Here is a 115,343-nt window from a genome sequence, read left to right as displayed (position 1 = left end):
ACACCCCCGCCCACTGGGTCGCCCACATCAAGCTGCTCCGCTCCATCCAGGAACGCACCGGCGGCTTCAGCGAGTTCGTCCTCCTACCTTTCGTCCACCACAACTCCCCCATCTACCTGGCAGGTCTCGCCCGCCCAGGCCCAACCGTCCGAGAGAACATCGCCGTCCACGCCCTGGCACGCATACTCCTCCACGGCGCGATCCCCAACATCCAAACATCGTGGGTGAAACTGGGCGACGAACTATGCACCCGCGTCCTCCAGGGAGGCGTGAACGACCTGGGCGGCACCCTCATGGAAGAAACCATCAGCCGAATGGCGGGCTCGGAAAACGGCTCATTCAAAGCCATCAGCGAACTGGAGGAAATCGCGCGGCGGGCAGGCCACCCAGCCCGCCAACGCACCACCCTCTACGGCGAAGTCCCACCCGAACGCCTGGAAGCGTCCCGCCGCACCGACGGCATAGGAACCTTCGGCCGCCGAGCACTCCCAATCTCAGCGACATGACCAGGACACAGGCTCACCGCCCATCCTCCGGCACCGCCCCACGCAGCAGTGCCACAACCTCCTCCTTCCGATAACGACGGTGCCCGCCCAGGGTGCGGACCGAGGTCAGTTTCCCGGTCTGCGCCCAGCGGGTCACGGTCTTCGGATCGACGCGGAACATGGTCGCCACCTCTCCGGGCGTCAGCAGTTCCACGACGTCCACGAGTTGTTTCGACAAGGGGGTTCTCTCCCATTCAGTAGGTATGACGTCCATGCCGGTCCCTTTGGACACGGCGAAGCGACCCGGCGGCATGGCGTCCGCTGGGCCCCCGGCCTCCCGCCAGGAGGGCGACGGTCGCGAGCCCCGTCGCCACCCCCAAGGCGAACGCCAGCACGACCAAGACGTTCACCGAACGACGTCGCACCGCGCAGCCGCTCGGCCCTCCTCCCCGTGTGCTTCGCCGTCCGGCACGGGGCGAGTTCGTCTCGCCACCTCCACCCAGACGGTCCGGGCCCCGGTGTCCGGGTCGACCTCATGTCCCCAGGCGTCCGCGAGCCCCGCCATGATCATCAGGCCGCGCCCGCAGTCGTCGTCACCGCTCGGACAGCGGGGCACCGGCACCGTCGCTCCACGCCCCTCATCGGTGACGTCAAGCCAGAGCCTGTTAGATCCGCAGACCGCGACCAAGCGCACCTGCCCGCCGGAACTGTCGGCCGCACCGGAATGCTGACACGCGTTGGTCACGAGCTCCGAGACCATCAGCTCCACGTCGTCGACGTTGAGACCTTGCACGTCGCCGAGCCACCCGCGCACACAGTGACGGGCACGGCCCACTGACGCGCTCTCGGCAGGCCAGGCCACGTCGATGAGCATTACACTGCTGTCGGGTTCCGATTCGGTTCCCGGGAGTCTGGGCATGGTTCGTCCATTCCGGGGCCGCGCCAGCCGCCCACCCTGACCACGTCAGGGCCGTCCACCTGGGCAAGAGGCGGACGAACGGGCACTCAGTCTGGCGTCGGCCCCCTCTCCTCGAAGGTGCTTGCGGACAGACGCTCACCGCTCACCAAGCGACCCCGTAGCAGCCGATCGGAACCTCCCCTCCCCATCCGGCTACGCAACGGCCGACCAAGGGCATGCCGGTCGAACCGAAAAGCACGATGCGGCTGCGGCCGTCCGACCCGTGTGGGAAAGTCGACATCTGATCACTATCGGTGAACTGAGCGTCACGCTGCTAGTATCATCATGATGATTACTGATCACAAGCAATAATTAAAAAGATCATGGTCGATCCGGCCTGTGGCCGCGTAACTGATCTTGGTGATTGGACAAATGCCCCCGAAACAACCGACCTACATCCCATCCGTCCGGGCCCGCCGCCTGGCACGCTGGCTGAGCGACTACCGCCTCCAAGCCGACCTCAGCCAGGAGGCGGTCACCGCCAGACTCGGCTGGTCGCAGGCGAAACTCAGCCACATCGAACGAGGCCGCAACAAGGCCACACCAACGGACGTCGCCCTCATGCTCGACATCTACGGCGTCGTCAGCCCAGAACGCGAAGCCGTCATCGACCTCGCAGAAAAGGCCGACCAGCGCGGCTGGTGGACCGGCTACGCCGACGTCTTCAGCAGCCCCTACGTGGCTCTGGAGGACGAAGCCGCGCTTATCGGAGAGTGGGCTCCCCAGATCGTGCCGGGCCTGCTCCAGACTCCGGACTACACCCGCGCCATCATGCGGGCGGGGAACCTGGAGCAGACCAGCGAGCGGGAGATCGAACGGCGGCTGCAAGCTCGCATGGCCAGGCAGACGATCATTACCCGTGCCGAGAGCGCACCGCGTCTTCACGTCATCCTCGATGAATCAGCCATTCGCAAGGCGATCGGCGGACCGACGGTCATGCGAGAACAACTCCAGCGGCTCATCAGCGACGCCAACCGGCCGAACGTCACGATCCAGGTGCTCCCCACGTCAGTCGGCGAAAACCCCGGCCTCGATGGCAGCTTCATCATCCTGCGATTCGCAGAGGAAGAAGACCCAGATGTCGCTTGCACGGAGGGGTTGCACGGGGTCGTCTATCTCGAAGATCAGCGCCTGGTGAGACGTTGTAACGTCGCATTTGAGCGCCTTCGCGAGTTGGCGCTCGACCCACAAGAGTCAGTGGCACTCATCGAGGCCACTGCCGAGCAGTAAAGGGCCAGCCCACATGCACAGCGCGCTTGATCTGTCCAGCGCCGCCTGGCGCAAGAGCAGCCACAGCACCGGCGACGCCAGCACCTGCGTCGAGGTCGCCACCAACATCCCCACCATCGTCGCCGTCCGCGACAGCACCAACCCCACCGGCCCCGCCCTAGTCTTCACCCCAGCGGCCTGGAAGACATTCACGGACAAGCTCAAGAACAACGAGCATTAGGGGAGTCCGCTCACATGACCCAGGTCAACCTGCCCCAGGCTGTCTGGAATAGGAGCAGCCACAGCACCGGCGACGCCAACACCTGCGTCGAAGTCGCCACCAACCTCCCCACCATCGTCGCCATCCGCGACAGCACCGGCCCCACAGGCCCGACCCTCATCTTCAGCCCGGCCGCTTGGAAGACGTTCACCGACCAACTCAAGAACGGCGAACTCAACCCCCACGCCTAACCCCTCGCTCCAGAACGGATGAGGCTCCCGCCACCCTCACGGCGGGAGCCTCCGTGCCTTAACGCGGCTGTGAGCCTGGTCAGTGGCCTTGGCCTGCCCTGTGATGAGCCCATGCGCGGGTGGCCGTGGCCATCGCACCGAGCCAGGTGGCGTCGGGACGCCGGTCAGCGAACGCCCTGTACATGGACGCGTTGGCATCGGCGAACACGTCGATCACTTCGGGGTCGGCGTCCTTCCACGCCGGGCAGGCGGACACCCACCCTTCGGCCTGGTCGGGACTGTGTCCGGCCGCGACAAGCTGGATGACCAGGAGCGCAGGGTCGATGACGGCGGCGCCTCGGGTGGGCCACGCCCAGTCGACCGCCCAGGTCCGGTCACCGATAATGATGTTGGAGAGGTGGATGTCGGTGTACAGCAGCGTGTCACCGCGCAACAGCTCCGGCCGGTCGGTGTACCGATCCCACCGGTTTTCGTGCCAATCTGCGGCGACCTCCGGCAGAGGCAGCTCACCGATGCGGTTCAGCAGTTCCACTACCAAGTGCAGGTCCGCCGAGCCCGCCGTCAGGTCGGCGTGACGGCCGCAGACGATCTCGAAGCCCAGCACGATCCACTTTGGGTTCTCGGCCTGCCACTGCACAGCCGGGGAGATCGGGTGCACCCATGGGTTGATGAGCCTCTCCCTGGCCAGGGAATCGCGTCGTCCACCGGGTCGGTTGCGAACGGCCTTGACGAACCATGCGCCATTCTCCCCAGTCACCAGGGCGGTGAGGTCCGAAGAGAACCCGCTCTCGGTCGGCTCGACTGTGGTGAGTGCGCCGGTGTGCGGGTACAGAGCCTCAGCGAGTCCGACCGGCCCGGGAAGGTCACTCATGGTTCTCCTGTCAAGTGCGCGGGTTGCGGTGACTCCCCGGATGCCCCGGGTTGCACTCCTGGTCGGGGTCACATCCCCCCGTACGGGGGACGGCGCGAATGACGGCGACGGCTTCAAACCATGGCGGGGTCCCCGACGATAGTGGTGAGTGACTCCTCGTGGACGTTGCCCACGCGCATCCACCCAGACATCACACACGGCGATACCGCACCATCCGGGCCTGCGGCGGCGCGGCCTCCCCCACACCGGCCGCACAGCTCGGTCGCGATCGGCATCCGATCGGCGGCGGCACGAACCGAACTCCCGGACCCGGTCGACGTCCCGCCAGCACGACGCCTTGGCAGGCTTCTCCATGGCTGCCTCCGCTCGACAACGGACCACAGCCTTGCTTACTGCTACGAAGGCCAGAGCCTTTGACACCCACGGAAGCGCTGCCGGAGGCCACCAGGGGGCGCAACATCGCGCACCTCGGAGGACAGGGAGTGTTCATGAAGATTACGCTCGTGGCCGTTGCCCCGGACTCTCAGCCCCAGGGCTCTCCGACGCTCTACATGACCGACCGGGGTAGCTGGGTGGTTCAGGGATGGGCCGTCACTGATCCGGACGTTCTGGCCGAGATGAACATCCCGGACGGGGAGATCGCTTGCGAGATCCCCGATCGGCTCGTGCCATTCTTCTTCCCGAAAGGCGATTAATGGGACTCTCGTACGAGGAGTTCAACGCCCTCTTCACCAGGTTCGACCGTGAAGCCATCCATCTTGAGATGCGTGATTCGTACGGAACCGCGATCGAGCTTCCCCATATGGCGAAATGGGCGGCCGGGGAACACGATGATCTCGAATGGCTGCACGACTGGTGCGACCTCGTGCGAGAAGGTGTCCACAATGGGAAGTCCTTTCGTCGGGTTCACGTCGTCTCGGAACCGCTTTCTGATTACCAGCGCTGGTCGCACAGCATCATGCAGCCGCATCTTGATGCGGGTTCGGAAGTCCGATGGATGCCCCGGCGGCGAGTATCCTCTGTCGCTTTTCCGGGCAATGACTTCTGGATGTTCGACAACCGTCTCGTTGTCTTCCATCATTACGACGGCAACGGGCGAAACACAGATTTCACTACTTCGACCGACCCCCACGACATCGAACTTTGCCGTAATGCATTCGATGCGGTGTGGAGCACAGCGATTCCGCACAACGAGTACAAGCCCGCCTGAGCGGTGACGAGCCCGGCCCAGCAGGCCAAGGAAGCCTTCGGCACACACCTGCGAGACATCCGTAAAGACGCTGGCCTGTCAGGTCGTCGACTTGCTGAGCTGACACGCTGGCACTATACGAAGATATCCCGCGTGGAACACGGGAAGCAGGGCCTATCTGACGCGGATATTCGCGCTTGGTGTTCCGCCTGCGATGCGGACGAACAGGTTCCGGACCTGATTGCACAGGCGCGGGCAGTTGAGACCATGTATCGGGAGTGGCGTAAGCAGGCTCGGTCCGGTCTGCGTCGTCTCCAGGAAGCAATCGAGCCACTCTACGCGCGGACCACACTCTTTCGCGTCCACGAGCATTGGAGCATTCCGGGGCTACTGCAAACGTCCACCTACTCCACGGAAAGTATGGCCTATTGGGCTCGTCTGCTTGACCTACCCGATGACCGTGAAGCGGCGACTGCCGCTCGCCTGATGCGCCAGCGGATTCTCCGGAACGGGGATCACCGATTTGCCTTCCTCCTGGCCGAACAGGCGCTACGCAGTCGCATAGGATCAGTCGAAACAATGCTTGAACAGCTCGATCGAGTAATTGCGGCCATGGCGTTGCCTAATGTCTCAATTGGCATAATCCCCGCGAGTGCGGGGATGGGCGCGCACACCCAAACGGCATTCTGGATATTCGACGACGAACTTGTCAAAGTTGAGACACTCACAGCGGCGCTTGACATTACACGCGCCGAAGAAATCGCCATCTACGCCACCGTTTTCGCCGAGATGCGCCACGCCGCCCTCCTTGGCGACGACGCGCGGGAACTGATCCTTCAGGTCCGGGACGAGATGCTGCAACAATCTGCAACTTCCTAGCTTTCAGCGTGACCGGGCTCTTGGCGTCCTGGTCATGAGCTTCGACAGTCCGCGACACGCCAGAGTTACCGCTGATGAGCTCATCCTCACGAGCCAGCGCCGTTCGTACCTGACAGGGCTTGATGCGGCCGTGGTGGCGCGCGGCGGGATGTCGTGCGGTGTCGTGCCGCGCGCCGGTGTGCCGGTGTTCCATGTGCTCAATGCCGTGTTGCCGTGGCAGGCGTGGGAGATCGCCGGGGGCTGCATACAACGAGGGCGATGCTCAAGGGATTCCTTCGTCCTAGATCCCTCTTGGCGGGCGGGGAGGCCAGGCCGCTGAAGTTCCCGTGTGGTCAATGAGCAAGACCCTGGCCTGGGCCCGTCGGATGTTCCATGTTCCGCGAGTCATCAAGGAGGCTCAGTGTTCATCAAGTCCAGCCGGTGTCACGGGCAGCAAGAGACCTGTGGGTGCGCGAACGTCGCCATCGTGCGTGACGCGGTCGTTGTCACCGACGAGGAGGGCAACGTGTCCAGGTTCGATCACTTCGAGTGGCGCGACTTCATCGCTGGGGCGAAGGCGGGCGAGTTCGACCTGCCGGAAGGCTCCCCGGCCTTGGCCACCGTCCCCGCATAGTCGCGTCGCACATCACCCAAAACAAGCAGGTCCCGCCCTGGGAATAGCAAGGCGGGGCCTGCCCTCTTCAAAGGATGCCGCTCAATGGCGTTCCACTGCTACCTCTGGCATGGCGACACCGCAACAGCCCAAGGCCCCAAGCGTGACCAGTTGTGCGGCGACCTCAGTCTGCCCACGCCCCCGGTGATGACGGGTGACTGGCTAAACAAGCCGCAGGGCATGTTGCAGCGGAAGGCCAGGACGGCAGAAGAGGCCGTGAGGTGGCTGGAAGAAGCCTTCGATCAGCACGCGCCGAAGATGGCTCATTCGCAAGCCACGGGGATCAGCCATGCCGACCGGTTCGGCCGGGCCTTGTCCGGTCTCAAGAGCGGCACCGACCTGTCGTGGGGCTTCCCGTTGGTGGGCTCCAAGTACCTGGCCCTGGCCGTCATCGTCGTTGGATGAGCGTCCTTCCAGGCCCCGTTACCCAAAGATCCACAGACGACGTGAGCCGCCGCGTATGAGACGCGACACTGAGCGACGATTTCGCGGGCGTGGGTGGCTTGGGGGTTAGGGGGCGCCGCGGAGGCAGGTGGGGCGGAGTACTACCAGGGTGTCGGCGGAGTGGCGGAGTTCTTCCAGGACGGCTCTGACTGAGGGGCGGGCTTCGGCGCCGGTTCGGGTCCAGAGGACCATGCGGCGGTCTACCGGGGCGTCGGCCACGTCTCGGACGACGATGCCCTCCGAGCGTTCGGCGAGCGCGAGTTCGGGGGCGAGGCAGGCGGCGCCGCCTTTCGTCACCATCGCGAGCATGACCAGGAGGTCGTTGGAGCGGTAGCGGACGTCCGGGCGGAAGCCGCCGAGCTCCACGCAGGTTCGTTCGAGTAGGTCGGCGTGGTTGGTGCCTACGTGGCCGGTTGCCCAGGGGTGTCCGGCCAGGTCCACCATTCGGATGGGGCCGGTCTCGCTGGCTAGTGGGTGGGCTTTGGGGAGGGCGATCCGCATCCTCTCGGTGATCAGGATCTCCGAGGTCAGCTCTGGGCGGCGCGGGCGTGGCAGGTGCGAGTACTCGTCGGTCAGCACCACGTCGATCTCCTGGAACACCAGGGCCTGGAGGACGCGGTGGAACTCCTCGTCTAGGACGTCCACCACGAGGTCGGGGTACGTCTCGGCGAGGCGGGGCAGCGCGGGGGCCAGGACGTGCAGGAGTGCCGTTTGGAAGCCGACGAGCCGCACGACTCCGGCGACGCGTCCGCCCGCTGCCGTCGCCGCCTCCTCCGCGCGTTTCGCTCGGGCCAGCAGGACCTCGGCGTGCTCGGCGAGGACCTCGCCCGCCTCGGTCAGCCGCAGCCGTCGGCCCACCCGCTCGACCAGCGGGACGCCGATCTCCTTCTGCAACTGGGCCAGCTGCTGCGACACGGCGGACGGCGTGAACCCGAGGGAGTCGGCGACGGCGCCGAGCGTGCCGCGCAGCTTGAGCTCTCGAAGCACCCGCAACCTGCTCAAATCCAGCATAGTGAAGGGATTCTTACACATTCCCTCCAGAAACGGTCGCTGGACCTCAACGTTGGACCGAGTCAAACTAGTGGTGCGACGGAAAGAGGCGGCCACCCCGCCCCACCCGATCGTCCCGCGCGGGAACGCCTTTCAGCTGCGATCCCAAAGGAAGAAGACCATGCTGTTCGTACTCGGCCTCATCGTCGTCCTCGCCGTCCTCGGCCCCCTGTTCGGCGCCGACAGCCGCGACGGTCTCGACTGGACCCCGAACCACTTCTGGATGCGCCGCCGCCCTACCGTGGACCGGATCAGAAAGACCGATAGTCCCGAACGGCCAAACGGGGGCCACGCCTCGGCGGACGCCTGCCGGACGATTCCAGCAGCCGGGTGACCCGGTACCGATGACCGGCGTAGGGCTCCAGCAGTTCGAGCATCCCGGCGTCGTCGACCTTGCGGCCCACCAGCGCCCAGCCCACCAGGCCGGGCAGATGGTAGTCGCCGACGGAGACGGCGTCGGGATCTCCGACCGCCCGCTGCCGGATCTCGGCGGCCGTCCAGACCCCGATGCCGGGCAGTGACCGCAGCCGCGCCTCAGCCGGATCGTCCTCCAACCGCTTCGCGACCCGCGCCGCCCCGATGATCGTCCGAGCCCGGACGGCCTCCAACCCCGACCGATGCCACTCCCACGACGGGATCCGCGCCCACACCTCAGGCGGCGGCGGAACCCGCATATGCGGCGCCCCCGGCGCGGGTTCCCCGAACTTCCGCAGGAGATAACCCCAGGCCCGCCACGCCTCCTCGGACAGCACCTTCTGCTCCATCACGGCCGGAACGAGCGCCTCGAACACCCTCCGCGTCCGCCCAATCCGCAGCCCCGGCCGCCGACGCAGCTGCTCTTGAACGACGTCATGCCGCGCGACGAACCCTTCGGGCTCATCGTCTGACCCAAGCAGTTCGGGCAGCCCGTCCAGCAACCATTCCGCCCCCGGCCCCCAAGCCGCGGCCCGGACGACCTCCCCAACCCGCTCGACCCGCAACGTCCCCGGCCCAACCGGCGTACAGGAGGCACGCCAGAAGGACCCGTCCGCCTCCACCCGAAACGCCGGATCCCGCCGCCCCCGCATCTGCGGCGACAACACCCCCGCCAAGTCGAGTGGCCACGGCGGCCGCCACTCCCGAACAAGGCCGGGGAGACGCCCAGCGGTCTTCTCCCCGGCCACACCGGACGACGGATCAATCAAGGTAAAATCCCACAAACGCGGCGGCTAGGAAGATTCAGCAAGCAAGCGTACGCCGCCCACCCCGAACACGCGCGAACCACCCTCCAGAACCCACCGAACGATCGAGGCCCCCGACACCCGTCACTCGGCTTGGACGCAGTCAGACCCGAGGAGAGAGGGGCGCTGAAATTCATCACCATGGAGGAGAGGACGGAACCGGATCCTGGACAAAGGCTTGGGCTTCAATCGTTCTGCCATCTGGCATTCTAGGATCACCCAACGCCTTCACCTGCATTTTCTCGGCGAGGTAGCCGGCCAGATCGCGTTCATCGTCAGTCCAGACGTAAAGATACCCAGGCTTTCTGAAATAGGTGCGATACCCGTCATCCGCGCGGTCGGGATACACCGATTCAGCGACTACCGCCCTCAGGCTCCCGTCGTCACCGCTGGGGCCGAGTTCGGCCCCGAAGTCAGCGATGTCCTCGAAGACGACGATGTAGTCCGCTTGCGCGTTAGGCATGAGCGCGCAAGGCAGCGCCTCATGTACTTCGTTCACCATCTCCTGGCCCAGCATCTTGACGTGGTCAAAACCGTCCCAGCGCGGGCGCCGAGCCTGGCGTGGCCCAGCCAAATCCGCTCCTCATATCTTTCGAAATACCCATCAGACTCAAACGATACTCGACTGTTTCTGAGCTGCCAATCCACATGTGCAGCGAATCGCTGCGCGTACAAGTATAGATTTCGAAACGAGATCTCTTCCTTCTTCCCAGCCAGAATCGGCAAAGCCATGAGAATGTATAGCAGAGTCGCATACGGATAGTATGCGACGCCCATGGGCTCCTCGTCGAAGTTCCCCAGATACTCCCAAACTCGGCTTTCCAGTTCTGCCCGGAGGCGAACATCGTCCATCGGCCATTCACTGATCGCCAGGACCGTCAGGAGATCTCGAAGCTCAGCAGGAACGGCGGGCGTGAACTCCCGGGCAGTGGTAGGACCGCCAATGCGGCATAGCGTCCAATCGCCAGATAGGCGGCCTGCCGACGAGCATCACCGTCCAGCAGCGAATCGGTGTCACTCTCGTGGGTAGACATACGATCTCTCCTTCTTCACGTGCCGCCAAGGCGTGCGGGCTCATCTCACGAGCCTTGTGTAACGGCACTGCGGACTCACCCTGGCGGCTGGAGATCTCGCCGCCGCGGAATGCGTCGTCGCCGGAGCCCACTCAGGCGTCACTGCCTAAGACCATAGCGTTCAGGACGGCGCGAATGAGGCCGGAGTCACGCCGACGACCGCCATCACCCGGCCTAGAGTTAAGATTCACCAGCGAGAACGCGGTGAACGTTCACCACTACGCTTCCAAAGCCTATATATCGACGTGCAAGTGGGCATCTAATCTACCGGCCACACTTTTCGGCGTCTCGCCAGAATTATTCGTCAGGTCAGGGTTAGCGCCGCCGGCCACCACTATTTCGAGTACTCCGACGCCTTTCTGTACCGATCAGACGACCGCCAATGCCAACGGCGTCGCTGGACGGCGTGGCCATCGGGGACGGAGGCCAGGGCCTTGTCGCCGACCTTCACCTTGCTGATCGGCTTGGCGGATTACTTCAATCTCTTACACAAGTACTTCAATATACCCGAGAACGGGGAATCAAAATGGCGATATCACACCACCTGACGGCCGCCTCTCTCAGCGGACCGGGATGTAGATATTCCACTACATCACCAAGCGCCTGAAGTGCCATTCGGACACTTGTGACGTACTTTATTCCTTCCCGGAAGGACGCATCAACGCGAATCTCGCGCGGGACCCGTAGAATGTCTACACATTTTCGGAGGACATCTTGCGGCGAGTCGCCTTGCTGTGTCGCCAGAAAGTGACCAACAATCAAATTTGGATCCCGATTCTCTTCCCCTTCACAAACACCAAAGTATCTGAGAGATGCCGCACACGCGATCATTCGACGATGAACGGTTTCCTCTTCGCCGAGCACCCCCAGATCTCTCGCCTTGTCCAGAGCACAAACCAACACTTTGCCCCACTCGTCTGCATCAGCCGCACCCAGCTCGGCACCCAGCAAGCCGGTATTGCACACAGAAATGACCACGTACCACCATGCCGCACTACTGGTCGACAGATCGCTCCTACCTAGGAGAGCAGCCATTTCATGCGCTTCTTGTATCGTGGCCACACAGGCCTCGCGCGGCAACTTTTCCGAGGCCATTGGGGCGTCATCCTTCAAAGGGGGAAGCGATGATATCGATTCCAGCTCTGCGAAATGCCGCTTCTCCGATCGGCAAGGTCTCCACACCTGGCAGAAAATGGCCACTCTGATTCGTAATAAACGCGGGGAAACCTTCCATAAAAGTACCAGAACCCGCGGACCGAAGTCTTCCGTTCAGCCCCGCGAGAACAGTATGAGCTATCTCTGCACGAGGCCACTCACCAGATCCGCCTCCAGCGTAGGCAGGCATCACCTTAAGATCACCTTCCATAGTTACCCCCCATTTAAAATCGGAGGCGCCACCTATAGCATTTTTCAGACCATCCATTCCAGCTCCCTTCTGAAGAGCCGTAGGCGTGACACCTCGATCAGCAGCCGTCTTCAACTCTATCTTCTGAAGTGCCTCCGGACGGTTATTCGAAAGCCCTTCGCAGTTGTGGACGAGGATCGGGGTGGCGCCCGCGACTACAGAGTAGGTGTACGGCTGCGCCGCCCTCCGGGTGGTTTACGGGACGTTGGGCACGCCTTCTACCTTGTGATTGTTCGTAGCGTCGCGGAATGATTGCGCTTCTTGAGGGCAACGGTGACGGCAACGGGAGCGCACGACGGGCCCCGGAGGCGACCTTCGGCGGCGACAGTCCTTGTGACGGTCAAGCCACCTGATCCTATAAAGGTGTTTCCGAAAGGCCGCTGGACTGCTGAGTTCTTACAACTTCACTCGCAACGACTCGGCGAAGGCATTGGGACGACCTTCGTACGCATCGACGATCCTCGATACAATATGTCCGGCAGACCATATTGCCTCAGGCTCAAGACCAACACACTCACTTGGAGTTGCCGGAACCCTCCGCTTGATTGGTTCGACTATCTTGCAATCACTTTTCTTGACAGGGCTCTGCCAAAAGAATCGAGGTATGGCCGGAAGGGAATCTCCAGCTAGTTGCCGGACTGGCCTCCCCCAACCACCCGATGCATAGGCCGGCTTCGCCACGAGAATCGTGAACATTGGAGCACCAATAGGAGCACCGGCATCGTCGAACGATGCATCCTTTGCATAAAACGCAACATACGGAAACTCAGCCAACATCAAAGCGAAGGCGTGATCATGGTTCTGAACTGGGACTTCAAACAGAGATCCCGGAACGAACTCGATTCGCATGATCACGCCTCCGCTTCTTGCGACGTCACGTCACGAGGGTATCACCTGCTATTATATCCAGCCCCACAGCCGTCTCGCAGCGTCCATGTAGGTGGGCCTGTCGGCGAGGTCGTCCGCGATGCCTCGAATGGCATTTCCGGAAGTTCCTCCCGCCGATTGGGCACCGCCGAAGAAGTCTATAAGGTTTTGCTCTCTGCCTCGAATCGCCTGGTAGGCGGTATCGTTATGGCGTTGCGCAACGGGCAGGGTTCCTTCCACCCATTTGTCTAGCACTGCCGGACCGAATCCCTGGTCATTCATGTGATGTCCTGAGTCACGGGCGGCAACGATGTCTGCGGGATCGCCGGTTCCCCTGGTGCGGCCCGTATAGACCTTTCCTGTCGTGGGATTCGTCTTCGTGTACGTGACGTATTTGACCGGGTCGCAGTTGTGGACGAGGATCGGGGTGGTGCCGGCTACTACGTAGTAGGTGTGGAGGCCGTTGATGGTTAGGTCGTAGGTGACCTGGGTGGTGGTGTAGTGGCGGGTCTTGGTGACCGTGGCGGTGGTGCCGTCGGGCTGTTGGAGCTTGTCGCCCGGCTTGATGTGCGCGGCGTCGACGAAGGCCGACTGGGTGATGTCGTAGAACGGGTGGGTCGCGGTGGTGGTGAGACTGGCCGGAGGGCCGCGGCCCGGGTGGTCGGTCGCGATGGTCAGGTCGACGAAGTCGTGGTCGGTGCGGGTGACGATGACGCGCTGGACGGTGTGGGTTTCGGTGTGGCCGCCGGGCACTGAGGCGAGGACCTTGTCACCGACCTTCACCTTGCTGATCGGCTTGGCGGAGCCGTCGGCGAGGAGGACGGGGGTGACGGCGGTGAAGCTGTGGCAACCGCCTCGGGAGAGGCGACTGGCCGCGCCGCCGAACGCGGCGCCGGTCGCCGCGCCGATCGCGGCGCCCGTCGCGGCGGCGCCCGCGGCGCCGGACCAGGTACAGCCGCCCGAACGTTCGTGGCAGGTCAGGCCGTAGCCGATGCCTCCGGCGGCGGCTCCGGAGGCGCCGCCGATGCCGGCGCCCTCGATCGCGGCCGTGGCGAGGCGCGGCAGGATCCTGCCCATGGCGGACTGGGCGAGTTTGCCGCCGAGGCTTCCGCCGAGCGCGCCTCCGATGGCGCCGCTGACACCGCCGATGAGGATCGACTTGCCGAAGGAACCGGCGGAACAGGCGCCCTCCTGGCCCCGCAGGCATTTGCCGCCCTGGTCGACGGCGCCGGCGACCGCTCCGGCGAGCATGCCGCAGCCCGCTGCGCCGACGACGGCGCCCACGCCGCCGGTGGCGACGCCGATGGCGGCCTCGCAGCCGATGAAGGTCGCCGTGGCCAGGGCGAAGGACGCGACGGCGGTGATGGCGGCGCCATGGTGTTTGACGAAGGTCGCGGTCGCATGGACGGCCTTGTGGGTGAGTTCGACGGCGTATTTGCCCAGGTTGAATTGTTTGTTGAATTCGTCCAGGCGCTTTTTCGCCTCCGCCGCCCGTTTTCGTGCCTCCGCAGCGATGCGTTTGGCCTGGGCCTGCATGCGCGCGTACTGCGCTCGCGCCGCGCGTTCCAGGTCGCGGATCTCCTGGGTCCAGGTGTGCATTTGTTTTTCGAAGGCATGGTGCGCGTTGTCGATGATCTGGCGGGTGTGGCGCGCTCCCCAGGAGACCACCCGTTGGACCTGGTGGGCGCCCCATTGAATGCCGTGCCACGTCGGTTGGATGACGTGGCGGTTGACGGCGGCGGCGATGTGGCAGACCGCGCCGAAGCCGCCCCAGCAGTGGCCGGTGGGGTCGGTGCCGAGCAGGGGGTTGTCGCCGACGTAGGCGAACGGGTTGGCCTGGGCCGGGTCGGGCACCGGGTCCTGGGCGACGGTGTCCTTGTTCTGGAACTGGCCGACGGCGGGGTTGTACCAGCGGGCGGCCATGTTGACCTTGCCGGTGGAGTCGTCCGTCCAGCCGGACTGGTAGCCGAGCCGTCCCGACATGGTGGTGGTCGCGGTGACGTTGCCCAGCGGATCGTAGGTGGCCGAACCGGTGAGGGCGGTGCCGGTCGAGGCGAAGTTGCCGACGACGTCGTCGTGCTGGTCGACGTAGGCCAGCACGCCGGTGCCGCCGCCGGACGTACCGATGCCGACGAGCGAGTCGTCCGGGGTCCAGGTGTAGGTGTTCGTGCCGTCGGAAGCGAGGGTGTTGGACGTCCCGGAGAAGGCGAAGGTGCGGTCGGGCGCCGTGGTGGACTTCGCGGTGACGACACGTCCGAGCGCGTCGGTGACGTAGGTCTGGGTTCCGGTGGGCCCCTCGACGGTGGCCTGCTGGCCGTAGGCGTCGCTGGTCGCGGTCAGGGTCTGGGTGGACGTGGTCTGGCCGGAGAGCGTGCCGCGGGCGGTGTAGGTGTAGCTGTTGGTGCCGTCGGACGTGAGCTGGTCGCGGGCGTCGTAGGTGAAGACGTTCGAGCCGACGCGGGTGCGGTTGCCGGAGTCGTCGTACTCGTACGGGGTGGCGGTCGTGCCGTTGTTCCAGCTCGTGAGCCGGTTGGCCCAGTCGTAGGCGTAGGTGTTCTGGGCGGTGCCGCCGAATCCGGTCGTGGTCTTGGACGTCTCGTTGCCGTTGTCGTCGTAGCCGTAGGCGATCGAGGCGACGATGGCCCCGGCGGACGTCTTGAGGACGTCGCCGGTGAGGCGGTGCGAATGGTCGTAGGTGTAGGTGCGGGCGTTGCCGCCGGTTCCGTAGGCGATCGAGGTCAGCTGCGACATCGTGTCGTAGCCGTAGGTCAGGGTGCTGCCGGTGACGGGGTCGGCGAGCGTGGCGAGCCGGTCCGCGCCGTCGTAGGTGTAGGCGGTGGTGCCGGCGGCGTCGGTGCGGGAGGTGGGCAGGCCGTCGTCGTTGTATGCGAACGAGCTGGCGCCCGCCGAGCCGGCCGCGGTGAGCGGCAGGCCCCGGTCGTTGTAGGTGAAGGACTCGCTGGTGGCGGGGGTGGTGCCGACCTCGGCGGTCGCGGCGGTCAGCATCCGGCCGTCGTGGTCGTAGGTGAACGTCCGGTCGGCGGTCGGCGCGTCGGCTCCGGCTCCCGACTGGGTGGTGACGCGGCCGAGGTCATCGTACCCGGCGGTGAGGGTCACGCCGCCGGGAAGGGTCGTGTGGACGGGACGTCCGGCGGCGTCATAGCTGGTCGTGGACGTGCGGTCCCCGGCGGTGCTGTAGGTGGGGGTGGTGGGTTCGAGAACCGATTCCCGCTTGTTCCAGGTGTTGTAGCCGTAGATCCAGGCGTTCCCGCGCCCGTCGGTGAACCGGGTGCGGTTTCCGGCCGCGTCGTAGCCGAACGAGGTCGTGATCGAGTGGCCGGTGTCGACCGGCTGAACCTCTGCGGTGATCTGGCCTACGGCATCGAGAGTGAACGTGGTGGTGTGGCCACGAGCGTCCGTGGACGAGGTCAGTTGCCCCATCGAGTCGTACGTCGCTGACCTGGTCGACAGGGTCGACCCGTCAGAGTCGAGTTCCTTGGTCGTGGTGGGTTCGCCGTACTGGTTGAGGGTGTACTGGGTGGCGGTGCCGTCGTCCCGGATCGTCTTGGTCGGCTGCCCGAGCAGGTTGTACCGGTGCTGGGTGACGGCTCCGCCGGGGTCGGTCGTCTTTGTGGATTCCCCGAGCTTGTTGTAGCCGTAGGTGGTGGTGGCGCCGTCGGGGGTGGTCATCGTGGACGGCCACACGCCGCCCGGGTCGTCCGCGGAGGCGATGTAGGTGTAGGTGGTCGTCTCGGCCGTGGGGGTCGGGTGGCGTTCCAGCACGGTGGTGGTCAGCGTGCGGCCGAGGTGGTCGTAGGTCGTCTGGGTCTGCGCGCCGGTCGCCGTCGCGGCGGACAGCACCTCGCCGTTGGTGTCGTACACGGCCTTGGTGACCCCGCCGGAGGGGTCCGTGACCGTCGAGACGTCGCCGAGCTGCGTGTACGCGTAGTGGGTGGTCTTCCCCAGCGGGTCGGTGTCGTCGGTGAGGTTGCCGTCGGCGTCGTAGGCACGGCTCGTGACGGGGTTGATCTCCTGGGTCTCCCCCGGCGGCGTGTAGCCGGGTAGGGCGACGCCGGTCTGTTGGCCCGCCGCGTCGTAGGCGATGGTGGTGACGTTGCCGTTCGGGTCCTGCTCTTCGGACTTCTCCCCGAAGGCGTTGTACCCGGTCATCGTGATCGGGTGGGCGGTCACGGGGGCGCCACCGCCGGTCTCGGTGCTGACGGTCGGCATGCTGGTGATCGCCAGGCGGCCCGCCTCGTCGTAGGTGTAGTGGGTGTTGCGGACCTTGGGGTCGGTCATCATCGTGGGCAGCCCGCGCTGGTCCAGCTGCCACGTGGTGGTCGCGGTGTCCCACGAGTGGAGGCTGCCGCCGCCGCGGCCCTTCCCGTAGAGCGCGGTCACCTCTTGGGCGGTGAGCGTGCGGTCGTAGAGCTGCACGTTCGCGACCGAGCCGTGGAACAGGTCGGTGACGGCGCTGTTGTACCTGGCGCGGCCGATCACCGTGGGGCCGGTCGCGTTGAACGGTGTGGCGTCGGTGGCGCCGCCGTCGGCGGTGCCGTCGACGTAGAGCGTCATCGAGCCGTCCTCGGCGTTGAACGCGCCCACCAGGTGCGTCCAGGTACCGGCGGCCGGAGTCTTGGTCGTCGACAGCGCCCGCATGCCCTGCGCCGCGTCGGTGTCGGTCGCGGTCCGGCTGAAGGACCATTTGCCGGCCGCCCCGGCGTATTGCAGGTAGAAGCCGCTGGCATGAGCGCCGTCCTGGCTGACGGCGGTCTGGAAGCCACTGGACGGGGTGGCGGCCATGTTCACCCAGGCCGCGACGGTGAAGCTCTGCGAGGTGTCGACGACGGGACCGTTGGTGGTGATCTCCTGTCCGGCGGTGCCGGGCAGGACGGCCCCCTGGTCGGCCCAGGTGACTCCGGTGCCGACGTGGGCGTCGTTGCCGTGCCCTGAGACGTCGGGGACGGCGGCGCCGGAGGTCTGGTCGAGTTTCCACCAGGCGACCGGACGGCCGGGACCGTCTCCGCCGAGCGTCTGGCTCGTCGTCCGGCCCATCGGGTCGTAGGTGAAGGACGTGGCGTCCGCCCAGCCGTCGACGTCGGTCCTGACCCGCCTGGCGACCTGGTCGTCGGGGGTGTAGGAGACGGTGGTGGTGCGCCGCTCCCCGTCCGGGTCGACGACGGTCTGGGTCGGACGGTCCGCGGCGTCCAGCGTGGCGGTGGTGACGGTCGCCCCGTTGTTCGTCACCTGCCGGACGGGGTTTCCGGCCGCGTCGTAGGTGGTGGAGCGTTCGACGAACGGGTTGGCGCCGTTGGAGTCGGTGCGGGTGAGCGTTGCGGGCAGGTCGTTGTCGGTGTAGGTGTACGACGCGGTGTTGCCCATGGAGTCGGTCAGCGACGCGAGCCGTCCGGCCGGATCGTAGGCGCGGGACGACTCCACCAGGTCCGTGGCGTCGTCCGGGTCGTTGGGGTCACCGGTGTAGTTCTTGAGGGTCTGGGTCAGCGGCTGACCCTCGGGGTTGTAGGTGTAGGCGACGGTGATGCCGCGTGGACTCTCCTCTTTGACCTTGTTGCCATAGGCGTCGTAGGTGTACTCGGTGACCCTGCCGAGGGGATCGGTACGGGACTCGACCTGTCCGTGGGAGTTGTACGCGGTGGACGTGCCGCGCGGCGCGTCCCCACCGGTCAGGTCGCTGACGGTCGTGGAGGTGACCTCGCCGTCGGCGTTGTATTCGGTGGTCGTCCTGGACGTATGGACGGCTCCGGTCACCCGGTTGGTGACCGGCGGGTCCGTCTGGGTGAGGACCTGGCCCAGGTCGCCGTAGGTGTAGGACGTCGTCAGGCCGGTCGGATAGGCGTCGGTCACCTCCGTCGCGGTCAGGAGCTGTCCGAGACCGTCGTAGGTGAACCGGGTGACCTTTCCGGCGGCGTCGGTGACGGACGCGACGTCACCGGTGTGCAGGTAGCTGATGGTGTTGGCGGCCCCGCCCGGCGAGACGGTCCTGTAGGGCAGGCCGGGGGGCGCGAACCCGGTGTCGGCGGCGGCGACCGTGGTCCCGTCGGTGTAGGAGATCTTGGTGGTGCGGCCGCCGGGGAAGCCCGGGACCGGCGGCGTCGTCACCTCGGTGCGGTTCCCGGCGGCGTCGTAGGCGTAGGACGTCTTGTAGGCGTTGTCCGACGGCCCGGACGAGCGACCGTCCCGGATCGTCGCGACCAGGTCGTTCTTCGGGTCCGGTGTCAGTTGCGTGCTGGTGTCGTCGGGCAGGTAGGTGGTGTACGTCGTCGAGCACTGGTGGGCGACCTGGTCCTGGCAGGTCGTCTCGGAGACGGCGTTCCCGCGCACATCGTGCCCGGTGATCTTCATGTTGCCGTTGGCGTCGGTGACGGTGTGCAGGTAGCCGCCGGAGTCGTAGCCGAAGGTGGTGCGGTTGCCGAGGCCGTCGGTCTCGGCAACCGGACGATTCCCACGGGCAGGGTCGTACTGATAGACGAGGGTCTTGCCGCCCGGGTCGGTGAGGTTGACGGTCGTGGTGGGCGCCAGGCCCTGCGAGTTGCGGCCCGCGGTGTAGTGCCGGACGACGTCCGCGCCGGACAGTTGCGCGTGGTAGAAGGCGAAGTCGGCGATCGACCCGGTGAAGTAACCGGTGGTGTCGACGGGGTGGGACGGCCAGTGGTTGCCGGAGATGCCCGCGCCGACGTACACGTAGTTGACCCCGGTCGTGGCGAGCGCGTCGCTCAGCGAGCCCTGGGCGACGCCGTCCAGGTACAGGGTCTGAGCGTTCGTTCCGGACGCGAGGGCGACATGGTGCCAGACGCCGTCGTTGACCTTCCCGCCGGAGACGAGGACCTTCGTGGTCCCGCCAGTGTCCCAGAACTTCCCGTGGACTTTGCCGTCCGTCCCGATGTACAGGGCCGGGACGTAGTTGCCCGCCACGGGACCGACCGGTTCGGACTCCTCGTCGAACAGGACCCCGCCCGCCGTGTTGCCCGCCGGGACCTTGAACCACATCTCGATCGAGCCCGGTGACGTCTGTACCTGGTCGTCGAGCGGCAGCCGGATCAGCGAGGACGTGCCGTTGAACGCGGCGGCGGTGGAGTCGTCGAACGGGCCGTCCGTGCCCAGCGTCACGTTCGAGTACTGCGCGGGCTCGGAGTTGGTCTCCCCCATGGCCTGGGTCGCGCCCGCCGCCTCCCCGAAGCGGAAGTAGGAGGCGGGCTGGGACCCGAGCACGGCGGCCCGGTACACCTGGGACGAGCCGGTGACCGTGGGCGGAGCGAGGTGCCAGGAGCCGCCGTTCTCATCGGTGACATGTGTGACGGTGCTGGTCAGCGGGTCGTACTCGACGGTCGCGTGACTGTCGCCCGACGGTTTGGTGATCGAGGTGAGCAGGCTGGTGGCCTGCGTCCCCGACCGGTAGAGCGCCTGGACGTCGGCCTGGGTGAGGGGCTCGCCGAACAGTGCCGCGTCGGCCATCGAGCCGTTGAAGTAGGTGCCGTAGACGGTGTGCGAGGTGGTGCTGTAGTGCGGCTGGTCCGGCCATTTGAAGCCGAGGTAGCCGGCGCCCAGGTAGTGATGCCGGAATGAGTTCGGCTGGTAGTCGAAGTCGTAGGACTTCGCTCCCGCCCCGGTGGCGACCTTCGCGCCGTCCAGCCACAGCGTCTGCTCGGTCGGCGAACCCGACAGCACGACGTGGTGCCAGGCGCCGTCGGCGACCGACGCCGGGGTGCTGAGGGGGTTCGGGGTCTCCCCGTTCCACCAGAACGTGCCCTTCAGCTTCCCGTCCGTCCCGACGTAGAGGCCGGGCGTGAAGTTGCCCTGGGTACTGGTCGCCTGGATCTCGTTGTCGGAGTAGGACAGCAGGACCCCGGGCGCCTGCGACGTCTTGAACCACATCGACACCGACTCGGTGGTGGACACGCCCATGTGCAGGTCGGGCAGGCTCACCTTCGACGAGGTGCCGTTGAAGCCCGCGGCGGTCGCGGCGCCGCCGGTCAACGGTCCCGGTTGCCCGAGCGTCACGTCCGAGTAGGTCCCGTTGTCGGTGCCCTCGTTGACGAGTACGGCGCTGGCGGCGGTCGTCCCGGACGTCTCCGAGAGCGGCCAGAACGACGACGCGCCCTGGTCGAGGACCTGTTCGCGGTGCGGCGACGCGCCCTGGTAGCCGTACCGGGTGCAGTCCGGTGCCGTGTCCTCCGGCGAGCACACGGACGAGAGCCGGTCGGCCGTGTAGGAGTAGGTCCAGGTCAGCGCGGTCGTGGGGTCGCCGGAGGTGGACGGGTCGGTGACGACGGTCGCGATGTGCGGCGCGGTCGCGTCCGTCGGTGCCGACCAGGTGACATGCAGCGCCCGGCCGGACGCCGACGACGTCATCGTCGTGATGTGACCGGACGCCCAGGTGAACGTCACCGTCCGTCCGGCGGCGTCCGCGACGGAGGTGATGCCATAGGCACCGGAGCCGAGCGCTTGGCCGAAGGTGTAGACGGTGTCGTTCTTGTCGGTCAGGCGGTAGCCGCCGGTGATGGCCGTGAACGTCGCGAACCGTCCGGACGGAGGGCTGAACGAGCCGTCCGGGTTCTTGCCGAACCCGACCGTGGAGCCGTTCGGGTACGTGACGGCGACGCTGCGGACGGCGCCCGCCGAGGTGTACCACTCGGTGGCCTTCGCGTCGAACACGCTGGACCAGCCGGTCCCGAAGGCACCGCCGACGCGGGGGTCGCGGGAGTTGTAGTCGCGGACGACGGCGAGGCTGGGGCCGACCGACGTGATGTTCGCGTCCGTCGCCGTCGACGTGTAGTTTCCGATCGCCGGGTCGAAATCGTGGTCGCCGTTCTGCGCCAGGCTAGAGGTGATCGTCGGTTGCGGCACGCTCACGACGAGCTCGTTCAGCGCGGGCGCCGCCGAGTAGTTCGTCCCGTCGTAGGCGAGCGCGCCCCAGTAGTAGGTGCGGCCCCATTTCAACTTGCCGGAGGGGACCTGCCAGGTGACCGTCGATGACGGTTCCTGCGCGCTGACCAGCCCGGAGTCGACGACGGTCGCGCCCTCGGGGTCCAGGACGCGGAAGCGGTACTTCAGCGTGACCGCGAGGTTGGGGTCACGGCTTCCCCACGCGGTCAGTTGGGGCGTCAGCGTGTCGGTGCGGGAGCCGCTCGGCGGGATCTGGCCGTACACCTCCGGGAGCATCGCGCCGGTGTAGGTGAGCGCCAGTATCGGCGTGCCCTTCGGGGCGTACGCGGTGTTGAACTGCTTCCAGTGCAGGCTGTCCGCCGTTGACGCGTACAGGGCCAGCCCGTAGTCGTTCCCCCCGGTGGACCAGCTGTTGAACGTGGCGGTCGACAGGGTGACCGTGACGACGTCGCCCACCATGCGGTCGGCGCCGGTGTTCGCGCAGGCGTGCGGGACGTTCGGTGTCGCGTTCCCGATCGAGGCACCATGTGAAGGCCCCGGGTAGGACACCGCCGTGGACGGTGACCAGTCCTCGGTGACGGCCGCGACGTCGAACCGTTCGGCGGTGCAGGTGGCCGCCCAGGTGTCGAACAGTTCGAGGTGCGCCGCCGAGACAGGGACCTGGGAACCGTCGAGGCCGCCGCGCGGGAACTTCAGGAAGGAGTTGGCGCTGTGCGGACCAGCGTCCCACGAACCGACCTTGATGGTCTCTTCCATCGAGTGGTCGCCAGGAGTGATGCCCGACTCGACGTAGGTGGTGGCCCAGGTCAGAAGGTTGTTGTAGGACGGGTCGACGGTCACGGGGAAGACCCGTTCGGGAGCGTGCAGCCAGTTCTGGTCCAGGGTCACCGTCAGCGCGGGATCGCCGTCCACCTCGGTGAGCCCATAAGTGACGGCATGGGTGGTCGCGCCCTCCCCGGACCGCTTGTCGATCTTGGAGTCGAACGCGTACGCGGCGGGGATGCGCCCGGCGGCCTTGCCGGAGCCGTCCACCAGCTCGATCGAGCCGTCGGCGGCCTTGCGGAGTTTGAGCCCCTTCAGCTTCAGCGGGAACGTCCAGATGTTCCCCGCCTCCGCGGAACGCAGCACGATCGATTCCTTCATGCCGGTCGCGGTCGGCCAGAGGGCCAGGTCCGTGGAGGGGAGCACGCCCGCGTACGTCACCACGGGGCCAGACGCGGTCGGGGTGACCGGCGCCGCGCCCAGCAACCCGTACGCCAGCTGCTGCCCGCCGTCACCGTCCACCTGGGCCAGCCGGGTGTCGGTCGCCTTGGGGGCGAAGCTCACGTCGAGCACGTTGGCCCGCTCGTGCCAGCGCCGGTCGTTCCGCTGCCGGACGGTGGTGTCGATCGGCTGCCAGCCGCCGTGGCCGTCCTGGTAGTTGACCGGGCTCTGCGCGAACTTGCGCGTGAAGGAACCGTCGACGTTGCGGTAGTAGTCGGTCGTCGCCGTCGACTTCGCGGCGATCCGGCGGCTGGTGCTCTGCGCGAACCCGACGCGCCCCTGACCGCTGCGCCCCCGCGGGACCTTGCGGCCACCCGGCTTGTCACCGGGCAGTTCCCCCTTGCCGTGTCCGGGTTCGCGGCCGGTGCCGCGTCCGGCCCGTGTCGCGGCGGCGCTCGCCGCGTGCGACCGCCCGGCGGCCGTTCCGGACTTCTGGCGCGGCAGCCGTCCCCAGTGCGGGGCGGGCTTGCCGGTCAGCCATCCGAACGCTCCGGCGACGCCCGCGAACGACACCTCCGGCATGCCCTCGCCCGCGAGGGCCGGTTGTTCCGTCGCCATCAGCATCAGGGCGGCGCACAGCAGGACGGCCGTGCGCCGAGTCGCCGCGCTCCGCCGGAGAGAACGCAGCGCCCGCACCCGGTACCGGGAACCGCTGACGTTGCGAGGACGCCGCCGCCTCAGCGCGAGACGGTGCACGACACCGCCCGCGTAGGCGCCGAGTGCGGCGATCAGGCCGAGACCCCACAAGAGGATCAGGATTCCCAGGACCTGTGAGCGCGGCACCGACCACCCGGCCTTTCCTGGAGCCGCGGTCCCACGAGGGGACACTTCAGCTCAATCTGGACTTTTCTCCTAAAAGTTCCAAACAGCCGAAAAGTAATCCCGACTCTTGCAGAGGGCAAGACTCCGGATCCGGCCACAGCCGGATCCGGCAGCCCAGGTTTCGGTCTCGGAACCCGCGGGGAGAACGATCATCCGGAAACCGGATTCACGGCTCCGGCCGTTGCCGTGGCCGGGTCCAGTCGAGGTTCCGGAAGAAACGAGGGCCCCATGCCACCACCCCCCGGCGACACGAGACGCGGACTCGGCGAGAGGCCTTTGGGGGCTCTGGCCAAGGTGGCGGCGGGAGGTGTGAGGGGCGGGTGCGATCGGTGGCGGCGGCTCTCCCCCGGGTGGCGGGCCGGGGTCTGTGTCGCGGTCGCGGCGGCGGTGACGGGTGGCGTTCTGTTCGCCGTTCTGCGCCCGTCTCACGAGCCGCGGGCCAGGCAGTATCTTGCCTTCAAGGCGTGTCTGCTCACCGACTCGCATGGCATCACCGGCAAGGACGCCGCACCCGTGTGGAAGGGCATGCAGCGGGCGTCGCTGAAGACCCATGCCAAGATCCAGTACCTCGCCGTCCCCGATCCGGCGACGGTCGCCAACGCGCGGCCCTACCTCGCGAGCCTCGTGCAACGGCACTGCGGCATCATCCTGGCGGCCGGAGATCTCGCCACCCGCACCGTGACCGCGAACGCCCCGAGTTTCGGTACGGCCCGGTTCGTCGTGTTCGGGGTGGGCGGGGCGGGGCCGAATCTCGTCGCGGCGGACACGTCGGCGGTGACCGTGCCCGCCGCCGCGGAACGCGTCGTTTCCGACGCGGTCGCCTGAGGAGCGGTCAGGCGTCGGTGGAGAAGCGGATGGCGGTCGGGGGGAGTTCTATGCCTGGCCAGACGCGGAGGCCGGGGCGGAGTTCGTTGCCGGGGCCCACTACGGCGCCGTCGCCCAGGACCACGCCGTCCAGGACGGCGCCTGGACCTACTCGGGCGGCGCGGCTGAGGACGGAGTCGCGGACGGTGGCGCCCTCGGCCACGTGGGCCTCGTCCAGGAGGATGCTGCCCGTCACCGTGGCACCCGACTCGATTACGGCGTTGCGGCCTACGGTCGTGCCGCCTCGGACCACCGCGCCGGGAGCGACCGTCGCGCCTGGGAGGGTCAGGCGGTCGCCTGGGGGGCCGGGCATGGCGGGGGACGTCAGGGTGCCCAGGACCAGGTCTCGGGAACCCTGGATGAAGGCTTCGGGCGTGCCCACGTCCAGCCAGTAGGCCGATTCGACGTGGCCCATGACCGGGGCGCCGGAGGCGATCAGGGAGGGGAACGTTTCGCGTTCTACTGAAACTACTTCGTCTTCGGGGATCGTTTCTATGGCGGAGCGGCGGAAGACGTAGCAACCCGCGTTGATCTGGTTGGTCACCGGGTGCGGGGTCTTCTCCAGGAAGGCCGTTACGCGGCCGTTCGTGTCGGTGGGGACGCAGCCGAAGCGGGACGGGTCGTCGACCTCGGTCAGGTGGAGCGTCACCGCGGCGTTGGTCTTTTCGTGCAGGTCTACTTGGGCCTGGACGTCGTGGCCGGAGAGGATGTCGCCGTTCAGGATCAGGACCGGGTCGTCGGGGGAGCTGACGAGGGCGCGGGACGCGTTGCGGATGGCGCCGCCGGTGCCGAGGGGTTCGTCCTCGGTGACGTAGGTGAGGTCGACGCCGTGGGCGTGGTCACCGAAGGCGGCCTCGAACATCTCGGCGCGGTAGGACGTCGCGAACACGATGCGGGTGACCCCGGCGGCGTGGGCGCGCGCCAGCTGGTGGGCGAGGAACGCCACCCCGGCCGTCGGAAGCAGGGGTTTGGGGGTGGAGATGGTCAGGGGGCGTAGGCGGGTGCCCTGGCCTCCCACCAGGAGGATCGCTTCCACTCGGTTCCTTTCTCGGGTGCGAGCGAGCCTAGCGGGACGCCTCCACCGCACGCTCGTAGGAGGCCAGGTGCGCCTTCGCTGAGGCGGACCAGGAGAACCGTTGGGAGCGGGTGTGCGCGGCATCGGCCAGGTCGGTGCGGAGGGACGGGTCGTCGATGAGCGTCGAGAGCGCCGCGGCGATGTCGGACGGCGCGGGTTCGGTGTAGGCGACGGCGTCGCCGCCGACCTCGGGGAGGGAGCCGCGGCGGGTGGTGAGGACGGGCGCGCCGCACGACATGGCCTCCAGGACGGGCAGGCCGAACCCCTCGCCGCGGCTCGGGTGGGCCACGACCAGCGCGCCGCCGAAGTAGCCGGGGAGGGACGACCAGGAGAGATAGCCCGGGCGCAGGACGCGCAGGTCGAGGGGGACGGTCGCCAGGGCGGCGTCCACCTCGTCGTCCCAGCCGCCGCTGCCCGCCAGGACGAGGGCGGGGGCGTCCGGACGGTCCTGGCATGCCTCGACCCAACCGCGGATCAGGTTCGGAACGTTCTTGCGCGGCTCCAGCGCGCCCAGGTAGGCGACGTAGGGGTGGCCGTGCAGGCCGAGGCGGTCGGAGAGGTGCTTGATCTCCGCCTCGGACGGGCGGTGGAAGATCTGGTGGTCGACGCCGTGGTAGGCCACGTCGATGTGGGCGGGGTCGGCGCCGAGGACGCGGACCAGCTCGTCGCGGGTCGCGCGGGACGGGGCGATCAGCCGGGTCGCGCGGCGGGCGGCGGTGCGGGTCGCCGACCTGACGTAGCTGGTGCGGACGGGGTCGTGCGGCTCCGGCTCGGCGAACAGCGTGACGTCGTGGATCGTGACGACCGTCGGCAGCACGGCGCTCACCGGCATCGTGTAGGTCGGCAGGTGGATGACGTCGGCGGCGACACGTTCCGCGACGTGCGGCAGGCCGGACTGTTCCCAGGCCAGGCGGGTCGCGCGGTGCGCCAGGGTCGCCGGGCCCGCCACGACGCGCGCGCCGGGGACGAGGTCCTCGTACCGTTCCTCGTCGGCGCGCTGGCAGGCGACGGCGAGGTCGGCTCCCTGCGCGTGCAGGGCGCCGAGCAGACCGTCGACGTATCGGCCGAGGCCGCCGCGGTCCGCCGGTACGGCGGTCGCGTCCAGCAGAATGCGAGGCGCCACTGTCCACTCCCCCATCCAGCGTGGTGGCGTAGATCACCTTTTACTGTTCGAGCCTACGCCCGCCGAAGCCCCCTTCGCGGGACCCTCGCCTCACGATTCACTCGGAGGCCGAACCCCGCACTTCCCGACACCTACCTTCCACATGTGGGGGCCGACCCCCACACCCCCCGACACCTACCTTCCACATGTGGGGGCCGACCCCCACACCCCCCGACACCTACCTTCCACATGTGGGGGCCGACCCCCACACCCCCCGACACCTACCTTTTGCGAGCCTGGACGAGAACGATGCTTCCGCGCTCGTTCGGCGCGCTGCGGTCGGCGAGGGCGACCAGTGGTGTCAGCGGTGCGGCCGCGTTGAAGCCGACCTTTCCACCATAGGTGGAGAGCGAAAGGTAGAGGCGTTCGGCGGCGGCCGTGCGGAACTGGTAGCTGTGCCTGACCAGGTCGAGGCCGCGCTCGGCCATGAGTTCGCGCAGGCTGTCGTGCGTGTACGTGTGCTGGACGTGGTACCTGGACTTGTGCGCGTCCCGCAGCTTCGGCCAGGCGTCGGCGCGGCTCAGCACGTCGGCGGACATGAAGATGTCACCGCCGGGTTTGAGGACCCGCGCCATCTCGTCCAGCGAACGCGCGCCGTCGTCGAAGTGCTCGATCGCGCAGACGGACAGGATCGCGTCGAACGAGGCGTCGCCGAACGGGAGGCGCAGCGCGTCGCACTCGATCAGCGCGGGCGCGTGCGCGAGCGTCCGGCCGTAGGTCATCTTGGCTCGGGCCAGGTCGATCGAGACGGCGTCGGCGCCGCGCCTGCGGGCGCGGCCCGCCCAGTATCCGTCGCCGCCCGCGACGTCGAGGACGCGTTTGCCGCGCAGGTCCCGGCCCATCCAGGCGAGGAGCGTCCCCGCCTCGCGGTACCGGCACACATGCACCTGGTGCCCCATGAAGGCCACCACATCCGAAATCTTCATCGTCCCCAACTGTAGGGCGCCCGGGCTGTCGCGAGGCCGGGTTCGCCTACGCTGGGCGGGTGAAGACGAAGGTCGTCGCCGTGCGGGCGCTGCGCGTCGTGCTGGTACTGCTCGCGCTGGGCTTCTGCGCCTACAGTGTCGCGTCCCAGTGGGACGCGACGGTCGAGGCGTTCCGGCAGATGTCGTGGGCGACGCTCGTCGGGGCGCTGGCGGCGGGCCTGGCCGGGATCTTCGCCTGGATGCTCGGGTGGCGGGAGTTCCTCAGCGGCCTCGGGTCGCCGTTGACGATCCGGGCCGTGTTCCGCATCTACGGCATCTCGCAGCTCGGCAAGTACGTGCCGGGCAAGGTGTGGGCGCTCGTCACGCAGATCGAGATGACGCGCGAGCACGAGGTGCCACCGGAACGCAGTTTCGGGTCGACGCTGCTGGCGGTGGCGACGTCCATGGCGTGCGGACTGGCCGTCGCGGCGGTGACATTGCCGCTGACGTCCGCCACGGCACGCGACTCCTACTGGCCGCTGTTCCTGCTGGCGCCCGTTTTGCTAGCGATGTTGCATCCAAGAGTCGTGACGTGGTGTCTGGGGCTGATGCTGAGGGTCATCCGGCGTCCTCCGCTGGAGCGGCCGGTGGGTCTCAGGGTCACGCTGAAGGCAGTTGGGTGGACGGTCCTCGGCTGGGTTCTTTTCGGTGTGCACACGTGGTTGCTGTGCATGGCGGTCGGCGGTGACGGGAAGGGCCTGCCGTTCACGGCGGCCGGCGCGTACGCGCTGGCGTTCGTCGCGGGCTTCCTGGTGTTCATCGCGCCCGGCGGCATCGGGGCGCGGGAGGCGGCGCTGACGGTGGTGCTGACGCCGGTGCTGCCCGCGGGCGCGCCGGTCGTGGTCGCGATCGCGTCCCGGGTGCTGCTCACGGCCGCCGACCTCGGCAACGCGGGGGTCGCGTTCGTCCTCGGACGGACGGCGCGGGCCCCCGGGAATGAACGGCCGTCCAAGGAGCTTGTGACGGGTACACAGCCTACGAAGGAGGGACCGTGACGGCCCCGATCACTGTGACCGACGCGACGTTCGCGGACGAGGTCATCAGCAGCGACACCCCGGTACTCGTCGACTTCTGGGCCGAGTGGTGCGGGCCCTGCCGCATGATCGCCCCCGTGCTGGAGCAGATCGCGCAGGAGCAGGACGGCAAGATCAAGATCGCGAAGATCGACTACGATGCGAACCCCGAGACGCCGAACAAGTTCGGCGTGCTGGGGCTGCCCACGCTGCTGCTCTTCAAGAAGGGCGAGGTCGTGGAGCAGATCGTCGGCGCCAAGCCGAAGCGCGCCCTGCTGAAGGTCATCGAACCCCACCTGTAAGCCCGGTGAGGGCGTCGAGATAGGCGTCCCACAACGGGCCGTGGTCGACCGGGCGGACGCCGGAGCGCAGGCGCTCCGGCTCACCCGGCGTGTAGAAGCGGCGCAGGGCGGCGGCCAGGGACGGGACGTCGTCCGGAGTGCAGATCAGACCGTCCACCCCATCGCGGACCTGCGCGGCGAACCCGCCGACATCGGTCGCGATCACCGGAATGCCCTGTTCGTTGGCCATCCAGACGTTCTGCGACGCGGTCGCCGTCCGGTACGGCAGGACGAGCGCGTCGGCCTCCGCGAACAGGCCGGGAACGTCGGCGGCCGGGACGTAGCCGGGACGTAGCTCCACGCGGGACGTCAGGCCGAGCGAGTCGATGAGCGCGCGGGTCTCGTCCACGCCGCCCCAGAACTCGCCCGCGACGGTGAGCGTCACGCCGTCCGGGCCTTCGGCGAGGGCGCGCAGCAGCACGTCCAGGCCCTTGTAGGGGCGGACGATCCCGAAGAACAGCAGGTGACGCCTGACCTTGGCGTCGTCCCGCTCCACCACGGCCGCCGAGGTCGGCAGATGAGCGGGCATCTCCGCGACGCGCACCGGACGTTCGGTGAGCCCGCGCGCCAGCGCGGCCTGTGCCTCGGAGTGCACGAGGACAGCGTCGACCTTCCGCAGCAGCCGTCTCATGAGCGGCTCGTCATACGGCTTGCGTTCGTGTGGCAGGACGTTGTGGCACAGCGCCACCACCGGCGTTCGCCGTCTGAGACCCGACAGGATCCCCAGGTAGGACGGCACCTGGACGGGGCTCAGCACCGCGAGCACGACCTGGTCGCACGAGCGCAGCGCGCGGCCGGTGCGCCACCAGCCGTCCGGGCGGCGCCAGTCGAGCCGGTGCCGGGTGCCGGGGAACGGCTCGCCCTCCGGCTCGGAGATCGTCTGCTGTCCCGGATACAGGAACCCCGGATACTGGGCGCGCCACGACTCGATGACGACGTCGTGCCCGGCGGCGGCCAGCCGGTGGGCCAGCTCGGTGGTGTGGTGCGCGCCGCCGCCCTTGTAGGGGAAGGCGGGGCCGACGATCCCGACGCGCATCCGGCTAGACGTCCCCGCGCGACCGGACGATCAGGTCCGCGAGCAACGCCAGCGACGCGATGATCAACCCCGTCACGAAGATCATGATGGTGTTGTTGGCGAAGTAGCCGAAGTGCACCACCATGTCGAACACGCCCTTGGCCAGCCCGATCACGATCAGCCAGAGCGCGGGCGGCATCAGCACCTTGAGCGGGTTGAAGTACATCACCATCCGCAGCACCTGGAGGATGTAGCGGTAGGCGTCCTTGGTGAAGTGGAACTTCGACTTACCGGCCCGCTTGGCGTAGTCGATCGGCAGGTACCGGACCGGATGCTGGTTCGACAGGAACGCGATCGTGATCGTCGTGACGCAGGAGAAGCCGGGCGGCAGCAGCCGCAGATACGGCAGCGACACCTCGCGGCGGAACGCGCGCAGCCCCGAGTTCAGGTCGGGGATCTTGGTGTTGGTGAGCCGCTCTGCGACCTTGCGGATGAACCACTTGGCGGGCACCCGCAGCGCCTTGTGCGTGCCCTCCTCGGTGGTGCGGGCGCCGACGACCTGGTCGACGGACGGGTCGGAGTCGAGGACGTCGACGAGCTCGGGAATCCGCTCGTTGGGGTAGGACATGTCGGCGTCCGTCCACACGACGATGTCGCCGCGCGCCTGCTGGGAGCCGATGCGCCGCACCGTGCCCGACCCGCTGTTGTGCTGGAACGCCATGACGCGCATGTGCGGGAAGCGGGGCGCCGCGTCCTCGAGCCGCGCGAGGGTGTCGTCGGTGGAGCAGTCGTCCACGGCGAGCAGCTCGTAGGTCTTGCCGCTGTTGTCCATCGCCTTGCAGATGCGCTCGACCTCGTCGATCACGTGGTCCTGCTCGTTGTAGCAGGGCAGGACGACGGTGACGTGCACCGGCCGGGACTCCGGCTCCGCCGACTCCGCGACGGGGGCGGGCCCGGGTGCGGGCACGGGCTCGGATTCGGGGGCGGGCGTGGGCGAGTGCGTCGGCTCGGCTGACTGAGTGCTCACGCAGCGCGAGGATACTCGCCCGGACGGGCCACGGCCGCCTCAACCGGCCTGCGGCTCGGCGATCCAGACCTCCATGGACAGACCCCACGTCCCGCCGGGCGGACTGGTGAGGGTGCGTCCGTCCTGGCGCGTCCGCACGAGGAGGACCCGGCGCGGCGTGCCGTACTCGGCGACGTCCGACCGCCGCGCCGCCATGATCACCGGACGCCGCCCTGCCCCGGCGACACCGGCGATGACGCGCCGCACGTCGGCGGACGTGGCGCGTCCGGTGGTGCGGGCGGCGGGCACCCCGCACATGCCCCGGACGACCTGGAGGAACCGGTCGGCGGTCGACTGCTCCACGACCACGACGGAACCGCGCGGCGGCAGCGCGTCGCACATGCCGTCGACGGCGGCGACCTCGTGCTGCTCCGTCCGGGTCACGAGCAGGCCGCCGGACGTCAGCACGATCGGGACCAGCATGAGCGCGACGCCGACGACCGCGCACACCCGCACGGTGCGCCGCCCGTACCCGAGGCGGCGGAGGCGCTTCACCGCCCACGCCGACGCGAAGACGGTGAACAGCAGCAGTCCGGGGATGACGAGGCCGATCAGCCGCCGGGACGCCCACGGATGGTCGGGCGTGATCCCCGGCCTGACCAGCACCTGCGTGGTCGTCCAGACGACCGTCGCGTACGGCAGCAGCCACTCCGTGGACCGTCCGCGCATGAGGCGCCGCACCAGCAGCGCCGCGCCGAGCACCGCGAGCAGTAGCGCGGGGACGCCGATGTACCAGGCGACCCAGTACAGCGAGTTCTCCGAGTACTGGCGGGTACCGTCGACCGGAAGGTGCTGGATCCGCTGGACGGTCTCGATGAAACGGACGTTCATCTCGTCGTCGTGTGTGCCCGGGACGCGGCGAACCGTCTGCACCAGCGGACGAAGCGTGAACCCCACGAACACGAGCACGGTCAGGACGGCGGCGGCCCCCGGCAGACGTCCGCGTGCGACGGCGGCCCCGGCGCCGCGCAGCCGCGAACCCGTCCGGTCCCACCGCAGCAGCACCACCATGAGGATCGTCGCCGCGACGACCGCCGCGGAGATCGCCAACAACGGACGCAGCGACGGGCCCAGATACGACAGATACGGCCGCGACTGGGTCAAGCCCTCCAGCAGGCCCGCGCCCGCGCCGAGCACGAGCCCGGCGGCCGTCCAGTAACCGACGCTCCGTCCGCGCGCGACGTAGAGCCCGGCGAAGACGAACGCGGGAAGGATGTCCCGGAGCCCGTCGATGCGGACGAGGACGATCAACCCGAGCGCCAGCCCGCCCAGGAACGCCTTCAGGTCGGCGACCCGCCCCTGTTGGTTGTGGGGGGGCGCCCCCCCACACCCCCCGGAACCACCCTTTCCGGCCCGCACGTCGTACATCAGCGACAGCCCGCCGAGCAGCAGCACGATCGCGGGCAGCTCGCTGAACGCGGAGCGGGACACGTAGAGCATCGGCAGCGTCAACGCCAGCAGCAGCGCCCCGGCCGGTGCCCAGCGGGGGCCGACGAGCCGCGCGACCAGCCCGGCGAACGCGAGCACGCAGCACGCGCCGAGCAGCGGCGCCATCAGCAGCATGCCGTGCGTGCCGCCGACCCAGCCGCCGAGCGCCAGCACCAGCGGCAGGCCCGCCATGAACTGCGGGACGACCGCGCCGTCGTGCTGGTAGAAGGCGGGACTGTCGTAGTGCAGCACCGGGTCGGGACCGCCGAACGCGCTCTGCGACAGCGGGATCGGCAGCGACCCCTCGTTCTTCAACCACGTCGCGAACTGGACGTAGGACGCCGGGTCGCGGCGGACGACGACCTGCTCCGAGCACATCACGACCTGGAGCACCAGGAACGCCACCGTGATCGCGAGGACGGCGGCGACCGGCCACCACGGCACGTCCCGGAACGCCTCGCCCGCGCGGGACCGCAGGCCGAGCCACAGCGCCACGGCCGCGACCGGCACGAACAGCGCGATCGCCGGGACGGGACGGAACACGTCCGCCATCAGCAGCGGCAGCGCGACGACCAGCCACGCCGCGACGAGCAGAGCCGGGGCCACGGTGACCCGCACGAGCAGCCGACCCGCGTCCATGATCCCCGTCCCGCCCCGGTGGAAGTCTCCCTGTTCCGTGCGGAGCGTAGCGGCCTCGGCCCGTTTCCGGGGGGTGTGGGGGGACGTCCCCCCACAGGAGACCCGCCCCGTGATGGCGCAAGGACGATCATGCGGGCATACGCTCAAACCCATGAGCGAAGCGAACCGGGGGGTGTGGGGGGATGTCCCCCCACGGGAGGCACGGACATGAGAGACGACGGCGGGCCCGCCGGGCTGCTGCGGCGGCGGGTGGCGGACGACCCGTCCAGTCCGCTGGTGACCTTCTACGACGACGCGAGCGGCGAGCGAGTCGAGCTGTCGGCGCGCACGTTCGACAACTGGGTCGCCAAGACGGCGAACTTCCTGGTGGACGGTCTCGCCGCCGAACCCGGCACCCGTGTCGTGCTCGCCCTGCCCCCGCACTGGCAGACCGCCGTGTGGCTGATGGCCTGCTGGTCGGCCGGGCTGGTCGCCGAACCCGTCGACCCCGCGTCCGTCAAGGAGGGGACGTCCAAACAGGGGACGTCCGAACCCTCCGACACGTCCGACCCCTCTGGGACGTCCGAACCCTTCGACACGTCCGAGCCGTACATCCTGGCGGCGGCGCAGGAGGTGCTCGACGACGTGATCGCGGACGGGGCGCTGGGAGGCGCGGCCGAGGAGATCGTCGGTCTGTCGCTGCACGCGCTGGGCGGTCCGCTCGCGGAGTGCCCGCCCGGCGTGACCGACTACGCCGTGGAGGTCCGCGCGTATGGGGACCGGTTCGTTCCGGGGCCAGAGGTGACGTCCGAAACACCTGCCCTGAATGTGACAAAGACCACATTCAGCGCCGCAGACCTGGTCGGCGCGGCCCGAACCGCCGTCGAAAAATGGGATCTTGACGCACGAGATCGCCTTCTGGTTCACATGCCGTTCACCACACTCGACGGGGTACTGACCGGCTTGCTCGCACCACTAGCCTCGGGTGCTTCCGTCATAATCCAACGAAACCTCGACAAAGCCGTACTAGACCGTCGACTGACGCTGGAGCATGTGACGGTGGTGGCCGGTCTGCCCGGACGTAATGACGCATCCGGGTCCCCGCGTCGGCTCGCCTGACCTACGCTGCCCTTGCCCACCCCGGAACTGCCAGCACCCCGTGCGGGGACGATCCCCGCACCGCCGCCGGTACCACCAGCACCCCGGACCCGGAGCCGATGAACAGCAACCCGATGTACATGGAGTACGTCGACGACGCCGACCCGCAGCCGTCGTCCCGACGCGGCTGGCGCATCCTCGGATGGGTGTGCATCGGGCTGTCGGCCGTGATGGTGGCGGGCTCGCTCACCGCCTACGGGCTGTACCGCAAGGCGTTCGGAAACATCGCGCACGAGGACGTCAACGCCCAGCTCGGCCCGAACCGGCCGAAGAAGCTGAACAGCGCGATGAACATCCTGATGCTCGGGTCCGACACCCGGGAGGGCGGCAACGCCAAGTACGGCCGCTCGCTGAAGAACGAGCCGCCCCGCTCGGACACGATGATCCTGCTGCACCTGTCCCCCGGCGGCGGCCAGGCGATGGGCATCAGCTTCCCCCGCGACCTGATGGTGCGGATGCCGGCCTGCAAGAGCCGCAAGGGCACGACGATCCCGGCGCAGTCCCGCGCACAGATCAACTCGTCGTTCACCAACGGCGGCGCGGCCTGCGTCATCAAGACGATCGAGAGCATCTCCAACATCCGGATCGACCACTTCATGCAGGTCGACTTCACCGGGTTCAAGGCCATCACGAGCGCGGTCGGCGGCGTGCCGGTGTGCCTGCCGAAGGCCGTCAACGACCCGCAGTCGAAGCTCAAGCTGGGCAAGGGCGAGCACGTCATCAAGGGCGAGACGGCGCTGGCGTACGTGCGCGTCCGGCACGGTCTCGGGGACGGCTCCGACCTCGACCGCATCAAGCGGCAGCAGAAGTTCATGGGCGCCCTCGCCAGCAAGGCGATGAGCGCGGGCGTGCTCAGCAACCCCAAGAAGCTCTACGACCTGATGAACGCGGTCACCAAGTCGCTCACCACCGACAAGGAACTGACCGCGCCGGTCATGCGGGACATCGCCAAGGAGATGCAGGGCATGACGTCCGGCAAGCTGCGGTTCGTGACCGTCCCGTCCGGGCCCGACCCGTTGGACCGGAACCGCGTGGTGCTCAACCAGGCCGCCGAGCCGTTCTTCGCCGCGGTCCGCAACGACAAGACCGTCCCGAAGGAGCCGAAGGCGGGCGAGGTGAAGATCCCGCCGAGCCAGATCCGGGTGCGGGTCTACAACGGCAGCGGCATCCAGGGCCAGGCCAAGCGCGTCGCCGACGATCTGGAGTCGCAGGGCTTCCACGTCACGGTCGGCGGGAACGCCCCGTCCACGACGGCCACCAAGGTGTTGTACGGTTCCGGTGCCGACCAGCAGGCCCTGTCGCTGGCCGGGCTCATCCCGAGCAAGCCGCAACCGGCCGCTCGGACCAAGGGCGCCACGCCGGGCGTCGTCGACCTCGTGGTCGGTGGCGACTGGACGAAGCTGAACAACGCCGGGGGCGGCATCCCCAAGCAGCAGGGCGAGATCCGCGCCAACGACGACATCTGCAAGGAGTAATGACCGGGCACCCCGTATGAGCAATACCTCCGAGGCCGACACGGCACCACGTCCAGACCGGCCGCCCTCCACGGAGCAGGCGGCGGGTCAGGTCCCGGAGGCACCGGGGACCGTCCCGGCCGCACGGGGATCCGGTCAGGAAACACGGGGATCCGGTCAGGAAACACGGGGAACCGACCCGGGTGCCGCGCCGCGCAAGCAGCGCGACCCGTTCTTCGACAACGCGAAGTACTTCGCCATCCTGCTGGTGGTGGCGGGGCATTCCCTGGCCAACCTGCTGAACGTTCCGTTGGCGAAGGGCCTGTACATCTTCGTCTACATGTTCCACATGCCGCTGTTCATCGTGATCACCGGCTACTTCTCCCGGAACTGGACGTTCGCGGGCGGCAAGGCCCGAAAACTCATCACGAACGTCGGTGTTCCCTACGTTGTGTTCGAAATCGCCTACTCGCTGTACGACTGGCTCGCGGGACGCAACGAACTAGAGGTAAGTCTTCTCAGTCCTTACTATCTGACGTGGTTCCTGTGCGCGCTGTTCATGTGGCGGCTCTCCACACCCGTCTGGCAGCAGATCCGGTGGCCACTCGCCGTCGCGGTGGCGTTCGCGTTGCTGTCGTTCATGAGTGACCTCGGTGGAACGTTCGACATTCACCGAGTGATCGGACTGCTACCGTTCTACGTCCTCGGGCTCACGCTGCGGCCACACCACTTCGAGCTGTTGAAGAGACCGTCCGCGCGGCCCGTCGGCGCGGTGGTGCTCGCCGCCGGGCTCGGCGGCACGTTCCTCGTCATGAACCACATGTCGCGTGACTGGATCTACTGGAAACACCCGAACTTCGAGTTGGGCGTCGGCAACGTCACCGGGACGCTGATGCGGTTGGCGATGTTCGTGGCCGCGGCGGTCCTCGTCGCCGCGTTCCTCAGCCTGATCCCACGCCGCCGGTACTGGTTCACGAAGCTGGGCGCGGCGACGCTGTACGCCTACCTGCTGCACGGGTTCGTCATCCGCCTTCTGGACTTCACCGGCTGGTGGGGCTCCGGATGGATGCACACGCCGCCCGGCGTCGTGCTGGTCGTCGGCGGGGCGGTCGTGGTCGGGACGGCGCTGTGCACCCGTCCGGTCGTCCGGTGCATGAGCTGGGCGCTGGAACCCAAGATGACCTGGGTGTTCACTCCCCTGCGCAAGCCGAGTCGCGGGACGCGCTGAGGTGTCGCCTCACGCGTCCGGCCACAGCTCAGGCGACCCTGCCACTAGAGTCGCCGTTGCTCATCCCCCGCGCACGCACCCGACGAGGCTTTCGACGGCATGACCGACATCCTCCGCACGTCCCCGCCCACCACCGCGCCGGACACCACTCGACCGGACCAGGCGCATTCGAGCCCGGCGAAATCTGACACCGGGAAACCGGGCTCGCCGACACCGGGCGTCCCGAAGCAACGCGACGCCTATTTCGACAACGTCAAGTTCTTCCTGATCCTTCTCGTCGTGGTCGGTCATTTCTGGGAGGTGTTCAAGAAGGACAGCTACGCGGCGGACGCGGCCTATTCGGTCGTCTACGGCTTCCACATGCCGTTGTTCGTCTTCGTCTCCGGCTATTTCTCGCGCGGCTTCATGCGGTCGACGGACAAGTTCCGGAGCATCTTCCCGACATTGATCATCCCTTACGCGATATTCAATGTGCTCTACCGGGGCGTGGGCATCATCAGCACCGGCGAATTCCAGCTGGCCGGCCTGGTCCGCCCGCAGTTCCTGATGTGGTTCGTCGTCGCGCTGGTGTTCTGGCGGCTGAGCGCGCCACTCTGGCCGCATCTGCGTTTCCCCGTCACGGTGGCGGTCTTCCTGAGCCTCGTCGGCGGAAGCTGGAGCTTCAATTCCGACTCGACGCTGTGCCGGACGGCGGGGCTGCTGCCGTTCTTCGTCCTCGGCCTGACGATCAGGCGCGAACACGTCCAGGCCCTGCGGGACCGGGGCGGCTGGACGCGCTGGGCGGGCGCGGCGGTGCTGGTGGCGGCCCTGCCGATCGCCTACGTCTGGGAGCGCGGCACCGTCGTGCCGAAGATCGAGCACGGCGTCCGGCTGTGGAACCAGGGCTACGAGCACATGGGCTTCTCCATGACGGAGGGCATGGCGTACCGGTTCCTCGCCATGATCATCGCGACGGTGCTGGGCGTGGCGTTCCTCACCGTCATCCCGCGCGGGCGCGCCTGGTTCACCGGATTCGGCACCCGGACGATGTACATCTATCTGCTGCACGGCCTTGTGGTGAAGTCGCTGTATTACGGTGGCGTCTTCGACGGGCGCTTCATCCAGAGCCCGCCCGGCCTCATACTCGTCACCATCGGAGCTCTCACTCTCGGCGTGCTTCTCGGCACGCCGCCCGTGGCGCGTGTTACGCGCCTCGTGGTCGAGCCCAAGGGCCGCGGACTACTCAAGCCCTCCCAAGAAGCGGCATAAGATTTCCCTACACTTGTGGGTATAGTCCAGATTCACCGAAGTCGTCGATTGGCCAGCGCGTGAGCAGTGACCACAGCATCTCCCTCAGCATCATCGTGCCCGTGCACAAAGTGCAGGGGTACATCCGGCAATGCCTCGATTCCATCCTTGACCCGGACATTTCGAACCTTGAGGTCATAGCGGTCAATGATCATTCGCCGGACGGATGCGGGGAGATTCTGGACGAGTTCGCCGAACGCGACGCGCGCGTGCGGGTCCGGCATCTCGACGAGAACGTCGGGCTCGGCCACGCCCGCAACATCGGCCTCGACATGGCGACCGGCGACTACGTCTGGTTCTTCGACAGCGACGACCACGCCACCGAGGGCGCCGTCCGCGCGATCTGCGACCGGCTCGCCGAGACCCGTCCCGACGTGCTGGTCTTCGACTACGCGCGGTCCTACTGGAGCGGCAAGGTCAAGCGGAGCATCATCAACGACCTGTTCCGCGAGCCGCCCGCACCGGACGTGTTCACCCTCGAGGAGCGTCCGAGCGTCCTTGAGATGATGATGACGGCGTGGAACAAGGCGATCCGCCGGGAGTTCCTGCTCGACCTCGGGCTGCGGTTCAGCGGTGGCTACTACGAGGACGTCAACGTCACCTACCCGGTCCTGATGGCCGCCGAGCGGCTCAGCCTGCTCGACCGGGTCTGCTACATCTACCGGCAGCGCCGCCACGGGGCGATCACCAAGACCACCGGCGCCAAGCACTTCGACGCGTTCGCGCAGTACGACCGCATCTTCGAGTTCATGGACGGGATGGGCGCCGCCGCCGACCCGTTCCGCCAGCTCATGTTCGACCGGACGATCTGGCACCTGCTCGTCATCATCGAGCGCGAGGACCGCGTCCACGAGTCGGAGAAGGCCCGGTTCTTCACCGAGATGGCGAGGACGTACAACCGGTACGAGCCGGACGGACACGTCCCGCCCGACCCGGAGGACAAGCCGTTCCTCGCCGACAAGCACCGGATGATCAAGGCGGACGACTACAGGGGCTTCACTCGCGTCCTGTCCGCCGAGGAGAAGGCGAAGACCGCGCGGCGCAGGCACCGCAAGGTCGGCCGCATCGGCCGCCGCGGCGTGCGGATCTCCAAGGACCTCGCCAAGGACCGCTACTACCGGATGCAGCAGCGGCTCCCGATCGACGAGAACCTCGCCGTGTTCGCCGCCTACTGGTACCGCGGGTACGCCTGCAACCCGGCGGCGATCTACGAGAAGGTCCGCGAGCTGGCCCCGCACCTGAACTCGGTGTGGGTGGTGAAGCCGGGGGCCCGCGCGAACATGCCGGACGGCGTCGAATACGTCGTCACCGGCTCCGCCGACTACTACCGGACGCTCGCCCGCGCGAAGTACTTCGTCAACAACGTCAACTTTCCCGACTTCTACGTGAAGCGGCCCGAGCAGGTGCATCTGATGACCCAGCACGGCACGCCGCTGAAGAAGATGGGGCTCGACCAGATGGAGTTCCCTGTCGGCGCGGGCGACATGGACTTCACCGCGCTGATCAACCGGTCCGACCGCTGGGACTTCCTGGTCTCGTCCAACCCGCTGTCGACGGAGGCGTGGCAGCGCGGGTTCCCCTGCGGCTACGAGATGCTGGAGATCGGCTACCCGCGCAACGACCGGCTGATCACCGCCGGTGGGGACGCCGCCGAGCGCGCCCGGCTGCGCGCCGAGCTGGGGGTCCCCGAGGGCTCGACGGCGATCCTGTACGCGCCGACGCACCGCGACTACCAGCGCCGATACAGCCCCATGTTCGACATCGGCCGGGTCGTGGAACGGCTCGGCGACGACCATGTGCTGCTGCTCCGGGCGCACTACTACTACAAGATCAAGAACCTGGCGGCCGATCTGGGCTGGCCGGAGGACCGGGTCATCGACGTGTCCCGGCACCGCTCCGTCGAGGACCTGATGATCGCGTCGGACGCGCTGCTCACCGACTACTCGTCGGTCATGTTCGACTACGCCGACCTCGACGACCGGCCCATCGTGATCTACGCCAACGACTGGGACACCTACCGCCTCACCCGCGGCGTCAACTTCGACCTGACGGCCGCGCCGCCCGGCGTCGTCACCACCACCGAGGACGAGCTGGTCGACGCCTTCGTCTCGCGGGCCGCGTGGGGCGACGCCGCCGCCAAAGACCGCGCCGACTTCAGGGCGCGTTTCTGCCCGTGGGACGACGGGCACGCCGCGGAACGCGCCGTCCGGCGCGTGTTCCTTGGGGAAAAGATCCAGAACCCCCCGCAGTGACCGAAGCGAACACAGGAGGGGTGGGCCGAGTGTCCGTCGGCAGGATCAGCGTCATCGTGCTCTCCCACGGAGCGGGGGCCGCGCTGGACGCCACCCTGGAGTCGCTCGCGGCCCAGTCGCATGACGCGCTGGACGTGCTCGTCATCGACGACGGCACCGGAGCCACCGCCGAGACGACCGTGCCCGACGACCGGTTCCGGATCGTCCGGGAGGGCGCGCCGAGCCGGGGCGCGGCCCGCGACCTGGGGGTCGCGCAGAGCACCGGCGAGTTTCTGCTGTTCGTCAACGGCGGCGACGAGTTTCCCGTGGACGCCACCTCGACCCTCGTCAGGGCACTGGACGCCTCCGGGTCGGACATCGCGATCGGCCGCGACGCCGTCCGCAGATGGACGGGCCAGGTGACGCAGTGGCGGCCACGGCAGGCGGCCACCGCCCCCGCCACCGGCACCGACCTGCGGCGGAGCCCGAAGCTGATCGGCGCACGGAAGGCGCCCGGCAAGCTGTTCCGGCGGTCGTTCTGGACCGCGCACGAGCTGTCGTTCCCCGACCTCGGCCGGTATGACGACCTGCCCACGACCGTCCGGGCGATGCACCTGGCGGCGGCGATCGACGTGCTGCCCGACGTCGTGCTGCACCGCCGGTCCGCGCGGTTTCCGGCGACGACGGAGCCACGGGAGATCGCCGACGGGTTCGCCGCCGTCGCGCTCGCCACCGGCTGGCTGGAGGAGCACGGGCACGCGCGGTCGCGGCAGCGGCTCCAGCTCCTCGCCGCCGACCACGAACTGCGCGTGTTCCTCGACGCGCTGCCCGACCTGTCCGCCGAGGAACGCGACGAGGTCGTCGCGCGGGCCGCCGCGTTCGCGTCCGAGGTTCCCGCGAAGGTGCTCGCCGACGCGTCCGCGCTGACCCGGCTGAAGTGGCATCTGGCGAGCACCGGGCACACGTCGGAGCTGGTGAAGGTCGTCCGGTACGAGCGCGGGAAGGCGTCGCCGTCGATCGTCCGCGACCCGCTGCGCCGGTACGTCGTGTACCCGTACTGGAAGGACGCGACGCTCGACGTCCCGCGCGACGTCTACCGGGCCCGCGAGGAGGTCAGGCTGCGCGGCCGCGTCCACGCGGTGGCCTGGGAGGGCGACCGGCTCGTCGTGACCGGCGAGGCGTACATCAACTCGGTCAGCATGCGGCGCCGCTGGACGTCGGTGAAGGCGATGACGCTCCGATCCGGCGGGCGGAAGATCGTGCTGCGCGCCCGGCAGATCCCGAAACCTGGGAAGAAGACCGGTTTCTATGGGTTCGAGTTCGGGCTGGACGCGGCCCGGCTCCGCGACCACGGCCGGTGGGTCGAGGGCGACTGGAGCGTCCAGGCGTCGGTGTTCAACGCGGGCGTGCTCCGGCGGGGCCCATTGCGCGGCGGAAGCTCGGGCAGTGGAGCGTATCCGCCGTATCGCTACGTCGCCGACGACGTCCGGGTCGTCCCGCTGATCGAGGACGACCATCTCGTCGTCAAGGTGGAGCGGGTCGACGCGAAGGCGACCGCGCTGCGCTGGCAGGGCGACGCGCTGGTCATCGAGGTCACGTCCGCCGAGCGGCCGCCCGCCGAGCTGGAGCTGACGCTCGGCGACGACCACGTGGGCGTCCCCGTCACCGCGACCGGCGGCGGGTTCACCGCGCGCGTCGACCTGGCGTCCCTCGAAGGCTCCGCGATCTCCCCCGACCGGTCTCCTCTGGGGGAACGACCCTCCACACCCCCCGGAACGGACAGGGGGGACGACACCCGCGACTGGGCCGTGTCGATCGGCGGGCGTCCGCTGGTCCTCGCCGAGGGCGTCGACGACGCCGGGCGGACGTTCGGCGCGCTGGAGGTCATGGCGGGCCGCGGCCCGAGCGGCTACCTGCGCGTCCGCCGCACCACGACGCGCCTTGTCGTCGGCGACTGCACCTGGCGCCCGGACGGGACGCTGTTGCTCACCGCCACGCACACCGCGCACGGCGGCGGGCAGATCGTGCTGCGCGGCCGGGGCCGCCGCAAGGAACACGCCTTCGACCTCGTCGCCGACCCGTCGTCGGGGGTCCTGCGCGCACAGGTGCCGGTCGGGGCCGTGCCGGGCGTCGCGGGCGTCCTGCCGCTGCGCCCCGGCCGGTGGGACGTGCTGTTCCGTCCGCCGGGCGGCCGGGCGCTGACCGTCCGGCTGTCCGACCACGCGCAGCGGCACCTGCCGGAACCGCTGGAGTCGGCGCGGCGCGGCTACGAACTGGAGGCCGCCGACGGGCGTCTTGCTCTGTCGGTGACCGGTGACGTGTCTCCGGAGGAGAAGAGCGCAGGGGCCGGGTACCGGGACGAGGCCCGCCGCCGCGTGCAGCACGAGGGGCTGCGCGACGCCGTGCTGTTCTCCTGCTTCAGCGGACGCCAGTACTCCGACAGCCCCAAGGCCGTCCAGCAGGAACTGCTCCGCCGCGACACCGGCCTGGAGCAGCTGTGGGTGGTCAACGACGCGCAGGTGGAGTTGCCGGACGGGTTGCGCGCCGTCCGGCTGAACGGCCGGGAATGGAACGAGGCACTCGCCACGTCCCGCTACATCGTGACCAACCATCGGCTGGGGGACGCCTTCCAGCGGCATCCAGACCAGATCGTCCTGCAAACCTGGCACGGCACCCCACTCAAGAAGATCGGCAGTGACCTCAAGGAGGTGCACTTCGCCTACACGCCCGGGATGAAGGGGGCGATCCAGGCGAAGTCGAACGGGCCGGTCCTGCCCGAGTGGAGCCACCTGCTGTCGCCGAACCCGTTCAGCACGGAGATTTTCCGGCGCGCGTTCGCCTTCAAGGGCGAGCTGCTGGAGGTCGGGTATCCGCGCAACGACCTGCTGCACAGCCCCGACACCGAGGCCGTCGCCACGCGGGTCAGAGCGCATCTCGGCATTCCCGACGGCAAACGGGTCGTGCTGTACGCGCCGACGTGGCGCGACGACCAGTACTACAGCCGCGGCCGGTACAAGTTCGACATGCGTCTCGACGTGGAACGCGCCCGCGCCGCGCTGGGCGACGACCACGTCCTGCTCATCCGGCTGCACACCAACGTGGTGGACGGCGTCGCCGAGGACGAGCACGGGTTCGTCCGGGACGTGTCGCTGTATCCCGACATCACCGAGCTGTACCTGATCTCCGACCTGCTGGTCAGCGACTACTCGTCGGTGATGTTCGACTATGCCAACACGGGCCGTCCGATGCTGTTCTTCACCTACGACCTGGCCGACTACCGCGACCGGCTCCGCGGCTTCTACTTCGACTTCGAGGCCGAGGCGCCCGGACCGCTCGTCGAGACGTCCGACGACCTGATCGACGCGATCCGCGCGGCGGAGTCGGCGACGGCCGACTACCAGGACCGCTACCGCGACTTCGCCGCCCGGTTCTGCCCGCTCGACGACGGCAAGGCGGCGTCCCGGACAGTGGACCGCGTGTTCGGCGCGTCGTCCTGACCGCGCGGAAGCACCGCCAGCGCGAGCGCGACACACGCGAACGGCACGGCGGGCGCCACATACCGGTAGTCGAAATCAGCCACTGCGGCCGGGATGACCAGCAACGCGAGACTCGTCCCCCAGGGGAGCAGGGCACCCGTCCCCCAATGCCGCACGGCCCGGATTGGACGCCACCGAGCACCCAGCAACGCCCCAAAAAGCCCCCCAAGCAGCAGGACCCCGAGGAAGGTCCCCGGCAAAACCACACGATCCTGATATTTCAGAATCCACCCAGCCCACGGGTCGACGACCCGCGTCCGACCCCCGGAGCCGTACCTCGCGGCGATCTCCGCCTGCTCGTAGCCCCACGCCTCGCCCTCGGGGAACTCGTACTGCCGCCACGTCCAGGGCGTCGGATACGGCTCGCGCTTCCACTCGAACGCCCGGAACGTGTCATGGACGACGACCTTCGCGTAGTCGCCGGGCTGCGCCTTGATCGCCTCCCTTGCGAACTCGCCCGCCAGCTCGTTGCCCCGCTCCCCGTAGATCCAGCCGGGGATGTCGCGGAACGGGGAGTCGCCCGTCCACAGGGCGGCGAACGGCCGCGAGACAGTCGGATTGCTCCGCTTCGGACACATGATCGCCAGCTCGGGCCGCGGCCTGATGACCCGGCAGTCCGCGAAGGTGGCGGTGCGCCCGTACAACCACACCTGCTCGGCCTTGGCCATCTTGTACTCGCCGTACGCCGAATGAAACCAGAACAAATAACCACCGATCGGCACCACGAACACCACGGCCACCGCGACACAGGCACGCCAACCAGCCCGCCGCAGCAGCATCGCGCCAAGAATCACCACAATCAGGGGCAAACCGGCTGTCCTGGTGACCGCCGCGCACCCGGCGAACAACCCCGCCAACGCACCGAGCCACCAGGTCATCCGTCGCCGCCACAACACCGCCGCCACCGCCGCGAGCAGCAAGAACGCGAACAACGAATCAGACATCAACATGTGCTCGAGTGCGATCTGATGCACCGGAAGAAGCACCGGAGCCGCCAACAGCGCCCCGAACACCCCCACCGGCCACTCACGACCACCACCAGGCCAAGCCGCCCGCCCAGCCCGCCAAACCAGCACATACACAAGCACACCCGTCAGCACCCCGACGACATGCTGAACCGACACCAGCACCGTAAAACTGTGGAACGGTTTAAGCGTCCACAACAGCAGCGAGTACCCGGACGGCCGCGTCTTGCTGGGCTCCAACTCGATCGCCGCCGTCAGATATCCCGGCGAGTCACCGAACCACATCGGTGCCGGATAGCCCATGACGGCGACGGCCCGCACCGCGACCGCCGCCGCGAGCACGCAGCCGAAAGGCAGGTGAACCAGGAGAAACCGCGCACGCATCCCCAAAGGGCTACCCACCGTAGCGGGCTTCATCCCGAGCACAATCACGACTCGGAGACAATCCCCGAGTCCGCAACCGGACAGCCGGTAACATCGGACGGCTTCCGACGACGAAAGGGCACTCCATGGCGAACTTCACGCTCGACGACGTTCGGCAACGGACGTACAAGGCGCGTGACGCCTGGTGGACGGTACTGTTGGTCGATCCCCTCGCCTCCAGGCTGGTGAAGATCACCGCCAACCGGACGCGCGTGACACCGAACCAACTCACCGTGGGCGCCCTCGTCCTCGGCCTCGCCGCCGGGGCCTGCTTCGCCGTCGCGTCCTGGCCGTGGCTGCTCGTCGGGGCCCTGCTCTACCACCTGTCGTTCACCCTCGACTGCATGGACGGCAAGATCGCCCGGCTGAAGGGCACCGGCTCGGTGTTCGGCGCCTGGCTCGACTACATCTTCGACCGCGTCCGCGTCCTGGCCTGCGCGATCGCCCTGATGGCGGGCCAGTACCACGCCACCGGCAACGCGGCCTACATCTGGACCGCCGTCGCCGTCGTCTTCCTCGACATGCTCCGCTACATGGACGCCCTGGAGATCTACAAGGTCCGCTCCGAGATGCGCCGCAACCTCATCACGGCCCGCACCGAGGCACACTCCCTCGAACTAGCCGCCCGCCGCGCCAACGGCGACCTCACCACCGACGACGACCTCAACTCCCCCGACCTCTTCGACGACCCCGAAGCCGACATGGAGAACCGTGTAGTCGGCGACGACCCCGCGAACGCCGCCCTCCAGGAGGGCTTCTACCAGCGCTTCCCCTGGTACATCCGCGTCCGCAACGTCCTACGAAGCGGCCGCATCCGCCCCCACCTCTTCAGCGGCATCGAATTCCAAATGGGCGTCTTCATCATCGCCCCCCTCGCCGCCGCCATCATCCCCGGCGCCATAATCCCGGTCGTAGCCGCAAGCGCCGCAGGCCTCCTCACCTTCGAGTTCATCATCATCTACAAGTTCTGGCTCGCGGCCCGCGACTACAGCCGCAACCTCACCACCCTCAACACCAAAATCGCGGAGTACAACACCCAACTCCCCACAACCCCGGCCACCACCAGCTCCGGCTGACCTTCGTGACCCGGCGAACTCGGCAGGAAGGCTAGGGCGGCTGCCCATACCTTCCATCTCTCTTCCTGTCTTCGTTGAGGATATCGGGTTCGAATATTACGAATTCACGAACCTTCTGATCGTGTAGATCGTCCGTACGTCGCAGGGGCTCGGCCATCTCCCCATCACGTTCCGGCCGCCGCAGCGCAGCCCACTTGCCGCTGGACCTGGCTATGCCCCTACGACCGCGCGGATAACTACACAGACGATCCGACTCCGCTGCTCTTCTGTGATACGGGTGAACTTTTCAGCGAAAGAGCTGGATGAGTGCCAGCACGAGCGCAAAGAATCCAACGAAAGAGAATACCCCACCGAAGACCCTGATAAATACTCGCAAATCCACAATACGACGCTCTCCCATGCCTGGGAAGTGGGGCTGCCCCTCAGCCCATCTATCGGAACAGCCTTTGAGATTGACCAAGAGAGGAAAGCCAATCCCCAGAAATATCAGAGCAACCAAAATGGCGCCGAGGAAAGATCCCCACACCGCGAGACCCCTTCAAGTTACGTTACCCCTAGATTTACACAGGCGCAGCTGGACAACCAGCTCGCCGAGATGAATCACTTATTATCGAACGGTGACTGAACTTTGAACGGATCGCGCGCATCCCACATCTTCCCGGAATGCATCCCACCGGCGAACCACCCGACGCCGGCGCCTCCCGCCAGGCCAAACCACCCCTTTCGCTCGCCATCGGCACTCCCCATCGCACCCATACCACATATACCATAACTCATGAATCCACATAGCTGACCATAAAATGGGCCCTGCTCATCAGGACGAGCCGATGTCCATTGGCCAGTCAAACTGGCCCCCAGAGAGGGTTTGAAGTTCTTGAAATTCATACCCTCCGCTCCATAGCTGATCCAGACCTGACCATCCTGGAAAGTAGCCCCTACACAGACCACAAAGCACGCCGATGCCGATACCCCGAAATGCCCGACCATGTAGCTCACGATATCTCCGACGGTGTTCGTCAGCATCTCCCCGAAGTAGCAGAGCGGGTTCGGTGCGCCGAAGCAGTCAGTCGTCCTGAGAATCGACATGTCGAACTTCGGAATCTTGAGTTCAGGAGCACGCAGCGACGGCTTGCCGCCACCGGGCTCACCCGTCCCGCTACCACGTTTACCAGGCTTGCCGGATGAACTGCCAGGGGCCGGGGACCTGCCGGGGACGGTGGAACCGGGGTCCTTCGGAATCGGAGTCATGGCGGGCGGCGGCTGGGCGGCCGGGCCTTGGCCGCTCACCGGGTCACCGGCCGCGTCGACAGCCTTTTGCCTCATGTCCTGCTGGGACTTCTCGGTGTCGCGGACGACGTCCTTGTTGCCTCTGGTCTTTCTGGGGGCCTGGCCGGGGGACCTGGAGATCCGGTCGTTCGGATCGGCGTATCCGGGGTTGCGAAGCTTCTGTGGAATCGGGAATGGGTCGCGCTGCGCCTTGCGGCGTTCACGACGTTTGGCTTTGTCCGTCCGGTCTTTCGCCGCCTGACGGCGGGCGCGTTCGCGTTCAGCCTTAGATGGCCCCTGTGAGGGCGGGGTGTGGCTGCCACCGCCACCGCTGCCTCCACGGCCCGGGCGCGGGAGATGGTCACGGTCGCTGTCGCAACTCCTGGTTGTCCGGAATGCGGCCAGCTGAACGCCGCCACCGCCGCCACCGCCGCCCGAACAGTCGTAGCCGCCGCCTCCTCCCCCGCCACGGCCTCCACCACCACCGCTTCCTGGGAGGGACTTGTAACAGTCGCCAGCAGCTCCGTAGTGCTTCCATCCCCTCGGGCAGTGGCCGGTGGGGTCGGTGTGGTCGTTGGGGTTGGCGTTGGCGTAGGTGTAGCGGTTGGCGTTGGCTGAGGTGGGGGTCGGGGTGAGGGTCCAGTTGTCGCGGCTGGTGAAGGAGCCTGTGGACGGGTCGTACCAGCGGGCGGCCATGTTGACCTGGCCTGATGACGGGTCGGTCCAGTCGCCTTGGTAGCCGATGGAGGGTTTGGTGCCGGTGGTCGCGGTGGTGTTGCCGAAGGGGTCGTAGGAGACCGAGTCGGTGAGGGTGGTGAGCGTGGAGTTCGGGTCGAAGGTGCCGAAGAGGTCGTCGTGTTTGTCGGACAGGGTTATGCGGGTGCTCAGGCCCTGGGCGGTGGCCAACGGTTCGTCGGATGGGCCGCGCGCGTAGCGAGTTGCACCGTCGGCGACTGGGTCGGAGCCCAGGCCCGCGTAGGTGAAGGTGGTGTCGTCGCGGGTGGCAACGCGGTCCAGGCCGTCGTAGGTGTAGGTCGTGCCGCCAGTGGCGGTGAGGCGGTCGAAGGCGTCGAAGGTGTAGGTCGTTGCTGGTGCGCCCGGGGTGGTTTTGGAGGCAAGCGTCCCGCGGGGGGTGTAGGTGGAGGTGGTGGTGCCGTCGGTGAGGCGGCGGTTGCGTTCGTCGAAGGTCGCGGGTGTGTCACCGGTCTTGGTGCGGTTGCCGGAGTCGTCCCATTCGTAGCGGGTAGTGGTGCCGCCATGGGTCCAGGAGGTGAGGCGGCCCGCGTGGTCGTGGTCGTAGGTCTCCTCGCCGGCACCGGCCGTCCCGGTAGTGGTCTCGCCGGTGGTCTGGTCGTTGTCGTCGTACGTGTAGGACACGGAGGCGACTGCCGCGCCTTGGCCGTTCTTGAGGGTGTCGGTGATGGGGCGGCCCAGGTCGTCGTAGCCAGCTGTACGGACGCGTCCGGCGCCGTAGTCGATCTTGTTGGGTTGGCCCGCGGCGTTGTAGCCGAGGGTCTCGGTGGTGCCGGTGAGGCCGTCTTGGACGGTCTGAAGGCGGCCGTTGAGGTAGCCGAAGTTCGCGGTGCCCGCCGCGTCGGTTCGGGTGGTCGGTTGGCCGTCGCCGTCGTAGGACCAGGTCGCGTTGCCTGAGGGGCCGTCCGCGGAGGTGAGGAGTCCGCGGTCACCGTAGGTGTAGGTATTGGTGCCTGAGGCGGCGTTGGTCCTGGTGAGACGTCCGGCGGCGTCGTAGCCGAAGGTCCGTTCCGTGGTTGGGGACGGGGTGCCGGAGCCGGTCTCGGTGAGCAGGCGTCCGGTGGCGTCGAAGGTTCGTTCGCGGACCGCGCCACCTGGGGCGGTGTCCCTGACGGGGTTGCCGGCTTCGTCGTAGGCGCTGGTCCAGGTGCGCTGGGCCAGGTCAGGGTGCGCGGCGGTCGATGGTTCGATGACCGACTCGGGCAGGCCGAGGGAGTTGGTGGTGTAGAGCGTGTCGTTGCCGCGGCCGTCGGTGAAGCGGGTGCGGTTGCCCGCGGCGTCGTAGCCGAACCTGGTGGTGATCGACTTTGTGTCGGTGACCGGTTCGGTCTGTTGGGTGAGGCGGTTCAGCGCATCGTAGGCGAACGTCTTCTTTTGGTTCAGCGGGTCGGTGACGCTGGTGAGGTTGCCCGCGAGGTCGTAGCGGTACGACGTGTGGCGCGCCTCGGTGCCGTCAGGTTTGAGGTCGGCGGAAGTGGTGAGGCGTCCGAACAGGTCGTAGGCGAGTTTTCCGGTGCGGCCGAGACCGTCGCTGGCGCGGATCTGGCGTCCGAGGTCGTCGTAGCCGAGTTCGGTGGGCGTTCCGGCCGGGTCGACGGTTCTGACGAGCTGGTTCACGCTGTCGTAGGTCGCGGTGGTCTTGGCGCCGGTCGGTGAGGTGGTGGTGAGGTTGTTTCCGGCGTCGTCGTAGGTGTTGCGGGCGGTGAAGGCGGCCGGGGTCGGGGTGCGTTCGAGTTCCGTGGCGGTGACCGTGCGGCCGAGGTCGTCGTAGGTGGCTTCAGTGCGGCCACCATTGGGATCGGTGACCGAAAGGACCTCACCGGTGCGGGTGTAGGTGTACTTCCACTTCGACCGGTCATCGTTCGTCTTGCCCGGGGTGTCGAGCGTTTGCAAGCGGCCCAAGCGGTCGTAGGTGTAGCGGGTTTCGTTCTGCCGAGGATCGGTGACCTTCGCGACCTGGCCGATGGGGTCGTAGTACGTCGTGGTGGTGGGCGTTAGCGGCGTGGACGAGCCGGGCGGGGTGTACGTCGGCGCGATCTCCTTGACGGGCTGTCCAAGGCGGTCGTACTCGGTGCGGCTTATGTTGCCGAGGGGGTCACGGAACTCGGTGGGCTCGTCGAAGGCGTTGAAGCCCGTGACGGTCTCGGGTCGGGTGGTCGTCGGGGCGTTCCCGCCGGATTCGGTGGCTACGGGAGGTGAGGTGACGGTGGTCTGCCGACCGATCTCGTCGTAGGTGTAGGTAGTGGTGTAGGCGGGTTTGTCAGCGCCCTCGGCGTTGCCTCGCGGGTCGCTCACCGAGGTGAGCAGGTCACGCTGGTCGTAGGTGAACGAGGTGACCTGCGAGGTGGCGCCGTCGTTGACGGTCTGCTTGGTGACCCGGCCCGGGGTGTCGTAGGTGTACGCGGTCGTCTCGCCGTCGACGGGGGTCGGCCAGGGGACGTTGGACGGCGCGCCACCGACGGTTTCCTGGGTGATGTTGCCACCGGCGTCGTAGCGGTAGGTGACGCGCCTGGCCAGACCTGTCGGGTCGAGTGTCGTGGATTGGACGCGCCCGACGTTGTCGTAGACGTTCTGGACGGTGTTCTTCCCGTTGTCGGCCACCAGCTTGGTGGGGTTGCCGGCGCCGTCGTACTCGACGGTGGACAGGACGAAGTCCCGTTTGGTGCCGTCCGGGTTCCGGAAGTTCTTCAGCGTGGCTGATTTCGGTAGGTCGTCGCCGTAGTAGGTGTATTCGGTGCGGCGGCCCATGGCGTCGGTGGTGGCGACGAGGCGTCCGGCGTAGTCGTAGGCGCGGGCTTCAACGACGAGGTGGTCGCCGGGGTCGGGTGCGCCGTTGGGGTCGCTGTCGAAGTCGCGGAGCCGGGTCTCGGCGAGCATGTTGCGGGCCGTGTAGGCGTACTCGAACCGGTTGCCGGTGGCGTCCACCAGGGCGGTGAGGTTACCGAAGCGGTCGTGGTCGTAGCCGGTCTCGTGACCGTAGGCGTCGGTGACGCGTTCGATGAGGTCGTGGTCGTCGTAGTCGTAGGTGGTGACTCGGGGATCGCCGCCGGTGGTGTCGGACACCTGGGTTCTGGTGAGGTTTCCGTCGGCGTCGTAGGCATAGTCGGTGCGCTGCTGCTGGCCAGTGCCGGTGACGGCGTTGGTAGCGGCAGGTTCTGTGACGCTGGTGAGGTTGGACCAGTCGTCGTAGCCGTAGTAGGTGGTAGCTCCAGCGGGGACGCTGTCTGAGGTCTCGGTGACTGACTTGCGGCGTCCAATGGCGTCGTGGGTGTAGGACGTGACCAGACCAGACGGGTCGGTGACCTGGGCCAGGTCACCGGCGCTGGTGTAGCCGTAGCGGGTGACAGCGCCGCGCGGGTCTGTTTCGGTGCGGACCAGGCCGCTGGGCATGGTCCCGCCGCCGGGCGCGGTCTCGATCCCGACGGTGTAGGTGTAGGAGACCTGACCGCCGCCGGAAGGGTTGGCCTGGGTCTGCAATTGACCGGTGGTGGTGTAGGTGTAACTGGTCTTGTACCGGTTGTCGGTGGCGCTGGTGGAGCGGCCGTCGCGGTACGCGATCGGCTGGTCGTTGCGCGGGTCGGACGGGTCGGTGACGCCCGGGAAGGTGTAGTAGGCGGTGTGGCAGACGTCCTTGGTCCGGCAGGCGGTGCGGGTCAGGGTGTTGCCGCGGTCGTCGTAGGTGAACTTGACCGAATCGCCGTTCTCGTTGGTGATGGCGATGGGGTGCCGTTTGTCGTCGTAAGCGAACGTCCGGATGCCCATGCCGGTGAGCGTCATGCCCATCCAGTCGGGGACGCCTCCGGAGTTGCCCGGCAGGTCAGTGCAGAAGCTGGGGTCGCCGGGGTCGGGGGTAGTGCACACGTAGGTGGGGGTTGGGGACGGGGCCGCGGTGGGGGTGGCGGGTTGTTTGTCCTCGTCCCGGACGTCCAGGCCCAGCGGGATGCCGACGCGGATCATCTGGGCGGTCAGCGCGTCGGTCTCGTACAGATAGGGGCGATCTGCGGGGTCGCGAACCTCGACGGCACGCCGCAGGTCGGTGCCGCCGCCGTAGACGGTGGGGGTCTTGATCTTCCAGGTTCCGCCGTTGCCGTCGGTGTACTCGCCGACCCGGTCCTGATCAGTGTCGTAGTCGACCTCGGATGCGGTCTTCCCGCTTGGCAGCGTGGTCTTGGTGAGCTGGTCGGCGGCGGTCAGCGCCTGCCTGTAATGCGCCGCGACCTGGTCGGGGCCGAGGGGGTGGTGGTAGATCGCGACGTCGTCGATGGTGCCGTTGTAGAAGCGACGCTGCGCGGTGCCCCAGCCTGGCCACGACGCCGGTGCCGACGCGAATGCGGCGCCGATCTGATTCTGGGTGAGGGTCAGATGGTTCGGGGTCTGACCGGTGAGGGTCGCGACCTGCTGACCGTCGACGTAGAGGGTCTGGGTGGAGCCCATCGCCGACAGGACCGCATGGTGCCACTTGCCATCGTTGACGATCTTGGTGGACGACATCGGGGAGATCGGGCCGCCGGTGTAGAACTGGCCGTGCAGCTTGCCGTCCGTCCCGGTGTAAAGGGCCGGGACTCCCACGGCGGACGTGGCGTCGAGGGGTTTGTCCTGGTAACCGATCAGGGGGCCGCCCGAACCGGTCGCGGTGTTCTTGAACCAGACCTCGACGGCGAGGTCCCGGCTCTTCTTCACGGTCCCGGCGGGCAACTGCACCTGCGAGGACGTTCCGTTGAACCTGGCGGCCATGTTGTCGGTTCCGGCCAGCGCCCCGGCCGCTTGCAGGGTGACGTTCTTGTAGGTCGCGCCGTCCTTGCCGAGGTTGACCGCGACCTGGCTCGCCGCGCCGACACCCTCGTCTTCGCCGAATCGCCAGTATGACTCGGGGCGGTCGTCGAGCACGCTCGTGCGGTAGTGCGAACCGGGCGCGTAGTCGTACGTGGTGCAGCGTGACTCGGGCCCGCAGACCTTGGTGAGCAGGTCACCGCTGTAGGTGTAGGTCCAGGTAAGGGGTTTGCCGTCCACCGGTGCGGTGCTGACGGACGCCACATGGGCGCCCGACCATGCGAAGGTGAGCGTCCGGTCACCCGTCGCGGTGGCCCTGGCGAGCTTCCCGGTGAGCGGGTCGTAGGTGAGGCGCAGGGTGTGCCGGGACGCGTCGGTGATCGAGGTGAGGCGGCCGTTGACGAACTCGAACGTGGTGCCCGCCTTGTCGATCAGCTTCCACTTGCCCGGTTCGACGGTGAGCGTGGCCTGGCGTCCCATCGGCGGGGCGTAGGTGCCGTCCGGGTTCTTGCCGAAGCGCACCTGCTGACCGTCCGGGTACCCGACGACGACGTTGCCCGTGCCGTCCCGGTCCTCTGTCAGCCGCATGTCGAACCGGGTCGTCCAACCGGCGCCGAAGGGCGAGTCGCGGCGCGGGTCCAGGCTGTTGTAGGTGCGCTCGACCGTCAGCTCCGGCCCCACCGTGGCCACACTCGCGTCGATCGCCGAGGTGGAGTAGTTGCCCGACGACGGCTCGAACTCGCGGTCCTGTCCCTGGACGAGCTGTGCGGTGAGTTCCGGCTGCGGAATCGCGGTCTGCAACATCACGCTTGGTGAGGCGACCTCATTCCCGGCGTCCTTGACGAACACTCGCCACAGGTAGGTCTTGCTCCACGACAGTTTCCCGGCGGGGACTGTCCAAGCGTAGGTGGGGACATAACCGGAATCCCAGCAGTTGACCGGCTTGTCGTCCGCCGCCTTCTCGCAGACCTCGTACTTGTAGCTGAGCGACGTTCCGGGCGGCGCGTCCAGGTCGACGGCGGTCGCCCACAGCTGCGGGGTCAGCGTCGGGGCCTGGTACCCGTTCGGCGGATACAGCTCCTGCAACACCGGCGCGATGTCGATGATCTTGATCCGGAGGCGGATGGGCGGGACCTGCTCGTCGGTGAACACCGGCCCGCCCTTGTGCGCCATCGTGAAGTCGATGGAGTAGGTGCCGGGCTTCAATGGCTTGATCACCGCGTCCAGCGTCGCCTTGCCACCACGCGCGACATTGCCGGGCAGGTTCGCCGAGCGCTGTTGAGTGACCAGCTTGCCCTTGCTGTCGTAAACCCGGTACGCCAGGTAGTACGTGCTGGGTGTCCAGGTCTCGGGGCCGGTGTTGGTGACCGTCACCTTCACCTTGCCGCTCTGCGCCTGCGTCACCGGCGGATCTGGTACCGGGTCGGTGATCGCGTACGAGGCGTTGTACGGGCTGTGCGTCACGACCAGCCGCGGCGGGTTCTCCGTGTCGTGACCGGTGAACTTTTTGGTGCCCCGCCCGTCAGACGACTCGTCCCTTACCGAAAGGCCGTAGTTGGGCTGGGTCCCGTTCGCCCATCGCTGGACCAGATCACGTCCGCCCTTGCCCAGATTGAACGTCACAGGCCTGGTCGGACACTTCGACTTGGTGGAGCCCAACTCGATGTATCCGTAGGAGAACGACGTGCGTGCCAGCGCCCCGCCGACCGAGGGCCCCGGGTACTTCAGCCCGTTCTTGCCCACCCACTCCTGGGTGACCGGGCGGACGCTCACCGGCCGCGACCCACAGGTCGCCGAGTCGTAGTTCACCATCCACAGCGACGCACCGAAGATCTTGTGGTACTTCAGCCTGTCATCCAGCCCCGGAAAGCCGAGGTAGGCGGCTGAACGAGACCCGATCGTGAGCGTCTGGCCGCCGCCGACCTGGCCGCCGTCGTTGACGGTCAGGCTGGTGGACGAGTCGCTGATCTCCACGCTGGGGTCGACTTTGACGGGGAACACCCGTGCGGGATCGGACAGCCATTCCGGATCGGCCGTCACCTGAAGGGCGGGCGCGCCACCGACCGCGACCAGGCTGTAGAACACGTTCCCCGACGTCGCGGGGTCGGTCGCCGAGTCGGTCATGGAACCGGCCGGAATCACCGCCTTCGTTCGGCCGGACGCGTCCACGAACACGACCTGGTCGCCGACGACCCGTGCGGAGAGCCCCTTGAGCGAGAGCGGGAACACGAAGGTGCCGGACGCTTTCGGCGACCGCAGGACAAGCGTCTCCTTCACACCACCGGAACCGACGTCGATCTCCAGGTCGGTGTGCGGACGCACGCTCGGGTAGGTGACGCCGCGCTCCCCCGCCCGTCCCTCCGAAGCCGCAGCGCCCAGCAACGAATAGGCGACCTCCCGGCCGCCCCCGAGCCCCATCCGCACGACCGGCGCGCCGTTGGCGGCGGGAGCGAGCCGGACGTCGACGGAGTCGGCGCCGTTCCGCCAGCCCTGCGCGGGCACCTCGCCGGGTCCTGCCGTCACACCGACCGGGACGAGGCGTGTGTCGACCGGCACCCAGGAGCCGTCCGGACGCCGGTAGTTGATCGGCCGGGGGGAGAACTCTGTGGACTCGGTGCCATCGGCGTTGACGAACGTCCTGGCGTGCGCGTCCCGCCGTTCGGGCAGCTCGCGGCTCGTCTTGGCATCGAAGCCCGACACCTTCCCCGGATCGGGAATCGGCGCGGCCGCCACGCTCGCCGTGTTCCGTGGCGGTCGCGGCATGGCCTTCCGCGTTTCCAGCGGATACCGGGAACGCAGCGACCTCGGTTCCGTCCGGTTGCGCCCGCTGGTGGCGACGTCCCCGCCGCGCCCCTCGGCCGAGCCCCAGGTCTGCTTCGGACCATGCGGGTCCGGCAGGTCACGCCACGCCGATAACGCGTTGTGCCCACTGCTGTCGAGGGTGGCGACGAGCAGCAGGACGAGCACGGCCGCGATGATCCGGAAAGGCAACGAATACCGTCCGGTCAGCCGGGCTCGGCCACCGATGATCAGCCGGTTCGGCCGTACCATGTCTCACTCCCGGTCACGATGCGGCGTCCGGGGACCCGCCCGTGGTAGCGATCGAGAATCCATGCGGAGGTGCGGGCCCGCCCCGAGGAGGGTCGGGACGGGTCTCGCGCCGAGTCAGCGAGCCGGCGGGGGCTTGGGCAGCGCCCGACCCTTGAACGCCGGAGGCGACGCCTTCAGCCGCGCGGTCTCGCCCTCCGGCCAGTAGAGACGCATCTCCTGATTGATGGTCCGGAAGACGTACGACCAGGTAGGCCCGCCCGTCCCGACGTACTGGAACGCGGTCGGATCCGTCGCGGGAACGGAGGCGTCCGGCTGGGCATCGACCCACGCACGCCACTCGCCGGTTCCCTGAACCGTCTCACCCGTGCTGTAGATCCGGTCATCGGTACCGCGCACGACCACCTCGGTCTTGCCGCTACGAGGGCTGACGAGTGCGGACGGCGAGCCCGCCGCGATCAGGTCGCCCACCTGCTCCCACGCCGGGGGGAAGGTGCCGGAACCGTCCTGCGTCTTGGTCAGAACGTGTCCGTCGGCACCGCGCACAAAGATGCGCAGTCGGCTCCCCGGATACGTGACCACCGACGCGTTCCCGGAGAAGCCCGGGTCACTCAAAGACGCACAGTTCGACACGGTGCCACGTGCGTACAGAGCAGTCCGCCACGTGCCGGACGTGTCCAGGAAGAACAGCCGCAAGCCGTCCGCGACCGGAACGGCCAGCGGAGCGGTGGAGGTCGACAAGCCGGCCACGCCCAGATCGATCCAGCCCTTGTACGGGTCGTTGGCGGCGTACTGCGGCAACGCCCATAGGGAACCGCCCCCGTCAACGGCGAACGCGTCCAGCGCGTCGTCCTGCCGCGCCGCGGTGACGGTGGAGCCCATCGGCTTCTGTACGTCGACCCAGTCACCCCAGGCCGCCGGGTCCTTCGTGGCCTGCGTCCGGGACCAGACGTCGCCGCTCAGGTTGTGCGCCAGCACATTGAGTCGCCCATCGGCCTGTTCAGCGAGCGCCGGTTGCCCGTAATAGCCCTCCTGCCCGTGGATCGGCGTCCACTGCAGTGAACCGAGCGAAGCCGGATCCGCGCGCCCGTGCATCAACCGCCCGATGCCATCGGTGTAGGCGAACTCGAGAATCCCTTGCGACCCGACAGCAGCGGGCGAGGCCTGGAACACCGTGGTCGGGTTGTACGGCTCCGGATCCGCGACCGCCTTCGCTCTAGCAGGAGCTGCGGTGCCGCTGCATCCGGTCGTCGGCGTCTTGTAGTAGGCGAACTGGTCCACCCACAGGCGGATCTCTGATGAGCCGGCGTTGAGAATGGTGACCTTGCCGTCAGCGCCGAGCTTGGCTGGGATGGCGCCGCTGTAGGCCATCGCCGCCTGGAAGGTCACAGCGTGGGTCTCCGATGGGGTCGTGCCGGACGGGTAGACCCGCAACACCCCGCTGCCGTCGAAGTGGACGTTGGTGATGTTCAGGTACACACCTGAAACACCTGAGGCCGGAACACCACCCTGCCCCAAGGGGGCCACGGTGTAGGTGCCGCCCGCCGGAACTCTCGCGTCGTTCACCAGCCGACTCGGCGTGATCGGCTCGACCGTCGAGCCCCTCACGGCCGCCGTGGGCGTGGCGAAGTAGCCCGCCGCGTCCAGGGACACCGTGACGGCCTTGGCCCCGTTGTTTGTGATCTTGAACTTGCCGTCAGCGCCCAATCGCCCGATCACCTGGTTCTGGACCAGGAGATTCAAGCCGTAGTCGAGGTTGGTGTCGGTGGGCAGACTCCCATCGGACGGATAGACGATGAGCTTGCCCGCTGTGGCGCTCCGGCCCGACATCGTGAACAGCACGTCGGATACGCCCCCCGAGGGGACTCCGGCCTTGCCCAGCGGCGCCACCAGCACGCTGCCATTGGCCGGGACACTCACCTGCCCGATCCTCTCCGGCTTGAGCGGGAAGAACGTCGGGCCCGCCGTCGCACCAGGCGCCGACGTCGTGTACCCATGCGCATCGGCATAAACCAGCACGTCCGAAGAGGAGTCATTGGTCAGCTTGACGTTTCCGTCCGACCCGACCTTCAGGAACACCAGGTTCTGGTTGTAGAAGGACTTGCGGAACCGGATGGTCGTGGTATCGGGCATCGCAACCCCAGACGGGTATGCGATCAACTGCCCGGTACCGTCACCGGTTCTGCCATTGGCCGCGATGTTGATCGCTACCGATGCCACGCCCGTCGCCGGCATTCCCGCCTTCCCGGTGACCTTGACCGTCAGGGTCTTACCAGCCGCGATGACCTGGCCACCCACCAGTGGTCCACGCACTTTGAACCATTGACCGGCCTCGGGAGACGCGCCCGCAACCGTACGGGGCTGCAATTGTTCCTTCCCCTTGGCGGCTGATGCAGATTGTACGCCTGACAGGTTGACCCCTACACCTAATACCAAAGCAATGAACGCAGCAATACAGCCGCGAATAGCCCTACTTCGCACGACCGGACCTTTCGCCGAGTCGCCGCGAAGCGGGGACTCGCGGCGTTCACCTATTCGCTCTCGTCAACAAGATCTCTCCAGTGAAGTTACTTGACAAGATCACCGGCCGGATATGGACACCCGCCCCTGCCGGATCGACCTCAAATGCCTACCGCAAGCCAGAGTGAAGTCATTCCCATCAGGGTGATCACGCTCGGCAGAGCGGCCACACCAAGTCCGCGGGATCCCTCAATTGGAACGCTTCGCGTTCGTACGCTCACTGGTTCGAGGTAAACCTTGAGGGCCGTCTGTGCGTCGAGTTTCGGTCAGGCGACTTAATTTCGGTCGTCTCCGTTGATTATTATGGCCATACCTAACTGTCACCAGAAGAAGCAGGTCAAGCGTTGCAAACGGGGCACGGCGCAACGTCGGATGCCTTACCGTTTGTCCGTGTCGATCTTGAGTGCTGCGAACCCCGCGCCTGACGTGCCGCCCGCGTCCGTCCGTCCCCGGGCAGGGCGGGTTCTCGGGGCGCTGGGACTGGCGCTGATGGTGCTCAGTGTGGCTCTGTTCGCGGGTGGCATGTCCGCCGGGCGATCCAGGCTGGTGCCCTTCCTCGGAAATGGTGGTCCCTTCCTGGACTGGAACGGCGAACTCTCCTGGGAAACCGTCGCCATCGTCTCCCGAACGGCGGCGATCTGCGCTGGGCTCGGAGTCGCGGGAGTGCTGTGCGCGCTGCGGAGGGGCTGGACGGGCGTATCACCGCGACAGTTGGTGCTCGTTGGGGTGGGCGTCGCTGCGGTGTTGACCGTGTTGCCGCCGGCGGGGTCCAGCGACATCCTCAACTACGCCGTTTACGGACGGATCAGCGACCTCGGTTTCGATCCCTATTCGATGACCCCCGAGCAGCTGCATCACTCGGGTGATCCCGTCGGGCTGCTGCGACCTGGCTCGTGGGCTGACCAGCCGACCGTGTACGGGCCCGTCGCGACGGCGGTACAGACCGTGGCCGCACGGCTGGGCGGTAGCTCGATGGGCTGGATCGTGTTCTGGCTCAAAGTGTTCAATGCGGTGGCGTTCCTGGCGACGGCTTTCCTGCTCGATCGGCTCGTCGGCTCCCGTCGTGAGGCCAGGGTCCGCGTGGCCGTTCTCTGGACGGCCAATCCGCTTGCCCTGTTCTGGATGGTCGGCAGTGGCCATGCCGATGTTCTGGCGGCCCTGCTTCTTGTCGGGGCGGTCTACGTCCTGTGGAGCGGATTGCGGCAGTCCTGGCCCAGTGTTCTGGTCGGCCTGGGTGCCGGGGTTCTGGCGAGCGGCGCGATCTCGGTGAAGGTGACCTATGCGCTGCCCGTGATCGGGCTCGGGCTCGCCTGCATCCGGCGTCCCGTGGTGCTGATCAGCGGGGCGGGCGGTGCCGTTGTCGCGGCCGGGGGCGCCTATCTGAGCATGGGGAGAACCGCGCTCTCGTCTCTTTCCGATCGGATGGCCCACGACAACGACCTGTTCCTGCCCATACCGTCGGCGGTGGTTACGCGGCCACTTCTGTACAGCGTGACTATGGCCGCCGCGACCGCTACGGCCGCTGTTTTGATCTGGTGGAGGCTGCGGGACCGGGCGTCGTCCGTGTCGCGGGACGTGCTCGACATTCGGCCGGTGGTGGCGTGTGCCATCGCGTGCGTGGTTCTGTCCCCCGTCCAGTACCCGTGGTACGACGCCGCTTTTCTGCCGATGTTGGCGTTGTTGGCCGCCAGTCGGTTCGATGAGGCGCTGATCGCACGTGGTGCCGTGTTGAGTTTCGTCCTGCTTCCGGGGATCGGTACCTCTCAGTGGCAGCTCGACACCGTTGGTCTGGCGGCCCCGTTCTTCATTGCGGTTTTGGTGGCGCTGTGTCTGCTGCCGCGGTGGCGTTCGGGCTTGAACGCGTCTGTGGTGCGGGGGACGGGGCTGTCTCATGGCTCGAAGGTGGAGTGGTGGCCGCATCGTGACAGGGGGTGAACGGGGCCTTTAGGTTGGGCGTCTCACTCTGGCCTCCCGCCGTGGTCTGACACGAGGGGAGTCACATGTATTCACAGCCTTCTCAGTACCCGCCTGGACGGCAGCAGCGGCGGCGGGTTTCCGCGGTCGTTGTGGTGGTGGTCGCTGTTGGGTGCTCGTTGTTCGGTTGTGCGGTGGGGGCTGGGATCGGGGCCTCGGGGAGCGCGGAGCCGGTGGCGGCGTCGGCGACGGTTACTCCTACGGTGACCGTTACGACGACTACGACCGTGCGGCCCGTTGTGACGACGCCGACCGCTTCTGCTCGTCCGTCGCCCACGCGGACGGCCAAGCCCAAGCCTCGGCCCAAGCCCAGGAAGACGGCCAAGCCGCCGAAGCCACGGACCGATCCTCGGTTCTCGACCTGTGCCGAGGCCAAGCGGCATGGGTTCGGGCCTTATCGGTCAGGCCAGACGGAGTATGGGTGGTATGAGGATCGGGATCATGATGGGACTGTGTGTGAGTAGGGGCCTAGCGCTGGGATAGGAGGTCTGTCCATTGGTGGCAGACCTTGGGGAGGGCGTAGGCCGTTTGGAGTTGGGTGCGGGCCAGGGTGGCTTCGGATTCCCAGCGGCCTTCGGAGACTGTCGATGCTATGGCCGTGGCCATGGTTTGGGGGGTCTCGTGAATCCAGTGGGAGTCGTAGATGGTTTCGGCGCCTGGCCATGGGAGGAGGGCTGGGACGGCGCCTGATGCCATGCCTTCGGCGGGGGCCAGGTGGAAGCTTTCGTCGTCGCTGGTGGAGAGGACGAAGCCGATGCGGCGGAGCCAGGACGCCACGTCGCGGCCGTAGGAGTCGAAGACCACGCTGCCGGCGAGGAGCTTTGAGCGGCGGATTCGGTGGAACAGCTTTTCGTAGTGGGCTCTTTCGTCGTCCTTTTGCCAGATCCACCAGTAGTCCCAGGGGAGCTTGGACTTGACGAAGAGGGTGAAGCGGGGGTCTTCGCGGCGGAGGTGTTCCAGGGCGTCCACGGCCAGGTCCAGGCGTTTGCGGGACGGGGCGATGCCGATCATGCCCAGGTGGTATTCGGCGCCGGGGAGTTTGGGACGGTCGAGTTGCTCGTCGTCCACCCAGTTGGGGACGGTGACGACCTTCTGCGCGGGCCAGCCGGTGATTTCGCGGGTCAGGTCCGTGTAGTGGGGGCTGACGCAGACGACCTGGTCCACGGCGTCGATGTTCAGTTTCTTCGGCCAGTGCGCGTACAGCTCGAAGCGGTGCAGGCGGACGATGAGGCGCTGGTCCGGGCGTTTGCGTTCGGCGTACCAGAGGGCGTTGGGGCCGCACCATTCGCAGATGACGACGTCCGCCCAGTCGACCAGGGCCTGGCTGCGGTCCTCGTCATGGGCCTTCAGGGCCGACCAGTGGTCGACGCGGATCTCCATGTCGGGGCGGGAGCGCAGGTAGTCGAGGAGGCGGGTGAAGAACTTCAGGTCGTGGCCCGCTACCCCTACTCGGAGGGGGCGGTCTTTGACGGAGAGGACCTTCTCTGAGGGTTCCGGGAAGGTTTGCGTCAGGTATTTGCGAAGGCGGTCGGCGGCGGCGTCCAGGGTGAAGTCTGTGGCGGCGGTGCGGCAGCGGTCGACCGCGAGTGTGAAGAGGTCCGGGTTTTTGCCTATGAGGGTCAGGGCGTCCAGGACGTCGTCTTCTGTGGCGGCGAAAAGGGGGTAGTCGGCGCCCAGGAGGCGTTCGTGCATGGGGGTACGGTTCAGCACGACCGGGACGCCCAGCGTGCCGCATTCCAGGACCTTGGTCGAGAGTTCGAGGCTCGCGTCCATGTCCGGGTGCCGCCAGGACAGGCCGACGTCGCAGGCGGCCGTGAGGCGCATCGCCTCGGCTCGGGGGTGGCCGCCGTGCCAGATGACGCCTTCGCCCGATTCCAGCGCGGTCCGCATGCGGGTCGCGAAACCGGGGTCGGAGGAGTCCGCGTGGATCTTGTCGCCGACGACGTGGAGTTCTGCGTCCACGCCGCGAATCGCGAGGAGGCGCGGCAGGGACGTCATCTCGTAGGTGTTCCAGCGCGGCGCGAACTTGCCGGTGTAGACGAGGCGGAGTTCGCGGCGGTCGGGCGGTCCGGGGGCGCGGGGCTCCAGGCCGTCCGGGAGGACGACGACCGGGGGGAACAGCACGCTCTTCCCGGCGGTGGCGGGGACGGCGTTCTCCAGGAAGCCGCGCAGTTCCTCGGTCTGGCACAGCAGGACGCGGGACGCGTCGGCGATCCGGTGCAGTTCCGCCTTGGCGGTGGCGGTGAACTCGGCGGCCGACTGCGGGACGTCGGTGAGGTACGTCCAGAGCCGTCCGGCCAGCGGGCCCGCGGACAGTTTGGCGGCGACCTCGCGGCCCCGCACCACCACGAGGTCGTGCGGGGTGGCGGCGTCGAGGTCGGCGAGGACGGCGGCGGCCTGCTTCGGTGCCATGGGACGGTCGATCGGGAGCTCGGCGTGCGGGCTGCGGACGGTGACGCCGGGCAGGTCGCGCAGCGGGTCGACGAGGCGGCCGGTCCGGACGGGGGCCTTGAGGACCAGGGTCACCTCGCAGCCCGCGCGGGCGAGCGCCTGGACCATGCCCTGGGCCCAGATCGCCGATCCGTCGATCATGTTGAGATCGACGTCGCCGTAGACGAGGGCGCGTGGTCGCACGGTGGTGTGTCCTTTCAGCGCGCGGGCGTGGGAAGCGCGGCGAGCGAGTCGGGGTCGGTGATCGTGGCGTCCCAGGTCAGGCAGGCCAGGGTGGCGGGGGGCGTCGCGCCGTACAGGACGAGCGGCAGCCCGCGCCCGGCGGCGATCCGGCGGATCTCGTGCAGCGCCAGGTCCCGGTCGTACATGCCGGGAACGCCCAGGTACGCCCAGGGTCCGCCGGGTTCTCCGGCCGTCGCGTCCACCACGACCGCGTCGAGGTCGGCCGTCTGGAGGACGGTCGCGGCGTCGTGCGGATACAGCGGAACCACCCGGGCGTGTCCGGCGAGCCGAGCGGCGGTGCCCGGGCCGAACACCCCCGCGACGATCATGGTGTCGCAGGGGTCGGCGACCAGGAGCCGGTCCTCGGGACGGTCGCCGCGCTCGGGCCGCATCCCGCCGGACGCTCTGGACTCCGCGACGGGCGCGTGCCGTTCGCGCCAGAGCCGGTACAGCTCCCTCGGCAGCCGCCGACCGCTGCGCGGGTTCCGCGCGGCCCCGGCGACGAGCTTGCCGAACTGCACGGCCGTGGAGCCCTCCAGCACGGCGATCCGCTTCTCCAGCTCCGCGAGCCGCGCCTCGCGTTCCCGCAGTGTGCCCTTGACCCGGGCGAGCTGCTGGTCCGCCCGCGCGCCGCGCCGCTCCTCGCCGTCCCTACTCACCCGGAAACTCCATGATCACCTCTGCGATGCGGGGACCGGCGGCGCCGTCCCACAGCGGCGGACGCCGGTCGGTGGCGGGCCCGCCCGACTCCAGGACCTTGCGCACCCCCGGCACCAGTTCCTCGAACGTGACCAGGCGGTTCGTGCCGTGCGTGATGGTGATCGGCCGTTCGGTGTTGGGCCGGACGGTCAGGCACGGCACGCCGAGGATCGTCGTCTCCTCCTGGAGGCCGCCCGAGTCGGTGACGACGGCCGCCGCGCCCCGGACGGCGGCGATGAAGTCGATGTATCCGAGCGGTTCCAGAACGTGGACGCCGTCGTGGCCGTCCAGCCCGGCGGCCAGCAGGTTCGCGCGGCCGCGCGGGTGGACGGGAATGACCAGGTCGGCGAGGTCGGCCACGCCGTGCAGGTGCCGGACGAGCGCCGAAGCCGTCTCGGGGTCGTCGACGTTCGCTGGCCGGTGCATCGTCGCCAGGACGTACCGTTCCGGCAGGTCGTGGTCCCGCCGGACGGCGTCCGTGTCGAACGTGTCCAGGTTCGCCAGCAGCGTGTCGATCATGGGGTTGCCGACGAAATGCACGCGCGACACCGGGATGCCCTCGTTCGCCAGATGGCCGACCGCCTCGGGGCTCGTGACCAGGCACAACGCGGAGAGCTGGTCGGTGAGCCGCCGGTTGACCTCCTCCGGCATGGACAGGTCGAAGCTGCGCAGCCCCGCCTCCACATGGGCGACGGGAATGGGCAGCTTGGCCGCGACGAGGGCGGCGGCGATCGTCGAGTTCACGTCGCCGTACACGATGACGAGGGCGGGTGAACGGCTGGTGAACTCCTTCTCCAGCCCGATCATGAGGGCGGCGGTCTGCGCGGCGTGCCCGCCGGAGCCGACGCCGAGGTTGACGTCGGGCTCGGGCAGGCCGAGCTCGTCGAAGAAGATCTCGGACATGCGGGCGTCGTAGTGCTGGCCCGTGTGGACGACGGCCTGGTCCGCCCCGGCGGCCCGCAGCGCGGCGATCACGGGCGCGGCCTTGACGAAGTTCGGTCGCGCCCCGAGGACGTGCACGATGGGTCCCAACACAATTTCCCTTCTGTTCATCGGCGTTGCCTACGCTCGCCCGCCGTGCCCACGAAAAAGCCCGTCTACCTGGCCGGACTCGCCTGGCGCCAGCTTCGGGACGATCCCGGCAGGGCGTCCAGGCTCGCGGTCCGGCTGGCCGCCCGCACCCCGGCGGGGGCCCGGCTGCGACGTTCCCGGCTGGTCGTCCCGCAACCACGGGACGTGCGGCGGGACACCGCTGACCTGCGCCGACTGCTGGCCCACACGCCGCCGCCGCACGAGCGTGTCGCGCGCGACGGGAACGGCGTCCTGATGTTCGTGACGAACGCGCTGCCCAGCACGAACGCGGGTTACACCGTCCGGACGCACCGGCTCGCACTCGCCCAGCGGGAGATGGGGTTCGACACGCAGGTGGTGACGCGGCTCGGGTATCCGCTGAACCAGGGCGTCGGTGACGCACGGGCGCGGGTGGACGTCGACGACGTCCCCTACCACCGGCTGTTGCCGTGGCTGCCGCCGTCCGATCCGCTGCGGGTCGTCGAGAAGAGCGCCGATCTGGCGGAGCGGCTGGTGGCGGAGGTGCGTCCGGCCGTCCTGCACGCGGTCAGCAACCATCTGAACGCGGCCGTCGCGCTGGAGCTGGGACGGCGGCACGGGCTGCCCGTCGTGTACGAGGTGCGCGGCTTCCTTGAGGACTCGTGGCTGTCGCGCGACCCGGCGCGCCGCGAGAGCGACGACTTCTACCGGCTGACGCGCGAGCTGGAGACCCGCCGGATGTGCGAGGCGGACGCGGTCGTGACGCTCGGCGCGGCGATGCGGACGGAGATCGCGTCCCGGGGCGTCCCCGAGGAGAAGATCGTCACGGTGCCGAACGGGGTGGACGAGTCGTTCCTGACCCCCCTGCCCGACCCCGGTGACCTGCGGAAACGACTCGGCATCGAGGACGGCCCCATGGTCGTCGGGCTGACGTCGTCGTTCTACGGCTACGAGGGCATCGACACGCTGATCGACGCGGCCGCGCTGCTGCGCGAACGCGGCGGGCCGCCGGTGACGCTGCTGCTGGTCGGCGACGGGCCCGAGCGCGGGGCGTTGGAGCGGCGGGCGGCGGAGCGCGGTGTTCCCGCCGTGTTCACCGGCCGGGTGCCGATGGGGTCCGTTCGCCAGTACCACGCCGTCCTCGATGTGTTCGCGGTTCCGCGCCGTGCGGACCGGGTCTGCCAGCTGGTGACGCCCCTGAAACCGATCGAGGCGATGGCCGGGGGAATCCCGGTCATAGCCAGTGATGTCAGGGCACTTCGCGAAATCGTGGAATCGGGAGTTACCGGGACGTTAACTCTTCCGGAAGACCCGGAAGCATGGGCGAATTGTCTGGAAGACCTGGCTTACAGTCCCGAAAGAAGGGCGAAAATCGGGCGGTCGGCCCGGGAATGGGTCCGCGCGGAACGCACCTGGCGGGCCGTCGCGGACGGGTACCGGACCGCCTTCACCATATAGATCTCGATCATCGTGAAGGGAGCCACCGGCGTGGATCTGGTGGTCATCGGACTCGGCTACGTGGGGCTGCCGCTCGCGCGGGAGGCCTGCCGGGCGGGCCTTCGGGTCGCCGGTCTCGACCGCGACGCGCGCGTGGTCGCCGGGCTCAAGGCCGGGCTGTCGCACATCGACGACGTCGCGCCCGCCGAGATCGAGGAGATGCTGGAGGCCGGGTTCGTGCCGAGCCTCCAGGAGGACGTCCTGGACGGCGCCCACACCGTGGTCATCTGCGTCCCGACGCCGTTGTCCCCGGACGGCGGCCCCGACCTGACCGCCGTGCGCGGCGCGGCCGAGACGGTCGCCCGGCACGTGGAGCCCGGAACGCTGGTGGTGCTGGAGTCGACCACCTACCCGGGCACGACGGACGAGGTCGTCCGGCCGATCCTGGAAACGTCGGGCCTGGTCGCCGGGGACGAGTTCCACCTGGCGTTCTCGCCGGAACGGATCGACCCGGGCAACCCGGTGTACGGGGTCCGCAACACGCCGAAGATCGTCGGTGGGCTCACGGCGGCGTGCGCGTCGGCGGCGTCGGCGTTCTACGGCAAGTTCGTCGACCGGGTCGTGGAGGCCAAGGGCACCCGCGAGGCGGAGATGGCGAAACTGCTGGAGAACACGTACCGGCACGTCAACATCGCGCTGGTCAACGAGATGGCGGTGTTCTGCAACGAGCTGGGCATCGACCTGTGGGACGCGATCGACTGCGCCGCCACCAAGCCGTTCGGGTTCCAGGCGTTCCGGCCGGGGCCGGGCGTCGGCGGGCACTGCATCCCGATCGACCCGAACTACCTGTCGTACAAGGTCCGCTCGCTGGGCTACCCGTTCCGGTTCGTGGAGCTGGCCCAGGAGATCAACGACCGGATGCCGCGCTACGTCGCCGAACGCGCCCAGCTGCTGCTCAACCGGGAGGGACGCGCGCTGAAGGGCGCGCGGGTCCTGCTGCTCGGCGTCACCTACAAGGCCGACATCGCCGACCAGCGCGAGTCGCCCGCCCGTCCGGTGGCGCGGCGGCTGGCCCGGCTCGGCGCCGACCTGACGTTCCACGACCCGTTCATCGCGTCCTGGGACGTCGACGGGACGGCCGTCCCGCACGCGGGCGGCGACCTGCGCGCGGCGCTGGAGGCGGCGGACCTGACGATCATCCTCGCCGACCACGCCGCCTACGACGCCGCGACGCTGACCGGGCACGCCCGGCTGCTGTTCGACACCCGTGGCCGCACGCGCGGCGCGACCTCCCCGACCGTCGAACTGCTCTGACACAGCCGCGCCACCACGGGGCCTCTACCACGGGGGACGCAATCGCCCGGCTGCGGCCATGCCGTGGCAAGCGGGAATTCATCGGCAATTTCCATCGGCGCCAAAGACTCGGTTCATAGTCCATGAATCTGCGTCCGCCGGAGTGAGTGATAATGCGGGTCTGTGTTTGCACGATCGTGCATCATCCCGAGGACGCGCGCATTCTGCACCGGCAGATACGCGCGCTCCTCGATGCCGGGCACGAGGTCACATACATAGCTCCGTTCCGGGCGTGCAACGCGACCCCGTGGCGGGAGATCAGCCCGGTGGACGTCCCGCGCGCCACCGGACGGCGCCGCGTCCGGGCGCTGCGAGCCGCCCACCGGGCCCTCACCGAGCACGCCGCCTACGCCGACGTGATCCTGTTGCACGACCCCGAGCTGCTGGTGTCGCTGCCCCGCCAGGTGCGGGAGCGGACGGTCGTCTGGGACGTGCACGAGGACACCGCCGCCGCGCTCAGCGCCAAGGGCTGGGTGCCGGGGCCGGCGCGTCCGGTGCTGCGGCCCGCCGTCCGGCATCTGGAGCGGCGCAGCGAGCGGCGGCACCGGCTGCTGCTCGCCGAGGACGGCTACCGCTCCCGGTTCCGCGACGACCATCCCGTCGTCCCGAACACCACCTATGTCTCCGACCGCCCGCCCCCGCCACCCGCCGCCGGACGCGCCGTCTACGTCGGGCAGCTCTCGCGGGCGCGCGGCACGCTCGACATGATCGAGATGGCCCGGCCGCTGACCGCCGGGGGCGTGCTGGTCGAGCTGATCGGCGCCGCCGACGCCGACGTCCGCGAGCCGCTGCGGGCCGCGCAGCGCGAGGGGATCCTGCGCTGGTACGGGTTCGTCCCGAACGACCGGGCGCTGCGGATCGCCGAGGGCGCGACGGCCGGGCTGGCGCTGCTGCACGACGAGCCGAACTACCGGCACTCGATGCCGACCAAGGTCGTGGAGTACATGGCCCGGGGCATCCCGGTGGTCACCACGCCGAACCCGCCCGCCGTCGACATCGTCGAGCCCGCCGACTGCGGGCTGGTCGTTCCGTTCGGCGACCCGGAGGCCGCCGCCAAGGCCGTCCTGCGGCTGCGCGACGACCCGGTCCTGCGCACCGGTCTCGGCGAGCGCGGCTACCAGGCGGCGCGGGCGCGGTTCCACTGGCCCGTCCACGCCGAACGGTTCGTCGCCCAACTGGAGACGTGGGCGGGCCAGTCGTCCGTCACGGTTCCCGAGCCGGAGCCGGAGCCTGGGCCGGAGCCCGTCCCCGAATACTGAGGTCAGGCCGGTTGGTGCAGCCGGTACGCGACCGACCGGGCGAGACGGGCCGCCACACCTGGTGGACGGTCGGCCTCCAGCACCACGACGTAGCGTCCGACGCGCAGCGCGATCGTGCCCGCGGCCGGGCCGATCTCGTACGCCTCGTCGGCGCCGAGGTCGCGGCGCCGCCTGGCCTGCGCCTGCGCGGCCTGGAGGGCGTCCAGCATCCGGGCGGCGTCCTGGCCCGTGCGCGCGACCCAGCGAAGGCTGACGTTGACGCTCCCCACGGTCGCGTCGACGCCTCTCCGGGTGGGCGTGGGCGTCGTCGCCGACGTCGGAGTCGGCGTCGCAGACTTGTCTGGTTTGTCGTGTTTCCCCTTGCGGGACTTCGGTTTGCCGTCCTTCTTCGGCGGCGTGTAGGTGCAGGACACCGGGTTCGGCAACCGCACCGTTCCCGCGGTCGTGCGGGCGGGTTCGGCGGTGTGGCCCGCCATGCGCGCGGCGGCCAGGTCGACGTCCTTGAGCAGGGAGCAGGCGTCCGGCCAGTCCGCCACCGGGACGCCGCCCAGCTCCGCCGGACCGGTCCCGGTGAGCCCGCCGCGCAGCGCGATCAGCCGCACGGCGCCCTCCGGACGCGGCGCCGCCTGCGGGACGGCCGCGTACAGCAGCCCGCCCGCCGCCGCCAGCCACGGCCGCACGCCCGGCAGGTCGGGATTCATCGAGAACGGCGCGGGCACCGTCGAGACGCTCCCGTCACCCGGTTCGACGATGTCCACTCCCGCTGGCAGCAGCCGTCCCGACAGCCGGGAACGCAGCGCGTACACGCGGCCGCCCGCCTGCGCGAGCGCCGTGTAGGCGGGCACGTCCCGTTCCCATTCGAGCTCGCCGGACGACACCCGCACCGCCTGCATGCTGGTCACGCCGCGCTTGGCCTTGTCCGGGTGGTAGACGATCACGAGCCGCCCCGCCACCAGCACGGCCGGGCACATCGCGTCGCCGCAGACCCCGTCGCCCTGCCATTCGCCGAACTGGTCGCCACCGGCGTCGAAGGCGCGCAGGGCCGTGCCGTCGGACGCCAGGGTCACACCGTCCAGCATCGTCACCTCGGGCGACTCCCCCGAGCCGAGCCGCCGGTCCCACCGGACGGCCCCCTTCGCCGGGTCGATCGCGAGGAGGCGGGTGCGGTGTTTGTCCCCGGCGCAGTCCAGGGCCAGCGCGGACAGCGTCTCCCGGCCGTCGGACGGGCGCGCCCCGCCCTCCGCCAACCGGCAGCCGCGCGGCAGCGGCAGCCGCCACACCCGGTTCCCCGACACGGCCGAGACGCCGAACAGCGTCCGGCGGTCCTCGTCGGTGACGAGCAGCACGCCCGAACCGGCGGGCCAGCGCAGCGTCGTCCGGGACACCGCGGCGGGACGCTCGCCCTCCCGCCGCCACAGCAGGCCGCCCGACAGCGCGTCGAACGCGACGAGGAGACGGTCGCCGCGGTCGCCGTCCCGCTCGAAGTAGGCGACCAGGCGGGACCGGGTGGACGTCCAGCCGAGCAGCGTCCACCCGGAGCGGCGGTAGCTCCAGCGGCCCCCGCCGGTGCGCGCGTCCCGCACCTCGATGCCGCTGCCCGACGCCGTCACGACCTGCCCCTGCGCGACCGCGTAGGCGACGCCCTCGTATCCGGCGACGGACCCGTGGTGCGCCGACGTCGTCCGCTCCCAGCTCACGGCGAGCGGCCCCGGCGGCGGCCCGAGGTCGCTCTGTGGCGTGACGGGCTCGGCGGTCACGGTATGCCGGACCTGCCACCATTCCGCGCCCAGCACGAACCGGTCGACGAACACGGCGCACAACGCGATGGACACCGCCACGGAAACCAGACCGAGCGCGACGCGCGCGCCGCGCCTCAGCTCCGTCCGGCCACCCCGGCACTGGCGGCTCCCCACCACGACCGCGCCGCCTCCTTCCGCGTACCGTCTTGCAGGACGACACCCACCATGCCTTGTGCCGGGCGTCGGCGCGACAGAACGGAGAGGAACGTGGAGCGCTTCACCGACTGGCGAACCTGGGACGAGGCCCGGGCCGCCCTCACCGGCACCGAGGTCGACGTGGACGCCCTGGCCCGCGCCGCCGACGCCGCCCAACGCTGGCACGGCGACCAACTGCGTCCGACCGGCGCCCCCTACGTCGAGCACCTCCTGGAAGCCCTGGAGGTCCTGGTCCGGGGCCCAGGCGTAACCGACACGGCAATCCTCTCGGCCGCGCTCCTGCACGACGCAGTAGAAGACACCTCGGCCACCCTCACCGACGTGGAAGCCGAGTTCGGCGCAGAGGTCACAGAACTGGTCGACTGGGTGACCAAACCCCCCACCACAGGCCAGAGCCGCCGCGACAAGCGCGCCGCCAAGACCGCCTACCTACGCCGCCTCGGCCAAGCCCCCGAAAAGGCCATCCTGGTGAAGCTCGCCGACCGCGCCAGCAACGTCCAAACCCTGGACAAGATGCCCCTCGACTTCCAACGCCGCTACTACGCCGAAACCATCACGTACATCATCCCCTTGGCCACTCCCCACCCCTGGTTCCAGACGTGGTACGCCAACTGGCAACGCCACTTCGCCCACCTCCACTAACGAAGAACAGCGAGGAAGGTACGTCATGAGCCGTGAGTGGGTTGTTGAAGAGAGTGTTGTTGTTGAGGCTGGGCCGCGGGACGTTTACGGGGCGGTCGCTGATCCTCGGCGGATGCGGGAGTGGAGTCCGGAGGTGTTCGCCGCCTGGGTGCGCGGGAACGCGATCGTGCCAGGGGTGAAGTTCGTCGGGTTCAACCGGATCAGGTGGCATGTGTGGTTCACGACGTGCCAGGTGACGCTCGCGGTGCCGGGTGAGGCGTTCGCGTTCCGTGTGTCGACGTTCGGGATGCCGGTCGCGCTCTGGGGGTACCGCATCGAGGACATCGCGGACGGGTCGTCCACGCCCAGAACACGGCTCACCGAGTACTGGGAGGATCTGCGGCGCGACAACCGCAGCGCCCCGATCACCTCCCTGCTCGGCCGCATGTTCGGCGTCCCCGCCGACAAGCGCGCCGCCGTCAACCGGGCGGGGATGCGGGCCACGCTCGGGCGGATCAAGGCGGGCCTGGAGAAGGGCCGCACACCGGTGACGGGAACGCCTCGGGGATGACGTTCGCATAAGCTGTTCCTTCGCCCTTTCGGCAGCCGGGGGATGTCCCCGGCTCGGCATATGTGCGAGGAGCATCTGCATGTCGTCCCAGGTCAACGGGCGTTTGACGGATCCCGGTGGCACCGTGAAAGATCGGGAGATCGCCACTGAGCAGCGCTATGTCGATCTCGCGTACGCGCGGCTGGAGGAGATGCGCGCGGCCGCCCAGGCCATGATCCGCGAGGGGTACCGGCAATCGCTCGCGGGCACCAAGGGGTCGCTCGTCGACCGGGACGCGATGGTCCACCAGGCGGCGCTGCGGGCCCAGGCGCTGGACGTCGCCGACGACGGCCTGGTCTTCGGCCGTCTCGACCTCGCCCCCGGCGAACAGGAGACCGGCGAGGTGCGCTACATCGGCCGCGTCGGCGTGCGGACCAGCGAGCACGACTCCCTGGTCATCGACTGGCGGGCGCCCGCCGCCGAGGACTTCTACCGCGCCACCCCCGAGGACCCGCGCGGCGTCGTCCGGCGCCGCGTCCTGCACTCGCGCGGGCACACGGTCGTCGACCTGGAGGACGACCTGCTCGACCCGGACGCCGCCGACGGCATGACGGTCGTCGGCGACGGCGCGTTCCTCGCCTCGCTCGCCCGCACCCGCGAGGGCGCGATGCGCGACATCGTCGCGACGATCCAGCGGGAGCAGGACGAGGTGATCCGCGCGCCCGCCGACGGGACGGTCCTGGTGCGCGGCGCCCCCGGCACCGGCAAGACGGCCGTCGCGCTGCACCGCGTCGCGTACCTGCTGTTCCGGCACCGGCGCCGGTTCGGGTCCCGGGGCGTGCTGGTCATCGGGCCGAACCGCCGGTTCACCGCCTACATCGAGCGGGTGCTGCCGTCCCTCGGCGAGGGGTCGGCGGCGCTGCGCTCCCTCGGCGACCTGGTGGACGGCGCGTCCGCGACCGTCCACGACCCGCCGCGCCTCGCCCGCGTGAAGGGCGCCGACGCGATGGCGACCGTGCTGCGCCGCGCCGTGACCGACCAGGCGCCCGGCGCCCCGGACGAGCTGCGCGTCGTGTTCAAGGGCGTCGTCGTGACGCTCGACCGGGCCCGGCTCGACCGGATCAGGAACGAGGTCCACCGGCGCAGCCGGGGCAGCGTCAACGCCGCCCGGGGCCGCGCCGCCGAACTGCTCCTCGACGCCCTGTGGCGACGCTTCACCGATGTCGGCGGCCCGGCGGCGGCCGAGTCCGCGGAGAGCGCCGAGACCGCGCTGTGGAACGCGATCCTCGCCGAGGACGGCCTCGCCTCCCTCGACGACGACCCGAACGAGACCCGCCCGTCGAACGGCGACGGCCCGGCGCGCGGCAACGGCGCCCGTCCCGGCGACTCCAAGCGCGCCCAGTTCGAGGCGCGGGTCCGCGAGCAGCGGACGTTCACCGACTTCCTGGTCGCCTGGTGGCCGATCCGCGCACCGCGCGACGTGCTGCGCTCGCTCGGCGACCCGTCCCGGCTGCGCCGCGCCGCCGGACGCGACCTCGACCGCGCCGACATCGAGCCGCTCGCCGCGTCCTGGTCGGGCACGGCGACCAGCTACCAGGACGTCGCGCTGCTGGACGAGCTCGACTCCCTGCTCGGCTCGCCGCCGCGCCCGTCCCGGGGCCGCGCTCCGGCCGACGACGACCCGTTCGTCGTGGACGGCGTCAACATCCTCACCGGCGAGGACGTCGCGGACGACACGTGGGAGCCGGAGATGCGGGAGCTGACCACGTCCATCGAGCGGCTGGAGCGGTCGCGCCGCGTCGACGACGGCGTGACCGACGAACGCCCCGAGTACGCCCACATCGTCGTCGACGAGGCGCAGGACCTGTCCCCCATGCAGTGGCGGATGCTGGGCCGCCGGGGCCGCCACGCCAGCTGGACGATCGTGGAGGACCCCGCCCAGAGCGCCTGGGAAGACCTGGGCGCCGCCCGCCAGGCCATGGACGCGGCCCTCGGCGGAGCACGCACCACCGGGTCCCGCCGCCGCGGCCGCAAGCCCGCACCGGGCCGTTCCGGGGGGCGTGGGGGGTCGTCCCCACACAAGGACACGGCCCGCCCCCGCCACGAGTACGAACTCACCACGAACTACCGCAACTCCACCGAGATCGCGGCCGTGTCCGCACGCGTGCTGGCCAAGGCCCTCCCCGACGCCCGCCCGGCTCGCGCCGTCCGCTCGTCGGGAATCGACCCGATCGTCCGCGTCGTCCCGGAACCCGATCTCGCCACCGCCGCCCGTGACGCGGCGGAGGAACTGCTCACCCAGGTCGAGGGCACGATCGGCGTCATCGTCCCCATGCCGCTGGACGAACCGAACGCCCAGGCCACCCTGTTCGACGAGCCCGCCGCGACGGGAACGCAGTTCTGGACGGAGGCCGACCGCGACCGGATCGGCGCGGGCCTGCCGGACCGCGTCCAGGTGCTCGACGTCCTGGAGGCCAAGGGACTGGAGTTCGACGCGGCGGTGATCGTCGCCCCCGAGACCGTCGCCGCCCAGTCCCCCCGCGGGCTGCGCGTCCTGTACGTGGCGGTGTCCCGCGCGACGCAGCACCTCACCGTCCTGACGTCCGCCCCCGATTGGCGCACCACGCTCCTCCCCGGTTCTCCGGCGTCCCAGTGACACACCCTGGCCACCGCGGCGGTGAGAACCGCTCCGGAGGCCGGGTTAGGCTGGCGCTGCCCCATCCGCACGGGGGAACGGAGAGCGCATGAGCGGCCGCAATCCCGCACCCAGGCGAAGCTACGGCGGTCGGTCGGCGGAGGAGCGGCGCGCCGAACGGCGGGACCGGCTGCTGACGGCCGGGCTCGAACTGTTCGGCACGCGCGGCTACGCGGCCACGTCCATCGAACGGCTGTGCGCGACGGCGAGCGTGTCGACCCGCAACTTCTACGAGGAGTTCTCCGGCCGCGAAGAACTCCTCACCGCCCTGCACAGCACCATCGACGAACGCGCCGCACAAGCCCTCACCACCGCATACACGGAGACGGCGGACGCCGACCTGGAAACGCGGGTACGCCAGGCGGTCCAGGCGTTCGTCACCGCCGCCGCGGGCGACTCCCGCTGGGCCCGCATCGCCTTCGTCGAGGCCATAGGCGTGAGCGCCGCGCTGGAACACCACCGCCTGAACCGACGCGCCCACTGGACGGAAGCGCTCCTCGCCCTCGCCCGCGACGCCGTCGCCCGAGGCGAGGCCACCGACCGCGACTACCGCCTCACAGCCCTGGCCATCATCGGCGCCGCCGACAACCTCGTCCAGCACTGCCACACCCAGGCACAAGACATCACCCAAGACGACATAACCAAAGAACTAACAACCCTGATCTGCAACGCCCTAACCCGCTGACCCCGACCAGGCCGCTCGGACGTCGTTCGTCAGTCGTCGGCGATATTAGTTGAGTCGCATTCCGCTCCTGCGTCCCGTCCACCTGAGGAGCGCAGCCGCCCAACTGGTACAACACCGTTCCCGAGGAGCTTCTCGAACCATTCAATCTCACCATGGACGGTTTCGAGTCTTCCGATGATGACGCGGTTCACCGGCGGCTTCTTGATGTGCCACACGTCGCGGCCGGTGCGGACGATATCCCATTCCGGAAATCGAATGCGCAGGGCTTCAAGCTGCCAGCGCATCCAGATTTTACTGAGTACACCCATCCAGAAGCAATCCTTCTGTTTCGAGGTCGCGGTGGTCACGGAAGATTGACTTCGAACCACACGTTTCGGCCATGCTCGTCGACATACGTTCCCCAAGCGTCCGCGAGCGTTTCGACGATGAACAGCCCCCGCCCGCTCTCCCCCTCCATGTCATCGTGTGCACCGATTTCCGGTACACCGCCCTCCGCCCCACCGTCGATGACCTCGATTCGAACCTTCTCCCGCAACTCCACGATGACGAGCATGATGGTCACGTCTTCGCCATCGCCCTCGCCGCCCGAGTGAACTATGGCGTTCGCGACAGTCTCACTCGCACACTGCTCCACGTTGTCGACGACTTCCCGTCGATAGCCGGAGAGGCTCTTCCGGATGGCCCGGCGAGCCAGCGACACTTCCTCGGGAAGACATTTCAGAAGTAGGCCCTTCATGAGGGGCGCGGATGCTTCTCCCCGCGCCCCACATGTCGGAATTTGCCGCACATACCCGCTCATACCCGATATCACCTTACGGATGAGATATTTGCGCCGTTCACCACACAGCATGCGCCGCCACGAGTTATCTTTTCTACGTTCGCGAACACCAGTAACCCCCGGAGGCTCCCATGTCAGTGCGCGACGACCTGAACCCAGACCGTTCGATCTGGCACTTCATAGCCCTTGAAGTGCTACGACTCCGCAAGTTGTCCGGTTTGACCGGTCAGGCGCTCGCCAACAGCATTGGGTGTCATCGTTCGTATGTTTCGCGGGTTGAGAACGCGTCCATTCATCTGTCGATCAAGTACGCGGTGGAGCTGGACCGGATATGGAGACCCGTAATCCCGTTCGCACGGCTCGTCCGCTGGGCGGAGGCGTCCGATGACGGCGACTGGTTCACCGGGCTGACATGGCACGAGGCGCGGGCGACACGACATCGAATGTGGGAGGCACTCCTCATCCCGGGACTGTTCCAGACCGAGGACTACGCGCGGGCCGCACTCTCCACAGGGATGGTCGACGACGTCGAGAAGGCCGTGAAGACAAGGCTCGCCCGGCAGGACGCCGTGTTCGGGCAGCCCACCCCGCCGCACATGACCGCAATCCTGAGCTGGGTCGTGCTCGTTCAACCCGTGGGGAGCGACGACGTGATGCGCGAACAGATCAACCATCTGCTCGCGGTCACGGAGCTACCCAACGTCAACCTACGCGTTCTGGAGCGAAACGCGAGGTCCCATGTCGGACTAGACGGCTCATTCCAAGTTATGACGGTGGATGATAGGGATGTCGCGTTCGCAGACGCCCCGGTACGCGGACGGCTCGTCACCGACCCGGGGGATGTCCAGAAGTATGCAGTAATGTACGACCGAGTAAGCGACACGGCAGAAGGAATCGGCTCAACGCGGGCCATTCTCGAAAAAGCTTTGGAGACCTACCGATGATCGTTTGGCGCAAGGCGTCCCGCAGCAACACGTCCGGCGGTAACTGCGTGGAGGTCGCTCAGCGTCCAGGAAGCGTCGGCGTGCGGGACAGCAAAGACCCGAACGGCCCCACATTCGCACTCTCCCAGGAGACCTTCCGCCTTCTCGTACGTGACGTCAAGGCAGGCGACCTGGATAAACCGTAACCCGACCTCCCGGCACACTGAGACCCCGACCTACCTTGGTGGTGGGTCGGGGTTCGCGTTAGGTGGAGCGGGCTTCGTCATGCCGCGCTCACACCGGTTCGTGTGATTGCCGCCTGCCGCCGAGTAGTGCGGCGACTTCCTCGATCTGCGTCGCGGGGAAGTTGATCTGCGCGGCATCGGCGAGCCGCGCGCGGTCGCCATCAGTCGGAAATACGGACACGACGCACTGCCACGCCTCGGGGTGCGTCCAGGTGCCCTGCCACGACACCAGATCTAGAAGGCCGTTTCCGGTATAGGCGCGCGTGCCCAGTCCAGCACGCGTAGGCCGGACGCACCGATGTGCAGGGACGTGGGGTGGAACTCGCTGTGGCACATGCCGTATGGCGGGATGTGCGCGCCGCGAGCGCGGTGGTGGGCCGCCTCGGCGACCCGCGACAGCTACAGGGCGATGTCGTCGGCGTCCAACCACCGGCCCTCTGCCCGCAGGGCGTCGAGCCATCCCAACGCCTTGCCCGGGAGCGCGGCCAGCCCATCGGCGTCCAGGACCGGCCTGCCCGGTAGGGGCGGGCAGGCATGGATCGACACCGCCGCTTCGGCCGCGTCCTTCAGCCCGGCCTCACGAATCTCTGTGCCGAGGTCCTCCATGATCATGACCAGGCTTCCGTCCCCCTGGACGGTACTGGCCATGAGCTGTGGCACCGGAGCCCCGTGGACGGACGCATGCCGGAGAACGTTCGCTTCTGCCGCGAATTCAGCGACGGCGTACTTGAGGATCGCGGTGGACCCACCTTCCAGGAACAGGCGTTCAACGGCCGACATGGACCAGGCTCGGACCACCTCCCGGTGCGTGACCGAGACTCCAAGTCTGCGGGTGAGGCCGGTCAGCGTGGCCGGGCGGACGGACAACGCCCCTGACCGCCCCTCGTGCTCGTCACCTGCCACAGGCTCGTACCCGTTCGATCCATTCGTGGCGGAAGGCGCTCAACTCGTCGCGGAACCTGCCGATGTCCGCGCCGAACGGGACTACGCACCCACCGGCCATGTTGACCTCCTGCCCGCTCTGGCAGCCGTGCACCAACCGGCCGCCCAGCGCGACGTGCGCCTTGACCTGCGTCCCCATCTCGACCAGGATCCGCAGGTCCCGCGCGGTGGCCTGATCCGCGAGACGCGGAGTCTCCCGGCGACCGGGCCGGTCCGGGATGGCGGCTGGTGCGGGCTCCCGTCATGCTGACGTGGCTTACATCTGAATGGCCGGATGCGGCCCCGCGCAGGCAGAGGCAACTGTAAGCCAATACTCAACATCCTTGACTATTCCTTGTTCGGTCGAATTGATCTAGCTTCGGCGGGGCGAAGATCACTTCGCCACTCTGTCGAACGAAGTCATGCAGGGTGATCGCCCCCCCGAAGGAGTAGACATGAGAATCTCTCACGTTGCCCGAGCGGGCACCGCCAGCGCCGCCGCCGTCACGCTGCTCACCGCCTCTCCCGCGCAGGCCGCCCCCGAGGGCGCGGGGACAAACGTGCTGCGGCAGGTTTCCCAGGTCGTGGCCGAGCATCCCGGTGCCCGGCAAACCGGGCCCGGAACCGTCACGTTCGATAACGGTGCGGTGCTCACTATCCCCGCCGCCGGTGCCACCGCCGGGTTATGTGCCAGCGGCTGGTACTGCTTCTTCCAGAACACCAACTATGGGGGCCGCAAGCTCAGCTTCCGCGATTGTGGCGCCACAGGCCTGTGGCAGTTCCTTACCGACTACGGGTTCGGCAACAGCACATCGTCCTGGCAGAACTTCACGAAGCACACCGTGCTGGTATACGACCAGGACACGCAGCCACCGAGCACCCTGTGGACCGAGAACCCAAGTGGGGAGTCCACCAATGCCGGCGGCGCTGACAACAAGGCCGACGCGTTCGAAACCTTCTGCGGGTGACGCAGATGAGACGCCACTGCATCACTTTGGCAGCCGCAATGGCGGTGAGCGCGCTGACGCTCACCCTGACCGGATTCGCCTCCAGCCCCGGCGGCGGGCAGGGACCAACGAGCACGGCATCGGCCTCATCCAGTCCGATCACCGACCCGGACCAGGCCCGCCGTGACCCGAACGACCCTGCGGCGCAGAAAGGCTTCTTAGAAAAGCAGCAACGCGCTATGCCCAGAAGATCGTGCGCGACACCAACGTCTTCGCACCGGAAGAAGACTCTCCCGCGCCAGGGCCCGGCACACTGGTGCTTCGAACCGACCGATCCGACGAAGACGCCCAAGGCGCCAGACCCGGCCAAGATCAAGCACGACCAGGCCAACCCGAACCCACCGACGAAGCTATGCTCCCAGAAGCTGGGGCATACCAACTACGATCGGTTCCACGCCTGTTACGAGAGCACCGGCCGGCTATTGAACGAGGACACCGGCGAGGTCGGCACCTACATCCACTACTACGTGTGGGCGACATTGAGCGCCAAGAACCACACATGGCTCATGCAGGTTGGCGTGACCGCGACGGACATGGCCCCCGACCTGTTCGAGGCTGCGCCGTATCTCGCCGTCTCCCTTGCCTGCCCGCAGAACCGCTGTGAGAAGCCCAAGGTCGACAAGAAGAGAATCTTCCCCGACACCTACACCTACTATGAACTGCCGACCTCGATACCAGGTGACGAGAAGATCCGATACAGCAACCCGACCGCTATCTTGACTCTCACCACCGACCACGGGTGGCCGGGCAGCAACAGCGCGAACCCACTTAACGACCCGTTCAACGTCCGATGCGACAAGGAGACCTACATCGGTGGACACGGATGCGTGTTCTATATGGGCAACGCCGCCGCTGCCATCTTTTACATCGACTACAATAACCCGGACCCCAAGTTTGGGGACTACAGGGAAGTCGTCAAACACAACCTGTACGCCATCGATGTGCGCGACAATCTCAAGCACTACGGGCACATCAATTACGGCAACCCGCTCCACCGGGCCGACCCGGTCACCCGTGACGAGAACCGCAGGAAAGCGTGCAACCCGTGGCGGGAGAAAGCCTCATCGCTCGGGCTGTCCTGTGACGAATACCCTTACGCCTCTGCCGAAGAAGGTGGCACCGTGAGCGTGCGTCGCTCCTGCGCGTTCCTGCCCCAAGACCAGAACTCCAACCACGGCAATGCGCTGGAGAACGCCCTTTACAAGCCCAACCGGATCCTGCCGGCCCTCAAGGAGAACGACAAGTACATTCCCGGTGACCCCTATTGGGTGTGGGTTCTCAACGCCCCATCCGAGATCCCGACAGTGAAGCAGTGCGACCAGTATTAACCGACGCCACGTAACACCACGGGCCAGCGTGCCCAGGGGCACAACCTGTGGGTACGCTGGCCCGACCACACGTCCAGGAAGGAGAGATTCGCTGTGCCCCCCCTTGCCAGTTCCCAGGGCGTCGTACATATCGTTACAGAACAGTGGTACCGGATCTCCACCAGCGACAACCTGCCTGCGGTCCCCGACCTGACGATGCGCAGTCACGGTACCCTTGATGCGTTCGAGGGGGATGTGCTCGTCAACACCGGCACCACGGCCAGCGTCATCGATATCACCGCAGAAGACTGGGCCGCTGAACCCCCGCTGCGCGTCGCTGGTGGCTCCTTCGCCGAAGTCACCGAAACCTTCGTTTCCGTCGGCGCGGGACGGCTCCGCGTACTGGCCGCCAGCGGCCCAGAAGTGCTGGCCTTAGACCTGGGCGGTGACGCAGGCCACCGGCTGCGCCTGTACTCCCGCTATCTGACCCCCCGCCACCAGACGCACCTGCTGCGGCTATGGCCCGTCCCGGCAGCGGCCCCGGATTGGGACTACCAGATTGACGACGACGGCCAGCCTATCGTCCGTCCCGACCGCAGCTCCACCGAAACCCTCACCGTCACGATGACAACGGAACAGTGCAATACCCTGTCCACCGAAGTTCAGGAAATGGCCCTCAGCGAGATCCAGAACGGCGACATCGACGACATCGCCGAAGACTGCCGGGAGATCCGCGACATCATCGGCTACAAGACGGAACCCGGCGGTGAGGTGCCTGTGACACTAACGACCCGGCAATGGAAAGTCGCCCTCGCGACACTGGAACATCGCAGCCACATCGGCGAGGTAGACGACTACACAAGGAGTATGTTGTACGTCCTGGACACCATCCGGAGACAGGTGAGCGATCGCCTTCCACGCGGACGCGTCTTCGGCGGCTAGGACGTAATTGTCACAGCGAAGCCCGGAGTTCACTGATACCTCTAATCAGGTTCGCGATGCTCGACCGCTACAGCACGCACTTTATCAATACCATCGACATTGGTAAGTCTGTGGCCGTCCACGTGCGCACCGTCGCGGTGGACGTCGAGATCCGAGTTGCGTTTCTTTCGTCTAGGACGCTCCGGACGAGCCGCCACGTATTCACATTCCACTCCCCCGGCCTGTTCACCTGGTCACCGCTATTTGCGAGCCTCGCGCATGATCTCGACGGCATCGTTCATGCGGTACCGCTCGGCAAGAACTGCCAGCACGTCTTCCTCGGTTCGCTTGGGGCCCCGAGTGCCTGAGCGTTCAACGATTGCTTCGACCGCGGCCAGGGCCTTGAGCGGATGCGGAGCCGCGTTGTTGGCGGCGAACTCGGCCGGAGGGATCACGGCGAGCCCGCCGGGAAGTCTGGCCGGTGGGAAATCCTTGGTGTTGTGTGTGACGATCACTCCGGCACCTGTGACCACGGCCGCAGCGACGACGTGCTCGTCATTGGGATCCGGAAGACCGTAGGAGCCCTCCAGCCCCTCCCAGCCCTGCGCGGCCCGCCGCCGCTCACTGTGGGCGAGCAGGTCGCCCAGCAGGATCCGCCGGTGCGTCCCCGTTCTCTCGTAGGGGATCTTGCCCTCAACGAGCAGCTTGATCACCGTGGGTCGACTGACCCCCCAGAAGGTCGGCGGCCTGCTACGTCGTCAGCGTCTTCGTCAGTGGCGCCACCGTGACGGCGAATCCGTGTTGGAGTGCTTCCACCACCTGACCGAGAACCCGATGGAGCTCTGCGGGGAGTTCGATCCGATCCCCTGGGGCGGCGCCCGCGAGGAAGTAGCGCGGTTCGAGATGTCCGCGTCCCGCCTCTTCGTGCGCCTGACCGCTTCCATGATTTCACCCCTCGCAAGAATCGCAATCGATTGCGTTTCTTTCGTCTAGACGTTCCGAGGAGGCCCTACCCCGGCATGGCGGTCGGATAGGGCGTTCGCCACTACGAGGTCTAGATGATGGGGGGGCGGCCTGTTCGGGTCATGCGCCAGGCGGTTCGGTAGGTGATGGGGCGGCGGGGGCCTGCTGGTTTGCGCCAGCCCTCCGCGAAGCCCTTGAGCCATGGTTTGAGGACGCTTGGCTTGCGTTCGCGTAGGACGGTCATGCCGATCCATACGGTGAGGTAGGTGAGGGCGAGCGGCCACGGCAGGTTGCGGCGGGCCAGCCAGACGCGGTTGCGGGCGTTGTGCCGGTAGAACATGTCGTGCCGCGTGGCCAGGACGGCCGGGTGGAACATGACCGCCGACGCGTCGTAGACGATGCGGTATCCGGCGTTGAGGACCTGCCAGGCGAGGTCGGTCTCCTCGTGGGCGTAGAAGAAGTCTTCGGGGAGGCCGCCGCCCGCGTCGAACGCGCTGCGGCGCATGGCGCAGGCGCCGCCGAGGAACGTGGTGACGGCGGAGGAACGTTCCGGGTCGCCCGCCCTCAGCCGGGGGACGTGGCGGCGCATGCCGCGCCCGCCCTCGGGGTCGCGGACGCGGAACGAGATCACGCCGAGGTCGGGCTCGGCGGCGAACCGGTCGCGCAGATGGGTGCCGAGACGGGTGGAGCGGTACCAGCCGTCGTCGTCCAGGAACACGATCAGGTCGCCACTGGACGCCTCCACGCCCCGGTTGCGCCCCGCCGGGATGCCGACGTTGGTGGGGAGGCGCAGCAGCGTCACGCGTTTGTCGTCGAAGACCTGGTCGTCGCCGGGCCACCAGTCGCCGGAGACGCCGTTGCCGACGAGGATGACCTCGACGTCGACGTGCTCCTGGTCGAGGGCGCTGCGGACCGCGCGGGCCAGCTCCGCCGGACGGTTGCCCATCGTCAGGACCACGACCGAGATCGGGACGCCGCCGCGCGCGGGCTGATCGCGGGCCTCTGCCTGCGGGTCCACTTCGCGGGGGTCCGCCTCGCGGGGGTCCACGGCGTCGCCGTCCACGCAGGAGGTCACTTCAGCCTCCGGGAGGCCAGGATGCTGACCAGGTGCAGCAGCGTCTGCGAGAGGGCGACGGCGGCCACCGCGACCATCAGGACGCGGACGGCGACCGGGTCGTCGGCGCCGTTCGCGACGTCGATCACGGCGGCGGCGAGGATCAGCAGCGACAGCTCGACGGCGCCGATGATGCGGTGGAAACGCAGCATGGACGCGGCCTGCCGGGCGAGGGCGATGCCGCTGGAGCGGGGGCGCAGCGCGCGGTCGCCGCCGTCGGGGTCGGCGGGCAGGCCCGACTTGGCCCGCGCGACGACGACGTTGTCGGTCTCCGCCTTGATCAGCGCGGCGCCGAGCGCGGCGAGCAGGCCGAGCTCGACCCAGCCGCCGTTGTCCCAGCCGCCCTGCGCCATGAAGCCGAGGCCGACGAGCAGCGACACCTCCGACAGGTAGTGGCCGATGCGGTCGAGGAACACCCCGGCGACCGAGGTGCGGCGAAGGTAGCGGGCGACCTCGCCGTCCACGCAGTCGAGCAGCAGGTAGACCTGGATGAGGACGACGCCGCCGACGGCCGTCCACAGGGGGGCGAAGGGCAGCGACACCACGACGCCCGCGACGACGCCGCTGGCCATCATCAGGTAGGTGAGCTGGTTGGGGCTGAGCCCGAGACGCAGCGCGATCCACGCGAAGTACGGCGACAGGTCGCGCATGTAGAGGCGGCCCGCCCAGTGCTCCTCGTTGCGCCGGTCCTTCAACCCGGGCGGCTGCCCGTAGCGGCGGATGTCGGCGACGGAGGTGCCCCTGCGGTGCGGCCGCCGGTCGTCCGGGGGGTCGGTGGAGGGGTTCCGCACGGGGATCTCAGCCTCCATGGGCCTGGACATACTCTTCCACCGCCTTGAGGGTCGCGCCCTTGTCGAGACCGAGAAATTCCAAGATCGTATAACGGCCGGGCCGCGTCTGCGGGGCGTACGCGACGGCCTCGGCGAACTGCTCGACCGTCAGCCCGATGTCGCTTGGGACGCGCGGCAGGCCGTGCCGGGCCAGGCACGCGAGGATCTCCTCCAGCCGGTCCTTGCCGACGCCGAGGTGCGACACGCGCAGGTGGTAGCAGAACGCGGCGCCGAGCCCGGCCAGCTCGCCGTGGTTGGCGGTGCCGGGGAACAGCTGGTCGATGGCGTGCAGGATCTCGTGGTCGCCGCCGCTGGCGGGACGGGAGTCGCCCGCGAACGCCATCGACATCCCGGACAGGACGAGCCCCTCGGCGAGGACGGTCAGGAACCGGTCGGACTCGATGGAGCCCGGCTGGTGCAGCACCGCCTCGGCGGCCGTGCGCGCCACGGTCATCGCCATCCCATCGACGCGCTCGCCGCACTCGTCGGCGGCGAGCAGCCAGTCGTCCACGGCGGAGAAGTTGCTCACCACGTCGCCGATCCCGGCGCGGACGAGACGTCCCGGCGCGGCGTGCACGTAGTCGAGGTCGACGAACATCGCCAGCGGCATCACCACGCCGAACGAGCCCTTGCCCTTGTCGTGGACGAGCGAGGCGACCGGCGAGCAGATCCCGTCATGGGACAGGTTCGTCGCGACCGACACCATCGGGATGCCCGACAGGGTCGCCGCGTACTTGGTGGCGTCGATCGTCCGCCCGCCGCCGATGCCGACGACGGCCTCGTAGGACCCGGCGCGCAGCTTGGCGCTGAGTTCGACGGCGGCGTCGACGGTGCCGCCCTCGACATGGAACACCTCGCACGCCGACAGTGACGACCGGACGTGTTCGGCGATCTGGTCTCCCTGGCCGGGACCGACCGCGATCGCGACGCGTCCCTCCAGGGCGATCCGCTTGTCGGCGAGCAGCTCGCCGAGTCCGGCGACGGCGCCGCGCCGTACGTCGATGGTCAGCGGGGCGTTCAGCATCCGCGTCAGCAGGGGCATGGGCCTCCTCGCTCGGTCGCGTTCGCGGTCAGTAGCCCTTGGCGATCCGGCGGGCCTTCTCCAGGTCGTCGTGGTTGTCCACTTCGACCCAGGGGACGTCGCCGATGGGGGCGACGCCGATCCGGCCGCCCCGGTTCACGTGCTCCTGGTAGCCGTCCTCGTAGTAGAGGTCGGGGTCGCGTTCCCAGGTGGTCTTGAGCGCCGCCGCGAGCGGTTCGGCGGCGGCGGGTTCGATGAGGGTGGCGCCGATGTACTCGCCGTCGGCGGTGGACGGGTCCATGAGCTTGGTGATGGTCGCCAGGTGGCCGGTGCCGTCGAGGACGACCTTCATCTCCTCGTCGGCCAGAGTTTTCACATCGTCCACTGCGAGGAGGATGTCCGGTCCCCGGTTGGCCAATAGGGTCTTTTCCACGCTCACCGGATGAACCGTGTCACCGTTCACCATGAGGACGCCCTTGGAGAAATGCTCCCGAGCCAGCCACAGTGAGTAGGCGTTGTTCCACTCCTCGGCCTTGTCGTTGTAGACGAGCGTGAGGGACACGCCGTACCGCTCCTCAAGCGCGGCCCCGCGCTCCTCGACCGCCTCGGCGCGATAGCCGACGACGATCACGACCTCGGTCAGCCCGACCTCGGCGAGGTTGCCGAGCGCGATGTCGAGGATGGTCGTCTCGCCGTCCGCCGTCTCGCGCACGGGGACGAGGGCCTTGGGGAGGGTGTCGGTGTACGGTCGCAGCCTCCGGCCCGCGCCCGCCGCCAGCACCATGCCGATCATGCGTTCCCTCTCTCCAGGTCGACCATCACGCCAACGTAGGCGGACGCCGCCGCGTATGCGAATGGGAGCAACCCGGACAAGGCCCACAAAGCCCCGACATCCGGCCCCTCCCTGCCGACACCGACCCGGTACCGACATGGCCGCACGGCCCCCGGCACGGCCAGGCAACCATACCGCCACACCCTCGTAACCGGGCACGTTTCCCTGTGGGGGGACGACCCCCCACACCCCCCGGAACGGCACGGTACGTTGAGCGTGACCAGCCCTCCGGCGTTGGAAGCGCCTGACCCGTCGGATCTTCGGGCGGCCGTGTGAGCAATGGCAGGTGCACAGCGTAGCGGTCCGATGACCGCCTGTCGCGGGAACCGGGGTGTGATGGCGACGCGAACGGTCGCGGTGGTGCTGGCGGGCGGGATCGGCGCGCGGATGGGCGCCGGACGTCCCAAACAGCTCATGGAGGTGGGCGGACGGCCGATCCTCGCGCACGCGGTCGGCGCGTTCGACGCGCATCCCGGCGTCGACGAGATGGTGGTCGTGATGGCGGCCGGGCACCTGCGGGACGCGGCCGCGATCGCCGCGCCGTTCCGCAAGACGGCGGCGGTCATCGAGGGCGGCGACACCCGTACCGCGTCCACGGTCGCGGCGCTGCGCGTGCTGGACGACCGTCCGGACGACGCGCGGGTCCTGTTCCATGACGCGGCCCGCCCGTTCGTGGACGCCCCGGTCATCGACCGCGTGCTCGAAGCCCTGGACGGTCACGACGCCGTCGCGGTGGGCGTGCCCGCGTCCGACACGATGGTGGTGGTCGAGGACGGCCTGGTCGTGTCGATGCCGCCGCGCGAGACGATGAGCCGGTTCCAGACCCCGCAGGGGTTCCGGCTCGGCACGATCCGCAAGGCGTACGAGCTAGCGCTCGCCGACCCCGACCTGCGCGCCACCGACGACTGCGGGATCGTGCACCGCTACCTGCCGGACGTCCCCATCCGCGTCGTCGCGGGCAGCGAGCGCAACCTCAAGGTCACCCGGCCGCTCGACGCGGTCGTCGCCGAGCATCTCGCCATCGAGGACGTCCGTTGATCTTCGAGAGCACGCCCACGGTCATCGGGCACCGGGGCCACGGGTCGGGCGCGCCCATACCGCCCAGCGCGGCGGGGCCCGTCGCCGAGAACACGCTGCCGTCGCTGCTCGCCGCCGTCGCGGCCGGGCTGTCCTGGGTCGAGATCGACGTGACGCGCACGGCCGACGACGACCTCGTCCTGCGGCACGACCCGACGATGCCCGACGGCGAGCATCTGGTTGAGCTGACCGCCGCCGCGAGCGGGCTGCCCCGCCTCGCCGACATCTTCGACGCGCTGCCCCCGGACGTGGCCGTGGACGTCGACGTCAAGACCGTCCTGGCGGACGCGGTGGACGACCCGTCCCGCCGCACCGGCGCCCTCCTGCTGCCGGTGCTCAGGCAGGAGGCGAAGCGGCGCAGGCTGCTCGTCACGTCGTTCGACCCGTCGCTGCTGACGTTCCTACGGGACGAGTTGCCCGGCGTCCCGCTGGGGCTGTTGACATGGTTGCGGTTCCCGCTGTGGCACGCGATCCCGGCCGCCGCTGGTCTCGGGCTGGACGCCGTCGCCGTGCACACCGCGTCGTGCGGCCTCGAACATCCCGACACGCGGCTGCCCCCGCTGGAGCAGTGCGTGGACGCCGCGCACAAGGCGGGCCTGGAGACCGTCGTGTGGTGCCCGACCGCCGAGACCGCGCCGGACTACGCGGCCGCCGGGTTCGACGCGATGGTCGTCAACGACGTCCCCGGCGTGCTCACCGCGCTCTGAGGGTCAGCACGGCACTCTGAGGGTCAGCGGTTGCCGCCGTACATGCGCGTCCACTCGCCGGGCTCGTCATCGTCGTCCGACCCGCTCCCGGACGCCCTGGGCTGCTCGGCCGGAGCCGGAGACGGGGACGAAGACGGCGAGGACGGCAGCGGCGGCGGGTTGGACGCCCCGGGCCCCGGACCGTACTGCGGCGTGCCCTGCCAGGGCGACGGCGACGAAGACGGCGAAGGCGAAGGCGGTGCCTGCGGCGGCTGGAGCTGGTGCGGCGCTCCCATGGGCGCCGGGGCGCCCCCGTACAGGGGCGGCGGGCCCATCGGCGCGGGCGGCGGGCCGCCGTAGCGCGGCGTGGCCGGCACGCGGGCCTGCCACCGGGACGGCGCCACGGACGCCACCAGAAGCCCGATGCCCAGCACCAGCAGGAAGCCGGACGGCGCGACGATCAGGTAGCCGTTGCGGGTCTCGCCGGTGAGGAGGTCGCGGGGCGAGTTCTCGAAGCTCCAGCGCGGCGCGGCGACCCACAGGAAGCCGACGACCGCGAAGGCGGCGCCCGGGATCAGCGACGCCAGCGGCGACACCCGCGTCCCGGCGACGAGCCCGACGAGCACGGCCGCGATCAGCAGCACCCCGGCGGCGGCCCAGCGCTCGCCGCTGTCGCCGGCCATGATCTGCACGAACCGCGTCAGCTTCGACGTGCCGTACATGAGGCACATCGCGATGACCGGCGTGACGAGCAGGCCGATCACCACGCCGAGTCCGTGCCGTGCTCCGTTGGACATGGCCACCCTCCAGACCGGGTCGGCGGCAGGATCCCGCCAAACCTAACCCTGAGACGCACGGTAGAGCACGAGGGTTCGGAGGTCGATCTGCGGAATTTGCCCGCTACTGGACGGATTCGCCGGGTTTGACCGGAGCGGGCTGGCCGAGCCGAGGCGGGCTCGTCAGGAATCCGACGCCCCAGGTCAGGTGCATGGTGGCGAACACCAGCGGCAGCCGTGCCCAGGCGGACGGCGGCAGCCCGCGTCCCTCCACCGCCGCACCCGCGACGAGCGCGACCGCGTACCCGCCGGGCACGATCCATCCCGGCCAGAAGCCGAACACCCCGGCGACGGCGCCGACGGTCATCGCGACCACGGCGATCGGCGGCGCCAGGTAGCGGAGGTTGAGGGTGCCCTGGTGCTCGCGGCCGACGACACGCCGCCAGCGGCCCGTGTGGAAGTACTGCTTGGCGAGGGCCCGCAGGTTGGGGCGCGGACGGTAGGTGACCCGCATCCGCGGCGTGAAGAACACCCGGCCGCCGGTCTGCCGGATGCGGTGGTTCATCTCCCAGTCCTGCGCGCGGGCGAACGTCTCGTCGTACCCGCCGACGCGCTCGAGCGCGCTGCGCCGGAACGTGCCGAGGTACACGGTCTCGACCTCGCCCGCCTCGCCGCCGGTGTGGAAGCGGGCGTTGCCGACGCCGAGCTTGGACGTCATCGCCCGCGCGACCGCCTTCTCGAACGGGGTGACGCCCTCGGCAGCCATGATCCCGCCGACGTTGTCGGCGCCGGTCTCCTCCATCGTCTCGACGGCGGCGCGCACATAGTCGGACGGCAGCAGCGAGTGCCCGTCCACCCGGACGATGATCGAGTACTGCGACGCCTTGATCGCGATGTTGAGGCCCTGCGGCGTGCGCCCGGTCGGGTTGGTGGTCACCAGGACCCGCTGGTCCTCGGCGGCGAGTTTGCGGCCGATCTCCTCGGTGCGGTCCCTGGACGGCCCCACGGCGAGCACGAGTTCCAGCTCGCCCGGATAGTCCTGGGCGAGGATGCCGCGGACGGCGTCGGCCAGGTGCCGCTCCTCGTTCAGGACCGGCATCACCACCGACACCGCGGGCCAGGTGCGTTCAGCGGGGTCGGAGCGAGGGTTCACGGCTTCCTGTGTTTCCTGCTGCGTGGCGCTCTGGGCACGGGGAGACGGATTCATGTGTGCTCGCGGGCACCGCCCCGCCAGGACGGCGGCGTCGCGCCCTTCCTCTCTCTTGCTCGCTTGCCTGACGCGGCCCACGCCACCCAGATTCGCGCGCGGGCCGTCGGGGTGTGGTCGAGACGGCGCCACGTTACTGCACGGACACGAGGTCGAGGTAGCGAACGCACGGGTGCCCTCCACTTTAGAGTGGGGTGGACTCGGGTCAGCACGACGTCTACGGGAGGCGGCCGCCGGTATGGCAGACGGGCACGACTCAGGCCGCGGCGGCGCGGGCGACCCGCCGGACGCCGATCCGCTGGAGCGCTACTTCCGGCCGCGTCCGGGGTCGGGGGCCCCGGCGGGCGACGACGGCGACATCGAGGGCGTGACCATCGACGGGATGCCCGCGCCCCGGGTGTCGGTGGAGGGGCCGCGCGGCCCGCGCCGTCCGGGCCGGGGGCTGAGCCGGCGGGCGGCGCTGAACGCGCGGCGCCAGAAGCGCTTCCTCACGCTGACCGGGACGATGTCGGCGTTCGTGCTGCTCACCTCGGGCGGCGCGTGGGCGTTCCAGAACTATGTCACCGGCATGATCGACAAGATCTCGGTGGACGGCCTCGGCAAGAGCGGCGACGCGCCGAAGGGCGCGATGACGATCCTCGTCGCGGGCGTCGACCGCCGCGACGGACTGACGCGGGAGCAGCAGAAGGCGGCCAAGCTCGGGCACCAGCCCGGGGAGCGGTCCGACACGATGATGCTGGTGCACGTGTCCCGCGACCACGACCGCGTGTCGATCGTGAACCTGCCGCGTGACTCCTACGTCACGATCCCGGCGCACAAGTCGAACGGTTCGGAGGGGGCGAAGGGGGCACACATTCCGTCCCGTCCGGGCAAGCTGACGTGGGCCTACCAGTTCGGCGGGCCCGACCTCACGGTCGACACCATCAAACGCGCGACGGGCGTGTCCATCGACCACTACATCGAGGTGAACTTCTTCGGGTTCGTGCACATGGTGGACGCGCTCGGCGGCGTGGACGTGTGCACCGAACAGGCCGTCAACGACCCGAAGAGCGGGCTGCGGCTCCCCGCCGGGAAGTCGCATGTGGACGGCCTCCAGGCGCTGTCGTTCGCCCGCGCCCGCTACACCCTGACGGGCGGCAGCGACCTCGGTCGCATCGACCGGCAGCAGCAGTTCATGGCGCAGATGATGAAGCAGGCGCTGTCGACGAAGACGCTCAGCGACCCGGTGAAGTCGACGAAGTTCCTGAAGGCCGCGCTGAAGTCGCTGCGGGTCGACCACGACCTCGCCGACGACCTGCCAAAGCTCACCGACCAGATGAAGGACCTGTCGACCGACAACCTGACGTTCGCGAAGGTCCCGCTGTCCAACCCGGGGTTCAACGCCATGCTGTGGAACTCGGCGGCGCCGCAGTCGGTCGTCCAGTGGGACCGGGGCAAGGCGCGCGACCTGTTCACCAAGATCCGGCGGGACCAGCCGCTCGACGAGCAGACCAAGAAGCCGAGCCCCCCGCCGACGAAGAAGCCCGAGAACGAGCTGACCGTCGCGCCGGACGACATCTCCGTCCGGGTGCTGAACGCGGTCGGCACACCGGGCCTCGCGACGAGGGCGGGCGGGCAGTTGCGCGACATCGGCTTCAAGGTCACCGTCGCCCCCGGCGTCGCGCGTCGCGGCCTGCACACGACGCAGATCCAGTACGGGCCGGGCGCCGCCGACGAGGCCAAGACCCTGGCGGCCGCGATCCCGGGCGCCAAGCTGAAGAAGCTCTCCGGGCTCGGCGAGGTGGTGCAGGTCATGGTCGGCTCGGACTGGGACGGCGTGAAGGACGTCGAGGTCAGGGGCGCCACCCCGACCACGCAGCCGACGACCGGCGGCATCGACACCGACTCCGCCACCCAGAAGCTCTGTGGCTGAGGGGCCGATGAGCGTTGAGGACCTGATGAGCGAGGACGTCCCCGCCGAAGTGTTCTTCGAGCCGGTCGGCGACGACAGTTTCACCGCCACCCCCGCCACGGCCGGGCCGTGGTCGCCGAAGCTCCAGCACGGCGGCCCCGTCTCGGCCCTGGTCGGACGCGCCTTCGAGCGGCACGAGCCCGTCCCCGGCACGAGGGTCGCGCGGGTCACGGTCGAGATCCTCGGCCCGGTGCCGGTCGCGACGCTGGACGTGCGGGTCCGCGTGTCCCGTCCGGGCAGGCGCGTCACGCTCCTCGAAGGCGAGGTCACCCATGAGGGGCGGCCCGTCGTGCGCGCGTCGGGTTGGCGGATCCTGGAGGCGCCGAAGCATCTGGAGCCCGTCGTGCACGCGCCGGTGCCGCCGCCTCGTCCCGCCGTCACGCCGCCCCTCGGGCCCTGGGACGGCATGCACGTGACCGGCTATCTCGCCGCGATGGAATGGCGTCCCGTGCACGGCTCCTTCGCCGAGCCGGGCCCGGCCGCGGTCTGGGCGCGGTCCCGGATCCCGCTCATCGCCGGTGAGGCCGACACGCCGCTCGTGCGGGCGCTGACGCTGGCCGACAGCGCGTCCGGCGTCGGCAGCCAGCTCGACCTGTCCGCCTGGCTGATCATCAACACGGACCTGACCGTCGCGCTGCACCGTGACCCGGTCGGCGCGTGGCTGCGGATGGACGCCTCCCTGGACGCGAGCCCCGGCGGCAGCGCCCTGTGCCACGCGACGCTCGCCGACACGTCCGGCGAGGTCGGCCGCGTCCTCCAGACGCTTCTGGTGGACGAGCGGACGCCCGTCCAGAGAATCTCGTCCCGCGACACGCCGCCCCACCTCCGTGTTCATGAGTGATCACTGTGGGTAACAATCTTCTTGACAGAGAGTAGCCACTCGTCAGGAGTCCATCGGGATGTCGACAAGTAAGCTCACCCTGCTCACCACGACCGCCGCACTGGCGTTCACCGCCTCCATCGGCACCGCGGCCGCCGCGAGTGCCGCGCCACCGCCGTCGCCACCGGACGCGAACAGCGCGTCGGCCGCCGATCCCGCGCAGGAAGCGGCGGACATACCGCAACCGGCCCAGGTGCCGGACGTACCGGCCGCGCAGAACGCGTCCAACGAGCAAGGGGCCGACGCACAGGCCCAGCCAGACGCACAGAACGCGCAGCACGCACAGAACGCGGACGCACAGAACGCGGAAGCGCAGCCCGAGGCCGCGCAGCAGGAGAAACCGGCCGCCAAGCCCGCCGCCCAACCCGCGGGACAGCCCGCCGGTCAGCCTGCGGGACAGCCCGCCGCCAAGCCCGCGACGAAGCCCGTCGCGAAGCCCGCCGCCAAGCCCGCCGCCAAGCCCGCCGCGAAACCCGCGAAGTCCCTGGCCAAGGACGGCACCAACCTCGCGGCGTGTCTCGACGCCGACTGCGAGGTCGAGGTCGCCGACGGCCAGGAGATCAAGATCGACCGAAAGTACGGGATCGACGCGATCGACGTCGACATCAAGGGCAACCAGGCGACCTTCACGCTCCGCAAGGGCAACTCCAGGTCGCTGACCTCGTTCAACACGGACCAGCCGAACTCGGCCTCGTCCTCGACCTACAACGGCCTGAAGCTCAGCCCGCGCAAGGCGCCGAACGGCCACATCATCCTCGACATCTCCCACGCCTGACCACGGCGCGCGAGACGGCCGGAGCCCCGCCCATCCGGGCGGGGCTCCCGTCTGACCAGGCGAGACCGCCGGAGACTGTCAGTCCCAGGTGAACGCCTCCTCGGCCACGACCTGATCGTTCGCGGTGATCCTGATGTAGCCGTTCTCCCCCTTTCCGTCCGGCGACGGCGTGAAGTCCAGGGCCCGCCACTCGCCGCCCGCCTCGACGTCGGTCTCCGAGACGACCGAGCGGCCGTACACGTAGTCGATCTTCACCTTCAGATGGCGGGCCTCGGTGCACCGCACGTCCCACACAACGGCGGCCCAGGGCCCCCAGTGGTCGGGCTCGTTGGGGTTGCCGACGATGGCCCCGTCCTCCCTGAGCTGTGCCTCGCACGCGTCGGCCTTCGGGGCGTGGGCGGCCAGGGCCGGGGCGGCCGGTCCCGCCGCCAGCGCGGCGGCGACGGTGAGGCCCGCAAGGATTTTCGCACGCATGGATGAATCCCCCTTTGACGGTGATGCCGGTGCATCACGCTGACCCCAAGCAGTCTGTGATCATGGTCCCCGGCCGGTCGATCCCGCCTGCGGGAGATCCCCCGTACGGCTGGCGCTACCGCGTCGGACGAACTCCGGTCAGTACACTGCGGCGGGCGGTGGGCGGACCCCAAAGTGGGCACTTTTCCTACAAGGCCCCTTGTCGGCGTAAGTGGAGTGAGAGGAGCGGGCCTTGGCCTACCGGCTGACGGTCATCGGAACCGGATACCTCGGCGCCACCCACGCGGCCTGCATGGCCGATCTGGGCTTCGACGTGCTGGGCCTCGACGTGGACGAGACGCGGATCGCCCGTCTCGCCGCCGGTCACCTGCCGTTCTACGAACCCGGGCTGGAGCCGGTGCTGCGCCGGGGGCTGGACAGCGGACGGCTGCGCTTCACCTCGTCGTACGCGGAGGCCGCGGAGTTCGGCGACGTCCACTTCCTGTGCGTCGGGACGCCGCAGAAGGCCGGGGAGTACGCGGCCGACATGTCCTACGTGCACGCCGCCGCCAGGTCGCTCGCGCCGCTGCTGAACCGCCCCTGTCTGATCGTCGGCAAGTCCACCGTGCCGGTCGGGGCGGCGGAGGGGCTGGCCGACATGTTCGCGCGGACGGCGCCTGCGGGCGGCGACGCCGTCCTGGCGTGGAACCCGGAGTTCCTGCGCGAGGGGTTCGCCGTCCAGGACACCCTGCGCCCGGATCGGATCGTCGCCGGGCTGCCCGCCGAGCAGGGCGCGGCCGAGCACGCCGAGAAGGTGCTGCGCGAGGTCTACCGGACGATGATCGCCGACGACATCCCGTTCGTCACCACCGACTACGCGACCGCGGAGCTGGTGAAGGTCGCGGCCAACGCCTTCCTCGCCACCAAGATCTCGTTCATCAACGCGATGGCGGAGGTGTGCGAGGCGGCGCACGCCGACGTCACGAAGCTGGCGGAGGCGCTGTCGCACGACGGCCGGATCGGCGGCCGGTTCCTCGGCCCCGGGCTCGGCTTCGGCGGCGGCTGCCTGCCGAAGGACATCCGCGCGTTCATGGCGCGGGCCGGTGAGCTGGGCGCCGACCAGGCGCTGACGTTCCTGCGCGAGGTCGACGAGATCAACATCCGGCGCCGGATCCGGACGGTGGACCTCGCCCGCGAGCTGCTCGGCGGCTCGTTCTCCGGACGGACGGTCGGCGTGCTCGGCGCCGCGTTCAAACCCGACTCCGACGACGTGCGCGACTCGCCCGCGCTGGACGTCGCGGCGTCCATCCGCGCGCAGGGCGCCAAGGTGACGGTGTACGACCCGAAGGCGATGCGCAACGCCCGACGCGCGCAGCCGAACCTGGAGTACGGGGAGTCGGCCCTCTCCGCCGCCCGAGACGCCCATGTCGTCCTGTTGCTGACCGAATGGCAGGAGTTCCGCGACATGGACCCGTCCGCGCTCGCCAAGACCGTCGCCGAACGCAACATCGTCGACGGCCGCCACGCCCTCGACCCCGACCGGTGGCGCGCCGCCGGATGGAACTACCGCGCCCTGGGCCGCCCCTGACGGGAAGCGGCGGGAGGCCCACGCTGTTGTCGTCGACATGGCTGATCCCTATGCAGACCAGGACGTCATCAGGCGGCTGCTGAACGAGTCGAAAACGTGGGCCTTCATCGGCCTAGGCGACAACCCCGACCGGGAGGTCCACACCCAGGCTCGCCTCCTCCAGGAACGCGGAAAACGGATCATCCCCGTCCATCCGGCGGCCCGCGAGGTGCTCGGCGAGAAGGGCTACGCCTCCCTGGCCGACGTGCCGGACGTCTCCGACGTCGACGTGGTGGGCGTCTACCGCCGCGCCGAGTACGCGGGGCAGGCGGTGGACGAGGCGATCGCGGCGGGCGCGAAGGCGGTGTGGCTGCCACTCCAGGTGATCGACGAGGCCGCCGCCGAACGCGCGCGGGACGCCGGGCTGGACGTCGTCATGAACCGCTGCCCCGCCGTCGAGTGGGCCCTGCGCCGCTGACGATCACCGCGCCGCCGACGAACGCCGTGCCGCTGACGGCGCTCAGAGGCCCTCTCGCAGCCGCGCGCCCTTCGCCTTGGCCTGGCTGTGGAGATCACGTTGGAACTCCTCCATGGCGCCGCGTAGATCCTCGTCGGACGCCGCCAGGATGCGGACGGCGAGCAGCCCCGCGTTGCGCGCGGCACCCACCGCGACCGTCGCGACGGGGACTCCGGCGGGCATCTGGACGATCGAGAGCAACGAGTCCATCCCGTCCAGGTACTTCAGCGGAACCGGCACGCCGATCACCGGCAGCGGCGTCACCGAGGCCAGCATGCCGGGCAGATGCGCCGCCCCGCCCGCCCCCGCGATGATCACCCGGAGGCCGCGCGCGACGGCGCCCTCCCCGTAGGCGATCATGTCGCGCGGCATCCGGTGCGCGGACACGACGTCGGCCTCGTACGGGACGCCGAACTCGGAGAGCGCGTCGGCCGCGTCCCGCATAACGGGCCAGTCGGAGTCACTGCCCATCACGACACCGACCATGGGGCCGTTCCGGGGGGCGTGGGGGGTCGTCCCCCCACCAGGGCGCGGAGGCGTCATCGCCGTTCCTCCCGTTCGCTCATCGCGGTGCCCCACCGCAGGTAGTCGGCCGCATGCCGAGCACGCTCCCGCAAGTCAGCGAGGTCGTCCCCCAGAGCCGTGACATGGCCGATCTTGCGGCCGGGCCGCGACTCCTTCCCGTACAGGTGCACCTTGACCGCCGGGTCGTGCGCCATCACGTGGAAGTAGCGGGAGTGGACGTCCGGGTCATCACCACCGAGCACGTTGGCCATGACCGTGTACCGGGCGGTGGGCTCGGTGGACCCGAGCGGCAGATCCAGCACGGCCCGCAGATGCTGCTCGAACTGCGACGTCCTGGCGCCCTCGATCGTCCAGTGGCCGGAGTTGTGCGGCCGCATCGCCAGTTCGTTGACGATCAGCCCGCGCTCGGTCTCGAACAGCTCGACCGCGAGAAGCCCGACAACATCAAGTTCGGCGGCGACGGTAAGCGCGAGGTGCTGCGCCTCCACCGCGGTGTCCTTCGACAACCCGGGCGCGGGCGAGATCACCTCCGTGCAGATGCCGCCCTCCTGAACGGTCTCCACGATCGGATACGCGGCGCCCTGCCCATACGGGGAGCGCGCGACAAGCGCGGCCAGCTCCCGCGTGAACCCCACATGCTCCTCGACCATCAGGTCGACGTCCCCGGCCAGCAGCTCGTGCACCAGCTCCACGGCCGCGCGGTCAAGAGCGTCCAGGACCCAGACGCCCTTACCGTCGTAGCCGCCGCGAGCCGCCTTGAGTACCAGCGGGAACCCGTGCTTGCTGGCGAAGGTCTCCAGCATCGCCAGCGGCGCCGACCGGTGCAGATGCACGTAGTCGGGGCATGGGACGCCCATGGCGGTCAGTCGTTCGCGCATCACGAGCTTGTCCTGCGCGTGCGCCAGCGCGGCGGCGCCGGGACGGCACGGCACGCCCGACGACTCCAGCTTCCGGATGTTCGGCCCCGGGACGTGCTCGTGGTCGAACGTCACCACGTCACAGCCCTCGGCGAACGCCACGAGATCGTCAAGGGACCGGTCGTCGCCGACCCGGACGTCGGACACGACCTTCGCCGCCGAGTCGTCCGGCGACCCGGCGAGCACGCGCAGCGACACGCCGAGCCCGATCGCGGCCTGCTGGGTCATCCGGGCAAGCTGCCCCCCACCCGCCATCCCGACCACGGGCACCCCTGATTTCGTCACGTCAAAAGGCTATCGGCAGGGTGGGGCGAACGGAGCGGGGGTGTGGTGCGTCGAACCTGTGTGTGGGGGTCTCGGATATGGGCATGGAACGCTCGGACAACGTGAAACGTTCATGTTCCGACGTCTCAGGGGCCACGTGCGTCTATTCTCGTAATGCCCCCGCAACAACCGCCGCGCGTCGGCCGTGGCGCACAGACGAAGTCCGGAAGGACGGTTCCCCTTCGTGAGCCTGGTCGCCAATATTCGACGTCAGTTCGCGCATCTCGTGCGTGAGCTCGCCAAGTTCGGCAGCGTGGGCGCGATCGCGTTCGTCATCACCGTCGCGATCGGTAACGGCCTGAACACGGGGCTGGGCGTGGGGCCGCTGACGTCCAACGGCGTCGCGACGGTGATCGCCACGACGTTCTCGTACCTGGCCAACCGCTACTGGACGTTCCGGCACCGCGACCGCACCGGCCTCGGCCGCGAGTACGTCCTGTTCTTCGCGCTGAACGGCGTCGGGCTCGTGATCACGGAGCTGTTCATCGGGTTCTCGCACTACGTCCTCGGGCTGTCCGGCGCGTTCTTCTACAACGCCGCGCTGGTCGTCGGGACGGGCGTCGCGACGCTGTTCCGCTTCTGGTCGTACAAGAAGTGGGTGTTCCTCCCGGCGTCGGCGCCGCCGGTCGTGCCCGCGTCCGGGCTTCCCGAGCCCGCCGAGGCCGAGGCCGAGGGGCCGGGCGCGCACCGCGCGGTCGTCCCGGAGACGCCGTCGCAGCGGCTCGGGCATCCGCTCGACGCGCGCGCCGCCGAGGACTACGCGGAGATCTGAGCGGGGTTCAGGCGGGGCCCAGCACGACGCGCTCGGCCGCGAGCCGGGCCTCGGCGGGCGGCCGGAGGAAGATCCCGAAGACGGCCGGGCGTGAGTGCAGCAGCTCCAGGCGGCCGCCGTCCACGACGGCCAGGGACCGGGCCAGGTACAGGCCGAGGCCGGTGCCGCGGCCGCCGCTGACGCTCCGCTCGAAGATGCGGGGCTCCAGTTCCGGCGGGATGCCGGTGCCCTCGTCGCCGATCTCGACGACGACGGAGCTGGCGCCGGGCTTGGTGTGGATGGTCACGGTGCCCGCGCCGTGCATGAGTGAGTTGTCCAGGAGCGTCGCGACGATCTGGGAGAGGCCCTCCGGGTTGGTCATCCCGACGAGGCCCTGCTCCCCGATGATCCGGACGTCGCGGCCGTCCCGCCGGAAGATGGGCCGCCACTCCTCCACCTGCTGCTCGATGATCTCGTCGATGGGCGAGGCGATCGCGCCGCCGGTGCGGTCGTGCCGGGCGCGGGCCAGTAGCTGCTCGACGACCGCGACGAGACGTTCGGCCTGCGTGACGGCGGCGGCGCCCTCCTCCCGGACGACGTCCGGGTAGTCGGCGGCCTCGATCATCTCCTCCAGCCGCATGGACAGCGCGGTCAGCGGCGTGCGGAGCTGGTGGCTGGCGTCGGAGGCGAACTCGCGGCCCGCGGCGACCAGGTCGGCGATGCGGACGGCGCTACAGTCCAGCACCTCGGCGACCCGGTCGACCTCGGGCACGCCGTAGCGGCGGCGGCGCGGTCGCGCGTTGCCGCTGCCGAGCCGGTCGGCGGTCTCGGCGAGGTCGACCAGCGGCAGCGTCAGCTTGCGCGCCTGCACCATCGCGAGCGCGACGGTGAGGGCGACGCCGAGCAGCGCGAGGCTGCCGATGAACAGCATCAGCCGCAGCGCGTCGTCGCGGACCTCGGCCTTCGGCCGCGACACCCGCACGCGGATCGCGCCGTGGGTGCGGGTGGCGGACAGGACGTCCCCGCGCCGCGGCGGACCCGCGGTGAGCGTGCGGCCGTCGGGCAGGCCGACGGAGATGTGCCGGCCGGGGTACTCCCGCGCGATCAGCGCGCCGGTGACCGGCCGCCTGGTCTCCAGGCTGAAGCCGACACCGCCCGCGATGGAGGACGCCTCACGGTCCAGCGACCGACCGGCCTCCTCGTAGACGAGCTTGTGCGCGGCGTAGGCGAGGGGTATTCCGAGCGACAGGATCGCGACCACCGCCACCGCGAGCGTCGACAGGAGGAGTCGGCGCCTCATCAGGGCTCCTTCGAGGGTGGGGCCACGAAAACGGCGGTACGTCGCCCCTGGGGGTCTCTCGGGAAGACCCCCGGGCGTACCGCGCGTCCGTGGCGGCCGGTGTTAGTCGCCGCGCTCGAACCGGAAGCCGACGCCCCGCACCGTCGTGATGTAGCGGGGGCTGCCGGCGTCGTCGCCGAGCTTGCGGCGCAGCCAGGAAATGTGCATGTCGAGCGTCTTCGTGGAACCCCACCAGTTGGTGTCCCACACCTCCCGCATGATCTGTTCGCGGGTGACGACCTTGCCCGCGTCGCGCACGAGGACGCGCAGCAGGTCGAACTCCTTGGTCGTGAGCTGGAGTTCCTGGTCGCCCATCCAGGCGCGGCGCGACTCGGCGTCGATCCGCACCCCCTGGACGATGGGCGTCTCGGTGCTGCCCCGGCGCAGCAGCGCCCGCACGCGGGCGAGCAGTTCGGCGAGCCGGAACGGCTTGGTCACGTAGTCGTCGGCGCCCGCGTCCAGACCGACGACGGTGTCGACCTCGTCGGCACGGGCGGTCAGGATCAGGATGGGCACGCCGTGCCCCTCGGCCCGCACCCTGCGGGCCACCTCAAGGCCGTCCAATTCGGGAAGGCCGAGATCAAGGACGATCAGGTCCACACCACCGCCGAGCGCCCGTTCCAGGGCCTGCGGGCCGTCCGGGCTGACTTCGACGGTGTACCCCTCGCGACGCAGCGCGCGGGCGAGAGGCTCGGAGATGGACGTGTCGTCCTCGGCGAGCAGTACTGAGGTCATGGGTCGATCGTATGACCATTCTTGAACATTGCCCGGCCCCCGCCGCGCTCTTGACCTGCGGTTTGCCACTCATAGTACATCCTCGAATACCGCTTTTCCGGTTAAATCGGGACGGCTCGTGTCATCCCGCCTGGGGGTCGTGGGGTCGTGCCGTCCGAGGTCAGGCGAGGATCGCCACCGAGCACCCCGGAAGTTCAATGCTGATTGATGATGAATCGCCGAATATTACCTCTTTGATGCCGATTGCCGTATTTGATGTGAGTATCAGGCGCGACGGAGAGGCGCCCGGGGCCCGCACGGGGAGCGTGACGGCGGCCTCGCCGAGATTCGCGGCGACGCACACCGCGCCGCGCCGCATCGTCAGCCAGCGGGCCGGGCTCTCGCCCACCTCGACGGCCGTCGCGGTCAGGCTCGGATCGTTCAGTTCGGGTCTCGACCGGCGCAGCGCGATCAGGGACCGGTGCCATTCGAGCAGGTCGCGATGGTGCGGCAGGTCGGGTTCCGTCCAGTCGAGGACGGAGCGCCGGAAGGTTTCCACAGCCTGTGGATCGGGGACGGCGTCCGTCCACCCGTTCCGCGCGAACTCGCGGCGGCGTCCCTCGGAGACCGCGCGCGCCAGGTCGGGGTCCTGGTGGTCGGTGAAGTAGCACCACGGGGTGGACGCGCCCCACTCCTCGCCCATGAACAGCATGGGCGTGAACGGCGCGAGCAGGAGCAGCGCCGCACCGACCCTGAGCATCGACGGCGCGATTCCCGACGCTTTCAGGACGGCGCCGATCCGGTCGCCCGACGCCCGGTTCCCCACCTGGTCGTGGTTCTGGAGGAAGCCGAGGAACCGGTGCGCGGGCGTCCGCCGGACGTCGACCGGACGCCCGTGGTGCCGCCCCCGATACTTCGACATCGTGCCGTCGTGGACGAAGACGTTCGTCAGCGCCTTCTTGAGCGTCTCCAAGGAACCGAAGTCGCAGTAGTAGCCCTGCCGTTCGCCGGTGAGCGCGGCGTGGAGGGCGTGGTGGAAGTCGTCGCTCCACTGCGCGTCCAACCCGTAGCCGCCCGCTTCTCTGGACGTCACCAGCCGTGGGTCGTTCAGGTCGGATTCGGCGATGAGGAACAGTTCCCTACCGAGGTGCGCCGAAAGGCCCGCCACGGCGCGTGCCAGCTCTTCCAGGATATGGACGGCCCCGTGGTCGGTGATGGCGTGGACGGCGTCAAGGCGGAGCCCATCGACGTGGTAGTCGCGCAGCCACATCAGCGCGTTGTCCACGACGAACGCGCGGACCTCGTCCGACCCCTCCTGGTCGAAGTTCACCGTGTCGCCCCAGGGCGTGGCGTAGGCGCTGGTGAAGTACGGGCCATAGCTGCCTAGGCGGTTACCGTCCGGGCCCAGGTGGTTGTAGACGACGTCCAGGACGACGGCGAGGCCCCGCGCATGGGCGGCGTCCACGAAACGCTTCAACCCGTCAGGACCTCCATACGGTTCGTACGGCGCCCACAGGTGCACACCGTCGTAACCCCAGCCACGGCTGCCGGGAAAGGCGGCGACGGGCAGCAGCTCCACGGCGTCCACCCCGAGTGCCGCCAGATGGTCGAGACGCTCCACCGCCGCGTCGAACGTGCCCTCCGGGGTGAACGTGCCCACGTGCAGCTCGTACAGGACGCTTCCGGGGAGGGGACGTCCATGCCAGTGCTGATCCGTCCAGGCGAACCGTTCGTGGTCGTAGACGCGACTCAGCGCGTGCACGCCGTTTGGTTGCCACGGGGAGCGCGGGTCGGGGAGCACCTCCTCCGCGCCGTCCAAGGAGAAGCCGTAGTCGGTGCCGTGTGCCGCTTCTGACACCTCGGCCCGCCACCAGCCGGAGCCCGCCGCCTCCATGGAATGGCGCCGGGCGCCCCTGAGCACGACGTCGACGCGCTCGGCGAGCGGCGCCCACACCTCGAACCGGGTGGTCACCGATCGATCTCCCTGGGGACGAGCAGCGCGACGGGAAGGTGCTCGAAGAGGCGGGCGGCGTCCAGGATCGGGCCCATGTGGGTGCAGCTCGTCAGGATGTCCCGCCAGCCCTGGCGGCGGACGTCGACCCGCGTCCCCCTCCAGCCGCCACGGCGTTCCAGGCCCACGGGCAGCCGCGTGGCGAGCGCGACGGCGTCCCCGCGGGCGAAGCCGACGACGTGCTCGGCGGCGGTCCCGTGCGCGGCGATCGGCTCGTACCCGGCCTTCGGGCCGAACCATTCGGGGTGGGCTCGACGCAGCCGCAGCGTCCGCGCCGTCACGAGCAGCTTCTCGTCGTCCACCTCCTTCGGCTGCCGCCCCGTGTCGAGCCGGAACAGGTGCTCGCGGCGCCGCCCGTAGTCGACCGGCCGCCGGTTGTCGGGATCGACCAGCGCCAGCCCGGTCAGCTCGCAGCCCTGGTAGACGTCGGGAACACCGGGCATGGCCAGCTGGACGATCTTCTGCCCGAGCGTGTTCACCCGCGCGTAGGACGTCAGCTTCGCGACGAACGAGGTCATGTCGGTGACCAGGTCGGGATCGCCGAGGACCCCGCGCGCGTACGCCAACACCGCCTCCTCGTAGGCGGGGTCCTGATCGAGCCACGACGTGCGGGTCTTGGCTTCGCGCATCGCCTTGGTGAGGAACTCTTCCAAGCGCCCTGACGTCAGCGGCCAAGCACCGACGAGGGTCTGCCAGAGGAGGTACTCAAGGTCTGGCTCAAGCGGCGATGGGTCCGGACCCCAGTTCCGCCAGCGATCCACTGCCTCCGCCCACTCACCGGGAAGCTCCGACAGCACGGACAGCCATGCCCGGACGTCCTCCTCCCGTTTCGTGTCGTGCGTGGACAGCGTCGTCATCGTGGACGGCCAGTCGCGGGCCAGCCGCGCGCAGTGCGCATGGAACTCGTCGGTGCCGACGGAGAACCGGCCCGGGGAGCCGCCGACCTCGTTCAGGGCGGCCATGCGGTTCCACCGGTAGAACGCCGTGTCCTCGACGCCCTTGGCGGCCAGCGGCGCCGACGTCTGCTGGAAACGCACGATGAACTCGGCGTCGGTGCGCTCACCGCGTCCGAGGGCCAGGTCGACGACCGTGTCCAGGTCGGCGTGCAGGTCGTCCGAGAGGTGCGCGCGGGCGCGGCGGGCGGCCTCGTCCAGGACGTCCACGGCCTGCTGGGGCGCGTCCTCCCCCGGCACCACGTACGCGCGGTAGACGGGCATGGCGACGAGCAACTCGACCAGCGCCCGTTCCAGACCGGGACGCCGCCCGCCCACCGCCCGCTCCAAGACCCGCAGCAGCCGTTCGATTTCCGGTCCGAGGCAGTGCGCGGCGGCGTACCGGCGAGACTCCCGCTCGACCTCGGCGAAGTCACGCGGGCCGCCCGTCAATGCCACGTAGTAGTCGGTCAGCGGCTTCTCCCCCGCCGGATCGACGAACAGCCCACCGATCATGGGGAGGGAGTCGTAACCGGTGGTGCCCGCGCACGGCCAGTCGGGCGGCAGCCGCTCCGCGCCCTCGGTGATCTTCTCGACGACCAGCCAGGCGTCCGGGGCCGCCTCCGCCAGCCGCCGCAGGTAGCCGCGCGGGTCGGCGAGACCGTCCACGTGGTCGACGCGCAGGCCGTCCACCAGGCCCTCCTCGACCAGGCCGAGCAGCAGCGCGTGGGTGCGCTCGAACACCTCCGGGTCTTCCTGGCGCAGGCCGATCAGGCCGTCGATGTCGAAGAACCGGCGGTAGTTCGGCGGGCCCCCGCCGGGCAGGACGACCCGTCCGCCGCCCGCGTCCCAGTCGATGTCGAACCACTTCGCGAACGGCGACGCGGGACCGTCGGCGAGGACGGCCGCCAACGGCAGGTTCAGCTCGTGCGGCACCGGGATCGCCATGTGGTTCGGGACGACGTCCACCAGCACCTTCAGCCCGTGCGCCCGGAACCGGGCGGACATGGCGCCGAACGCCTCGGAGCCGCCGAGCTCGTCCGCGAGCCGGGAGTGGTCGATCACGTCGTAGCCGTGCGCCGACCCGGGGGCCGCCCGCAGGATCGGCGACAGGTAGACGTGGGACACGCCGAGAGACGCCAGGTAGGGGGCGAGCGCCGCGGCCTCGGCGAACCCGAAGCGCTCGCCGGGGGTGCCGCGCAGTTGGAGCCGGTAGGTGCCGGACGGCGGGACGGCGACCACGTCCCGCTCCGGGATTCCTCTGTTGACTTCGGCCAGGGCCTCTTCGGCCAGATGGTCCTCGGACACGATCTCCTCACCAGGGGGTTCGTCGCCGGGGAGCGGATCCTCGGGAGCGGGCTCGGCGGCGCACATAGCGAGGAAAGGCTTTCCCCGTGAGGGGTGGATCACACCGGCGGGGGCCCGCTGGCCAGATCGGATGAGGCTGGGCTACCTTAGGGGAGCCTAACCTTAATGAGGGTTCCCTAAGCCGCAGGAAAGGTCCGCAGCCCGCCATGTACGTCTGCGTCTGCAACGCCGTCACGGAGGACGACGTGAACGGCTGTATGGCGAGCGGTTGCCGGACCGCCAAGGAAGTCAAGGCCGCCTGCGGTTTCAAGCCCGCGTGCGGCACCTGCACCAGGCGCATCCACTCGATGGTCAGCCAGTACCGCACCGCCAGCGAACTCGCCGACGCCCTCACCGGCGGACCGGCCGCGCTGACGGCCGTCCCCGAACCGATCGGGCCGGTCGAGCCGAACGAGCCGATCGCACCGGTCAACGCCAAGACCGAGCAGGTCAACGCCAAGACCGCGCAGGTCAACGTCGAGACCGAGGAGGGGGACGCCCGGCCGACCGCCGCCTGAGCCTTCCGACCCGCACGGCCCCGCCCCACCTGGGCGGACAGGCGCTGTGCGGGTGTCAGTGCTGTGCCGGAATCCCCCGGCGTGGAAGCATGGGGGCCATGGAAGGCGACAAGGACATCATCGCGCTGCTGAACGACCAGCTCACCGCGGAACTCACGGCGATCAACCAGTACTTCCTGCACTCCAAGATGCAGGCCAACTGGGGCTTCACCCGCATCGCCGAGCACACCCGCGACGAGTCGTTCGACGAGATGAAGCACGCGGAGCGGCTGACCGACCGGATCCTGTTCCTGGAGGGCCTGCCGAACTACCAGAAGCTCGGCACGCTGCGGATCGGGCAGAACATCGTCGAGCAACTGGAGGCCGACCTCGCCGTCGAGCTGGAGGCCGTGGCCCGGCTGCGTCCCGGCATCGGCCTGATGCGCTCGCGCGGCGACGTCACGTCCGCCCGCATCTTCGAGGACATCCTCGCCGACGAGGAGGAGCACATCGACTACCTGGAGACCGAGCTGAGCCTCGTCCAGTCCCTCGGCGAGCAGAACTACCTCCAGCGCCTCACCGACGCCCCCGGCGAAGACGCGATCAAACCCGTCTGACCGACGCGCCGGTCAGGGCCGGACCACCCCCGCCCTGACCGGTACGAGCCCGGCGTGAGGGCGTCGGCGCGTCCCGTCGAAGCGTCCGTGCGTCCCGTCGAAGCGTCCGCCCCGTAACCTGCACCTGCCAGGTGTACACATGACAGGGATCTGGCTACGCCCCACGCCGCCGCGCAGTCTTCTCTCGAACACCACGTCGAGAGAAGGCACCAATGGAGACCGTCGACGGCACCCGTGAGCCGGTGGGGACATCGGACCGGCTCGGCGTCCGGGGCTGGCTCGTCCTGATCACGCTGTGCAGCGCGCAGGCCCTCGTCGGCCTCGACTTCTCGATCGTCACGGTCGCGCTGCCCGAGATCGGACGGGACCTGCACTTCACCACCACCAGCGACCTGCAATGGGTCATGACGGCCTGCGTCCTGCCGACCGCCAGCCTGCTGCTGCTGTTCGGCCGCGTCGCGGACCTGGTCGGCCGCCGCCGCCTGTTCGTCGCGGGGCTCGCCGTGCTCACCGCGTTCTGCCTCGTCGCGGGGCTCGCCACCGAGCCGTGGACGCTGGTGGCCGCCCGCGCCGGCCAGGGCCTCGGCGCCGCGATGGTCGGGCCGACCGCGCTGACGCTGCTGACCTCGTCGTTCCCCGAGGGGCCGCGGCGCACGCGGGCGCTCGGCGTGAACGGGGCGCTGCTGTCGCTGGGCTTCGTGGTCGGCACGATCGGCGGCGGGCTGATCACCAACGGGCTCAACTGGCGCTGGACCATGCTGATCCTGTTCGTCATCGGCACGATCTCGCTGGTCGGCGCCGTGACGCTGCTGCCGAGGAGCGACGACCGGGGCGCGTCCCGGCTGGACGTCCCCGGCGCGGCACTGATCACCGCGGGCCTGCTGGCGCTGGTGTACGGCTTCTCGACCGGCGGCGCCAACGGATGGACCAGCGCCCGGACGCTCGCGTCGCTCGGCGGCGGGGCCGTCCTCGTCGCGGCCTTCCTGCTCGTGGAGGGCAGGCGGCGGGAGCCGCTGATCGCGCCGGCCATGCTGAACCGCCGCACCATCAAGTGGGCGGGGCTGATCGGGTTCATCACCTTCGGGATGTGCGGCGGCACCACGGTGCTGCTGAGCCTGTACATGCAGGACGTCCTGGACTGCTCGCCGCTCACCACGGGCTTCGGGTTCATCACCGAGGGCGTGGCGGCGATCGTCGCGGGCACCGTAGCGTCCCGGCTGATCGGACGGATCGGCACCGGCCGGGCCCTCGTCGCCGGGCTCACCGTCCAGGCCGCGAGCACGGCGGGGATGGTCCTGCTCCCCACCGGGGGGAACCTGGCGTTGCTGCTGCTGACGTCCGGCGGGCTCGGCTTCGGGCACGTGGTGTCGGTCGTCTCGTTCATCACCACGATGACCTCGGGTCTGCGCGGCGAGGAGCAGGGCGCCGCGGGCGGCCTGGCGCAGACGGCGCAGTTCCTCGGCACCACCGTGGGCGTCGCCGCGCTCGCCGCCGTCGTGTCCACCCGCACCACCGGCACGGCCGCGTCGGACGTGCTGACCGGCCTCCACGACGGCCTGCTGACCGCGGCGCTGATCACCCTCGTGGGCGCGGGCACGGCCCTCATTCTGCTGCGGGCGACGCGGGCGAGGACGCGCTAGGCGGTGTCGGGCGGACGGGCCTGGCGGCGGCGCAGCACGTACGGCTGGACGATGCCGAGGCCGCGGACCGGGCGCCGGACGATCTGGGTGATCTCGTACGCGGCGTCCGGCTCCAACGCCGCCGCCAGTTCCCCGTCGATCACGACGGCGCCGGGCCGGGCCAGCGACGTCAGCCGGGCCGCGAGGTTCACCGTCGTGCCGAACAGGTCGCCCATCAGCGGCACCACCGGCCCGTGCGCGACGCCGACCCGCACGTCGGGCACCTCAGTCTCGTCCTGGATGGCGGCCGCGATGGTCAACGCGATCTCCGCGCCGATCTCCGGCTGCTCCGCGCTGAACAGCACCTCGTCGCCGAGCGTCTTCACCAGGCGGCCGCCGCAGGTGGCGATGATGTCGGCGGCGGTCTCCTCGAACCACTCCACGATCCGGGCCAGCTCGATCTCCTCAAGCTCCCGGCTGACCTGCGTGAACGACACCATGTCCGCGAACCCGACCGTGGTGTGGCCCGCCGGGTCGCCGCCCTCGCCCGTCGCGGCGGCGGCCAGCGCCCGCGTCCCGGCCGCGGCGAGCTGCCGCCGCCAGGCGTGCACGACCAGCGGCTCGAACTCGCCGATGTGCTTCTCGGCGACGTCCACGATCGTCTGGACGGCCTCGGCGGGCGGCGTGTCGTGCGGATCCTGGGTGAGCATGCTGCGCAGCAGGCTGACCTGCCACTCCGCGAGCCTTGTCATGGTCTGGCCGAACGCGCGGACCAGGCGGATCACGCCCTCCTCGTCCAGGACGCCGTCGTCCATCAGGCGGCGGATCCGGTCCAGGGCGGCGATGTCGCCCTCGGTGTAGGCGACGGTCTCGTCCGGCATCGACGGGTAGCCGAACGCGCGCCACACCCGGCCGGAGAACTCCCGCGAGACCCCCGCCAGGCGGACGGCGTCGACGCGGTTGTACCGCAGCTCGCCCCCGAGCAGCAGCTCCTCGATCTCCTTCGGATCCGGCATTCCGGCCGCCATTGTCCGCCCCTCAGTCCCTCATCGGACGTGGATGACGTCGCCCGCGCTGATCGCGATGTCCCCGCCGGGGCCGGAGACGACCAGGCGTCCGGTGTCGTCCACGTCCCGCGCGGTCCCCTCCACGCGTTCGTCGCCGGGCAACTCCACCCTGACCCGTCGTCCGAGCGTGGCGCACAGCTCCTTGTAGGCGGGGCGCAGCCCGCTGCTCTGCGGGTCGCCGTCCAGCGCCGTCCACTCCCGGTACCAGGTCTCGAACCCGCGCAGGATCGCGCGCAGCAGCGGCGCCCGGTCGGTCAGCGGAGCGCCCTCGATCGCCAGGGACGTCGCGGTCGCCACGGGCAGCTCCTCCTCCCGCAGGCCGACGTTCAGGCCGACACCGACGACGAGGCCGCCGTCGACCTTCTCCACCAGTATCCCGGCGAGCTTGCGGTCGCCGACCAGCAGGTCGTTCGGCCATTTCAGCCGGACGTCCACGGCCACGTCGCCGCTGTCGCGCAGGAAGCCCTCGCCCGCCTGCGACCACGCCGTCATCCGGCGGATGGCCGTCGCGACGGCGACACCGGTCAGCAGGGACGCCCAGCCGAGCATCGGCACCGGCACGGGCGGGCGCAGCAACATCGAGAACATCAGCCCCGACCGCGGCGGCGCCTCCCACGGCCGGCCGAGCCGCCCGCGTCCCGCGGTCTGCGACTCGGTGACGAGCACGGCGCCCTCCGGCGCCCCGTCCGCGGCGCGCGCCGCGAGGTCGGCGTTGGTGGACCCGGTCTCGGCCACGACCCGCACCTCCCGCCACAGCCCGCCGTCCCCGACCAGCGCACGCTCCAGCGCCTTCTCGCGCAGCGGGGGCCTCTCAAGATCGCCATAAGGTGAGTCGCTCACCACACCATCCAACCTCATGGACGCCATCGCCCTCCCTCGGCGACCGTCGCAACAAGCACGACGTCGCAACAAGCACGATGGCAGCCCCGGGCCGCCGGGGCGGGAAAACGCGATGAGTACATTGCTCCAATGGATGGTGTGACGCTGCGCCGCGACGGACATGTCGCCGAGATCGTGCTGGACCGGCCGGAGGCCCTCAACGCCCTGTCGACGGCGATGGCGCGGCGACTCGCGGCGGTCTGCGCGGAGGTCGCGGCGGACACGTCCGTCCGCTCGGTGGTGCTGAGCGCGGCCGGGGAGAAGGCGTTCTGCGTCGGCGCCGACCTCAAGGAGCGCAACGCGATGACGGACGCGGAGATCCTCGCGCAGCGTCCCATTTTCCGGGCGGCGTTCGGCGGCGTCCTGAACCTGCCGCAGCCGGTGATCGCGGCCGTGCACGGCTTCGCGCTCGGCGGCGGCTGCGAGTTCGCCCTGTCCACGGACCTGATCGTCGCGGACGAGACGGCCGTGTTCGGCCTCCCCGAGGTGAGCGTCGGCCTCGTCCCCGGCGGCGGCGGAACCCAGCTCGCCCTCCGCCGCCTCGGCCCCGGCCGGGCCGCCGACCTCGTCCTCACCGGCCGTCGTCTGGGCGTCGACGAGGCCGTGGAGTACGGCCTCGTCGACCGCAGGGTGGCCGCCGGAACGGCCCGCGAGGAGGCCCTGAAGATCGCGGCCACCATCGCGGGCAACTCCCCCATCGCCGTCCGCGCCGCGAAACGCGCCCTGCGCCTCGGCGGCGGCGTCAGCCTGGAGGCGGGCCTCGACCTGGAGGAGAACGCCTGGCGCGCCGTGGCGTTCTCCGCCGACCGCCGCGAGGGCATCGCCGCCTTCAACGAGAAACGCCGCCCCAACTGGAGCGACTAGGGCGTCCGCATCGCGGACACCAGCGCGGTCACCCCTGCGAGCACCGCTTCGACATCGGCCTCTGACGTCCATTCCCATGAGCCCGACCGGCCGTTGGTGACCCTGTCTGGGCTCACCGAGAAATTGGTGATGCCGTACTGCACGGCGACCTGCCGAACCGGCTCGGTCATCAACCGCCGGCCCAACCCCGCGTCACCAACGAAGGACAGATTTCCGGCTGAGTCGATATTGATGTTCACCTGCGACCCGGGGCCGTCCAGGAAGAGCACATGGAACCAGGTGACCCGCTCATAGCGCTCGACCTCGAAGCACCAGCCGTACGATTCCCCGGCTATCACTCCGATGGGCCGACCGGAGAGCCCGTTTCCCGCCACGTCGGGATCAGGACCGCCTATCGTCCAGCCGCGACGCCGCGCCAGGGGGACGAGGGGGTCCCGTCTCCACCGGCGCCGGGGCGGCACCTCGTAGACCAGCCAGAGCGCCAGGGAGATGAGCGAAACAGGCAACGCGACCGCGAAGACGACTACCGTGGCCTCGTGCTCCAAGCGCGCGTCGTCCTTGCTTTTCTCCACCATTTCGTCGTAGCTGTACCGCTCAAGGACCCCACTGTCGGGTTCACTGACGAGGAGACATTCGTCCCCCGGGCTCATCAGGTCTCCGTCGCATTTCGCCACACCGTAGTCCGGGGAATCCTCCGGGTCTCCCATGAACGGCAGTGTCAGGCCGCTCCCGAATGCCGCTATCAGGGATATCAGCATGACGATGAGGAGAATGAGCCGCAACTGACGACGGCGTAAGGGGCCAGCGGGAACCATCATCGGTGTTCTCCCTCGCGACGCACTGACGGCAGCGTAGAGAGGGCCGCGAGGGAGGGGTCCCGATGTCCTAGCCGAGGTCGTCGGAGCGTCCGGCCTCCAAGCGTGACCACTGGGAGGTCGGACGCCCGTCGGTGCTGAAGAACCCGGCACCGTCCGACCCGTCCCGGGGCCAGCCCTCGGGCGAGTCCTCCCAGGTCTCGTGGCGTCCGTAGACGGTCATGTCCATCAGCCCGTAGCTGACGTCCATCGCCTCGACGCCACGGCCGCTCGTCCAGTACGTCTCGAACACGCGGTCGCCGTCCCGCAGGTAGCACACCAGGTGGAACATGCCGGGCGTCCGCCCCTCCAGCAGCGTCTCGGCGGAGTCCCGGGCGGAGTACCAGGGCACATCCCAGCCCATGAAGTCGCGGTACCGGACGGTCTCCTCATACGGCCCCTGGCAGAGCGTCGCGTAGGTGATGTCTGCGGCGTTCAAGTAGGACAGCTCACGAACCTGGCTGTTGAAGAACGTGCAACCGTTGCACTGCTCCGCGGCCGGACGACCGGCGGACCACATCATGTAGTAGGCGACCAGCTGCCTACGACCCTCGAAGGCGTCCAGCAACGTGGTCGGCCCGTCCGCCCCGACCAACAGCGCCTTGGCATCGACCTCCACCATCGGCAGCCGCCGCCGCGCGGCCGCGATCGCGTCACCCTCATGCGTATGTGCCTTCTCCCGCACCCGCAACTCGTCCACCTTCGCCTGCCAGGTGGCCCGGTCGACGACGTCCGGCATCGGCATGTCGGTTCCCATGGATCTTCCTTCCTCCCGGTGACTGTCACCCCACCGACGAAGAAGCCCTACCCGGGATCGACATCACCAGAGAAAAAACTCAAAGCTCCCGAAGACGCCCCGCCAGATACCGACGCTCAGCCTCCGTAGGCGCCAACTCCAACGCCTCCTCATACGACGCCCGAGCCTCAGCGGAACGCCCGTCCCGCCGCAGCAGATCAGCACGAGTAGCGGGCAACAGGTGATACCCCTCAAGCCGCCCAGACGCCGCCAGCTCCTCAACGATCGCCAACCCGGCCGGAACACCCTCCACCATCGCAACCGCCACGGCCCGATTGAGCTCCACAACCGGCGACGGCGCCAACCGCCCCAGCTCGTCATACAGCGCAGCAATCTGCGACCAGTCGGTACTAGCCGCATCAGGCGCGGTCGCATGACAGGCAGCAATGGCGGCCTGCACCTGATACGGCCCGCCAGGCCCCACCGTCCGGTCGAGGATGGCCATCCCCTCGGCGATCAGCTCACCGTCCCACCGCGACCGATCCTGGTTCTCCAGTGTGACGAGCACGCCACCCTCCACCCGGGTCTCGCGCCGAGCCTCATGCAGCAACATCAACGCCAACAACCCACGCGGCTCCGCCTCGTCCGGCATCAGCCGAACCAACACCCGCCCCAACCGAATGCCCTCAGCCGCCAACCCCCGAGGCCCGTCCTCGTCATAGCCCTGGTTGAAGACCAGGTAGAGCACCGCAAGAACACCCGCCAGCCGCTGGGGAAGCGACTCCACCGGCGGCACCCGATACGGGATGCCCGCCTCCCGAATCTTGCGCTTAGCCCGAACCAGCCGCTGCGCCATCGCAGGCTCGGCCACCAGAAACGCCCGCGCGATCTCTTCGGTGCTCAACCCCGCCAACGTCCGCAATGTAAGCGCCACCCGAGCCGGAAACGGCAACGCCGGATGACAACACGTAAAGATCAGCCGCAACCGCTCGTCCGGAATATCCCCCACCGGGTCTTCCTCCGGCTCACGCGCAAGCACCGCGAGCTGGCGCAACTTGGCCGCGCCCGCCGCGTCCCGCCGCAGCCGATCAATCGCCCGATTACGAGCCGCGGTAGTCAACCAGGCCCCCGGCCGCCGCGGCACCCCATCACGCCCCCAACTAGCCAACGCGACGGCGAACGCCTCCTGCGCACAGTCCTCGGCAAGATCCCAGTCGCCGGTCATGCCGATCAGAGTCGCGACGACCTGACCCCACTCGTCCCGATAAGCCGCCTCAACCGCCGCCCGCGCACCCTCCCCGGCGCTCATTCCCACACAGGACGGATCTCCACGCCGCCCCAACGCGCATAGGGATGCCCGGCAGCGATCTCAATGGCCTCATCAAGATCCGCGCACTCAATGATCACGAACCCACCGACGAAGTCCTTGGTCTCGGCGAACGGCCCGTCCGACACCAACGTCTCCCCGTCCCGAACCCGAACGCTGGTCGCATCAACAACCGGCCGCAACCGCATCCCCAGCACCTCGGCCCCCCGCCGCTCCAGATCGTCCACCCAGGCCCGATGCACCGGATCGTCCGCCAACTCCTCATTACTAGGCGAGACACCCTCATCGTCACAGATCAACAACACATACCTCATCCCCCAATACTGCCCGCCCCGACCACAAGCCACCTCCGGCACCCAGGTAGTTACCGCCCATCCCCCAGCCGGTGATCAGCCCATTGCCGGGCGGCATCGGCGTGCTCTTTCGTCCACTCCGCGTTGTTGGTGACCAGGTTGAGCTTCCACTTGTCCGCGAAGACTCGGCTGAACAGATCGATGGCCGCCTGGCCAGTGCTCGTCCACGCAGGAAACCGGGAGAGCCACCCTTCAGCCTCAGCAGGTGTATGCCCGGCCTTCAGCAGCCAGGGAACAAGCAACGCCAACTCCAGGAACGCTGCCCCGCGGCCAGCGAACGCCCAGTCCACCAAGTAAACCGATCCGTCCGCACCCAGCAGGACGTTGGCAGGGTTCAGATCCGCGTGCAGCAACGTGTCGCCAGCGAGCACCGTGACATCGGCCATCGCCTCCCAGCGACGCTCGACGCGCTTGCGTGCCAGCACCGACGGGACCGGATGAGTCCGGAGGCCGTCGATGACCTTGGCCAAGACGTCCAGGTCCGCCGAACCCGGCGCGTAGTCGGCGTGGCGAGCCCGGACGTGCTCGAAGGCCAGGACGAACCACCCCCCGACCTCCACCGTCCAGCGAAGGCGGGGGGCGTACTCGGCGACGTGCGGATTGATCGCGGCTTCCCAACGCAGGGACCGGACCTCCGGGCCATCGCTGTCCAGCTCGCTCTTGCGGGCAGCCTTGACGAACAGTCGCTCACCACCGGCATGGACGGTCGCAGCGACGTCCGCGTGATTACCGGCGGGCGCAGGCTCGACCGCCTGGATCGGCCCGGTGTGCGCCATGATCGCCCCGAGCACCCCGTCCGGCAGGTCGGACCAGTCGCCACGCATTGATCAATGAGGGGCCCCGCGCTTTCCGGACAGCTGCTTGATGGGTGATATGCGGGCAGATCTACGCTGCTTGCTGCCGGGCCAGGTATTCGGTGTGGACCTCGAGAGGGGTCCGGTAAC

The 115,343-nt window shown here is 68.9% G+C and carries 97 protein-coding genes (1 of these 97 running past the window's edge); 47 read left to right on the top strand and 50 right to left on the bottom strand.

Annotation, left to right across the window (positions count from 1 at the left end; all coding sequences use genetic code 11):
* A protein-coding gene (locus tag ABD808_RS21695) for a bifunctional FO biosynthesis protein CofGH (protein ID WP_344899502.1) crosses the window boundary here: on the top strand, window positions 1–506 show its 3' end. The gene continues 2,047 nt to the left of window position 1, outside the view; only the last 506 of its 2,553 coding nucleotides appear in the window; its start codon lies beyond the left edge, outside the window; the stop codon is at window positions 504–506.
* 13 nt (window positions 507–519) lie between these two features.
* Here ABD808_RS21695 and ABD808_RS21690 read toward each other — a convergent pair whose 3' ends face one another.
* Together ABD808_RS21690 and ABD808_RS21685 are read right to left on the bottom strand one after the other, a co-directional pair.
* Entirely contained in the window at window positions 520–723 is a 204-nt protein-coding gene (locus tag ABD808_RS21690) for a BldC family transcriptional regulator (protein ID WP_344899500.1), read from the bottom strand.
* Between the two features lie 168 nt (window positions 724–891).
* Window positions 892–1,359 carry an ATP-binding protein gene (locus ABD808_RS21685; RefSeq protein ID WP_344899498.1) on the bottom strand — a complete coding sequence of 156 codons (468 nt, stop codon included), beginning with the start codon at window positions 1,357–1,359 and terminating at the stop codon, window positions 892–894.
* 456 nt (window positions 1,360–1,815) lie between these two features.
* Here ABD808_RS21685 and ABD808_RS21680 point away from each other — a divergent pair, with 456 nt between their 5' ends.
* The 3 genes from ABD808_RS21680 to ABD808_RS21670 are packed head-to-tail and all read left to right on the top strand — an operon-like array spanning window position 1,816 to window position 3,123.
* Window positions 1,816–2,673, top strand: a complete 858-nt coding sequence (locus ABD808_RS21680) for a helix-turn-helix domain-containing protein (RefSeq protein ID WP_344899496.1) — start codon at window positions 1,816–1,818, stop codon at window positions 2,671–2,673.
* Window positions 2,674–2,686: 13 nt separating this feature from the next.
* A complete protein-coding gene (locus ABD808_RS21675; RefSeq protein ID WP_344899494.1) occupies window positions 2,687–2,893 on the top strand; it encodes a DUF397 domain-containing protein in 207 nt (68 codons plus the stop codon).
* 14 nt (window positions 2,894–2,907) lie between these two features.
* Window positions 2,908–3,123: a DUF397 domain-containing protein gene (locus tag ABD808_RS21670; protein ID WP_344899492.1), complete on the top strand. Its 216-nt coding sequence runs from the start codon at window positions 2,908–2,910 to the stop codon at window positions 3,121–3,123.
* 79 nt (window positions 3,124–3,202) lie between these two features.
* On the opposite strand, the gene ABD808_RS21665 is transcribed toward ABD808_RS21670, so the two are convergent.
* Together ABD808_RS21665 and ABD808_RS21660 are read right to left on the bottom strand one after the other, a co-directional pair.
* Window positions 3,203–3,994 carry a protein kinase gene (locus tag ABD808_RS21665; protein ID WP_344899490.1) on the bottom strand — a complete coding sequence of 264 codons (792 nt, stop codon included), beginning with the start codon at window positions 3,992–3,994 and terminating at the stop codon, window positions 3,203–3,205.
* A 113-nt stretch (window positions 3,995–4,107) separates the two neighbouring features.
* Window positions 4,108–4,269 carry an SPASM domain-containing protein gene (locus ABD808_RS21660; protein ID WP_344899489.1) on the bottom strand — a complete coding sequence of 54 codons (162 nt, stop codon included), beginning with the start codon at window positions 4,267–4,269 and terminating at the stop codon, window positions 4,108–4,110.
* Between the two features lie 213 nt (window positions 4,270–4,482).
* On the opposite strand from ABD808_RS21660, the gene ABD808_RS21655 reads away from it, so the two are divergent.
* From ABD808_RS21655 to ABD808_RS21635, 5 genes are all read left to right on the top strand, one after another.
* Entirely contained in the window at window positions 4,483–4,689 is a 207-nt protein-coding gene (locus ABD808_RS21655) for a hypothetical protein (protein WP_344899487.1), read from the top strand.
* Window positions 4,689–5,204, top strand: a complete 516-nt coding sequence (locus ABD808_RS21650) for a DUF6879 family protein (RefSeq protein ID WP_344899485.1) — start codon at window positions 4,689–4,691, stop codon at window positions 5,202–5,204. Before ABD808_RS21655 ends, ABD808_RS21650 begins: the two co-directional genes overlap by 1 nt.
* 3 nt (window positions 5,205–5,207) lie before the next feature.
* Window positions 5,208–6,062 (top strand): helix-turn-helix domain-containing protein, encoded by an 855-nt coding sequence (locus ABD808_RS21645; protein WP_344899483.1) that lies wholly within the window; start codon window positions 5,208–5,210, stop codon window positions 6,060–6,062.
* Window positions 6,063–6,528: 466 nt separating this feature from the next.
* Window positions 6,529–6,675 carry a hypothetical protein gene (locus tag ABD808_RS21640; RefSeq protein WP_344899481.1) on the top strand — a complete coding sequence of 49 codons (147 nt, stop codon included), beginning with the start codon at window positions 6,529–6,531 and terminating at the stop codon, window positions 6,673–6,675.
* A gap of 84 nt (window positions 6,676–6,759) precedes the next feature.
* Window positions 6,760–7,119 (top strand): hypothetical protein, encoded by a 360-nt coding sequence (locus ABD808_RS21635; RefSeq protein WP_344899479.1) that lies wholly within the window; start codon window positions 6,760–6,762, stop codon window positions 7,117–7,119.
* Window positions 7,120–7,224: 105 nt separating this feature from the next.
* Here ABD808_RS21635 and ABD808_RS21630 read toward each other — a convergent pair whose 3' ends face one another.
* From ABD808_RS21630 to ABD808_RS21600, 7 genes are all read right to left on the bottom strand, one after another.
* Complete coding sequence (locus ABD808_RS21630) at window positions 7,225–8,169, bottom strand: LysR family transcriptional regulator (RefSeq protein WP_344899477.1); 945 nt, start codon at window positions 8,167–8,169, stop codon at window positions 7,225–7,227.
* A gap of 290 nt (window positions 8,170–8,459) precedes the next feature.
* Complete coding sequence (locus tag ABD808_RS21625) at window positions 8,460–9,392, bottom strand: DNA-3-methyladenine glycosylase family protein (RefSeq protein WP_344899475.1); 933 nt, start codon at window positions 9,390–9,392, stop codon at window positions 8,460–8,462.
* A gap of 172 nt (window positions 9,393–9,564) precedes the next feature.
* Complete coding sequence (locus tag ABD808_RS21620) at window positions 9,565–9,945, bottom strand: hypothetical protein (protein ID WP_344899473.1); 381 nt, start codon at window positions 9,943–9,945, stop codon at window positions 9,565–9,567.
* A gap of 361 nt (window positions 9,946–10,306) precedes the next feature.
* Window positions 10,307–10,462: a hypothetical protein gene (locus tag ABD808_RS21615; protein ID WP_344899471.1), complete on the bottom strand. Its 156-nt coding sequence runs from the start codon at window positions 10,460–10,462 to the stop codon at window positions 10,307–10,309.
* A 537-nt stretch (window positions 10,463–10,999) separates the two neighbouring features.
* Window positions 11,000–11,596 (bottom strand): hypothetical protein, encoded by a 597-nt coding sequence (locus ABD808_RS21610; RefSeq protein WP_344899469.1) that lies wholly within the window; start codon window positions 11,594–11,596, stop codon window positions 11,000–11,002.
* A 706-nt stretch (window positions 11,597–12,302) separates the two neighbouring features.
* Entirely contained in the window at window positions 12,303–12,755 is a 453-nt protein-coding gene (locus ABD808_RS21605) for a hypothetical protein (RefSeq protein WP_344899467.1), read from the bottom strand.
* Between the two features lie 51 nt (window positions 12,756–12,806).
* Entirely contained in the window at window positions 12,807–23,723 is a 10,917-nt protein-coding gene (locus tag ABD808_RS21600) for a LamG-like jellyroll fold domain-containing protein (protein ID WP_344899465.1), read from the bottom strand.
* 348 nt (window positions 23,724–24,071) lie between these two features.
* Here ABD808_RS21600 and ABD808_RS21595 point away from each other — a divergent pair, with 348 nt between their 5' ends.
* Window positions 24,072–24,587, top strand: a complete 516-nt coding sequence (locus ABD808_RS21595; RefSeq protein WP_344899463.1) for a type 1 periplasmic-binding domain-containing protein — start codon at window positions 24,072–24,074, stop codon at window positions 24,585–24,587.
* A 7-nt stretch (window positions 24,588–24,594) separates the two neighbouring features.
* Here ABD808_RS21595 and manB read toward each other — a convergent pair whose 3' ends face one another.
* The 3 genes from manB to ABD808_RS21580 all read right to left on the bottom strand — a co-directional run bounded on the left by manB (window position 24,595) and on the right by ABD808_RS21580 (window position 27,789).
* Entirely contained in the window at window positions 24,595–25,662 is a 1,068-nt protein-coding gene (manB, locus tag ABD808_RS21590) for a mannose-1-phosphate guanylyltransferase (protein WP_344899461.1), read from the bottom strand.
* 28 nt (window positions 25,663–25,690) lie between these two features.
* Window positions 25,691–26,824 carry a glycosyltransferase family 4 protein gene (locus ABD808_RS21585; RefSeq protein ID WP_344899459.1) on the bottom strand — a complete coding sequence of 378 codons (1,134 nt, stop codon included), beginning with the start codon at window positions 26,822–26,824 and terminating at the stop codon, window positions 25,691–25,693.
* Window positions 26,825–27,084: 260 nt separating this feature from the next.
* Window positions 27,085–27,789 (bottom strand): class I SAM-dependent methyltransferase, encoded by a 705-nt coding sequence (locus tag ABD808_RS21580; protein ID WP_344899457.1) that lies wholly within the window; start codon window positions 27,787–27,789, stop codon window positions 27,085–27,087.
* Window positions 27,790–27,848: 59 nt separating this feature from the next.
* Here ABD808_RS21580 and ABD808_RS21575 point away from each other — a divergent pair, with 59 nt between their 5' ends.
* Both ABD808_RS21575 and trxA read left to right on the top strand, forming a co-directional pair.
* The gene (locus ABD808_RS21575; protein WP_344899455.1) at window positions 27,849–28,823 is read left to right on the top strand and encodes a lysylphosphatidylglycerol synthase transmembrane domain-containing protein; all 975 of its coding nucleotides are present in this window, start codon (window positions 27,849–27,851) and stop codon (window positions 28,821–28,823) included.
* Window positions 28,820–29,143 (top strand): thioredoxin, encoded by a 324-nt coding sequence (gene trxA / locus ABD808_RS21570; RefSeq protein ID WP_344899453.1) that lies wholly within the window; start codon window positions 28,820–28,822, stop codon window positions 29,141–29,143. Before ABD808_RS21575 ends, trxA begins: the two co-directional genes overlap by 4 nt.
* Here the strand turns inward: trxA and ABD808_RS21565 are convergent.
* The 3 genes from ABD808_RS21565 to ABD808_RS21555 form a co-directional block, all read right to left on the bottom strand.
* On the bottom strand, window positions 29,124–30,218 hold the full coding sequence (locus ABD808_RS21565; protein ID WP_344899451.1) for a glycosyltransferase family 4 protein: 1,095 nt from the start codon (window positions 30,216–30,218) through the stop codon (window positions 29,124–29,126). The two genes, trxA and ABD808_RS21565, sit on opposite strands and share 20 nt — an antisense overlap.
* 4 nt (window positions 30,219–30,222) lie before the next feature.
* Entirely contained in the window at window positions 30,223–31,164 is a 942-nt protein-coding gene (locus ABD808_RS21560; RefSeq protein ID WP_344900168.1) for a glycosyltransferase family 2 protein, read from the bottom strand.
* 99 nt (window positions 31,165–31,263) lie between these two features.
* Complete coding sequence (locus ABD808_RS21555) at window positions 31,264–33,330, bottom strand: hypothetical protein (protein WP_344899449.1); 2,067 nt, start codon at window positions 33,328–33,330, stop codon at window positions 31,264–31,266.
* A gap of 207 nt (window positions 33,331–33,537) precedes the next feature.
* Between ABD808_RS21555 and ABD808_RS21550 the strand changes: the two genes are divergently transcribed.
* The 6 genes from ABD808_RS21550 (at window position 33,538) to ABD808_RS21525 (ending at window position 44,164) form a co-directional block, all read left to right on the top strand.
* Window positions 33,538–34,428 (top strand): TIGR03089 family protein, encoded by an 891-nt coding sequence (locus ABD808_RS21550; RefSeq protein ID WP_344899447.1) that lies wholly within the window; start codon window positions 33,538–33,540, stop codon window positions 34,426–34,428.
* Window positions 34,429–34,526: 98 nt separating this feature from the next.
* Window positions 34,527–35,942: an LCP family protein gene (locus ABD808_RS21545; RefSeq protein ID WP_344899445.1), complete on the top strand. Its 1,416-nt coding sequence runs from the start codon at window positions 34,527–34,529 to the stop codon at window positions 35,940–35,942.
* Between the two features lie 16 nt (window positions 35,943–35,958).
* Window positions 35,959–37,149: an acyltransferase family protein gene (locus ABD808_RS21540; protein WP_344899443.1), complete on the top strand. Its 1,191-nt coding sequence runs from the start codon at window positions 35,959–35,961 to the stop codon at window positions 37,147–37,149.
* A 99-nt stretch (window positions 37,150–37,248) separates the two neighbouring features.
* A complete protein-coding gene (locus ABD808_RS21535; RefSeq protein WP_344899441.1) occupies window positions 37,249–38,397 on the top strand; it encodes an acyltransferase family protein in 1,149 nt (382 codons plus the stop codon).
* A 59-nt stretch (window positions 38,398–38,456) separates the two neighbouring features.
* Complete coding sequence (locus ABD808_RS21530; protein WP_344899439.1) at window positions 38,457–40,688, top strand: bifunctional glycosyltransferase/CDP-glycerol:glycerophosphate glycerophosphotransferase; 2,232 nt, start codon at window positions 38,457–38,459, stop codon at window positions 40,686–40,688.
* Between the two features lie 29 nt (window positions 40,689–40,717).
* A complete protein-coding gene (locus tag ABD808_RS21525) occupies window positions 40,718–44,164 on the top strand; it encodes a bifunctional glycosyltransferase/CDP-glycerol:glycerophosphate glycerophosphotransferase (RefSeq protein WP_344899437.1) in 3,447 nt (1,148 codons plus the stop codon).
* Here the strand turns inward: ABD808_RS21525 and ABD808_RS21520 are convergent.
* Window positions 44,074–45,552 carry a hypothetical protein gene (locus ABD808_RS21520; protein ID WP_344899434.1) on the bottom strand — a complete coding sequence of 493 codons (1,479 nt, stop codon included), beginning with the start codon at window positions 45,550–45,552 and terminating at the stop codon, window positions 44,074–44,076. The two genes, ABD808_RS21525 and ABD808_RS21520, sit on opposite strands and share 91 nt — an antisense overlap.
* 125 nt (window positions 45,553–45,677) lie before the next feature.
* On the opposite strand from ABD808_RS21520, the gene ABD808_RS21515 reads away from it, so the two are divergent.
* Together ABD808_RS21515 and ABD808_RS21510 are read left to right on the top strand one after the other, a co-directional pair.
* Window positions 45,678–46,667, top strand: a complete 990-nt coding sequence (locus ABD808_RS21515) for a CDP-alcohol phosphatidyltransferase family protein (protein ID WP_344899432.1) — start codon at window positions 45,678–45,680, stop codon at window positions 46,665–46,667.
* Between the two features lie 277 nt (window positions 46,668–46,944).
* Window positions 46,945–47,292 carry a hypothetical protein gene (locus ABD808_RS21510; protein ID WP_344899430.1) on the top strand — a complete coding sequence of 116 codons (348 nt, stop codon included), beginning with the start codon at window positions 46,945–46,947 and terminating at the stop codon, window positions 47,290–47,292.
* Here ABD808_RS21510 and ABD808_RS21505 read toward each other — a convergent pair.
* The gene (locus ABD808_RS21505; protein WP_344899428.1) at window positions 47,268–56,507 is read right to left on the bottom strand and encodes a LamG-like jellyroll fold domain-containing protein; all 9,240 of its coding nucleotides are present in this window, start codon (window positions 56,505–56,507) and stop codon (window positions 47,268–47,270) included. The two genes, ABD808_RS21510 and ABD808_RS21505, sit on opposite strands and share 25 nt — an antisense overlap.
* A gap of 114 nt (window positions 56,508–56,621) precedes the next feature.
* A complete protein-coding gene (locus tag ABD808_RS21500; protein WP_344899426.1) occupies window positions 56,622–58,802 on the bottom strand; it encodes a DUF8189 domain-containing protein in 2,181 nt (726 codons plus the stop codon).
* Window positions 58,803–59,414: 612 nt separating this feature from the next.
* Between ABD808_RS21500 and mptB the strand changes: the two genes are divergently transcribed.
* Together mptB and ABD808_RS38560 are read left to right on the top strand one after the other, a co-directional pair.
* Window positions 59,415–60,959 (top strand): polyprenol phosphomannose-dependent alpha 1,6 mannosyltransferase MptB, encoded by a 1,545-nt coding sequence (mptB, locus tag ABD808_RS21495; protein WP_344899424.1) that lies wholly within the window; start codon window positions 59,415–59,417, stop codon window positions 60,957–60,959.
* Between the two features lie 65 nt (window positions 60,960–61,024).
* Window positions 61,025–61,462, top strand: coding sequence for an excalibur calcium-binding domain-containing protein (locus tag ABD808_RS38560; protein WP_425548958.1), 438 nt, complete (start codon window positions 61,025–61,027; stop codon window positions 61,460–61,462).
* Window positions 61,463–61,466: 4 nt separating this feature from the next.
* Here ABD808_RS38560 and ABD808_RS21490 read toward each other — a convergent pair whose 3' ends face one another.
* From ABD808_RS21490 to wecB, 3 genes are read right to left on the bottom strand one after another with little or no spacing between them, the layout of a single operon-like run.
* On the bottom strand, window positions 61,467–63,590 hold the full coding sequence (locus ABD808_RS21490) for a glycosyltransferase (protein WP_344900166.1): 2,124 nt from the start codon (window positions 63,588–63,590) through the stop codon (window positions 61,467–61,469).
* A 56-nt stretch (window positions 63,591–63,646) separates the two neighbouring features.
* The gene (locus tag ABD808_RS21485) at window positions 63,647–64,330 is read right to left on the bottom strand and encodes a hypothetical protein (protein WP_344899422.1); all 684 of its coding nucleotides are present in this window, start codon (window positions 64,328–64,330) and stop codon (window positions 63,647–63,649) included.
* Entirely contained in the window at window positions 64,323–65,423 is a 1,101-nt protein-coding gene (gene wecB, locus ABD808_RS21480) for a non-hydrolyzing UDP-N-acetylglucosamine 2-epimerase (protein WP_425548957.1), read from the bottom strand. The genes ABD808_RS21485 and wecB overlap by 8 nt, the downstream gene beginning before the upstream one ends.
* A 24-nt stretch (window positions 65,424–65,447) precedes the next feature.
* On the opposite strand from wecB, the gene ABD808_RS21475 reads away from it, so the two are divergent.
* From ABD808_RS21475 to ABD808_RS21465, 3 genes are all read left to right on the top strand, one after another.
* The gene (locus ABD808_RS21475; protein ID WP_344899420.1) at window positions 65,448–66,878 is read left to right on the top strand and encodes a glycosyltransferase family 4 protein; all 1,431 of its coding nucleotides are present in this window, start codon (window positions 65,448–65,450) and stop codon (window positions 66,876–66,878) included.
* Window positions 66,879–66,908: 30 nt separating this feature from the next.
* Window positions 66,909–68,171 carry a nucleotide sugar dehydrogenase gene (locus ABD808_RS21470; RefSeq protein WP_344899418.1) on the top strand — a complete coding sequence of 421 codons (1,263 nt, stop codon included), beginning with the start codon at window positions 66,909–66,911 and terminating at the stop codon, window positions 68,169–68,171.
* Window positions 68,172–68,323: 152 nt separating this feature from the next.
* The gene (locus ABD808_RS21465) at window positions 68,324–69,469 is read left to right on the top strand and encodes a glycosyltransferase family 4 protein (RefSeq protein WP_344899416.1); all 1,146 of its coding nucleotides are present in this window, start codon (window positions 68,324–68,326) and stop codon (window positions 69,467–69,469) included.
* A gap of 2 nt (window positions 69,470–69,471) precedes the next feature.
* Here the strand turns inward: ABD808_RS21465 and ABD808_RS21460 are convergent, their stop codons facing one another.
* Window positions 69,472–71,385, bottom strand: a complete 1,914-nt coding sequence (locus ABD808_RS21460) for an outer membrane protein assembly factor BamB family protein (protein WP_344899414.1) — start codon at window positions 71,383–71,385, stop codon at window positions 69,472–69,474.
* Window positions 71,386–71,475: 90 nt separating this feature from the next.
* Here ABD808_RS21460 and ABD808_RS21455 point away from each other — a divergent pair, with 90 nt between their 5' ends.
* The 4 genes from ABD808_RS21455 to ABD808_RS21440 all read left to right on the top strand — a co-directional run bounded on the left by ABD808_RS21455 (window position 71,476) and on the right by ABD808_RS21440 (window position 75,975).
* Window positions 71,476–72,066, top strand: coding sequence for an HD domain-containing protein (locus ABD808_RS21455; RefSeq protein ID WP_344899412.1), 591 nt, complete (start codon window positions 71,476–71,478; stop codon window positions 72,064–72,066).
* A gap of 25 nt (window positions 72,067–72,091) precedes the next feature.
* Complete coding sequence (locus ABD808_RS21450) at window positions 72,092–72,616, top strand: SRPBCC family protein (RefSeq protein WP_344899410.1); 525 nt, start codon at window positions 72,092–72,094, stop codon at window positions 72,614–72,616.
* A gap of 79 nt (window positions 72,617–72,695) precedes the next feature.
* Window positions 72,696–75,251: a HelD family protein gene (locus ABD808_RS21445; RefSeq protein WP_344899408.1), complete on the top strand. Its 2,556-nt coding sequence runs from the start codon at window positions 72,696–72,698 to the stop codon at window positions 75,249–75,251.
* Between the two features lie 88 nt (window positions 75,252–75,339).
* A complete protein-coding gene (locus ABD808_RS21440) occupies window positions 75,340–75,975 on the top strand; it encodes a TetR/AcrR family transcriptional regulator (protein WP_344899406.1) in 636 nt (211 codons plus the stop codon).
* Window positions 75,976–76,004: 29 nt separating this feature from the next.
* Here the strand turns inward: ABD808_RS21440 and ABD808_RS21435 are convergent, their stop codons facing one another.
* Together ABD808_RS21435 and ABD808_RS21430 are read right to left on the bottom strand one after the other, a co-directional pair.
* Window positions 76,005–76,322, bottom strand: a complete 318-nt coding sequence (locus tag ABD808_RS21435) for a hypothetical protein (protein WP_344899404.1) — start codon at window positions 76,320–76,322, stop codon at window positions 76,005–76,007.
* The gene (locus ABD808_RS21430; protein WP_344899402.1) at window positions 76,319–76,774 is read right to left on the bottom strand and encodes an ATP-binding protein; all 456 of its coding nucleotides are present in this window, start codon (window positions 76,772–76,774) and stop codon (window positions 76,319–76,321) included. The genes ABD808_RS21435 and ABD808_RS21430 overlap by 4 nt, the downstream gene beginning before the upstream one ends.
* A gap of 110 nt (window positions 76,775–76,884) precedes the next feature.
* Between ABD808_RS21430 and ABD808_RS21425 the strand changes: the two genes are divergently transcribed.
* Both ABD808_RS21425 and ABD808_RS21420 read left to right on the top strand, forming a co-directional pair.
* Complete coding sequence (locus ABD808_RS21425; RefSeq protein ID WP_344899400.1) at window positions 76,885–77,697, top strand: helix-turn-helix domain-containing protein; 813 nt, start codon at window positions 76,885–76,887, stop codon at window positions 77,695–77,697.
* Window positions 77,694–77,882 (top strand): DUF397 domain-containing protein, encoded by a 189-nt coding sequence (locus ABD808_RS21420; protein ID WP_344899398.1) that lies wholly within the window; start codon window positions 77,694–77,696, stop codon window positions 77,880–77,882. The genes ABD808_RS21425 and ABD808_RS21420 overlap by 4 nt, the downstream gene beginning before the upstream one ends.
* 88 nt (window positions 77,883–77,970) lie before the next feature.
* Here ABD808_RS21420 and ABD808_RS21415 read toward each other — a convergent pair whose 3' ends face one another.
* The 3 genes from ABD808_RS21415 to ABD808_RS21405 all read right to left on the bottom strand — a co-directional run bounded on the left by ABD808_RS21415 (window position 77,971) and on the right by ABD808_RS21405 (window position 79,002).
* Complete coding sequence (locus ABD808_RS21415) at window positions 77,971–78,150, bottom strand: hypothetical protein (protein WP_344899396.1); 180 nt, start codon at window positions 78,148–78,150, stop codon at window positions 77,971–77,973.
* Window positions 78,151–78,320: 170 nt separating this feature from the next.
* Window positions 78,321–78,701: a phosphotransferase gene (locus ABD808_RS21410; RefSeq protein WP_344899394.1), complete on the bottom strand. Its 381-nt coding sequence runs from the start codon at window positions 78,699–78,701 to the stop codon at window positions 78,321–78,323.
* 112 nt (window positions 78,702–78,813) lie between these two features.
* Window positions 78,814–79,002 (bottom strand): hypothetical protein, encoded by a 189-nt coding sequence (locus ABD808_RS21405; protein WP_344899392.1) that lies wholly within the window; start codon window positions 79,000–79,002, stop codon window positions 78,814–78,816.
* 295 nt (window positions 79,003–79,297) lie between these two features.
* Here ABD808_RS21405 and ABD808_RS21400 point away from each other — a divergent pair, with 295 nt between their 5' ends.
* From ABD808_RS21400 to ABD808_RS21390, 3 genes are all read left to right on the top strand, one after another.
* Window positions 79,298–79,810 (top strand): peptidase inhibitor family I36 protein, encoded by a 513-nt coding sequence (locus tag ABD808_RS21400; protein WP_344899390.1) that lies wholly within the window; start codon window positions 79,298–79,300, stop codon window positions 79,808–79,810.
* A 5-nt stretch (window positions 79,811–79,815) separates the two neighbouring features.
* Window positions 79,816–81,177, top strand: coding sequence for a NucA/NucB deoxyribonuclease domain-containing protein (locus ABD808_RS21395; protein WP_425548965.1), 1,362 nt, complete (start codon window positions 79,816–79,818; stop codon window positions 81,175–81,177).
* 93 nt (window positions 81,178–81,270) lie between these two features.
* Complete coding sequence (locus tag ABD808_RS21390; RefSeq protein WP_344899386.1) at window positions 81,271–82,098, top strand: hypothetical protein; 828 nt, start codon at window positions 81,271–81,273, stop codon at window positions 82,096–82,098.
* Between the two features lie 239 nt (window positions 82,099–82,337).
* On the opposite strand, the gene ABD808_RS21385 is transcribed toward ABD808_RS21390, so the two are convergent.
* Entirely contained in the window at window positions 82,338–82,790 is a 453-nt protein-coding gene (locus ABD808_RS21385) for a hypothetical protein (RefSeq protein WP_344899384.1), read from the bottom strand.
* Window position 82,791: 1 nt separating this feature from the next.
* On the opposite strand from ABD808_RS21385, the gene ABD808_RS21380 reads away from it, so the two are divergent.
* A complete protein-coding gene (locus ABD808_RS21380) occupies window positions 82,792–83,070 on the top strand; it encodes a hypothetical protein (RefSeq protein WP_344899382.1) in 279 nt (92 codons plus the stop codon).
* A 61-nt stretch (window positions 83,071–83,131) separates the two neighbouring features.
* Here ABD808_RS21380 and ABD808_RS21375 read toward each other — a convergent pair whose 3' ends face one another.
* The 4 genes from ABD808_RS21375 to ABD808_RS21360 form a co-directional block, all read right to left on the bottom strand.
* Window positions 83,132–83,986: a glycosyltransferase family 2 protein gene (locus tag ABD808_RS21375; protein ID WP_344900162.1), complete on the bottom strand. Its 855-nt coding sequence runs from the start codon at window positions 83,984–83,986 to the stop codon at window positions 83,132–83,134.
* A 125-nt stretch (window positions 83,987–84,111) separates the two neighbouring features.
* Entirely contained in the window at window positions 84,112–84,963 is an 852-nt protein-coding gene (locus ABD808_RS21370; protein WP_344899380.1) for a CDP-alcohol phosphatidyltransferase family protein, read from the bottom strand.
* The gene (locus tag ABD808_RS21365) at window positions 84,953–86,008 is read right to left on the bottom strand and encodes an iron-containing alcohol dehydrogenase family protein (protein ID WP_344900160.1); all 1,056 of its coding nucleotides are present in this window, start codon (window positions 86,006–86,008) and stop codon (window positions 84,953–84,955) included. The genes ABD808_RS21370 and ABD808_RS21365 overlap by 11 nt, the downstream gene beginning before the upstream one ends.
* A 46-nt stretch (window positions 86,009–86,054) precedes the next feature.
* The gene (locus ABD808_RS21360) at window positions 86,055–86,798 is read right to left on the bottom strand and encodes a phosphocholine cytidylyltransferase family protein (protein WP_344899378.1); all 744 of its coding nucleotides are present in this window, start codon (window positions 86,796–86,798) and stop codon (window positions 86,055–86,057) included.
* 375 nt (window positions 86,799–87,173) lie between these two features.
* Here ABD808_RS21360 and ispD point away from each other — a divergent pair, with 375 nt between their 5' ends.
* On the top strand, window positions 87,174–87,875 hold the full coding sequence (ispD, locus tag ABD808_RS21355; RefSeq protein WP_344899376.1) for a 2-C-methyl-D-erythritol 4-phosphate cytidylyltransferase: 702 nt from the start codon (window positions 87,174–87,176) through the stop codon (window positions 87,873–87,875).
* Window positions 87,872–88,621, top strand: a complete 750-nt coding sequence (locus tag ABD808_RS21350) for a glycerophosphodiester phosphodiesterase (protein WP_344899374.1) — start codon at window positions 87,872–87,874, stop codon at window positions 88,619–88,621. The genes ispD and ABD808_RS21350 overlap by 4 nt, the downstream gene beginning before the upstream one ends.
* A 23-nt stretch (window positions 88,622–88,644) precedes the next feature.
* Here the strand turns inward: ABD808_RS21350 and ABD808_RS21345 are convergent, their stop codons facing one another.
* Together ABD808_RS21345 and ABD808_RS21340 are read right to left on the bottom strand one after the other, a co-directional pair.
* The gene (locus tag ABD808_RS21345; protein WP_344899372.1) at window positions 88,645–89,397 is read right to left on the bottom strand and encodes a hypothetical protein; all 753 of its coding nucleotides are present in this window, start codon (window positions 89,395–89,397) and stop codon (window positions 88,645–88,647) included.
* 103 nt (window positions 89,398–89,500) lie between these two features.
* Window positions 89,501–90,583, bottom strand: a complete 1,083-nt coding sequence (locus ABD808_RS21340; RefSeq protein ID WP_425548956.1) for a glycosyltransferase family 2 protein — start codon at window positions 90,581–90,583, stop codon at window positions 89,501–89,503.
* A gap of 238 nt (window positions 90,584–90,821) precedes the next feature.
* Here ABD808_RS21340 and ABD808_RS21335 point away from each other — a divergent pair, with 238 nt between their 5' ends.
* The 3 genes from ABD808_RS21335 to ABD808_RS21325 are packed head-to-tail and all read left to right on the top strand — an operon-like array spanning window position 90,822 to window position 94,189.
* A complete protein-coding gene (locus tag ABD808_RS21335) occupies window positions 90,822–92,495 on the top strand; it encodes an LCP family protein (protein WP_344899368.1) in 1,674 nt (557 codons plus the stop codon).
* 7 nt (window positions 92,496–92,502) lie between these two features.
* Window positions 92,503–93,375 (top strand): thioesterase family protein, encoded by an 873-nt coding sequence (locus tag ABD808_RS21330; RefSeq protein ID WP_344899366.1) that lies wholly within the window; start codon window positions 92,503–92,505, stop codon window positions 93,373–93,375.
* A gap of 58 nt (window positions 93,376–93,433) precedes the next feature.
* Entirely contained in the window at window positions 93,434–94,189 is a 756-nt protein-coding gene (locus ABD808_RS21325) for a hypothetical protein (RefSeq protein ID WP_344899364.1), read from the top strand.
* Window positions 94,190–94,267: 78 nt separating this feature from the next.
* Here the strand turns inward: ABD808_RS21325 and ABD808_RS21320 are convergent, their stop codons facing one another.
* The gene (locus tag ABD808_RS21320) at window positions 94,268–94,663 is read right to left on the bottom strand and encodes a hypothetical protein (protein ID WP_344899362.1); all 396 of its coding nucleotides are present in this window, start codon (window positions 94,661–94,663) and stop codon (window positions 94,268–94,270) included.
* Window positions 94,664–94,895: 232 nt separating this feature from the next.
* Here ABD808_RS21320 and ABD808_RS21315 point away from each other — a divergent pair, with 232 nt between their 5' ends.
* Window positions 94,896–96,230, top strand: coding sequence for a UDP-glucose dehydrogenase family protein (locus ABD808_RS21315; protein ID WP_344899360.1), 1,335 nt, complete (start codon window positions 94,896–94,898; stop codon window positions 96,228–96,230).
* Between the two features lie 37 nt (window positions 96,231–96,267).
* Window positions 96,268–96,687, top strand: coding sequence for a CoA-binding protein (locus tag ABD808_RS21310; RefSeq protein ID WP_344899358.1), 420 nt, complete (start codon window positions 96,268–96,270; stop codon window positions 96,685–96,687).
* 42 nt (window positions 96,688–96,729) lie between these two features.
* Here ABD808_RS21310 and purE read toward each other — a convergent pair whose 3' ends face one another.
* Together purE and ABD808_RS21300 are read right to left on the bottom strand one after the other, a co-directional pair.
* Window positions 96,730–97,197 (bottom strand): 5-(carboxyamino)imidazole ribonucleotide mutase, encoded by a 468-nt coding sequence (gene purE, locus ABD808_RS21305; protein ID WP_344900158.1) that lies wholly within the window; start codon window positions 97,195–97,197, stop codon window positions 96,730–96,732.
* Between the two features lie 68 nt (window positions 97,198–97,265).
* Window positions 97,266–98,453 carry a 5-(carboxyamino)imidazole ribonucleotide synthase gene (locus tag ABD808_RS21300; RefSeq protein WP_344899356.1) on the bottom strand — a complete coding sequence of 396 codons (1,188 nt, stop codon included), beginning with the start codon at window positions 98,451–98,453 and terminating at the stop codon, window positions 97,266–97,268.
* Between the two features lie 223 nt (window positions 98,454–98,676).
* Between ABD808_RS21300 and ABD808_RS21295 the strand changes: the two genes are divergently transcribed.
* Entirely contained in the window at window positions 98,677–99,264 is a 588-nt protein-coding gene (locus tag ABD808_RS21295) for a GtrA family protein (protein WP_344899354.1), read from the top strand.
* A 7-nt stretch (window positions 99,265–99,271) separates the two neighbouring features.
* Here ABD808_RS21295 and ABD808_RS21290 read toward each other — a convergent pair whose 3' ends face one another.
* From ABD808_RS21290 to treY, 4 genes are all read right to left on the bottom strand, one after another.
* Window positions 99,272–100,543 carry an ATP-binding protein gene (locus tag ABD808_RS21290; protein WP_344899352.1) on the bottom strand — a complete coding sequence of 424 codons (1,272 nt, stop codon included), beginning with the start codon at window positions 100,541–100,543 and terminating at the stop codon, window positions 99,272–99,274.
* 102 nt (window positions 100,544–100,645) lie between these two features.
* Window positions 100,646–101,317, bottom strand: coding sequence for a response regulator transcription factor (locus tag ABD808_RS21285; RefSeq protein WP_019629095.1), 672 nt, complete (start codon window positions 101,315–101,317; stop codon window positions 100,646–100,648).
* A gap of 160 nt (window positions 101,318–101,477) precedes the next feature.
* On the bottom strand, window positions 101,478–103,268 hold the full coding sequence (gene treZ / locus ABD808_RS21280) for a malto-oligosyltrehalose trehalohydrolase (RefSeq protein ID WP_344899350.1): 1,791 nt from the start codon (window positions 103,266–103,268) through the stop codon (window positions 101,478–101,480).
* Window positions 103,265–105,547: a malto-oligosyltrehalose synthase gene (gene treY / locus ABD808_RS21275; RefSeq protein WP_344899348.1), complete on the bottom strand. Its 2,283-nt coding sequence runs from the start codon at window positions 105,545–105,547 to the stop codon at window positions 103,265–103,267. The genes treZ and treY overlap by 4 nt, the downstream gene beginning before the upstream one ends.
* A 206-nt stretch (window positions 105,548–105,753) precedes the next feature.
* On the opposite strand from treY, the gene ABD808_RS21270 reads away from it, so the two are divergent.
* The 3 genes from ABD808_RS21270 to ABD808_RS21260 all read left to right on the top strand — a co-directional run bounded on the left by ABD808_RS21270 (window position 105,754) and on the right by ABD808_RS21260 (window position 108,340).
* A complete protein-coding gene (locus ABD808_RS21270) occupies window positions 105,754–106,104 on the top strand; it encodes a (2Fe-2S)-binding protein (RefSeq protein ID WP_344899346.1) in 351 nt (116 codons plus the stop codon).
* A 98-nt stretch (window positions 106,105–106,202) separates the two neighbouring features.
* Window positions 106,203–106,700 carry a bacterioferritin gene (gene bfr, locus ABD808_RS21265; protein WP_344899344.1) on the top strand — a complete coding sequence of 166 codons (498 nt, stop codon included), beginning with the start codon at window positions 106,203–106,205 and terminating at the stop codon, window positions 106,698–106,700.
* Between the two features lie 212 nt (window positions 106,701–106,912).
* On the top strand, window positions 106,913–108,340 hold the full coding sequence (locus tag ABD808_RS21260; protein WP_344899342.1) for an MFS transporter: 1,428 nt from the start codon (window positions 106,913–106,915) through the stop codon (window positions 108,338–108,340).
* Here ABD808_RS21260 and ABD808_RS21255 read toward each other — a convergent pair.
* Entirely contained in the window at window positions 108,337–109,335 is a 999-nt protein-coding gene (locus ABD808_RS21255; protein ID WP_344899340.1) for an adenylate/guanylate cyclase domain-containing protein, read from the bottom strand. The two genes, ABD808_RS21260 and ABD808_RS21255, sit on opposite strands and share 4 nt — an antisense overlap.
* A 30-nt stretch (window positions 109,336–109,365) precedes the next feature.
* A complete protein-coding gene (locus tag ABD808_RS21250) occupies window positions 109,366–110,226 on the bottom strand; it encodes a biotin--[acetyl-CoA-carboxylase] ligase (RefSeq protein WP_344899338.1) in 861 nt (286 codons plus the stop codon).
* A gap of 129 nt (window positions 110,227–110,355) precedes the next feature.
* On the opposite strand from ABD808_RS21250, the gene ABD808_RS21245 reads away from it, so the two are divergent.
* Complete coding sequence (locus tag ABD808_RS21245) at window positions 110,356–111,129, top strand: enoyl-CoA hydratase/isomerase family protein (RefSeq protein WP_344899336.1); 774 nt, start codon at window positions 110,356–110,358, stop codon at window positions 111,127–111,129.
* On the opposite strand, the gene ABD808_RS21240 is transcribed toward ABD808_RS21245, so the two are convergent.
* The 5 genes from ABD808_RS21240 to ABD808_RS21220 all read right to left on the bottom strand — a co-directional run bounded on the left by ABD808_RS21240 (window position 111,126) and on the right by ABD808_RS21220 (window position 115,223).
* Entirely contained in the window at window positions 111,126–111,944 is an 819-nt protein-coding gene (locus tag ABD808_RS21240; RefSeq protein WP_344899334.1) for a hypothetical protein, read from the bottom strand. The genes ABD808_RS21245 and ABD808_RS21240 overlap by 4 nt on opposite strands.
* A gap of 70 nt (window positions 111,945–112,014) precedes the next feature.
* Window positions 112,015–112,740, bottom strand: a complete 726-nt coding sequence (locus ABD808_RS21235) for a DUF899 family protein (RefSeq protein ID WP_344899332.1) — start codon at window positions 112,738–112,740, stop codon at window positions 112,015–112,017.
* A gap of 79 nt (window positions 112,741–112,819) precedes the next feature.
* Entirely contained in the window at window positions 112,820–114,028 is a 1,209-nt protein-coding gene (locus ABD808_RS21230) for an RNA polymerase sigma factor (RefSeq protein ID WP_344899330.1), read from the bottom strand.
* Window positions 114,025–114,303 carry a YciI family protein gene (locus ABD808_RS21225; RefSeq protein ID WP_344899328.1) on the bottom strand — a complete coding sequence of 93 codons (279 nt, stop codon included), beginning with the start codon at window positions 114,301–114,303 and terminating at the stop codon, window positions 114,025–114,027. The genes ABD808_RS21230 and ABD808_RS21225 overlap by 4 nt, the downstream gene beginning before the upstream one ends.
* Window positions 114,304–114,410: 107 nt before the next feature.
* A complete protein-coding gene (locus tag ABD808_RS21220) occupies window positions 114,411–115,223 on the bottom strand; it encodes a phosphotransferase (protein ID WP_344899326.1) in 813 nt (270 codons plus the stop codon).
* Window positions 115,224–115,343: the final 120 nt, after the last annotated feature.

Source organism: Actinomadura meridiana, from assembly GCF_039537545.1.
Lineage (GTDB): Bacteria > Actinomycetota > Actinomycetes > Streptosporangiales > Streptosporangiaceae > Spirillospora > Spirillospora meridiana.
This window is presented reverse-complemented; position numbering and strand designations above follow the sequence as displayed.

Bases quoted from the DNA above. Each gene is read 5' to 3' on its own strand.
- ABD808_RS21685 (WP_344899498.1), bottom strand. From the start codon at position 1,359: ATGCTCATCGACGTGGCCTGGCCTGCCGAGAGCGCGTCAGTGGGCCGT.
- ABD808_RS21680 (WP_344899496.1), top strand. From the start codon at position 1,816: ATGCCCCCGAAACAACCGACCTACATCCCATCCGTCCGGGCCCGCCGC.
- ABD808_RS21675 (WP_344899494.1), top strand. From the start codon at position 2,687: ATGCACAGCGCGCTTGATCTGTCCAGCGCCGCCTGGCGCAAGAGCAGC.
- ABD808_RS21670 (WP_344899492.1), top strand. From the start codon at position 2,908: ATGACCCAGGTCAACCTGCCCCAGGCTGTCTGGAATAGGAGCAGCCAC.
- ABD808_RS21665 (WP_344899490.1), bottom strand. From the start codon at position 3,994: ATGAGTGACCTTCCCGGGCCGGTCGGACTCGCTGAGGCTCTGTACCCG.
- ABD808_RS21660 (WP_344899489.1), bottom strand. From the start codon at position 4,269: ATGCCGATCGCGACCGAGCTGTGCGGCCGGTGTGGGGGAGGCCGCGCC.
- ABD808_RS21655 (WP_344899487.1), top strand. From the start codon at position 4,483: ATGAAGATTACGCTCGTGGCCGTTGCCCCGGACTCTCAGCCCCAGGGC.
- ABD808_RS21650 (WP_344899485.1), top strand. From the start codon at position 4,689: ATGGGACTCTCGTACGAGGAGTTCAACGCCCTCTTCACCAGGTTCGAC.
- ABD808_RS21635 (WP_344899479.1), top strand. From the start codon at position 6,760: ATGGCGTTCCACTGCTACCTCTGGCATGGCGACACCGCAACAGCCCAA.
- ABD808_RS21630 (WP_344899477.1), bottom strand. From the start codon at position 8,169: ATGCTGGATTTGAGCAGGTTGCGGGTGCTTCGAGAGCTCAAGCTGCGC.
- ABD808_RS21620 (WP_344899473.1), bottom strand. From the start codon at position 9,945: ATGCTGGGCCAGGAGATGGTGAACGAAGTACATGAGGCGCTGCCTTGC.
- ABD808_RS21615 (WP_344899471.1), bottom strand. From the start codon at position 10,462: ATGTCTACCCACGAGAGTGACACCGATTCGCTGCTGGACGGTGATGCT.
- ABD808_RS21610 (WP_344899469.1), bottom strand. From the start codon at position 11,596: ATGGCCTCGGAAAAGTTGCCGCGCGAGGCCTGTGTGGCCACGATACAA.
- ABD808_RS21605 (WP_344899467.1), bottom strand. From the start codon at position 12,755: ATGCGAATCGAGTTCGTTCCGGGATCTCTGTTTGAAGTCCCAGTTCAG.
- ABD808_RS21580 (WP_344899457.1), bottom strand. From the start codon at position 27,789: ATGAAGATTTCGGATGTGGTGGCCTTCATGGGGCACCAGGTGCATGTG.
- ABD808_RS21565 (WP_344899451.1), bottom strand. From the start codon at position 30,218: ATGCGCGTCGGGATCGTCGGCCCCGCCTTCCCCTACAAGGGCGGCGGC.
- ABD808_RS21555 (WP_344899449.1), bottom strand. From the start codon at position 33,330: ATGGACGCGGGTCGGCTGCTCGTGCGGGTCACCGTGGCCCCGGCTCTG.
- ABD808_RS21550 (WP_344899447.1), top strand. From the start codon at position 33,538: ATGAGAGACGACGGCGGGCCCGCCGGGCTGCTGCGGCGGCGGGTGGCG.
- ABD808_RS21545 (WP_344899445.1), top strand. From the start codon at position 34,527: ATGAACAGCAACCCGATGTACATGGAGTACGTCGACGACGCCGACCCG.
- ABD808_RS21540 (WP_344899443.1), top strand. From the start codon at position 35,959: ATGAGCAATACCTCCGAGGCCGACACGGCACCACGTCCAGACCGGCCG.
- ABD808_RS21535 (WP_344899441.1), top strand. From the start codon at position 37,249: ATGACCGACATCCTCCGCACGTCCCCGCCCACCACCGCGCCGGACACC.
- ABD808_RS21520 (WP_344899434.1), bottom strand. From the start codon at position 45,552: ATGCGTGCGCGGTTTCTCCTGGTTCACCTGCCTTTCGGCTGCGTGCTC.
- ABD808_RS21515 (WP_344899432.1), top strand. From the start codon at position 45,678: ATGGCGAACTTCACGCTCGACGACGTTCGGCAACGGACGTACAAGGCG.
- ABD808_RS21505 (WP_344899428.1), bottom strand. From the start codon at position 56,507: ATGGTACGGCCGAACCGGCTGATCATCGGTGGCCGAGCCCGGCTGACC.
- ABD808_RS38560 (WP_425548958.1), top strand. From the start codon at position 61,025: ATGTATTCACAGCCTTCTCAGTACCCGCCTGGACGGCAGCAGCGGCGG.
- ABD808_RS21490 (WP_344900166.1), bottom strand. From the start codon at position 63,590: ATGATCGACGGATCGGCGATCTGGGCCCAGGGCATGGTCCAGGCGCTC.
- wecB (WP_425548957.1), bottom strand. From the start codon at position 65,423: ATGAACAGAAGGGAAATTGTGTTGGGACCCATCGTGCACGTCCTCGGG.
- ABD808_RS21465 (WP_344899416.1), top strand. From the start codon at position 68,324: ATGCGGGTCTGTGTTTGCACGATCGTGCATCATCCCGAGGACGCGCGC.
- ABD808_RS21450 (WP_344899410.1), top strand. From the start codon at position 72,092: ATGAGCCGTGAGTGGGTTGTTGAAGAGAGTGTTGTTGTTGAGGCTGGG.
- ABD808_RS21445 (WP_344899408.1), top strand. From the start codon at position 72,696: ATGTCGTCCCAGGTCAACGGGCGTTTGACGGATCCCGGTGGCACCGTG.
- ABD808_RS21440 (WP_344899406.1), top strand. From the start codon at position 75,340: ATGAGCGGCCGCAATCCCGCACCCAGGCGAAGCTACGGCGGTCGGTCG.
- ABD808_RS21430 (WP_344899402.1), bottom strand. From the start codon at position 76,774: ATGAGCGGGTATGTGCGGCAAATTCCGACATGTGGGGCGCGGGGAGAA.
- ABD808_RS21425 (WP_344899400.1), top strand. From the start codon at position 76,885: ATGTCAGTGCGCGACGACCTGAACCCAGACCGTTCGATCTGGCACTTC.
- ABD808_RS21420 (WP_344899398.1), top strand. From the start codon at position 77,694: ATGATCGTTTGGCGCAAGGCGTCCCGCAGCAACACGTCCGGCGGTAAC.
- ABD808_RS21410 (WP_344899394.1), bottom strand. From the start codon at position 78,701: ATGTCGGCCGTTGAACGCCTGTTCCTGGAAGGTGGGTCCACCGCGATC.
- ABD808_RS21405 (WP_344899392.1), bottom strand. From the start codon at position 79,002: ATGGGGACGCAGGTCAAGGCGCACGTCGCGCTGGGCGGCCGGTTGGTG.
- ABD808_RS21400 (WP_344899390.1), top strand. From the start codon at position 79,298: ATGAGAATCTCTCACGTTGCCCGAGCGGGCACCGCCAGCGCCGCCGCC.
- ABD808_RS21395 (WP_425548965.1), top strand. From the start codon at position 79,816: ATGAGACGCCACTGCATCACTTTGGCAGCCGCAATGGCGGTGAGCGCG.
- ABD808_RS21375 (WP_344900162.1), bottom strand. From the start codon at position 83,986: ATGGGCAACCGTCCGGCGGAGCTGGCCCGCGCGGTCCGCAGCGCCCTC.
- ABD808_RS21370 (WP_344899380.1), bottom strand. From the start codon at position 84,963: ATGGAGGCTGAGATCCCCGTGCGGAACCCCTCCACCGACCCCCCGGAC.
- ABD808_RS21365 (WP_344900160.1), bottom strand. From the start codon at position 86,008: ATGCTGAACGCCCCGCTGACCATCGACGTACGGCGCGGCGCCGTCGCC.
- ABD808_RS21360 (WP_344899378.1), bottom strand. From the start codon at position 86,798: ATGATCGGCATGGTGCTGGCGGCGGGCGCGGGCCGGAGGCTGCGACCG.
- ispD (WP_344899376.1), top strand. From the start codon at position 87,174: ATGGCGACGCGAACGGTCGCGGTGGTGCTGGCGGGCGGGATCGGCGCG.
- ABD808_RS21345 (WP_344899372.1), bottom strand. From the start codon at position 89,397: ATGTCCAACGGAGCACGGCACGGACTCGGCGTGGTGATCGGCCTGCTC.
- ABD808_RS21340 (WP_425548956.1), bottom strand. From the start codon at position 90,583: ATGAATCCGTCTCCCCGTGCCCAGAGCGCCACGCAGCAGGAAACACAG.
- ABD808_RS21335 (WP_344899368.1), top strand. From the start codon at position 90,822: ATGGCAGACGGGCACGACTCAGGCCGCGGCGGCGCGGGCGACCCGCCG.
- ABD808_RS21330 (WP_344899366.1), top strand. From the start codon at position 92,503: ATGAGCGTTGAGGACCTGATGAGCGAGGACGTCCCCGCCGAAGTGTTC.
- ABD808_RS21325 (WP_344899364.1), top strand. From the start codon at position 93,434: ATGTCGACAAGTAAGCTCACCCTGCTCACCACGACCGCCGCACTGGCG.
- ABD808_RS21320 (WP_344899362.1), bottom strand. From the start codon at position 94,663: ATGCGTGCGAAAATCCTTGCGGGCCTCACCGTCGCCGCCGCGCTGGCG.
- ABD808_RS21310 (WP_344899358.1), top strand. From the start codon at position 96,268: ATGGCTGATCCCTATGCAGACCAGGACGTCATCAGGCGGCTGCTGAAC.
- purE (WP_344900158.1), bottom strand. From the start codon at position 97,197: ATGGGCAGTGACTCCGACTGGCCCGTTATGCGGGACGCGGCCGACGCG.
- ABD808_RS21290 (WP_344899352.1), bottom strand. From the start codon at position 100,543: ATGAGGCGCCGACTCCTCCTGTCGACGCTCGCGGTGGCGGTGGTCGCG.
- ABD808_RS21285 (WP_019629095.1), bottom strand. From the start codon at position 101,317: ATGACCTCAGTACTGCTCGCCGAGGACGACACGTCCATCTCCGAGCCT.
- ABD808_RS21270 (WP_344899346.1), top strand. From the start codon at position 105,754: ATGTACGTCTGCGTCTGCAACGCCGTCACGGAGGACGACGTGAACGGC.
- bfr (WP_344899344.1), top strand. From the start codon at position 106,203: ATGGAAGGCGACAAGGACATCATCGCGCTGCTGAACGACCAGCTCACC.
- ABD808_RS21260 (WP_344899342.1), top strand. From the start codon at position 106,913: ATGGAGACCGTCGACGGCACCCGTGAGCCGGTGGGGACATCGGACCGG.
- ABD808_RS21255 (WP_344899340.1), bottom strand. From the start codon at position 109,335: ATGCCGGATCCGAAGGAGATCGAGGAGCTGCTGCTCGGGGGCGAGCTG.
- ABD808_RS21245 (WP_344899336.1), top strand. From the start codon at position 110,356: ATGGATGGTGTGACGCTGCGCCGCGACGGACATGTCGCCGAGATCGTG.
- ABD808_RS21240 (WP_344899334.1), bottom strand. From the start codon at position 111,944: ATGGTTCCCGCTGGCCCCTTACGCCGTCGTCAGTTGCGGCTCATTCTC.
- ABD808_RS21235 (WP_344899332.1), bottom strand. From the start codon at position 112,740: ATGGGAACCGACATGCCGATGCCGGACGTCGTCGACCGGGCCACCTGG.
- ABD808_RS21230 (WP_344899330.1), bottom strand. From the start codon at position 114,028: ATGAGCGCCGGGGAGGGTGCGCGGGCGGCGGTTGAGGCGGCTTATCGG.
- ABD808_RS21220 (WP_344899326.1), bottom strand. From the start codon at position 115,223: ATGCGTGGCGACTGGTCCGACCTGCCGGACGGGGTGCTCGGGGCGATC.